Annotated in this window: 83 protein-coding genes and 2 tRNA genes (1 of these 85 running past the window's edge); 30 read left to right on the top strand and 55 right to left on the bottom strand. The window is 73.4% G+C overall.

Annotated features, from left to right (window positions below; all coding sequences use genetic code 11):
- The 7 genes from ACVUH9_RS12855 to ACVUH9_RS12825 form a co-directional block, all read right to left on the bottom strand.
- Positions 1–934 carry the 5' portion of a hypothetical protein gene (locus ACVUH9_RS12855; protein WP_475757492.1) on the bottom strand. Its footprint begins 944 nt before the window's first position, so the window shows 934 of its 1878 coding nt (coding positions 1–934); its start codon is at positions 932–934; its stop codon lies off the left edge, out of view.
- A 137-nt stretch (positions 935–1071) separates the two neighbouring features.
- Positions 1072–2361: a Fe-S cluster assembly protein SufD gene (gene sufD, locus ACVUH9_RS12850; protein WP_475757490.1), complete on the bottom strand. Its 1290-nt coding sequence runs from the start codon at positions 2359–2361 to the stop codon at positions 1072–1074.
- Positions 2362–2482: 121 nt separating this feature from the next.
- Positions 2483–3934, bottom strand: a complete 1452-nt coding sequence (gene sufB, locus ACVUH9_RS12845) for a Fe-S cluster assembly protein SufB (protein WP_475757488.1) — start codon at positions 3932–3934, stop codon at positions 2483–2485.
- 1 nt (position 3935) lies between these two features.
- Positions 3936–4250 carry a Rieske (2Fe-2S) protein gene (locus ACVUH9_RS12840; protein WP_475757486.1) on the bottom strand — a complete coding sequence of 105 codons (315 nt, stop codon included), beginning with the start codon at positions 4248–4250 and terminating at the stop codon, positions 3936–3938.
- 153 nt (positions 4251–4403) lie between these two features.
- On the bottom strand, positions 4404–4937 hold the full coding sequence (locus ACVUH9_RS12835; RefSeq protein WP_475757484.1) for a cysteine dioxygenase: 534 nt from the start codon (positions 4935–4937) through the stop codon (positions 4404–4406).
- Positions 4934–5917, bottom strand: a complete 984-nt coding sequence (locus ACVUH9_RS12830) for an amidohydrolase family protein (protein ID WP_475757482.1) — start codon at positions 5915–5917, stop codon at positions 4934–4936. The genes ACVUH9_RS12835 and ACVUH9_RS12830 overlap by 4 nt, the downstream gene beginning before the upstream one ends.
- Before the next feature lie 37 nt (positions 5918–5954).
- Positions 5955–6569 carry a TetR/AcrR family transcriptional regulator gene (locus tag ACVUH9_RS12825; protein WP_475757480.1) on the bottom strand — a complete coding sequence of 205 codons (615 nt, stop codon included), beginning with the start codon at positions 6567–6569 and terminating at the stop codon, positions 5955–5957.
- 100 nt (positions 6570–6669) lie between these two features.
- Here ACVUH9_RS12825 and ACVUH9_RS12820 point away from each other — a divergent pair, with 100 nt between their 5' ends.
- A complete protein-coding gene (locus tag ACVUH9_RS12820; protein ID WP_475757478.1) occupies positions 6670–8115 on the top strand; it encodes an MFS transporter in 1446 nt (481 codons plus the stop codon).
- Between the two features lie 737 nt (positions 8116–8852).
- Here the strand turns inward: ACVUH9_RS12820 and ACVUH9_RS12815 are convergent.
- Positions 8853–9302, bottom strand: a complete 450-nt coding sequence (locus ACVUH9_RS12815) for an iron-sulfur cluster assembly scaffold protein (protein ID WP_475757476.1) — start codon at positions 9300–9302, stop codon at positions 8853–8855.
- 272 nt (positions 9303–9574) lie between these two features.
- Between ACVUH9_RS12815 and ACVUH9_RS12810 the strand changes: the two genes are divergently transcribed.
- Positions 9575–11131: a hypothetical protein gene (locus tag ACVUH9_RS12810; RefSeq protein WP_475757474.1), complete on the top strand. Its 1557-nt coding sequence runs from the start codon at positions 9575–9577 to the stop codon at positions 11129–11131.
- Between the two features lie 276 nt (positions 11132–11407).
- On the opposite strand, the gene ACVUH9_RS12805 is transcribed toward ACVUH9_RS12810, so the two are convergent.
- The 3 genes from ACVUH9_RS12805 to ACVUH9_RS12795 all read right to left on the bottom strand — a co-directional run bounded on the left by ACVUH9_RS12805 (position 11408) and on the right by ACVUH9_RS12795 (position 14241).
- The gene (locus ACVUH9_RS12805) at positions 11408–12652 is read right to left on the bottom strand and encodes an aminotransferase class V-fold PLP-dependent enzyme (protein WP_475757617.1); all 1245 of its coding nucleotides are present in this window, start codon (positions 12650–12652) and stop codon (positions 11408–11410) included.
- Positions 12653–12903: 251 nt separating this feature from the next.
- Positions 12904–13671, bottom strand: coding sequence for a Fe-S cluster assembly ATPase SufC (gene sufC, locus ACVUH9_RS12800; RefSeq protein ID WP_475757473.1), 768 nt, complete (start codon positions 13669–13671; stop codon positions 12904–12906).
- A 75-nt stretch (positions 13672–13746) separates the two neighbouring features.
- A complete protein-coding gene (locus tag ACVUH9_RS12795) occupies positions 13747–14241 on the bottom strand; it encodes an RrF2 family transcriptional regulator (RefSeq protein ID WP_475757471.1) in 495 nt (164 codons plus the stop codon).
- 120 nt (positions 14242–14361) lie between these two features.
- Between ACVUH9_RS12795 and ACVUH9_RS12790 the strand changes: the two genes are divergently transcribed.
- Complete coding sequence (locus tag ACVUH9_RS12790; protein ID WP_475757469.1) at positions 14362–14565, top strand: hypothetical protein; 204 nt, start codon at positions 14362–14364, stop codon at positions 14563–14565.
- An 89-nt stretch (positions 14566–14654) separates the two neighbouring features.
- Here ACVUH9_RS12790 and ACVUH9_RS12785 read toward each other — a convergent pair whose 3' ends face one another.
- Together ACVUH9_RS12785 and ACVUH9_RS12780 are read right to left on the bottom strand one after the other, a co-directional pair.
- Complete coding sequence (locus tag ACVUH9_RS12785; RefSeq protein WP_475757467.1) at positions 14655–15899, bottom strand: NAD(P)/FAD-dependent oxidoreductase; 1245 nt, start codon at positions 15897–15899, stop codon at positions 14655–14657.
- Between the two features lie 79 nt (positions 15900–15978).
- A complete protein-coding gene (locus tag ACVUH9_RS12780; protein ID WP_475757465.1) occupies positions 15979–18255 on the bottom strand; it encodes a putative bifunctional diguanylate cyclase/phosphodiesterase in 2277 nt (758 codons plus the stop codon).
- A 397-nt stretch (positions 18256–18652) separates the two neighbouring features.
- Between ACVUH9_RS12780 and ACVUH9_RS12775 the strand changes: the two genes are divergently transcribed.
- Entirely contained in the window at positions 18653–19789 is a 1137-nt protein-coding gene (locus ACVUH9_RS12775; RefSeq protein WP_475757463.1) for a peptidoglycan DD-metalloendopeptidase family protein, read from the top strand.
- 46 nt (positions 19790–19835) lie between these two features.
- On the opposite strand, the gene ACVUH9_RS12770 is transcribed toward ACVUH9_RS12775, so the two are convergent.
- Positions 19836–20942, bottom strand: a complete 1107-nt coding sequence (locus ACVUH9_RS12770) for a mechanosensitive ion channel family protein (RefSeq protein ID WP_475757461.1) — start codon at positions 20940–20942, stop codon at positions 19836–19838.
- Between the two features lie 304 nt (positions 20943–21246).
- Between ACVUH9_RS12770 and ACVUH9_RS12765 the strand changes: the two genes are divergently transcribed.
- Positions 21247–22641 (top strand): DEAD/DEAH box helicase, encoded by a 1395-nt coding sequence (locus tag ACVUH9_RS12765; RefSeq protein WP_475757460.1) that lies wholly within the window; start codon positions 21247–21249, stop codon positions 22639–22641.
- A gap of 182 nt (positions 22642–22823) precedes the next feature.
- Here the strand turns inward: ACVUH9_RS12765 and ACVUH9_RS12760 are convergent, their stop codons facing one another.
- Positions 22824–23333, bottom strand: coding sequence for a DUF1269 domain-containing protein (locus tag ACVUH9_RS12760; protein ID WP_475757458.1), 510 nt, complete (start codon positions 23331–23333; stop codon positions 22824–22826).
- Positions 23334–23478: 145 nt separating this feature from the next.
- Entirely contained in the window at positions 23479–25002 is a 1524-nt protein-coding gene (locus ACVUH9_RS12755; protein WP_475757456.1) for an MFS transporter, read from the bottom strand.
- A gap of 113 nt (positions 25003–25115) precedes the next feature.
- Here ACVUH9_RS12755 and ACVUH9_RS12750 point away from each other — a divergent pair, with 113 nt between their 5' ends.
- Entirely contained in the window at positions 25116–25583 is a 468-nt protein-coding gene (locus ACVUH9_RS12750; RefSeq protein WP_475757454.1) for a winged helix-turn-helix transcriptional regulator, read from the top strand.
- On the opposite strand, the gene ACVUH9_RS12745 is transcribed toward ACVUH9_RS12750, so the two are convergent.
- Genes ACVUH9_RS12745 through ACVUH9_RS12720 form a run of 6 tightly spaced genes read right to left on the bottom strand, consistent with a single transcriptional unit; the run spans position 25580 to position 33899 of the window.
- Entirely contained in the window at positions 25580–26692 is a 1113-nt protein-coding gene (locus tag ACVUH9_RS12745) for a phosphotransferase enzyme family protein (protein WP_475757452.1), read from the bottom strand. The two genes, ACVUH9_RS12750 and ACVUH9_RS12745, sit on opposite strands and share 4 nt — an antisense overlap.
- A 7-nt stretch (positions 26693–26699) precedes the next feature.
- The gene (locus tag ACVUH9_RS12740) at positions 26700–27926 is read right to left on the bottom strand and encodes a low temperature requirement protein A (RefSeq protein WP_475757450.1); all 1227 of its coding nucleotides are present in this window, start codon (positions 27924–27926) and stop codon (positions 26700–26702) included.
- A 37-nt stretch (positions 27927–27963) separates the two neighbouring features.
- Positions 27964–29685, bottom strand: a complete 1722-nt coding sequence (locus ACVUH9_RS12735) for a carboxyl transferase domain-containing protein (RefSeq protein ID WP_475757448.1) — start codon at positions 29683–29685, stop codon at positions 27964–27966.
- Complete coding sequence (locus ACVUH9_RS12730; protein ID WP_475757446.1) at positions 29682–31724, bottom strand: acetyl/propionyl/methylcrotonyl-CoA carboxylase subunit alpha; 2043 nt, start codon at positions 31722–31724, stop codon at positions 29682–29684. Before ACVUH9_RS12730 ends, ACVUH9_RS12735 begins: the two co-directional genes overlap by 4 nt.
- Complete coding sequence (locus ACVUH9_RS12725; RefSeq protein WP_475757444.1) at positions 31724–32734, bottom strand: hydroxymethylglutaryl-CoA lyase; 1011 nt, start codon at positions 32732–32734, stop codon at positions 31724–31726. The genes ACVUH9_RS12730 and ACVUH9_RS12725 overlap by 1 nt, the downstream gene beginning before the upstream one ends.
- Before the next feature lie 16 nt (positions 32735–32750).
- Positions 32751–33899, bottom strand: coding sequence for an acyl-CoA dehydrogenase family protein (locus ACVUH9_RS12720; protein WP_475757442.1), 1149 nt, complete (start codon positions 33897–33899; stop codon positions 32751–32753).
- A 74-nt stretch (positions 33900–33973) separates the two neighbouring features.
- Between ACVUH9_RS12720 and ACVUH9_RS12715 the strand changes: the two genes are divergently transcribed.
- A complete protein-coding gene (locus tag ACVUH9_RS12715; protein WP_475757440.1) occupies positions 33974–34588 on the top strand; it encodes a TetR/AcrR family transcriptional regulator in 615 nt (204 codons plus the stop codon).
- 25 nt (positions 34589–34613) lie between these two features.
- Here ACVUH9_RS12715 and ACVUH9_RS12710 read toward each other — a convergent pair whose 3' ends face one another.
- Positions 34614–35270 (bottom strand): NADPH-dependent F420 reductase, encoded by a 657-nt coding sequence (locus ACVUH9_RS12710; protein WP_475757438.1) that lies wholly within the window; start codon positions 35268–35270, stop codon positions 34614–34616.
- Between the two features lie 120 nt (positions 35271–35390).
- Positions 35391–38411 carry an AMP-binding protein gene (locus ACVUH9_RS12705; protein ID WP_475757436.1) on the bottom strand — a complete coding sequence of 1007 codons (3021 nt, stop codon included), beginning with the start codon at positions 38409–38411 and terminating at the stop codon, positions 35391–35393.
- Between the two features lie 153 nt (positions 38412–38564).
- Here ACVUH9_RS12705 and ACVUH9_RS12700 point away from each other — a divergent pair, with 153 nt between their 5' ends.
- Both ACVUH9_RS12700 and ACVUH9_RS12695 read left to right on the top strand, forming a co-directional pair.
- Positions 38565–40586 carry an FAD-dependent oxidoreductase gene (locus tag ACVUH9_RS12700; RefSeq protein ID WP_475757435.1) on the top strand — a complete coding sequence of 674 codons (2022 nt, stop codon included), beginning with the start codon at positions 38565–38567 and terminating at the stop codon, positions 40584–40586.
- A 128-nt stretch (positions 40587–40714) separates the two neighbouring features.
- On the top strand, positions 40715–41293 hold the full coding sequence (locus ACVUH9_RS12695; RefSeq protein ID WP_475757433.1) for an SHOCT domain-containing protein: 579 nt from the start codon (positions 40715–40717) through the stop codon (positions 41291–41293).
- A gap of 41 nt (positions 41294–41334) precedes the next feature.
- On the opposite strand, the gene ACVUH9_RS12690 is transcribed toward ACVUH9_RS12695, so the two are convergent.
- Entirely contained in the window at positions 41335–43266 is a 1932-nt protein-coding gene (locus ACVUH9_RS12690; RefSeq protein WP_475757431.1) for a hypothetical protein, read from the bottom strand.
- A gap of 197 nt (positions 43267–43463) precedes the next feature.
- Between ACVUH9_RS12690 and ACVUH9_RS12685 the strand changes: the two genes are divergently transcribed.
- Together ACVUH9_RS12685 and ACVUH9_RS12680 are read left to right on the top strand one after the other, a co-directional pair.
- A complete protein-coding gene (locus tag ACVUH9_RS12685) occupies positions 43464–43826 on the top strand; it encodes a hypothetical protein (protein ID WP_475757429.1) in 363 nt (120 codons plus the stop codon).
- An 8-nt stretch (positions 43827–43834) separates the two neighbouring features.
- Positions 43835–44830 carry a calcium-binding protein gene (locus ACVUH9_RS12680; protein ID WP_475757427.1) on the top strand — a complete coding sequence of 332 codons (996 nt, stop codon included), beginning with the start codon at positions 43835–43837 and terminating at the stop codon, positions 44828–44830.
- A gap of 88 nt (positions 44831–44918) precedes the next feature.
- Here the strand turns inward: ACVUH9_RS12680 and ACVUH9_RS12675 are convergent, their stop codons facing one another.
- From ACVUH9_RS12675 to ACVUH9_RS12660, 4 genes are all read right to left on the bottom strand, one after another.
- Positions 44919–45881, bottom strand: a complete 963-nt coding sequence (locus ACVUH9_RS12675) for an alpha/beta fold hydrolase (RefSeq protein WP_475757426.1) — start codon at positions 45879–45881, stop codon at positions 44919–44921.
- An 84-nt stretch (positions 45882–45965) separates the two neighbouring features.
- Positions 45966–46571 (bottom strand): TetR/AcrR family transcriptional regulator, encoded by a 606-nt coding sequence (locus ACVUH9_RS12670; RefSeq protein ID WP_475757424.1) that lies wholly within the window; start codon positions 46569–46571, stop codon positions 45966–45968.
- Between the two features lie 10 nt (positions 46572–46581).
- The gene (locus ACVUH9_RS12665; RefSeq protein ID WP_475757422.1) at positions 46582–46797 is read right to left on the bottom strand and encodes a rubredoxin; all 216 of its coding nucleotides are present in this window, start codon (positions 46795–46797) and stop codon (positions 46582–46584) included.
- Positions 46794–48086, bottom strand: a complete 1293-nt coding sequence (locus ACVUH9_RS12660) for an alkane 1-monooxygenase (protein ID WP_475757421.1) — start codon at positions 48084–48086, stop codon at positions 46794–46796. The genes ACVUH9_RS12665 and ACVUH9_RS12660 overlap by 4 nt, the downstream gene beginning before the upstream one ends.
- 391 nt (positions 48087–48477) lie before the next feature.
- Between ACVUH9_RS12660 and ACVUH9_RS12655 the strand changes: the two genes are divergently transcribed.
- Genes ACVUH9_RS12655 through ACVUH9_RS12645 form a run of 3 tightly spaced genes read left to right on the top strand, consistent with a single transcriptional unit; the run spans position 48478 to position 58483 of the window.
- Complete coding sequence (locus tag ACVUH9_RS12655; protein WP_475757419.1) at positions 48478–56949, top strand: isopeptide-forming domain-containing fimbrial protein; 8472 nt, start codon at positions 48478–48480, stop codon at positions 56947–56949.
- A 9-nt stretch (positions 56950–56958) separates the two neighbouring features.
- Complete coding sequence (locus tag ACVUH9_RS12650; RefSeq protein WP_475757417.1) at positions 56959–57675, top strand: L,D-transpeptidase; 717 nt, start codon at positions 56959–56961, stop codon at positions 57673–57675.
- A 52-nt stretch (positions 57676–57727) separates the two neighbouring features.
- Positions 57728–58483 carry a DUF1707 SHOCT-like domain-containing protein gene (locus ACVUH9_RS12645; protein ID WP_475757415.1) on the top strand — a complete coding sequence of 252 codons (756 nt, stop codon included), beginning with the start codon at positions 57728–57730 and terminating at the stop codon, positions 58481–58483.
- A 43-nt stretch (positions 58484–58526) separates the two neighbouring features.
- On the opposite strand, the gene ACVUH9_RS12640 is transcribed toward ACVUH9_RS12645, so the two are convergent.
- Positions 58527–61358 carry a Calx-beta domain-containing protein gene (locus ACVUH9_RS12640; RefSeq protein ID WP_475757413.1) on the bottom strand — a complete coding sequence of 944 codons (2832 nt, stop codon included), beginning with the start codon at positions 61356–61358 and terminating at the stop codon, positions 58527–58529.
- A 135-nt stretch (positions 61359–61493) separates the two neighbouring features.
- Between ACVUH9_RS12640 and ACVUH9_RS12635 the strand changes: the two genes are divergently transcribed.
- Positions 61494–62660 (top strand): helix-turn-helix domain-containing protein, encoded by a 1167-nt coding sequence (locus ACVUH9_RS12635; RefSeq protein WP_475757412.1) that lies wholly within the window; start codon positions 61494–61496, stop codon positions 62658–62660.
- A 62-nt stretch (positions 62661–62722) separates the two neighbouring features.
- On the opposite strand, the gene ACVUH9_RS12630 is transcribed toward ACVUH9_RS12635, so the two are convergent.
- The gene (locus tag ACVUH9_RS12630) at positions 62723–63469 is read right to left on the bottom strand and encodes a TrmH family RNA methyltransferase (protein WP_475757410.1); all 747 of its coding nucleotides are present in this window, start codon (positions 63467–63469) and stop codon (positions 62723–62725) included.
- A 73-nt stretch (positions 63470–63542) separates the two neighbouring features.
- Here ACVUH9_RS12630 and nhaA point away from each other — a divergent pair, with 73 nt between their 5' ends.
- The 4 genes from nhaA (at position 63543) to ACVUH9_RS12610 (ending at position 69743) form a co-directional block, all read left to right on the top strand.
- Entirely contained in the window at positions 63543–65498 is a 1956-nt protein-coding gene (gene nhaA, locus ACVUH9_RS12625; protein WP_475757408.1) for a Na+/H+ antiporter NhaA, read from the top strand.
- 83 nt (positions 65499–65581) lie between these two features.
- On the top strand, positions 65582–66649 hold the full coding sequence (locus tag ACVUH9_RS12620) for a TIGR03032 family protein (RefSeq protein WP_475757406.1): 1068 nt from the start codon (positions 65582–65584) through the stop codon (positions 66647–66649).
- Positions 66646–67716 (top strand): TIGR03032 family protein, encoded by a 1071-nt coding sequence (locus ACVUH9_RS12615; protein WP_475757404.1) that lies wholly within the window; start codon positions 66646–66648, stop codon positions 67714–67716. Before ACVUH9_RS12620 ends, ACVUH9_RS12615 begins: the two co-directional genes overlap by 4 nt.
- A 179-nt stretch (positions 67717–67895) precedes the next feature.
- Complete coding sequence (locus tag ACVUH9_RS12610; protein ID WP_475757402.1) at positions 67896–69743, top strand: HYR domain-containing protein; 1848 nt, start codon at positions 67896–67898, stop codon at positions 69741–69743.
- Between the two features lie 124 nt (positions 69744–69867).
- Here the strand turns inward: ACVUH9_RS12610 and cysC are convergent, their stop codons facing one another.
- The 7 genes from cysC to ACVUH9_RS12575 all read right to left on the bottom strand — a co-directional run bounded on the left by cysC (position 69868) and on the right by ACVUH9_RS12575 (position 75688).
- A complete protein-coding gene (gene cysC / locus ACVUH9_RS12605) occupies positions 69868–70413 on the bottom strand; it encodes an adenylyl-sulfate kinase (protein ID WP_475757400.1) in 546 nt (181 codons plus the stop codon).
- A 46-nt stretch (positions 70414–70459) separates the two neighbouring features.
- Positions 70460–72259, bottom strand: a complete 1800-nt coding sequence (locus tag ACVUH9_RS12600; protein WP_475757398.1) for a branched-chain amino acid ABC transporter substrate-binding protein — start codon at positions 72257–72259, stop codon at positions 70460–70462.
- Between the two features lie 141 nt (positions 72260–72400).
- Positions 72401–72474: transfer RNA gene (locus tag ACVUH9_RS12595), tRNA-Met, on the bottom strand.
- A gap of 60 nt (positions 72475–72534) precedes the next feature.
- Positions 72535–73176, bottom strand: coding sequence for a hypothetical protein (locus ACVUH9_RS12590; protein WP_475757396.1), 642 nt, complete (start codon positions 73174–73176; stop codon positions 72535–72537).
- Positions 73173–74603, bottom strand: coding sequence for an ATP-binding protein (locus tag ACVUH9_RS12585; protein ID WP_475757394.1), 1431 nt, complete (start codon positions 74601–74603; stop codon positions 73173–73175). Before ACVUH9_RS12585 ends, ACVUH9_RS12590 begins: the two co-directional genes overlap by 4 nt.
- Complete coding sequence (locus tag ACVUH9_RS12580) at positions 74600–75289, bottom strand: winged helix-turn-helix domain-containing protein (RefSeq protein WP_475757392.1); 690 nt, start codon at positions 75287–75289, stop codon at positions 74600–74602. Before ACVUH9_RS12580 ends, ACVUH9_RS12585 begins: the two co-directional genes overlap by 4 nt.
- 45 nt (positions 75290–75334) lie before the next feature.
- Positions 75335–75688, bottom strand: coding sequence for a hypothetical protein (locus tag ACVUH9_RS12575; protein WP_475757390.1), 354 nt, complete (start codon positions 75686–75688; stop codon positions 75335–75337).
- Positions 75689–75937: 249 nt separating this feature from the next.
- On the opposite strand from ACVUH9_RS12575, the gene ACVUH9_RS12570 reads away from it, so the two are divergent.
- A complete protein-coding gene (locus tag ACVUH9_RS12570; protein ID WP_475757388.1) occupies positions 75938–77914 on the top strand; it encodes a Kelch repeat-containing protein in 1977 nt (658 codons plus the stop codon).
- 95 nt (positions 77915–78009) lie between these two features.
- On the opposite strand, the gene ACVUH9_RS12565 is transcribed toward ACVUH9_RS12570, so the two are convergent.
- A complete protein-coding gene (locus tag ACVUH9_RS12565; RefSeq protein ID WP_475757385.1) occupies positions 78010–79899 on the bottom strand; it encodes a right-handed parallel beta-helix repeat-containing protein in 1890 nt (629 codons plus the stop codon).
- Positions 79900–80090: 191 nt separating this feature from the next.
- On the bottom strand, positions 80091–82976 hold the full coding sequence (locus tag ACVUH9_RS12560) for an ATP-binding protein (RefSeq protein ID WP_475757383.1): 2886 nt from the start codon (positions 82974–82976) through the stop codon (positions 80091–80093).
- A gap of 408 nt (positions 82977–83384) precedes the next feature.
- On the opposite strand from ACVUH9_RS12560, the gene ACVUH9_RS12555 reads away from it, so the two are divergent.
- Positions 83385–85352 carry a M1 family metallopeptidase gene (locus ACVUH9_RS12555; protein WP_475757381.1) on the top strand — a complete coding sequence of 656 codons (1968 nt, stop codon included), beginning with the start codon at positions 83385–83387 and terminating at the stop codon, positions 85350–85352.
- Between the two features lie 248 nt (positions 85353–85600).
- The gene (locus tag ACVUH9_RS12550) at positions 85601–87577 is read left to right on the top strand and encodes a M1 family metallopeptidase (RefSeq protein WP_475757379.1); all 1977 of its coding nucleotides are present in this window, start codon (positions 85601–85603) and stop codon (positions 87575–87577) included.
- Between the two features lie 56 nt (positions 87578–87633).
- Here ACVUH9_RS12550 and ACVUH9_RS12545 read toward each other — a convergent pair whose 3' ends face one another.
- Positions 87634–89484 (bottom strand): hypothetical protein, encoded by a 1851-nt coding sequence (locus tag ACVUH9_RS12545; protein WP_475757377.1) that lies wholly within the window; start codon positions 89482–89484, stop codon positions 87634–87636.
- Positions 89485–89722: 238 nt separating this feature from the next.
- Positions 89723–89796: transfer RNA gene (locus ACVUH9_RS12540), tRNA-Met, on the bottom strand.
- Positions 89797–89966: 170 nt separating this feature from the next.
- Between ACVUH9_RS12540 and ACVUH9_RS12535 the strand changes: the two genes are divergently transcribed.
- The 3 genes from ACVUH9_RS12535 to ACVUH9_RS12525 all read left to right on the top strand — a co-directional run bounded on the left by ACVUH9_RS12535 (position 89967) and on the right by ACVUH9_RS12525 (position 95236).
- Complete coding sequence (locus ACVUH9_RS12535; protein ID WP_475757375.1) at positions 89967–91304, top strand: TIM44-like domain-containing protein; 1338 nt, start codon at positions 89967–89969, stop codon at positions 91302–91304.
- Between the two features lie 86 nt (positions 91305–91390).
- Positions 91391–94684 carry a hypothetical protein gene (locus ACVUH9_RS12530; protein ID WP_475757373.1) on the top strand — a complete coding sequence of 1098 codons (3294 nt, stop codon included), beginning with the start codon at positions 91391–91393 and terminating at the stop codon, positions 94682–94684.
- Between the two features lie 42 nt (positions 94685–94726).
- A complete protein-coding gene (locus ACVUH9_RS12525) occupies positions 94727–95236 on the top strand; it encodes a hypothetical protein (RefSeq protein ID WP_475757371.1) in 510 nt (169 codons plus the stop codon).
- Positions 95237–95290: 54 nt separating this feature from the next.
- Here the strand turns inward: ACVUH9_RS12525 and ACVUH9_RS12520 are convergent, their stop codons facing one another.
- The gene (locus tag ACVUH9_RS12520; protein ID WP_475757369.1) at positions 95291–96643 is read right to left on the bottom strand and encodes a heparin lyase I family protein; all 1353 of its coding nucleotides are present in this window, start codon (positions 96641–96643) and stop codon (positions 95291–95293) included.
- 219 nt (positions 96644–96862) lie between these two features.
- Between ACVUH9_RS12520 and ACVUH9_RS12515 the strand changes: the two genes are divergently transcribed.
- Entirely contained in the window at positions 96863–99565 is a 2703-nt protein-coding gene (locus ACVUH9_RS12515; protein WP_475757368.1) for an EAL domain-containing protein, read from the top strand.
- Between the two features lie 19 nt (positions 99566–99584).
- Here ACVUH9_RS12515 and ACVUH9_RS12510 read toward each other — a convergent pair whose 3' ends face one another.
- Positions 99585–100514, bottom strand: a complete 930-nt coding sequence (locus tag ACVUH9_RS12510; protein WP_475757366.1) for a formylglycine-generating enzyme family protein — start codon at positions 100512–100514, stop codon at positions 99585–99587.
- Between the two features lie 59 nt (positions 100515–100573).
- Positions 100574–102118 carry an arylsulfatase gene (locus ACVUH9_RS12505; RefSeq protein WP_475757364.1) on the bottom strand — a complete coding sequence of 515 codons (1545 nt, stop codon included), beginning with the start codon at positions 102116–102118 and terminating at the stop codon, positions 100574–100576.
- A gap of 220 nt (positions 102119–102338) precedes the next feature.
- Between ACVUH9_RS12505 and ACVUH9_RS12500 the strand changes: the two genes are divergently transcribed.
- Positions 102339–103298 carry an SDR family oxidoreductase gene (locus ACVUH9_RS12500; RefSeq protein ID WP_475757362.1) on the top strand — a complete coding sequence of 320 codons (960 nt, stop codon included), beginning with the start codon at positions 102339–102341 and terminating at the stop codon, positions 103296–103298.
- A 138-nt stretch (positions 103299–103436) separates the two neighbouring features.
- The gene (locus ACVUH9_RS12495) at positions 103437–103802 is read left to right on the top strand and encodes a DsrE family protein (protein ID WP_475757361.1); all 366 of its coding nucleotides are present in this window, start codon (positions 103437–103439) and stop codon (positions 103800–103802) included.
- 13 nt (positions 103803–103815) lie between these two features.
- Here ACVUH9_RS12495 and ACVUH9_RS12490 read toward each other — a convergent pair whose 3' ends face one another.
- Both ACVUH9_RS12490 and ACVUH9_RS12485 read right to left on the bottom strand, forming a co-directional pair.
- Positions 103816–104112 (bottom strand): glutathione S-transferase family protein, encoded by a 297-nt coding sequence (locus ACVUH9_RS12490; protein ID WP_475757359.1) that lies wholly within the window; start codon positions 104110–104112, stop codon positions 103816–103818.
- Positions 104113–104238: 126 nt separating this feature from the next.
- Positions 104239–104832, bottom strand: coding sequence for a TetR/AcrR family transcriptional regulator (locus ACVUH9_RS12485; protein WP_475757357.1), 594 nt, complete (start codon positions 104830–104832; stop codon positions 104239–104241).
- Positions 104833–105309: 477 nt separating this feature from the next.
- Between ACVUH9_RS12485 and ACVUH9_RS12480 the strand changes: the two genes are divergently transcribed.
- Complete coding sequence (locus ACVUH9_RS12480) at positions 105310–106236, top strand: Ppx/GppA phosphatase family protein (RefSeq protein ID WP_475757355.1); 927 nt, start codon at positions 105310–105312, stop codon at positions 106234–106236.
- Between the two features lie 199 nt (positions 106237–106435).
- On the opposite strand, the gene ACVUH9_RS12475 is transcribed toward ACVUH9_RS12480, so the two are convergent.
- Genes ACVUH9_RS12475 through ACVUH9_RS12465 form a run of 3 tightly spaced genes read right to left on the bottom strand, consistent with a single transcriptional unit; the run spans position 106436 to position 110130 of the window.
- Complete coding sequence (locus tag ACVUH9_RS12475; RefSeq protein ID WP_475757353.1) at positions 106436–108112, bottom strand: acetolactate synthase; 1677 nt, start codon at positions 108110–108112, stop codon at positions 106436–106438.
- A 9-nt stretch (positions 108113–108121) separates the two neighbouring features.
- On the bottom strand, positions 108122–109798 hold the full coding sequence (locus tag ACVUH9_RS12470) for an adenylate/guanylate cyclase domain-containing protein (protein ID WP_475757352.1): 1677 nt from the start codon (positions 109796–109798) through the stop codon (positions 108122–108124).
- Positions 109799–109845: 47 nt separating this feature from the next.
- Entirely contained in the window at positions 109846–110130 is a 285-nt protein-coding gene (locus ACVUH9_RS12465) for a DUF167 domain-containing protein (RefSeq protein ID WP_475757350.1), read from the bottom strand.
- A 167-nt stretch (positions 110131–110297) separates the two neighbouring features.
- Here ACVUH9_RS12465 and ACVUH9_RS12460 point away from each other — a divergent pair, with 167 nt between their 5' ends.
- A complete protein-coding gene (locus ACVUH9_RS12460; protein WP_475757348.1) occupies positions 110298–111899 on the top strand; it encodes an RNA polymerase sigma factor in 1602 nt (533 codons plus the stop codon).
- Positions 111900–112019: 120 nt separating this feature from the next.
- Here the strand turns inward: ACVUH9_RS12460 and ACVUH9_RS12455 are convergent, their stop codons facing one another.
- The 5 genes from ACVUH9_RS12455 to ACVUH9_RS12435 all read right to left on the bottom strand — a co-directional run bounded on the left by ACVUH9_RS12455 (position 112020) and on the right by ACVUH9_RS12435 (position 115059).
- Complete coding sequence (locus ACVUH9_RS12455; protein ID WP_475757346.1) at positions 112020–112703, bottom strand: hypothetical protein; 684 nt, start codon at positions 112701–112703, stop codon at positions 112020–112022.
- Between the two features lie 79 nt (positions 112704–112782).
- Entirely contained in the window at positions 112783–113061 is a 279-nt protein-coding gene (locus ACVUH9_RS12450; protein WP_475757345.1) for an Lrp/AsnC family transcriptional regulator, read from the bottom strand.
- Positions 113062–113068: 7 nt separating this feature from the next.
- On the bottom strand, positions 113069–113746 hold the full coding sequence (locus ACVUH9_RS12445; protein ID WP_475757343.1) for a metal-dependent hydrolase: 678 nt from the start codon (positions 113744–113746) through the stop codon (positions 113069–113071).
- On the bottom strand, positions 113743–114129 hold the full coding sequence (locus tag ACVUH9_RS12440; RefSeq protein ID WP_475757342.1) for a hypothetical protein: 387 nt from the start codon (positions 114127–114129) through the stop codon (positions 113743–113745). The genes ACVUH9_RS12445 and ACVUH9_RS12440 overlap by 4 nt, the downstream gene beginning before the upstream one ends.
- A gap of 48 nt (positions 114130–114177) precedes the next feature.
- Complete coding sequence (locus ACVUH9_RS12435) at positions 114178–115059, bottom strand: rhomboid family intramembrane serine protease (protein WP_475757340.1); 882 nt, start codon at positions 115057–115059, stop codon at positions 114178–114180.
- Between the last annotated feature and the right edge of the window lie 284 nt (positions 115060–115343).

Below are 115343 nucleotides of genomic sequence, written 5' to 3'. Positions count from 1 at the left end.
GCCCGCCGTCGTTGCCGAACGAGCCCCACAGCGCCCGCCGCATCCAGCGTCGGTAGAGCGCTCGTTCTTCGCGCGAGAGCCGCATCCCCAGCGCCAGCGCCTGCGGCAGGTACTGCGCCCCGGCCAGCGCGATCAGGCTGTACTCGGGGGTGTCCATCCGGTTGATGGTCGCGTCGCGCTCGCGCGGCGTGTAGCGGTAGCCGGCGTCCTCGGTCAGCAGCCGCGGGAGCAGCTTGCGCTGGGTGTCGAGCGCGCGGCGGTAGTCCTTGACCCAGGCGAGCACGTCGCCGTCGACCAGCCGCTTGGCCCAGAGCATGTTCGCGGTCCAGACGAGCTGGCCGATCCGGACCTGGTCGGGGGCGAACATCCGGTGCTTGGCGACCCGCAGGACGACGTAGCGGATCCGCTCGCGCAGCTCGGTCGGCAGGTCGATCCGGTCGGCGTCGCGGTAGGCCTCGGCGAGCGCGAGCGCGACCTCGGGGTCGATCGAGATGTGCTGGGTCGTCGCACGGGTCGTCGAGCGGCCAGCGACCTGACTGAACCCGGGCCGGTGCTGCTGATCCGGGTCGTTGCGGTCGTACCTGGTGTACCCGCCGTCGAGGAAGGCCGGGGCGCGGGTCAGCGTGTCGACGAGGACGGCGATCCGAGCCTGGTCCGCGAACAGCTCCGGGCCCCGCCCCTGGGCGGCCTGGACCGAGAGCCGCAGCATGAGCGCGTTGACCCGGGTCCCGGGTGCGCCGGGCAGTCCGCCGTAGGCCCCGGCGACGCGGTTCCACTTCCACCGCATGGTCTCGTAGATCGGCGAGTCGAGCGGGAGCGCGGTGACGTCCGGTCCCGCCGGTGGTGCCGGAGTCTGGGCCCCGGCGGTCGTCGCGGCGGCCGCCAGGCCGACGACGATGGCCAATCCCCCGCCGAGGATCCTGGTTCGCAGCACCGCGTGATCCTACAAACGCTGGTGCACGCCCACGCCGCTCGGTGCGCGCGCCGCGGCGCGCGTCGACCGGTCCGACGTGGGGTCGGGCGGATGCGGACGCCGAACCGGCGGTGGCCGGTCGGCGTCCGCGGCACCGTCTAGTTGAGGACGGCGTCCATCCGGCGCTGGAGGATCTCGCCGAGGGCCTCGCGGATCGGGCCCTCCTCGAAGCGGGTCACCAGCTCGGCCAGGAAGCCCTCGATGACCATCCGCCGGGCCATGTTCAGCTTCAGCCCGCGCGAGCGCAGGTAGAAGAGCTGGTCCGGGTCGATCTGCGCGATCGCGGCCGCGTGGGTGCAGCGCACGTCGTTGGCGGCGATCTCGAGGCCCGGGATCGCGTCGGCGTGGGCCTTGCGTCCGAGCAGCAGGTTCCGCGACTCCTGGAAGGCGTCGGTCTGCTGCGCGGCCTCGTCGACCTTGATCATCCCGCGCCAGACCGTCGACGACTTCTCGGCGACGATCCCGCGGAAGGCGAGATCCGAGGTCGTGTTCGGCGCAGCGTGGGTCTGCAGCGTGTCGAAGTCGAGGTGCTGCTTGCCGTGGGTGGCGTAGCCGCCGGTCACGCGCCCGTGGGCGCCCTGGCCGTCGAGCGACGTCTCCTGGAAGACCTTGCCCTTGGCGGAGCCGAGGCCGAGGCTGATCCAGTCGATCCAGCCGTCGCGCTCGATCGTGGCCCGCTGGGCCCCGAAGATCCACGTCTTCTCGGACAGGTCCTGGACGTCGACGAAGCGCAGCCGGGCGTTCTGCCCGACGTGCAGCTCGACGACGCCGTTGACGAGCGCGTCGAGCTCGGCCGAGGACGAGACGGTCTCCGACCAGACCTCGGCCTCGGCCCCCTCCTCGAGCACGATCAGCGTGCGCGGGGCGACGGTCCGTCCGGCCTTGTCCTGGATCAGCGTCAGCAGGACCGGCGCCTCCAGGTGCACGCCGCGCGGGACGTAGACGAAGAAGCCACCGCTCCAGTCGCGGTCGTTGCGGGCCGTGAAGGGCGTACGGGCGGTCTCGATCTTGCCGAGGTACTGCTCGACGAGCTCGGGGTGCTCGGCCGCCGCGACCTCGAGCGGCAGCACGATCGCCTGCTTGCCGGCGGTCGGGTCGGGCAGCGCACGCGGCTCGTCGATCACGGCGTGATCGACCTGCGTCAGCCGGATCGTGCCCTCGGGCAGGTGGTCGAAGACGCGCGGGGCGCTATCGACGACCGTGCCGACGAGCGACGCGTCGACGGTCTGCGCCGTCGGGTACGCGTCGAGATCGAGCTCGGGGATCTCGGTGAACTCCCAACCGGGCGTGCCGCGGAACTGCGGCATCTCGATGTTGGGCAGCTCCTCGGCCGCGCCGCTGCGGAGAGCAGACAGCCAGACGGGAGCAGGAGCGGTTGTTGCAGTCATGGAAATACCGTGGGATCGATCGTCTGAGCGAAGAATCGTGGTGCCTGGCAAGGACGCAGGGAGGGAGAGGTCCGCATGGACCTGACCGACCGAGGACGCCGCCAGGCGCCACGAGGCGAGCTCAGCCGATGGATCCCTCCATCTGGAGTTCGATGAGACGGTTCATCTCGACGGCGTACTCCATCGGGAGCTCCTTGACGATCGGCTCGATGAAGCCGTTGACGATCAGCTTCGCGGCCTCCTCCTCCGTCAGCCCGTGCGACTGGAGGTAGAACAGCTGCTCGTCGCCGACCTTCGAGACGGTCGCCTCGTGGCCGATGTCGACCTGGTCCTCGTCGATCCGGATCGTCGGCCAGGTGTCGGTCTTCGAGCGGTCGTCGAGCAGCAGGGCGTCGCAGACGACCTTCGACTTCGACCCGATCGCGCCCTTGCCGACCTCGAGCAGACCGCGGTAGCTGGACCGCCCGCCGTCCTTGGAGATCGACTTGGCGAAGATGTTCGAGGTCGTGTTCGGGGCCGCGTGGACGATCTTCGCCCCCGCGTCCTGGTGCTGCCCGTTGCCGGCGAAGGCGATCGAGAGGACCTCGCCGTGCGCCCGCTCGCCCATCAGGTAGACGGCCGGGTACTTCATCGTCAGCTTCGAGCCGAGGTTGCAGTCGACCCACTCGACGGTCGCGTCGCGCTCGGCGATCGCCCGCTTGGTGACGAGGTTGAAGACGTTGTTCGACCAGTTCTGGACCGTCGTGTAGCGGATCCGGGCCCCGGGCTTGGCGATCAGCTCGACGACCGCGGAGTGCAGCGAGGAGCTGGAGTACGTCGGGGCGGTGCAGCCCTCGACGTAGTGCACGTACGAGCCCTCGTCGGCGAAGATGATCGTCCGCTCGAACTGGCCCATGTTCTCGGTGTTGATCCGGAAGTAGGCCTGCAGCGGCATCTCGACGTGCACGCCCGGCGGCACGTAGACGAACGAGCCACCCGACCAGACGGCGCTGTTGAGCGCGGCGAGCTTGTTGTCGTTCGGCGGGATCACCGTGGCGAAGTACTTGCGCACGAGGTCCTCGTGCTCACGGAGCGCCGTGTCCATGTCGGTGAAGATGACGCCCTGCTTCTCGAGCTCCTCGTTCACCTGGTGGTAGACGACCTCGGACTCGTACTGCGCGCCGACGCCCGAGAGGAACTTGCGCTCCGCCTCCGGGATCCCGAGCCGGTCGAACGTCTTCTTGACGTCCTCGGGCACGTCGTCCCACGAGCGCTCGGACCGCTCCGAGGCGCGGACGAAGTAGTGGATGTCGTCGTAGTCGACCTCGGCCAGCATCGGGCTGCCCCAGGTCGGCTGGGGCCGCGCGAAGAAGTACTCGAGGGCCTTCAGGCGGAAGTCGCGCATCCACTGCGGCTCCTGCTTGAACTCCGAGATCTTCTCGACGATCTCGCGGTTGATCCCCTTCGGGGCCTTGAAGAGGTAGTTCTCCGCGTCGCGGAACCCGTAGCGCTCGGTGTAGTCGGCGTTCAGGTCCACCAGGGACGACTCCTGCTCGTTGAGCAGGGAGCCGCTGGTCTCAGGGGGCGTGGGCATCTCAGTCCACCTCCAACTTGATGGTGTCCCCGTCGACCGTGACGGGAAAGGTGTCGACCGGCTGGTAGGCCGGAAGGGTCAAAGGGCGACCGGTGCGCAGGTCGAACAGCGCACCGTGGCGCGGGCACTCGATCGTGCACTGCGCCGGATCCAGCGTGCCCTCGGAGAGGTCGCCGTCGTCGTGACTGCAGCGATCCTCCATCGCGAGGATCTCACCGCCGACGTTGACGACGACGATCTCGACGTCATCGTGCTCCAGCGTCACACGGGCCCCATCGGGGAGGTCGGAGAGCAGGCAGACGTCGATCAGGGGCACGGGAGAGGCAGGCGGCGATCGGGTCGGAGGTGCCTTCGCCCCGGGTCGTTCCACGGAGCTCGAGCATGTCCGATGCCGTTGGGCGGAATTGTACCGTGCCACGCCCCGAGGCGCCCCCGTCATTTGAAGCGCCTACAAATAGGGCGCCCTAAGTCAGACCCGCGGCGCGAGCGCATCCTCGCCCGGCTGGGCGTGACGCAGCAGGCGCCCGTCGCCTGCGACCTCGTAGGCGCCGGTCCGCAGCAGCGGCGGCGAGTAGGCGTGGATCGAGACCGCCGGCGCGCCACCCGGGTGGTGCATCCGGTGAATCTCGGTCGGCTCGATCGTCGCGCCGCTCGCCGCATCCAGCCGACGGGTGATGTGCTGCCCACCCACCCCCGAGGCGGTCAGTCGCTCGTCGACGATCGACCCGCTGACCAGCGCCACCCCGGCACTCGAGACGTCGTGGTCGTGGAAGCCGGTGTCGTGGCCAGGGCTCCAGCAGATCAGCCAGACCGTGACCTCGTCGTCCTGACGCAGCAGCGCGTAGCTGCGCTGCTCGGGATCGTGCCGGACCAGGTGCTGCCACTGCCCGGGGTCGGCGGCGATCTCCCGGGAGAGCGCGAGCAGCTGCTCGGCGTCGAGCGCGCCCGCCGCCGACGGGTACTCGCCCTCGAGCTCGTCGGCCCGGCGGACGACGCTGCTCATGCCGCCACCGGAACGACCCGGGGCGGGGCGACCACCGCCTCGGGAGCGACCGGATCGCCGAGCAGGCGCCCGGCGGCGACCGTCGCCAGCCGGATCGGGTCGATCCCGGCGACGGCCGGCACGTGCTGGTCGGTCGCCGGCACCACCGGTCGGTCGCTGCCGAAGGCGAGCCGGTCGACGCCGACCGCCTGCGCCGCCGCGGCGAGGCCGCGGGGGCCGAACGACGACGTCTCGTAGACGAACCGGTCGGAGCGGGCGAGCTCGACCGGACCGCCGCGGGCCGCGAGCCGGTCGAGCTGGAGCGCCCCGCCGCCGGCCAGCGCCGCGAAGGCGACGCGCAGGGTCGGGTGCTGGGCATGACCGCGGTCGAGCCAGGTCGCCCAGGCCCGCAGCAGCTGGCCGGGGTAGTCGGCGATCGCCGGCCACCAGTCGGCGACCTCGGGGCGGGTCGGATCGGACGCGCGCTCCGCTGCACCGGGGTGCACGAACAGCGGCCGCTCGGCGCGGGCCAGCTCCTCGAGCACCGGGCCGATCCGCTCCAACGCGGCCGGGTCAGCGAGGGCGGCGGCCGGAACGGCGAGCCCGACCGCACCGCGCCGCAACGCGCTCCGCAGATCCTCGGGGCGGGGATCGCGGGCGGCGACGGCGGCCCAGACCCCGAACGGGCCCCCGAGCGCCAGCGCCGGGTCCTGCCACGAGGCGAGCAGCTCGCGCGCCTCCTCGGCAGGCAGGGCGTCGACCCCGATCGCCAGCGGCGGCACCAGCAGCGCCCGGTCGATCCCGGCCGCGAACAGGCCCCCGGCCCGCCGGTCCATGTCGATCTCCCGCTCGCCGAGCGTGCACGACGGCTCGCCGGGGAGGTCGAGCGTCCAGCGTCGATCGCCCGCGCGGCGGGTCCGCGGGCCGTCGACCCGGGCCGACAGCGCAGCGAGGAACGACTCCGGCCACGCGTGCTGGTGGAGGTCGGTCGTGGTGCTCACGACCGCAAATCTAGCAAACCCGGTCAGATTTAAGGGATTAAGCGCCCGAAACGGACTCCAGCGACTCCGGAGCCCACGATCGCAACAGCTGACGGGCCGCCACGGCGAGCACCTCGGGGTCAGCCGGATCGTGCGCCAGGCGGTCGATCAGGAGCCCGTCGACCATCGACGCCATCACCCGCCCGTCGCGCTCGGGATCGGTCGACCCGAGCGCCAGCGCGAGTGGCTCGCAGAGCCGCCAGAAGACCCGGGCGGCATCGCTCATCCGCTCCCGCAGCCGCGGATCGCGGGCGGCGGCCAGCTCCAGCTCGAGGCGCGCGAGGTGCAGCTCGCGGTCGGCCTCCATCCAGCCCGCCAGCGCCTGGGCGATCCGCTCGAAGTCGAGCACCCGCTCGGCGGGAGCGAGAGCCAGCGCGACGTCGCGGGCGACGACCCCGACCCGCGACTCGCAGGTCGCGACCAGCCGGTCGACCATCGCCGCGACGAGCTCGTCGCGACTGCCGAAGTAGTAGGTGACCGAACCGTGGGGGACGCCGACGGCCCGCTCGACCGAGCGGTGCGTGACCGCCTGCAGGCCACCCTCCGCCACCAGCCGCAGGGCCTCGTCGAGCAGGAGGTCCCGGCGATCGGGCTGGTCGGAACGGCGCGCCACCACTCGAGTATCGCAGCGGTCCTTGACGAATGTCGACTTTTCTTCTACAACTGGAGAAACTTCTACGGTCGTAGAAGATTTGCCTCAGTCTGGAGACCCGATGTCCGCTCCCCCAGTCCGCGCCGCCGCGCGGCCGCTCTTCATCCTGCTCGTCGCCTGCGTGGCGCAGTTCATGCTGATCCTCGACGACACGATCGTGAACGTCGCGCTACCGACCGTCGGGGAGGACCTCGGCTTCTCCGAGCGGACGCTCTCGTGGGTCGTCAACGCCTACTTCCTGACCTTCGGCGGGTTCCTCCTGATCGGCGGGCGGGTCGCCGACCGGATCGGCCCACGGCGGATGTTCTCGCTCAGCCTGGCGGCCTTCGCGACCGCCTCCGCCGTCTGCGGCCTGGCCTGGTCGCCCGAGGTCCTCGTCGGCGCGCGTGGCCTCCAGGGCCTCGCCGCCGCGCTGCTCTCCCCCTCGGCACTGGCGATCCTGCTGGCGACCTACCGCGAGGGCCCGGGACGCAGCCGCGCGCTGGCCGCCTGGGCCAGCCTGATCGGACTCGGCGCCGCGACCGGCGTGCTGCTCGGCGGCGCGATCGTCGAGGCGTTCGACTGGCGCTGGATCTTCCTGATCAACCTGCCGGTGGCCGCCGTAGCGCTCGTGATGGTCCCCCGGCTGGTGCCCGCCGACGACCAGCGCGAGGCGCGCGAGGCCCCGAACGTCGTGGGCGCGCTGCTCGGCACCCTCGCCCTGCTGCTGCTGGTCTTCACCGTGGTCGAGACCGACGGCGCGGGCTGGACGTCGGCTCGGACCCTGCTCGGCTTCGCCGGCGCCGCCGTCCTCGGACTGCTGTTCGCCGCCACCGAGCGACGCTCCGACGCTCCGCTGCTGCCGCCGGTGCTGCTCCGTCGTCGCAGGGCGATGACCGCCAACGGGATCGTCTTCCTGGCCGCGGGCGGGCTCCTGGCGATGTTCTTCTTCCAGACCCTCTTCATGCAGCGCGTGCTCGGCTGGTCCGCACTGGAGACCGGCGCGGCCTTCCTACCCTTCAGCTTCTGCATGGGCCTCGGGACGGCGATCGCGGGTCGCTTCCTGACCGGGCTCGACCCCCGGATCCCGGTCGCCGGCGGCCTGCTCGCCGCGGGCGGCGGCCTCTGGCTGATGAGCACCCTGACGCCGGAGAGCTCATACGTCGGCCACCTGATGCCGGCGCTGATGCTGACCGCCGTCGGGGTCGGCGCCGCGTTCGTGATCGTGATGGCGATCGCGACCGACGGGGCCGACGAGCGCGACGGCGGCGTCGCCTCCGCGCTGCTCACCACCGCCCAGCAGATCGGCGGGGCGATCGGGATCGCGGTGATGGTGACGATCGCGACGACGAGGACCAGCTCGGCCGCCACCGACGGGACGGCGGCACCGCTGGCCCTGACCGAGGGCTTCGCCGCCGCCTTCCAGGTCCAGGCCGCGGTGATGGCGGTGGCGGCGGTGCTGACCGTGGTGCTGCTGCGGCCGCTGGTCGCGCGAGGGACCGCCGGCACCGCGGTGGCGGTCGACTGACTCGCGGCGGGCGGCGTCGGGGCGCGGTGTGGGTGGGCGCGGCGATGGTGGGATGCGGCGATGGTGGGGCCGCGGCGTAGGTGGGACGCGGCGATGGCCGGTGCGGCCCGCACTCGGTGAAGCCGTAGGCCAGCGCGGTGGGTGGGGCGGCGGCGCGACCGTCAGCGACGGGGTGGGGAGGCCGGACGCAGCGGAAGGCCCGAAGCGGAGTCACCTTGCGTCGGCGCGTGGGACCCGGGGTCATCTCGCGTCGCCAGGCGACGCAACCTGACCCCACCCCGTCAAGGACGACGCGAACTGACCCCGGTGTGGCGAGGCTCGACGGAAGCGGGGTCAGGTCGCGTCGCTCGCCAAGGACCCGGGTCATCTCGCGTCGTCAGGCGACGCGAACTGACCCCACCTCGTCAGGAGCGACGCCAACTGACCCCGCTCCCCCGCCGCGTCCCAAGCAGCGGAGTCCGTATGCGTCGCCCCGCGGCGATCGGAACCGTTCCGCGTCGCCCAGTGACGCACGATGCCCCCACCCGACCGAGGGCAGCGCCACCGGACCCCGTCTCTCCTCCGACCCACCTGTCTCGCCACGTCCGCCCGCGCCGCCCGCAGACGCGGTCGACGGCAGCAGACGCGGTCGACGGCAGCAGACGCGGTCGACGGCAGCAGACGCCGGCAACCTGCGGCGGGCGACAGGCCCACAGGCCTCGAGGCCGGGGGAACCGGCCTGAGACCAGACGGCCGGCCTAGAAGCCGGCGGCGGGCCCGGTGCCCGAGGGCGGCGGCACCGACTCGGCCGCGTCGTCCCACTCGACGGCGCCGCCGAGGGCAGCCGACTTGATGATCTTCAGCGAGAGCAGCGCGCACTTGATCCGGGTCGCCGAGATCTCGATCCCCAGCAGCTCGAGGATGAAGTCCTGATCGAGCTTGACCAGCTCGTCGACGCTCATCCCGACCAGCTCCTCCGACGCCATCGAGGCGGCAGACTGACTGATCGCACAGCCGTGGCCGGAGAACCGCACCTCGCTCACCCGGCGATCGCCGTCGATCCGCAGCTCGACCTTCAGCTGGTCGCCGCAGGAGGGGTTCTTGTCCTCGAACTGCAGGTCGACCTGCTCCAGCTCCGGGAGCGGCGGGGTCCAGTTCCGGGGCCGCTTGTAGTGGTCGAGGATGTTCTCGCGGTAGAGCTCGTCCATGACCAGTACATCGTCGCAGGTGGCGGAGCTCGCCCCGGTGCGGCGGCCTCGTCCGCGCCGACGTGACCGCGCCAGCCGCAACCCGAAGGCGCGCTCCGGGTCGCCTTCCTTCCTCCAATAGACGACCCATTGACCGGGCCATCTCGACCCCTGCGGAGGATTAACACAAGGGGTACGCCGCCATCGGCTCGACCACGAGATCGACGCCCTATCCTCGTTCGCGCGCCAGGCGCACACCTGCCTCCGCGCGACCCTCACCAAGGAGACGTTCCATGCTGTCCCCGTCCCGTTCAGCCCGTGCCCTCTGCGCGGCCGCCGCTACCAGCCTGCTGCTGCTCGTGGCGAGTCCAGCGGCGCACGCCGCGCCGATCCCCACCATGACGATCGGCTCGAGTGGCTTCGCCGGCACCGACACGATCCAGACCCTCTCCGATCCCGCCACGCGTGTCGGCCAGGACTTCGTCGTCCCCGACGGCGTCACGAGGCTCAGGAGCGTTGCCCTGTACGCGCGCAGCGGATCCGATTCCCACCGTCTCCGGCTCTACCGGGCCAACCCGGACGGCTCCAAGTACGGCCCGAGCCTCGCTTTTGCGGACCCCATCGACGACGGCAGCTTGCTCTCGCCGATTGCCCTCGACGCCGACGCCCTCCTCGTCTCCCCCGGAGAGCGATTCGTCGCCGAAATCGCCATCGGCGCCAGTGGCGGAGCCGTCTCGATGGCGGCCTATTCCGCATCCGAGGCCTATGTCGGAGGCTCGATCCTGACCACGAGCGCCGACGGCACCGTGAGCCGGCAGCCCGGGGACCTGCGCTTCAGCGTCCGGTTCTCCGACCCCAGCGGGCGGCTGCCGCTGACCATGACCACCGCCAACCCCGACTTCGGGACGCAGGTCGCCGGCACCTTCAGCGACCGGAAGACCGTCACCGTCACGAACCCCGCCCCCGAGACGCAAGGTGTCGCACACGCAGCGTTCACCGGACCGGATGCCAACGACTTCCAGCTCGTCAACGAGTGCTTCCGGCTCCAATCAGGGCTCCAGACAGCCGCAGGGCTGGTGCAGGGGGAATCGTGCCCCATCTACGTCCGGTTCGCCCCGGACGGCCCCGGTGCCTCAGCGGTCCGCTCCGCCGTTCTGGTCATCAAGACAAGCGACGGCATTCGCACGGAGCTCCCGTTGACCGGCACGTCCGTGCTGGGCACCGGCGGGGGCGGTCCTGCGGGCCCCACCGGACCGACCGGCCCCCAGGGTCCGATCGGGCCGAGCGGCCCCGCCGGAACCGACGGCCAGACCGGTCCGAAGGGCGACAAGGGTGACACCGGCGCCAACGGCCAGAACGGCCAGAAGGGCGACACCGGGGCCACCGGCCAATCCGGCGCCAACGGCCAGAAGGGCGATGCCGGCCAGAACGGCGCGCGCGGCGAGACCGGCAGCAACGGCCCGCTCGGGCCGCTCGGGCCCGCGGGGCCGAGCGGTCCCGCCGGCCCGGCTGGTGCCCCCGGAACCGTCCAGGTCACCGTCGGCAGCGGATCGGCCAAGGCCCGCAGCATCCGCCGCGGCGGCAGCTTTGCGCTCAAGATCGCGGTCAAGAACGCCACCGCCGCACCCTTCGGCGGCGCCCGCGCCACCGTCTCCCTGCCTCCCGCCCTCCGTTCCGCCAGCCGCGCCAAGACCGCCAGCTTCGGCACGATCAACGTCGGCAGCAACGGCACCAAGACCCTCACGATCAAGACCGGCAAGCACGCCCGCAAGGGCACCTACCGCCTGACCGTCAAGGTCCAGATCGGCAACGAGACCGTCACCCAGCGCGTCACCATCACCATCCGCTGACCACCAGGTCCACGAACCCACACCTCCCCGCGGGGGGAGTGCGGGGTTCGTGGACCGAGCAGGTCGGTCGGCCCGCCCACCCGAGAGCCGGACGCCAGCCCTGCCGAACGTCGCGCGTGCCGAGATCCGCCGCGCACCTACCCGCCGCGGGTGGATGTGAGGCGTCCGTGGACCGAGCAGGTCGGTGCGCGTGGGCCGAGAGCTGGGCGCCAGCCCTGCCGAGGCCCTCGCGTGCCGAGATGCGAAGCGTCCACGGACGCCTCACGCCGCCCGCAGCTAGGCGAAGATGGCCTGCACCCGCCCGACCGACGCGATCAGCGCGTCGATCTCGGCCCGGGTGGTGTGGACGCCGAAGCTGGCGCGGGTCGTCGAGGGGATCCCGAGCGCCCGGTGGAGCGGCTCGGCGCAGTGCTGGCCAGCGCGGACGCAGACGTTGTCGCGGGCGATGATCTCGGCCGCGTCGTGGGGATGGATCCCGTCGATCGCGAACGAGACCAGCGCACCGCGCTCGCTCGCGTCGCGGGGCCCGACGATCCGCAGGCCCTCGACGGCCGTGAGGCGCTCGAGCGCGTAGGCGGTGATCCGCTGCTCGTGGGCGTGGACGGCGGCGAGACCGCCGATCGCGTCGACCCAGTCGCAGGCCGCGGCCAGCCCGACCGCCTCGATGATCGGCGGGGTGCCCGCCTCGAAGCGGTGGATCCCGTCCGCCCAGCTCGTCTCGTAGAAGTCGACGATGTTGATCATGTCGCCCCCCATCAGGAACGGCGGCATCGCCTTCAGCAGCTCGCGACGGACGTGGAGCACGCCGATCCCGGTCGGGCCGTAGAGCTTGTGGCCCGTCCAGCCGTAGAAGTCGGCGCCGATCGCGGTGACGTCGACCGGCCGCTGCGGGACGGCCTGCGCGCCGTCGACGAAGACCAGCGCACCCGCCTCGTGCGCGCGGCGTGTGACCTCGGCGACCGGGTTGACCGTCCCGAGCACGTTCGAGACGTGGGCCAGGGCGACCAGCTTGACCTTGCCCGAGGCGAGGAAGCGGTCGAGCTGGTCGAGGCTGATCCGGCCCTGGTCGTCGAGCTCGAGGTAGCGGAGCGTCGCGCCCTGGCGGAGGCAGAGCTGCTGCCACGGCACCAGGTTCGCGTGGTGCTCCATCTGGGTGATGACGACCTCGTCGCCGGCCCCGACGTTCTCCCGCCCCCAGCTGTGGGCGACGAGGTTGACCGCCTGGGTGACGCTGCCGGTGAAGATCGTCTCGCGCGCGGTCGAGCCGGCGAACGCGGCGACCGTCTGGCGGGCGGCGTCGTAGCCGGCGTCCGCCTCCCGCGCGAGCACGTGCACGCCGCGGTGGATGTTGGCGTAGTGCGAGCCGCCGAAGTCGTACATCGCGTCGAGCACGGCGCGCGGCTTCTGGGCGCTGGCGCCGCTGTCGAGGTAGATCACCTCGTCCGCCCGCTCCAGGTACGGGAACTGGTCGCGAACCGCCTCCACGTCGAGCGGCGCCGGCACGTCGCTGACCGCGTCCACGGTCACGGCGGCCGACTCGGTGAGGGCAGTCGAGTCAGGCACGCCCCAAATCCTACCGGAGAGGACGGAGAAGCTTCCGAAGGCGCCGCCTGCCGCCGCAGCAGCCGAACAACGCAGCCGCGCGGCTGCGTCTGAGGGGATGCGGAGACCGAGCAGGGCGGGACGGGCGGCGCGAGAGCTGTGCGCCAACACTGCCGAGCGCCGCCCGGCCCGAGGTGCGAAGCGCCCAGCGCCCCGCACCGACGGTTGGTCTAGGCGTTCGCCGCGACCTCGTCGCGGATGAAGCCGTAGCCCTGGTCCTCGATCTGGGTGACCAGCTCCGGGCCACCCTCCTTGACGATCCGGCCGTCGACCAGGATCGAGACGCGGTCCGGCTTGATCAGGTGCAGGATCCGCTGGTAGTGCGTGATGATCAGGGCGCCGAGCTCGGTCTCCGCCTTGACCGCGTTGACGGCCTCGGAGACGATGTTGAGCGCGTCGACGTCGAGGCCGGAGTCGGTCTCGTCGAGGATCGCCACGTCGGGACGCTGGAGCGCGAGCTGGAGCATCTCCAGGCGCTTCTTCTCCCCGCCGGAGAAGCCGTCGTTGAGGTAGCGGGAGCCGAACTCCTTGGGGACGTTCGTCCGCTCCATCTCGCCCTGGACCAGCGTCCGGAACTCCTTCAGCGAGATCTCCTTCTCGCCGCGCTCCTCACGGTGCGCGTTGAGGACCATCCGCAGGTACTTGACGATCGTCACGCCCGGGATCGCGACCGGGTACTGGAAGGCCATGAAGAGGCCCTTGCGCGCCCGCTCGTCCGGGTCCTGCTCGGTGATGTCCTCGCCCTTCCAGAGGATCTGGCCCTCGGTGACCTCGAGCTGCGGGTTGCCCATGATCGCGTTGGCGAGCGTCGACTTGCCGGAGCCGTTGGGGCCCATCAGCGCGTGGATCTCGCCGCGGTTGACGGTGAGGTTCAGACCGCGCAGGATCTCCTTCTCGCCGGCGCTCACGTGCAGGTTCTTGATCTCGAGGTCAGCCATAGGAATCTCGGTCGGGGTGAGGGTTGATGGGCGGTCGGCGGCCACCGGAGGACCAGGGCCGTGCCGACCGGAGGGTCAGGCGGCGGAGGCCGCCGGCGACGGGGTCAGGCCGGGCGGAGCCTCGGCCGGAGCAGACGGGGTCTCGAAGCTCACGAGCTCCGCGAGCGTCGTCTGGTGCAGCGCGCGCTGCACGCCGCCCTGGACCCGCGTCCACAGCAGCTTCGTGGCACAACCCGAGCCGCTGTCGTCGAGGTGGGAGCAGAGCACGCGATCGTCCTGGCGATCGTCGACGAAGCAGGACATCGGGGCGACGGCACCCTCGAGGGCGACGATCACCTCGTCCATCCGGATCTCGCTCGCCGGACGCGCCAGCCGGTAGCCGCCGTGGGCGCCGCGGGTGCTCTCGACCAGGCCGGCGCGACGCAGCAGCGCCACGATCCGCTCCAGGTACGCGAGCGGCAGGCGCTCGCTTTCGGCGACGGTCTTGAGGGAGACGGGCTCGTCCCCCGGAAGCTCGCCCAGCCGCACCATGAGCCGGACGCCGTACTCGGCCTTGGTCGTGAAGATCACGGTCGCCAAAGCCTACCAGCGCGGTCGGAGTGGGCCGGCGCGGCCGTCGGGGCCGGACGCCACGGGCCCCGGAGCCTCGCCCGCCGTCGGCGCCGGGTGGTCGGATATGCTGGCCCCGTCATGGAACTGCTGCTCGCCTCCACCAGCGCCGCCACCTACACGATCTGGCTTCTAGCGCTGTGGCTCGTGATCATCCCGGCGTTCGGCGTCGTCGCGATCACCTTCGCCCTCGCCCAGACCGCCGGTGAGCGCGCCGAGAACCTCGCCTACGCCCGTGGTGAGCGTCCGGACAACGATCCCGACGTCATCCCCAACCAGGGCTGACCGACCCGGCGCGGCCCGCCCGCGCCACCCGCTCTTCGCAGCACGAACGGCCCCGTCCCCGGGGCCGTTCCTCGTTCCCGGGACCGGTCTCAGCTCGTCAGGCTCGACGGATCGACCGGCTCCCCCGCCCGCAGGATCTCCCGCGCGCGGTCGACGTCGCCGACGCCGTTGAACGAGGCGAAGCCCTGGACGCGGTCGCCGGCCAGGAACCAGACCGCGAAGGCGTCGTCGTCGAGGCTGCCCTCGATCAGGGTCCGGTCCCAGCGGCGGGCCGGGCCGACCGACTCCATCGCCACCCAGTCCGCGAGATCGCTGAAGAAGTACGGGACCTCGGCGAACGGCTGCTCGTCGCCGAGCCACTGCCGCCCGACGTAGCTGCCCTGGTTCGCCGCCAGGTCCTCATGCTCGATCCGCAGGCGCTCGCCGTGCAGGACCGAGTCGTACTCGCAGATGTCGCCGGCGACCCAGATCCCGGGCAGCGAGGCGCGCAGGCGGTCGTCGCAGCGGACCCCGCCCGTCTCCCCCAGCTCGAGCCCGGCCCGCTTGGCCAACGCGACGTCGGGGATCGCCCCGACGCCGAGCACGACCACGTCCGCCTCGACCCGCCCGCCGCCGATCAGCGCGACCGCGCCGACGCGCCCGTCCTCGCTCCCCGGGTCGGCGGGCAGGAAGGCCTCGACCTCGACCCCGCCGCGGACCTCGACCCCGCCCTCCTCCAGCCGGCGGCGGACCCAGCGGCCGACCTCGGGCCCGAAGGTCCGCTCCAGCGGCTGCGACTCCAGCATCAGGATCGTGCACGAGCAGCCCGCCGCCGCCAGGCTGGCGGCGACCTCGCAGCCGATGTAGCTGCCGCCGATCAGGACCACCCGGGTCGGGCGGGAGGGATCGCCGACCGCCGCGACGTCGTTGCGGATCGTCTCCGAGTTGCGCAGCGACCGCAGGTAGTGGATCCCCTCCAGGCCCGAGCCGTCGACGTTCAGCCGCCGGACCATCGACCCGGTCGCCAGCAGCGCCCGCTCGAAGCCCAGCTCCTCCTTCGTCTGGAGCTTGACCGTGCGCCCGGCGGCGTCGAGCGAGAGCACGCCGCAGCGGGTCCGCAGATCGACGTCGTTGTCCTGGTACCACTCGGCCGGCAGAACCAGCTCGTCGCTCACGGCGTGGTCGTCGCGCAGGTGCTCCTTCGAGCCCGGCGGTCGGTGGTAGGGCGGGTCCAGCTCGCGCGTCGCGAGCACGATCCGGCCGTCGAAGCCACCGTCGCGCAGCGCCTGGGCCGCCGACGCGGAGGCGATGCCCCCGCCGATCAGCAGCACGTCGGTCCGGGACTCGCTCGTCATGGCGCGACGCTACCACCGACCGGGGCCGGCTCTCCGGGCGGACGCCGTCCTCGTCCGCACCGCTCCGCGCGGGCCGCCTTCAGGCGCGGTACGGGCCCCGCCGCACGAGCGGACGCCCGCCACGGCCGGTCACGAACGCGGCGACCCGCTGCGGGACGCCGAGGAACCAGCCCTGGCCGATCGGGATCCCGAGCTCGCGGACCGCGTCGAGCTGCGCCTGCCGCTCGATCCCCTCCGCGACCACCGCCAGACCGAGCTGCTCGGCGACAGCGACCAGCGCCTTGACCATCACCCGGTCGTCGCCGCCGCGCTCGCCGTCGATGTGCTCGATGAAAGAGCGGTCGATCTTGACCTGTGCCCCCGGGATCCGTCGCAGCTGCCGGAGCGAGGAGGCGCCGACCCCGAAGTCGTCGATCGCGACCCGGGTCCCGACCCGCTGCAGCCGCTCGAGCACGCCGATCGTGCGGTCGTCGACGAGCACCTCCTCGGTCACCTCGAGGCAGAGCCGGTCGGGGTCGAGCCCGTGGGCCTCGAGGTGGCCGACGATCGTCGGGACCAGGAACGGGTCGTGCAGCTGGCGGTGCGAGAGGTTGACCGAGACGGTGATGCCGGGAACGGCGGCCGCCGCCGCGCACGCCTCGGCGAGCACGAGGCCCCCGAGCGGCACGATCATGCCGCTGTCCTCGGCGACGGAGAGGAACCGCCCGGGCAGCAGCAGTCCGCTGCTCGGATGGCGCCAGCGGACGAGCGCCTCCGCGCCCCAGAGCCCGTCGTCGTCGAGCCGTACGAGCGGCTGCATGTGGACCTCGAACGCCGACGGGTCCGCCAGCGAACGGCGCATGTCCTGCTCGATCTGGACCCGGCTCTCACTGCGCTGGCGGAGGCCCTCCTCGAAGACGTGGATCCGGGCGCGCCCGCGCTCCTTGGCCTCGAACATCGCCAGGTCGGCCTCGCGGACGATCGCCTCGCCGTCCGAGACGCGGTCGGCGATCGCCACGCCCGCCGATGCGGTCACGATGATCTCGCCGCCGTCGACCAACGGGATCGCGCGCTCGACCAGATCGAGCGCGTCCTGCGCGCGGGTCAGGGCCTCGGGCTCCGAGCCGAGTCCCGGGAACAGCAGCACGAACTCGTCGCCGGCGAACCGGGCCGCGAACCCGTCGCTGCCGCGGATCGTCGCCCGCAGTCGCTCGGCGACCGCGCGCAGCACGGAGTCGCCGATCGTGTGGCCGAGCGTGTCGTTGATGCTCTTGAAGCGGTCGATGTCGATGAAGAGCAGGACCGCCGGCCGGCCGCTGCCGTCGGCCTGCTGGCGCCGCAGCTCGTCGAGCCGCTCGATCAGGCCGGTCCGGTTCAGCAGCCCGGTCAGCTCGTCGTGCGTGGTCCGGTACTCGAGCTGGCGGACCGAGGTCGAGAGCCGACCCGTGAGGCCGGCGTTCTCCTGCAGCGCCAGCACGTGCCGGAAGCCAAGCACGGCGATGATCACCGCGGCCCCGATCACGATCGGCGCGTCGACGTCGCCCCGGAGCGCCGAGACGAGCAGGACGGCCGAGACCGGGACCATGAACAGGTAGGGCAGCGCCACCCACCACAGCTGGGCCGCCCACTCCGACTCCAACTCCGACTCCGGCCCGGGGCGCGACGGCGACGGCTGGATCCAGGCCGCGGTCGCCATCAGCGCCAGCGCGCCGACCCAGCCGAGCTCTCCGAGGGTCGCCGACGCGGTCGTCCCCGGCACCAGCTCGAAGCCTCGCGAGCTGTCGGCGAGCAGCAGCAGCGCCAGGGCGCCGACCCCGACGCCGACGTTGGCCCGCAGCCCGATGGGCGCCCGCAGCAGCGCGAGCAGGCCGAGCGAGAGCGCCGTCGCGTCGAGCACGAGGTAGGTCATGGTCACGGTCGGCGAGACCGACCCCACGGCCTCGGCCGCCCCGAGCGGCCGCAGCGCCAGGTACCACGCGAAGACCGCCGCGCTCGCGCCGATCCCGATCGCGTCGAGCAGCAGCCGGACGGCCTGGGCGAGGTTGCGGACCGGGCGCGCCAGCAGCAGCGCGCCGAGCGCGGCCAGCGGCGCCGCGAGCATCGACGGCAGGTTGACCGCCAGCGGCCCCCCGACCCGGACCGCCGCGCCGGGATCGATCACGAGCAGGACCAGGGCCACGACGGCCGCCGCACCCCCGAGCCCCAGCAGCAGCCAGCCGGCGATCTCCCGCCGGTTCCGCGCCCCCCGCGCTCGCGCCCACAGTCCGACCACGCCGACGGCGGCCAGCAGCGCCCCGACCGCCCGCAGCCGCCAGTCCTCGACCGGGCCGGTCTCGCCCCCTGGTCGACCCGTGATCAGGACGACGGCGAACAGCACGAGCAGCAGGATCGTCAGCGCCGCCGGAGCAGGCAGACGACGGAAGACCGTGCCCGCCAGCGTCCGCGACGGCCTCCCCTGGGGTGTCAGCTCTGCTCCGATGGCGCCATCGTACGCCCGCCGCGGCCGGCGAAGCGAGCGAATCTCGCGATCCCCGATGGCGACTGCCGGTCACGGCCGGCGGACGGCGTCCACCCCAACGGCGGAGCGCCGCTGCCACCGTCGTCCGCCGACCCGCGCACGCGACGGCGGGGACCGATCCGCTGGCGGGACGGATAGGGTTCCCGTCGCTGCTCCGTTCCCGAGCGGCCCGGTCGTGTCCGTCTGCCGCCGCGTGCGACCGCGTTTCCGTGTCCGCAATCCCGGAGGCCTGCCCGTGCACCGACAGACCGACGCCGTGCCTTCACGTACCCGCCGCTCGCTCGTCCCCGCCGCCTGCCTGCTGGCCTGCCTGGCCCCCGTGGCCAGCGCCTCCGCCGACCCGCCTCCAGCGAGTCCCCCAGCCACCGCTCCCGCCGCACCCCCAGCCGCCGGCGATCTCGCCCTCAACGCCAGCGGATCGGCCGTCCTCGCGCTCCAGCGGACCCTCTTCCAGCTCGGCCTCCCCGTCGCCCGCGACGGTCGCTTCGGTGCCGCCACCGACGCCGTCGTCCGCCGCTACCAGCACGAGGAGGGCCAGCCCGTCACCGGTGTCGTGACCCGCGCCCAGCGCACGGCGATGCGCCGGAAGGCCGCCCCGCGGCGCCGCGAGCTGGCCTTCGCCTCCCGCTCCCTGCGGGTCGGCGCCAGCGGGACCGACGTCCGCGCCGCCCAACGGCTGCTGATCGACAACGGCATCAAGACCCCCACCCACGGGGCCTACACGACCGCCGTCCGCAGCCGGGTCCAGCGCTGGGAGCGCCAGGCCAAGATGCGGGCCGACGGCGTGCTCTCGCCCGCCGAGGCGCGGCTGCTGCGGAAGACCGCCCCGGCCCCGCCCGGGACCGAGGCCGCGACCCCGAAGTCCGCCGACGACGCCGCCGCGACCGGAGCCGTCGCCGCCTCCTCCGCCCCCGCTGCCGCCGCATCGACCGCGGTCACGACGACCGGCGGCTACACCTTCCCGATCCAGGGTCCCTGGCGCTGGGGCGGCGCGGCGACGCTCTTCGCCGACCGTGGCGGCGCCCACCAGGGCGTCGACGTCTTCGCCGCCTGCGGCACCCCGCTGGTGGCGGCATCCTCGGGCACCGTCGCCTACAACCAGTTCCAGTCGGCGGCCGGCAACTACGTCGTGATCCGCGGCACGCCGACCGGCGAGGACCAGGGCTACATGCACCTGAAGGCCCGCTCGCCGCTCGCCCCCGGGACGCCCGTCAGCGCGGGGACGCCGATCGGCGAGGTCGGCGACACGGGCAACGCCGACGGCTGCCACCTGCACTTCGAGCTGTGGTCGGCTCCCGGCTGGTACGCCGGCGGTGCGCCGCGCGACCCGAAGGCCGACCTGACCACCTGGGCCACCCAGTCCGGGCGCCCGCCCTCGACCTCCGCCCGCTAGACCGGCCGCCGCTCAGGTCCGGCCGCCGCTCAGGTCCGGCCGCCGCTCAGGTCGAGGGCAGCGGCTCGCCGACCGGCGGCTCCGCGACCGGCATCCGGATCCCCTCCGCGTCGAACTCGCGCTTGAGCGCCTCGCGGACCAGCCGCGTGACGCGCCACTGCTGGGACGGGGTCGTCTTGATCACGAGCCGGATCGTGATCCCGTTCGCGTTCAGGGCCTGGACGCCCCAGATCTCCGGCGGCTCGATCACGCTCGGGTCGTGCTCGCGCACCTGCTCGGCGACGCGGGCGATCACGGCCTTCGCGCGGCTGATGTCGGTGTCGTAGGTGATCGGGATGTCCAACACCGCCCGCGACCAGTGCTGGCTCTGGTTGCCGACCGCGCGCATCTCGCCGTTGGGCACGTGCCAGACGGTGCCGTCGAGCGCCCGCAGGCGGGTGTTCCGCAGGCTCAGCGCCTCGACCGTCCCGACCACCGGCTCGCCGGCGGCGGACTTCGGCCGGAACGTGATCTCGTCGCCGATCCCGTACTGGTCCTCGAGCAGGATGAAGATCCCGGACAGGAAGTCGGCGACCAGCGACTGCGCGCCGAAGCCGAGCGCGACGCCGAGGACTCCGGCCCCGGCCAGCAGCGGCGCGAGGTCGATCCCGATGTTGCCCAGGGCCATGAACGCCGCGGTCGCGTAGACCAGCACGCTGACGATGCTCTTGAGGATCCCCAGCACCGCCTCGCGACGCTGGTCACCGCGGACGCTGATCTCCTGCGTCTCCTGCAGCGCGCTCGGCGCCATCCGGCGGACCGCCGAGAGGCCGCGCGTGAGGGTCCCGTTGCCGACGCGGCGGCCGAGCTTGACCACGCAGCGCCGGGCCAGCCGGTTGACGATCCAGGCGCCGGCGAAGATCAGCAGGATCGAGAGCCCGGTCGTGATCACCCAGTGGACGGCCTCGGCGGCGAACCGGCTGAGGGTGTCCTTGGTGCTCCCGACGCTGCCGTCGTACATGCTCCGGCAGAGGTTGTCCTGCCAGGAGCCCGAGTCCCCGCAGACGCGGTCGAGGCGGCGGGCGGCCCGCTCGGCCACGCTGTCGCCGCTCTGGGTGCCGGCGACGGACGACGCCTGGGCCAGGGCAGGTGCGAAGGTCGAGATCAGACTCACGGCCCCGACCGTAACGGAGCGCGCCGCCGGTCGGACGCAGGGCGGCCCGCGGACGCCGCCGCACGACCGAGGGTGCGCTTGATCACGCAACTTCGGCGCGCACTCGGTAGTGTTTCGTTTCGGTGCGTGCGAACGTCGCCGTCGGGGTTCGCCCCCACGACCGTCTCGCGCCACCACGTTCCCGCGTTCTCTCCACGCGCGACACCCCGCTCCCCAGTCTCGGGACGGGCACGATCGCGGCCGGAAGCTGAGCGCTCCCCCGGCTGGCCATCCGTAGCTCGCCCTGTCCTCTTCGAGGAGCACAATGTCTGAAACAACCTTCGCCGACCTCGGCGTGTCCACTGCCGTCGCCAATGCCCTGGCCGACCGCGGGATGCACTCCCCGTTCGCCGTCCAGACCCTGGCCCTGCCCGACGCGCTGGCCGGTCGCGACATCCTCGTCTCGTCCCCGACCGGTTCGGGCAAGACGATCGCCTTCGGCGTCGCCCTGGTCGACGGCATCGAGGCGACGGACCCGCGTCCGAGCGCCCTGGTGCTCGTCCCGACGCGTGAGCTCGCGACCCAGATCGTCGACGAGATCCGCGAGATCGCCCACTCCCGCGCGCTCGCCATCACCGCCGTCTTCGGTGGCGCCGGGCTCGAGAAGCAGTCCCGCCTCGCCTCCCGCTCGCACATCGTCGTCGCGACGCCGGGCCGCCTGGAGGACCTCCTCCAGCGCCGCGCGCTGACGCTCGCCGACGTCAAGCTGCTCGTCCTCGACGAGGCCGACCGGATGCTCGACATGGGCTTCCAGCCGGCCGTCAAGCGGATCGTCGCGCAGACGCGCACCGACCGCCAGACGCTCTTCCTCTCGGCCACGCTCGACGGCCGCGTCGGCGATCTCGCCCGCGCCTACACGCGTGACCCGAAGCTGATCGAGTACGCGCCGGTCGACGAGAACAAGGTCAACATCGAGCACCGCTTCCGCCAGGTGACGCGGGACGACAAGGTCGACCAGCTCGTCGACCAGCTCAGCGACAAGGACCGCGGCCTCGCCGTCGTCTTCGTGAAGACGAAGTTCGGCGCCGACAAGCTGGTCCGCAAGCTCTCCAGCTACCAGGTCGAGGCCGTCGCACTGCACGGCAACCGCTCGCAGGCCCAGCGCCGCAAGGCCCTGGCCGCCTTCGAGGACGGCCGCGTGACGACGCTCGTCGCCACCGACGTCGCCGCCCGTGGCCTCGACGTCGACGGCGTCACGCACGTCATCCAGTACGACATCCCGATCGACATGGAGACGTACACCCACCGGGTCGGCCGCACCGGCCGCGCCGGGCGCTCCGGCATCGGCATCACGTTCGTGGAGCCGGAGGAGCAGCGCGACGTCGGCGTCATGGGCCGTGACCTCGAGCTGGCCGACCAGCTCCAGGCCGCCGGCCTGCGGGTTGCCGAGCCCGGCGAGAAGGGCCCCGGCGTCCAGCGTCGCCAGGGCGGCGGCAGCGGTCGCGGCGGCGCCGGTGGCGGCGGTCGCGGTCGTCAGGGCGGCGGCGGTCGCGGCGGCGACCACGGTCGTCAGAGCGACGGCCCGGGCAGCAGCTACGGCCGCTCCCGTGGTGAGCGCGCCGAGCGCGCCGACGGCGGTCGCCGCGGCGGCCACTCCGGCGGCGGCGCGGCCGGTGGCCGTGGCCGTCAGAGCCAGGGCGGCCGCGGCGGCGGACGCTAGGTTCTACTGCCGTCGGACGTTCCGGCGGCACCCAGCACCTCGCGAAACGGGCGCGGCGGATCGATCCGCCGCGCCCGTTCTGCGTCAGACGACCGGCCCCGAAGCCGGGCGGCGGGCGCCCGACCGTCGCGGATCCGTCGACGGCCCGGACGCCCGGACGAACGACGTCCTAGGAACGACGCTTAGACCGCCTCTTCGCGGGCCGCCGTCTCGAGCTCGCGCTTGAACTCGTCGGCGTCGGCATCGACCTGCTTCTCGATCAACTTGGTGGCGCGCTTGGTCGCCCGCTCGAGTTGCTCCTCGATCTTCGACTCGCCGAGCACGATCACGGCGGCGGTTCCCGCGTCGAGCTCCTCGCCGAGGTCCTTCAGGTCACCCCGGGAGATGCCCCGCGACAGGTGCCCGATCAGCCCGCCCGCCCCGGCACCGACGATCGCGCTGCCGATGATCGCCGGGGGGAACACCAGCCCGACCAGCGCTCCGACCCCGACCCCGGTCCAGGCCCCGTGCTGGGTCGGCTTCTCGGTCTTGGTCACCCGGACCTTGCCGTCCCCGTCCTTGGAGATCACGGCGGAGTCGAAGGTCCCGATCGCTCCCGCGGCGTGCAGGTCGAACACGGCGGCGTAGTCGGCCTCGGCATCCGCGATCTCGTCGTAGACGGCGGCGTAGAGAAATACGGGTCTGTCGGCCATCTGTGGCCTCCTTGTCGGTGGTAGGACTCTCCGACCACGGTCTCCGCCCCACGAGTGCTCGGGCATCACCCAGGCTGGGTGATCTTGGGGCACGCGGGCGTCCGCGGGGCCCCGCGGACGCCCGGATCAATGCCCCTCCGCGGAGCTACACCTCGCCCTCGGCCACGACCGGGCCCCCTGCCGGCACCGCCACCGCCGGCGCGTGGACCACCCGCCCGATCCCCGCTGCTGCGACCGCGCCGAGGCCGGCGGCGATCACCATCAGCAGCCAGCCGCGCTGGAAGTGCGCCAGCAGCTCGTCCGGCGCCGGGCTGCCGAAGACCGCGACCAGGATCGCGACCCCGAGCACCGCCCCCAGCTGGCGGGCGGCCGTGAGGATCGCCGAGCCGGTCGCCAGCCGCTCCGGCGGCAACGTCGAGGCGACCGCACCGGAGACGCTCGGCAGCAGCAGGCCGACCCCGACGCCGGTCACGACCATCCCCGGCAGGATCGCGCCGAGGTAGTTCGGCTCGAGCCCCGCCCGCCACAGCCACCAGCCGGACCCAACCGCGAACAGCGCGCTGCCGAGCGTCGCCGCGCGACCGGTCCCGATCCGCGCGATCAGACCCCCCGAGCGGATCGCGATCACCGCCGCCATCATCGGCCCCGCCGCGAGCGCGAGCCCGGCCTTCAGCACCGAGTAGCCCCAGGGGCCGGTCAGGAAGAGCACGTTGCCCAGCAGCATCGCCGCGAACGCGACGGTGAACAGCAGCGCCGCGAGCGAGGCCAGCGAGAACGCCCGCGAGCGGAACATGTCCAGCTCGAGGACCGGTGCGCGGCCGGCCGGGGTCCGCGCCGCCCGGACCACCACGGCGACCAGCAGCAGCAGGCCGACCACGATCCCGCCGACCGTCCGGCCGCTCCCCCAGCCGTGGTCGGGAGCCTCGACCAGCGCCCACGAGAGCAGCCCGACGCCGACCACCAGCAGGCCGGTGCCGACCAGGTCGGGCCAGCGCCGATCGTGCTCGTTGCGCGACTCGCGCAGGACCCGCAGCCCGGCGACGACGGCGACGATCCCGACCGGCACGTTGACGAGGAAGACCCAGCGCCACGACGCCTCGACCAGCAGCCCGCCGAGCGGCGGCCCGAGCGCGGCGGCGACCCCGCCGACGCCGGCCCAGGCCCCGATCGCGACCGCCCGCTTCTCGGGCGGGAACGCGTCGAGCAGCAGCGCCAGCGAGCTCGGCATCAGCAGCGCTGCCCCTACCGCCTGCAGGACCCGGAAGCCGACCAGCGACTCGACCGACCAGGCGGCCGCGCAGAGCGCCGAGGCCGCGGAGAACACGACCAGCCCCGCGAGGAAGATCCGGCGGCGCCCGAGCCGGTCCGCGATCCGTCCCGCGGGGACGAGCAGCGCCGCGAAGACGATCGCGTAGCCGTTGAGGACCCACGAGAGCGAGCCGACCGACGTCCCTGGGAACGCCCGTTCGATGTCGGGGAAGGCGATGTTGACGATGAACAGGTCGAGGCTGGCGAGGAAGACGGCCGCCGCGACCACGAGCAGGACCCGGGACGGGGCGGCCGGGGGCCGCGCCGGGGCCTGGGCCGCTCGGGCGGCTGACGCAGCGGGCGCGGCGGGCGCGGCGGGCGCGGCGGGCGCTCGCGGCGGGGAGACGGACGGATCGGGCACGGGAAGCTCGCTCTCGAAGGCAACGTGGCGGACGGATGCGACAGTGAGTCGCTTGACCGGACTCACGCTAGCAAAGAGAGTCGCTTGAAACGACCCATGCTAGGATCGGGAACGTGCTGCGCCGTGAGTACGACACCCAGGTCTGCTCGATCGCCCGTTCGCTGGAGGTCGTCGGCGAGCGCTGGTCGCTGCTCGTCCTGCGCAGCGTGCTGCTCGGCGTCCACCGCTTCGACGACCTCCAGGAATCGCTGGGGATCACCCGCAGCGTGCTGACCGCGCGCCTCCGCCACCTGGTCGACGAGGGCGTGCTCGAACGGCGCCCCTACCAGGATCGCCCGACGCGCTACGAGTACCACGCGACCGCGAAGGGGCTCGAGCTGTGGCCGGTCCTCGCCCACCTGCTGCGGTGGGGCGACCGCCACTACCCGGAGCCGGAGGGGCCGCCGCGGCTGATGCTCCACCGCGACTGCGGCGGGCAACCCGACGACCACCTCCTCTGCGACCGCTGCGGCGCACCGCTCAGCGCCCGCGACATGCGCACCGAGCGCGGCCCCGCGCTGATCGCCCGCGGCCTCGACTAGCCGGGCCGGGCCGCCGGGTCCTGGCCTGCGGAGACCCCGCCCGTCGTCCGGGCGCCCCGACCGACCGGCCCCGAGCCTGGCGACGGTCGGTGGTCCGACGAAGGCCTATCGTCCGGTGCCGGAGCGAGCGCCTGTCGCGCCAGCCCCGTCGGCGACAGCACCCCGCGGAAGATCGCCAGCGCCTCGGCACGCTCGTCTGGCGTGCGGTGCCCGTCGAGGACCGTCACCGCCGGCCCGGCCAGATCCTCCAGGGCGCGGACGCAGCGGTAGTAGGTCAGGCGGGCCGGAACCACGTCGGCCGGGCCGTAGCCGGCGAAGAACCACGCCTGCTGCTGGGGGCCGACCGGGGCGGAGTACAGCACCCCGCCGAGCACGAACAGCAGGTCGCGCTCGCGCGGGGCGAGCACGACGTCGTCCCAGTCGATCAACGTCACCCGTCCCTCCGGCCCGGCCAGCAGGTTGCCGCGGTGCGGATCCCCGTGGCAGACCACCCGCGGGCCCGGGTCGACCCGGAGCTGCCGGCCGAGCTCGTCCGCCCGTTCCAGCAGGGCCCCGATCCTGCCCGACGCCGCACGCCACTCGTCGACGAACGCGCGACCGACGGGATCGGTCGCTGCACCGGCGGACACCGCAGCGACGCGGGCCTCGAGCGCCCGGAGCGCCGCCACCTCGCGCTCGTGGCGGTGCTCCTCCCGCGGGAGGACCTGCTCCAGCGCGGCGTCGACCGGGATCGCGTGCGCCCGGGCCAGGAGCTCGCCGTAGGCCCTCCACTGCTCGGCGGTCAGCGCGCCGTCGAGCGCGCCGTCACCGTCGATCCACGGCAGCAGCGACAGCCGGCGACCGTCGCGCTCGCTCCACCGGCGCCCGCCGCGGGTCGGCAGCGGGGCCGCCACCCCGGGGACCCCGTGCTCCGCCAGCCGGGCCGCGACCAGCAGCCCCGCGGGCGTGCCACCGCCACTCCACTTGACGGCGTAGCGCGCCCCGTCGGAGCCGGCCGCCCGCCAGACGTCGGCCGCCTCGTCCGCGCCCTCCGCAACCCGTTCGAGCACGGTCAGCGTGACGCCGAAGTCCTCCCCGACCCACTTCCGCAGGCGTTCCCCGGTCGTCATCCGTCGCTCAGGCCGGGCCGTCGGCCGCCTCGCGCGCCGGTGCCGACGGCGGGCGGTACGCGAGCTGGTGGCGCATCTTGTCGCGGAGATCGGCGAAGCGGATCGTCTCGTAGACGATCAGGCCGACGAGCAGCGCGACGACGATCGCCAGGGTCGCCAGCGCCGGCAGCTCGAGCGCCAGCGGCAACAGCGCCAGCAGCACCGCCGCGACGAGCAGCCGGTGAGCGCTGAAGCGGTGGACGTTGCGCCAGCGGAAGGCGACGTGCGCGAGCAGGTACAGGGCGCTCCCACCGAGCAGCGCGAACGCGGGCACGAGCTTCAGCGGGTCGTCGACGTGGCCGAGCGTCTTCTTCAGCCCGAGCGCCAGCAGCACGATCCCCGCCACCATCGGCAGGTGCAGGTAGGAGAACGAGTCGCGGGCGATCGCGTTGCGCTCGCGTCCGGCGGCAGCGTGCTCCAGCCGCCGCTCGGCGACCAGTGCGACGACGTCGAAGTACATCCACCAGAGGCAGGCCGCGACCACCATCCCGAGCACCGCCGCGGTCACGACCCCGGCGTCGACGTGGTGCTCGGCGCCGACCCCGATCGCGACGATCGACTCGCCGAGCGCGATGATCACGATCAGTCCGTGGCGCTCCGCGAAGTGGCCGGGCACCAGCTTCCAGCCTTCGACGCCGAAGAAGTAGGGCCCGGCCATGTCCAGCAGCAGCGCCAGCGCGAACAGCGCCCCCTGGAGCAGCCCGTCGGTGAACGACGCCGCGACCAGCAGGCCGACGCCGACCGCGGTGCTGCCGGCGAGCCCGATCACCGACGAGCGGAGATCGGCGTCCTCGCGGCTGGCGAGCACGAAGAGCGCGATGTGCGCCAGCCGCACGACCAGCAGGGCCAGCGCGAAGAGCAAGCCGAGGCGGCCGAAGACCTCGGGCACGCAGAGCGCGCAGACCAGCAGCCCGGCCATCGCGGCGAACATCGCCAGCCGGACGCCGCCCTCCTCCGGGTCGACCACGCTGGTCAGCCAGGCGTAGCCGACCCACGCCCACCAGAGCACCCCGAGCACCAGCAGCCCGCGCGCCAGCCCCGCCCACGACGGGTCGGCCGCCATCAACGCCGTGCACTGGGTCAGGGCGAGCACCAGGACGAGGTCGAAGAACAGCTCCAGCGGCGTGACCCGCGCCTCCTCACCGCGCAGCACGGCGCCGATCCGCGGGGTGTGCGACGGCGACGACGTGCTCACGCCCGGGATCCTCGCAACCGGATCGGCGGCGCGCGGCCTACATCCGGAACAGCGGCCGCTCGACCGGCTCCAACGGCGCGTTGGCGCAGGCGTCGAGCGCGAGGCCGAGCACCCGGCGGGTGTCGCGCGGATCGATCACGCCGTCGTCCCAGAGCCGGGCGGTCGCGTAGATCGGGTTGCCCTGCTCCTCGAACTGGCCGCGGAGGCCGTCGGCCATCGCCTCGCGCTCGTCGTCGGGGAACTCGATCCCGCGGGCGCTCAGCTGCTGGTCGCGAACGGTCGTCAGCACGGTCGCGGCCTGCTCGCCGCCCATCACCGAGATCCGCGCGTTCGGCCACATCCACATGAACCGCGGCGAGTAGGCCCGGCCGCACATCCCGTAGTTGCCGGCGCCGTACGAGCCGCCGATCACCACGGTCAGCTTCGGGACCCGCGCGCAGGCGACCGCGGCGACCATCTTCGCACCGTCCTTGGCGATCCCGCCCGCCTCGTACTCCTTGCCGACCATGAAGCCGGCGACGTTCTGGAGGAACAGCAGCGGGATCCCGCGCTCGTCACAGAGCTCGATGAAGTGCGCGGCCTTGAGCGCGCTCTCGCGGAAGAGGATCCCCTGGTTGGCGAGGATCCCGACCGGGTGGCCCATCACGTGCGCGAAGCCGCAGACGATCGTCTCGCCGAACAGCGGCTTGAACTCGTGGAAGCGGCTGCCGTCGACGATCCGGCTGATCGCTTCGCGAACCTCGTAGGGCTCGCGCGGATCGACGGGAACGACGTCGAGCAGCCCGTCCGGATCCTGGGCGGGCGGCTCGGGCGTGCGCAGCGCCCACGGCGCCGCCGGCAGCGTGCCGCCCCCGAAGCCCTCGCCGGTCGTGTCGCCCGGACGATCGACGGCCGTCCCGCCGAGCGGGCCCGACGTCGAGGCCACGTGGTGGACGCCGCCGCGACCCGGCGGGAGCGTGTCGACGATCCGCCGGACCAGCTGGAGCGCGTGCTCGTCGTCCTCGGCCAGGTGGTCGACCACGCCCGAGGTGCGGGCGTGCAGGTCGCCGCCGCCCAGCTCCTCGGCGCTGACCTCCTCGCCGGTCGCCGCCTTCACCAGCGGCGGGCCGCCGAGGAAGATCGTGCCCTGCTGCTTGACGATCACCGTCTCGTCGCTCATCGCGGGCACGTAGGCCCCACCGGCGGTGCACGAGCCCATCACGGCCGCGATCTGGGCGATCCCCGCCCGCGACAGCCGCGCCTGGTTGTAGAAGATCCGCCCGAAGTGCTCCCTGTCGGGGAAGACCTCGTCCTGCTTCGGCAGGAAGGCGCCGCCGGAGTCGACGAGGTAGACGCACGGCAGCCGGTTCTCCAGCGCCACCTCCTGCGCCCGCAGGTGCTTCTTGACGCTCAGCGGGTAGTACGTGCCGCCCTTGACGGTCGCGTCGTTGGCGACGATCAGGACCTCGCGGCCGTGGATCCGACCGATCCCGGCGATCAGCCCCGCCGCCGGGACGTCGTCGTCGTAGACGTCCTCGGCGCAGAGCGGAGCCAGCTCCAGGAACGGGCTGAAGGGATCGACGAGACGGTCGATCCGCTCGCGCGGAAGCAGCTTGCCGCGGTCGACGTGGCGGTTCCGTGCCCGCTCGCCGCCACCGCCGGCGACCCGCTCCAACCGCTGCTGGAGGTCCGCGATCAGGGCCAGATGGCGGTCGCGGTTGCTGGGGGCCGCGGGCTCGCCGGTCGTCCCGTCGGCCCGCTGCTCGCTGTCGGTCGTCATGCCGTCTCCCCGTCCTGCTCGACGGCGGCCAGGACCTGGCCGCGCTCCACGTGCTCGCCGACGGCCACGTGGACCGCCTCGACGACGCCGTCGTGCGGCGCCGTGATCTCCAACTCCATCTTCATCGACTCCACCACGAGCACCGCGGCGCCCGCGGCGACCCGGGTCCCGGGCGTCGCCACGACCGCGATCACGACGCCCGGCAGCGGGGCGGCGAGGCCGCCGGCGCCCTGGGCGCTGGCGGCGGCCGTCTCGGGCGCGTCGCGCCACGACCAGGTGCCGCCGGGGCCGTGCAGCCACAGCCACTCCCCCGCCCGCGCCGCGCGCCAGCGGGCCCGGACCGCGTCGGGCCGCTCGACCACGGCCGCGGTCGCGTCGACGGCGACCTCCAGCCCGTCGGCGACGACCCGTGCCGTCAGGGTCGTGGTCGCGTCGTCGGGGTCGAGCAGCCGCAACTGGGTCGCGGCGGGCCGCCCCTGACGCCAGCCGTCGCGGTCGCCGAAGGCGGTCCCGTCGGCCGCGCCGGCCAGCTCGTGGTGGCGCCAGACCGCGGCCGCACGTGCGGCTCCGGCCACCGCGTCGGCGGTCGGCGCGGCGAGGCCCGGGGCCTCTGCCGGGTCGGCCAGCAGCCGCTCGACCAACGTCGTCGTCTGGACGCCCTCGCGGACCTCCGCCCGGTCGAGCAGCCGCCGCAGGAAGCTGGCGTTGGTCTCGACCCCGAGCACGACCAGCTCGGCCAGCGCGCGGTCGAGCCGCTCGCGGGCCTGGGCCCGGTCGCGGCCGTAGGCGATCACCTTCAGCAGCATCGGGTCGAACGCCGTCGTGACCACGCTGCCGGCGGCGATCCCGCTGTCGACCCGGACCCCGACCCCGGTCGGCTCGGCGTAGGCCACCACCGGACCGGTCGCGGGCAGGAACTGGATCGCGATCGGGTCGGCCTGGTCGCCGTCGGAGGCCGTCGGCGGGAGCACCTTGACCGCGATCCGCTCGGCGCAGATCCGCGCCTCGATCGCGTGCCCGCGTGGCCCGTGGCCCGCGTCGGTCTCCAGCTCGAGGTCGAGCGCCTCGCCCTCGGCGATCCGCAGCTGCAGCTCGACCAGGTCGAGGCGGTGGACCAGCTCGGTGACCGGGTGCTCGACCTGGAGCCGGGCGTTCATCTCCAGGAAGTAGAAGCGCTCGCCGCCGCCGTCGCCCGCGGCGTCGACGAGGAACTCGACCGTGCCGAGGTTGCGGTAGCCGGCCGCGACGGCCAGCCGGACTGCCGCCTCGTGGAGCGCGGTCCGTCCCGCGTCGCTCAGGCCCGGGGCCGGCGACTCCTCGATCAGCTTCTGGTGCCGGCGCTGGAGGCTGCACTCGCGCTCGCCGATCGCCCAGGCTCCCCCGTGCGCGTCGACCGCGACCTGGACCTCGACGTGGCGGGCCGGCTCGACGAGCCGCTCGACCAGCAGCTCGGAGCGTCCGAACGCGGCCTGGGCCTCGCGCCGGGCCGCCTCGACCGCGGCCGGGATCGCGGCCGCGTCGTCGACCCGCCGCATCCCCTTTCCGCCGCCGCCGGCCGAGGCCTTCAGCAGCAGCGGCAGGCCGACCTCGGCCGCGAACGCGGTGATCTGGTCGGCGTCGACGTCGGCGCCTTCGAGGCCCGGGACGACCGGGACGCCGGCCTCGGCCGCGGTCTGCTTCGAGGCGATCTTGTCGCCCAGCAGCTCGATCGCCTCGGGCGACGGGCCGATCCAGGTCACGCCCGCCTCGCGGAAGGCCGCGGCGGCGTCGGCCCGCTCGGCGAGGAAGCCGTAGCCGGGATGGACGGCATCGCTGCCGGTCTGGCCCGCGATCGCGACCAGCTGGACGATGTCGAGGTACGGCGAGCGCTCGCCGTCGGCGACCAGCGGCACCGCGTGGTCGCAGGCCCGTACGTGCGGCGCGTCGGCGTCGGCCGGCGCGTAGACCGCGACCGACTCGATCCCGAGCCGCCGCAGCGTGCCCGCGATCCGGACGGCGATCTCGCCGCGGTTGGCGATCAGGACGCGATCGATCGGCATCAGCGCGCTCCGCCGTCGCGGACGTCGGCATCGGCCGGGTCGCGCTCGGCCGCCGGACGCCAGTCGATCTCGCCCGCGAGCAGGCTGTGGGAGCCGAGCGGTCGGCCCAGCACCCGCTGGACCGCGCGGCTGGCGTCGAGCAGGGCGCCGACGTCGACGCCGGTCGTCAGGCCCATCTCGTGGAGCATCACGAGCAGATCCTCGGTCGCGATGTTGCCGGTCGCCCCGGCCGGGACCGGGCAGCCGCCGAGCTCGCCGAAGCTGGACTCGAACGAGCGGCAGCCGGCGTCGAGCGCGCCGAGCACGTTGGCCAGGCCGAGCCCGCGGGTGTTGTGGAAGTGACCGGTCAGCTGGAGCTCGTCGTCCCCCCCGCCCCCGAGCGCCTCGCGAGCCGCGACGAAGAACTCGCGGACCTGGCGCGGGTTGGCCATCCCGGTGGTGTCGCCGAAGCCGATCTCGACCGCGCCCGCGTCACGCAGCGCGCCGGCGATCTCGAAGACCCGCTCCGGGGGCACGACGCCCTCGAACGGGCAGCCGAACGAGGTGCTGATCACGGCGACCCGTCGCAGGCCCGCCTCGCCGGCCCGCGTGAGGACCCGCTCGAGCCCGTCGAGCGACTCCGCGATCGAGCGGTTGACGTTCTTGCGGTTGTGGGTCTCCGACGCCGACAGGAAGACGCTGACCTCCTCGAACCGGTCGCGCAGCTCGAGCGCGTGGTCGAGGCCCCGCTCGTTGGGGATCAGGACCGAGCGGCTGACGCCCGCCGGCACGTCGATCCGGCGCAGGACCTCGGCCGCGTCGGCGAGCTGCGGGATCACGTCGGCGCGGACGAACGAGGTGACCTCCAGCCGCCGCAGGCCGGTCCGGGCGAGCCGGTCGATCAGCGCGACCTTGTCGTCGGTCGAGATCGTCTCGGGCTCGTTCTGGAAGCCGTCGCGCGGCCCGACCTCTCGGATCAGGACCGATCCGTTCACGCCCACCGGCTGGTCGTCGTTCGCTCGCTGCTGCATCGCTCGGCCCTCGCTCTCAGGCCAGGACGCCGCGCGAGATGACCATCTGCTGGACCTCGTCGGTGCCCTCGCCGATCGTCAGGATCTTGGCGTCGCGGTAGAACCGGCAGACGGGGTACTCCTCCATGTAGCCGTAGCCGCCGTGGATCTGGACGGCCTCCTCGGCGCAGCGGACGGCCAGCCGGCCGGTCTTGTACTTCGCCTGGGCGGCGGTGAGGCTGAAGTTGCGGCCCTGGTCCTTCAGCCAGGCGGCCTTGTAGGTCAGCAGCCGGGCGGCCTCGATCTCGGTCGCCATGTCGGCGATCTTGGTCTGGATCGCGCCGAAGCTGGCGATCGGCTTGCCGAACGCCTGCCGCTGCTTGGCGTAGGCGACCGCCTCGTCGAGCGCGCCCTGGGCGAGCCCCAGCCCCATCGCCGCGACGCCGATCCGGCCGCCGTCGAGGATCTGCATGAACTGCTTGAAGCCGGCCCCTCGCGGCCCCAGCAGGTGCTCCTCCGGGACCTTGCAGTCGGCGAAGCTGAGCGGACGGGTGTCGGAGGCGTTCCAGCCCATCTTGCGGTACGGCTCGCCGGGCTCGTAGCCGGGGGTGCCGTTCTCGACGATCAGGTTGGAGATCTCCTTACGGCCCCCAGGCAGCTCGCCCGTGACCGCGGTGATCGCGACGTGGCCGCTGATGTCGGTGCCGGAGTTGGTGATGAACTGCTTGGTGCCGTCGATCGTCCACTCGCCGTCGGCCAGCGTGGCACGGGTCTTGACGTTGCCGGCGTCACTGCCGGCCTCCGGCTCGGTCAGGCCGAACGCCCCGAGCTTGCGGCCGGCGCAGAGGTCGGGCATGTAGCGCTCGCGCTGCTCGTCGCTGCCGAAGAGGTAGACCGGCTGGGTGCCGAGCGAGGTGTGGGCGCACATCGTGATCGCCACCGACGAGTCGATCCGGGCCAGCTCCTCGACCGCCACCGTGTACTGGAGGGTGGTCCCGCCGGAGCCGCCCAGCTCCTCCGGGAACGGGATCCCCATCAGGCCGAGCTCGCCCATCTTGGCCGTCAGCTCGTAGGGGAAGGACTTGGTGCGGTCCAGCTCCTCGGCGACCGGGGCGACCTCGTTCACGGCAAAGTCGCGGACCATCCGCTGCAGATCGCGCACGTCTTCGGGCAGGTCAAGCTCCATGACTTGCGTTATACCGAACGAACGGTCTAAATTGCAAGGGGGCGCGTCTCTCGCCCCCCCCTGGAACCAGACCGATGGCCGACCCGCCCAAGAGCCCGCCCCTCCGTCAGCGCTACGACTCCCGCCAGCGTGAGGTGATCGACGCCTGCGCGCGGGCGTTCGCCGAGCGCGGCTACCACGGGACCTCGATCGACGACCTCGTCGCCGCGACCGGCCTCGCCCGCGGCGGCCTCTACCACTACATCGGCTCCAAGCAGGCGGCGCTCTCGCGGATCCTCACCGACCTGATGGGGCCGCTGCTGGAGCGGGCCGAGCCGATCGCGGCCGATCGCTCGCTCCCCGCCGAGCAGCGGCTGCGGGCGATCACCCGGATCTGGATGGAGCACGTCGAGGGCCACCGCGACTACGTGATGGTCTTCCAGCAGGAGCGACACACGATCGAGCGCGAGCCGATCTGGCACGACGTCCGCCGCGACCGCGACGCGTTCGAGCGGCTGCTGACCGGGATCCTCCGCGACGGCGTCGAGCGCGGCGAGTTCGTGGTCGAGGACCCCGGCCTCAGCGCGCTCGCGCTGCTCGGCATGGTCAACCACTCCGCGACCTGGTTCCGCCCCGGCGGCCGGCTCAGCGCGGAGCAGGTCGCCGACGGCTTCTGCGACCTGCTGCTGAGCGGGATCCGGCCGCGCTAGGTCCCGGCCGACGCGCCGCCGCGACTCAGCCGCGGAACTCCGCCGGTCGCTCGGGGCCGGTGTCGGCCAGCGTCTGCCGCAACGCGTCGGCGTCGAGCTCGGCGCCGTAGCTCGGGGTCCCCGGCTGCTGGCGCCACGACTCGGCCAGGCTGCCCGCGTCGACCGGGTCGAAGCCGAGCTCGGCGACCAGCGCGAGGACCTTGGCCTTCGCCGCCTCGTCGTCGCCCGCGACCGGGATCGCGAAGCGGGGGCCGTCGGGCTCCCCGACGTCGAGGATCTTCTGGGCGTAGACCCCGTTGAAGGCCTTGACCACGGTCTTCCCGAGCTGCTCGGCGACCCAGACGCTCTCGGGCGTGCCGTCCTCGATCGCGTCGATCCGCCCGTCGCGCTGCTGCGGGTAGTAGTTGTTGGTGTCGATCACCGCCGCGCCCTCGGCGGCCCCGTCGAGGATCCCGTCGGGCAGCTCCGGGAGCTTGGCCAGCGGGATCGTGACGACCACGATCTCGGCGCCGTTGGCCGCCTCGGTCGCGGGGACCGCGGTCGCCCCGGTCTCGGCCACGAGGTCGGCGAGCGTCTCCGGCCCGCGCGAGTTGGCGACCTTCACGTCATGGCCCAGCGCGGTCAGGCGACGGGCGAGGTTGCCGCCGATGTTGCCGGCGCCGATGATCCCGATCTTGGTCACGGTGCTGCTCCCGAAGTCGCGGATCCGCCGCCCGTCGGTGGGCGACGCGACCCGTGACGGTTGTACCGCAGGCGCAGGCCCCCCCTTTGCGGACAGGCGATCGGGGCGACCCGGCCCCGCTCAGCCCTCGGCCAGCAGGCCCGCTCGGCGGGCCGCCGTCAGCGGCACGTAGGCGTCGCTCTCGACGTCGAGGGCCCAGGCCCGCGCCGGCCGGCGGAGCTTCGGCAGGCCCGCCCGCCGCAGTGGTCCGGTCATCGGCCGGTACCAGGTGGTGACCGGGATCTCGTCGACGACGTGGACGATGTCCGGCCGCCGCTGCGGCTCGATCGTCGACAGCGCCGCGGAGACGTCGACCGGGGTCAGCTCGCGCCCGTCGCGGAGCGTCACCGCCGCGACCGAGACCGGCGTCCCGGTCGGCCCCTCGACCGCGTAGGCGACCGCCAGGTCGACCGACGGCAGCCCGCCGAGCGCGTCCTCGATCGGGAACGCGTAGACGACCCCGTGCGGCGTCCGGACCGCCGCCTGGGCGTGGTCGACCAACCACCAGTCGCCCTGCTCGTCGCTGCGGAAGAGGTCGCCCGTCACGTGCCAGGCGTCGCCACGAGCGAAGACCCCGCGCAGCGGCGTCCCCGGCGCGACCTCGACGGCGGTCCGGACCTGGGCCAGCAGCATCCCGACCTCACCCTCGACCGCCGGCAGGACGAAGCCGTCGGGTCCCTCCAGCAGGCTGCCGGCGTCGGCGTCCCAGGCCGCCAGGCGGACCTCGGCGCTGCCGGGCAGCCGGCGGCCCTTCGCACCGGGCGTCGAGCGGACGTTGGCGAGCACGGCGTCGCCCTCGGTCGAGGCGTAGAACTCCAGCACCCGCGCCCGTCGGGTGCCGCCACCGTCGCTGCCCCCGAAGCGATCCTGGACCCGCAGCCACAGGCCCCGCGGCATCCCCGAGCCGATGAAGAGCCGGACCGGGTGGTGCTGCTCGGCGGGGTCGCGCGGGGCCTCGACCAGGTCCCGCAGCTGGGTCCAGGTGTAGGAGACGACGGTCACGCCGTAGCGGCGGACCTCCTCCCAGAAGGTGCTGACCTCGAACTGGCGCGCGAGCGCGATCCGCGCCCCGCTCGCGACGGCCCCACCGAGGCCCATCAGCAGCCCCGAGGGGTGGTGCAGCGGGGTCACGGCGTAGACCGTGTCGGCCGGCGAGAGCGACGCCGAGGTCGCGGTCCCGAAGGCGGAGAGCGCCCAGCGGTGGTTGGTGATCCGCTTGGCCCGGATCCGCTCGCCCTCGCCCGAGAAGACGACGAACGCGAGGTCGGCCGCGCGACCGGCGTTCGGCCGGTACCAGGCGGGGACGTGGACCTCGTCCGGGTCGATCCGCTCCATGTCGATCACGCTCGGACCGAGGTCGCGCGGGTCGGCGCCACCGCCGAGCACCAGCACGTCGACGTCGAGCGCCGCCGCGGCCGCCGTGGCCTGCTCGGGATCGGCGATCACGCACTCGACCTCGCCGAGCTCGGCCTCGCGCACGAGGTCGCCGTCGGGCCGCATCAGGACCGCGACCGCCCCGAGCCGGCTGAGCGCCGCGACGACCGCGAAGCCGCTCGGGCGGGTCTCCATCAGGACGCCGATGTGCTGGCCCTGGCGGACGCCGAGGCTGATCAGGCCGCGGACGATGCTGTCGATCCGGTGCTTGGCCGCGCCGTGGGTGTGGGCCCGGTCCTCGAACAGGAAGAGCACGTCGTCGGGCGCCCGCCGGGCCTGCTCATCGAGCAGCAGGCCGAGCGAGATCCGCGTGTGCTGCTGGATCTGCTCGAGCCGGAACATCCGTGGGAGCTGGGCGACCGCCTCGCTGGCAAGGCCGAGCATGCTCCGCGAGGAGCGGCGGAGGTTGCGGGCGACGGACCGGGCCATGCCGGCCCCGGCGACCGCGGCCAGCTCGACGCTGGCCCCGACCGACGGCCCGGAGGCGAGCTCGCGCCGGCCGTCGCCGATGATCGGGCGCATGACCTCCGGCGCGTCCGCCTCGCCCTCGACCCAGTGGGCCCAGCTCGCGACCGACGGCCAGGTGATCTCGCCCGCGGACGAGCCGACGACCATCCCGAAGTGCCCGGTCGGGACCGGGATCTCGTAGGTCGCCGCACGCGGTGCGGCCCGCTCGATCGCCCGCACCGACTCGGGCCGTCCGAGCTGGTCGAAGTCGCCGACGAAGGCGAGCACCGGGCAGGTCAGGTCGGCCAGCGTGACCAGCCGGCCCTCGATCACGAAGCCGCCGGAGACCATCCGGTTGTGGACCACGAACTGCTGGAGCAGCTCGGAGATCGCCGGCCCCGACCAGGCGACGAAGCCCTCGCCCTGGAGGAACCGGCGCTGGCCCTCGCGCGGGAGCAGCGCGTCGCGGTCGCCGAGCCGCATCAGGAAGTCGATCCGCTGGCGCAGGGTCTTGACCGGATCGAGCATCCGGAAGGCCGCGCTGCTCGCCCACGCCGGCAGCGCGCGGTTGGCGAACATGTAGTCGGCGAGGAAGTTCGCGAGCTGGCCGGCGAACGCGCCGGGCACGCCGAGCGGGAGCCCGTTGGCGAGGTCGACCGGGCTGCCGAAGGTGATGATGCTGGCCAGGCCGGCGCTGCGGCGGTAGGCGCCCGCCTGGTAGCAGAACATCCCACCCTGGGAGTAGCCGGTCAGGTGGACGTCGCGACCGGTGATCTCGCGCACGCGGTCGATCGCGTCGCTGACCGCCAGCACGTGGTCGGTGAGCGTCCGCTCGAGGCCGCCCTCCTCGTGCTCGGGGGCGCCGAAGTCGACGACCCAGGCGTCGATCCCGTGCGCGTGCAGGTCGGTCACGGCGCTGGCCTGCGGCGAGACGTCGTAGACCTCGGCCGCGAGCATCATCGGCGGCACCAGCAGCACGACCGGGCGGCCGTGCGGACGCCGTTCCCCACCCGCGCCCTCGGGATCCGTCCCCTCGTGCTCGGCGACCGCGTCGGGGAAGTAGCGCCGCAGGCGGTAGACGCGCTGCTCGCTGACGACCTCGTAGGGCGCGGGCTGGTCGCCGGTCTCGAGGCCCCCGAGCAGCAGGACCTCGAGCGCGTTCTGGGCGACGGCGCCGAGCCGGTTGGTGTGTCGCGAGACCGCGCGGGGCAGCATGTTCATGCGCGGGTGCGGGCCGAGGTCGGTGGGCCCGCCGTGTGGGGGTTCGTCGTGCGCACGCAGGCAGCCTATGTGGTTCGGGGATCCGATCCCCTCGATCGACTTCGACGATCGTCCGGGTCGGCTCGCGAGGACCGATGCTACCGTAAGTAGCAAATGTACCCGCACCTGCTCGCCCCGCTCGACCTGGGCTTCACCCGCCTGCGCAACCGGGTCGTGATGGGCTCGATCCACACCGGGCTCGAGGATCGCGCGCGCGACACCGACCGGCTCGCCGCCTACTTCGCCGAGCGAGCGCGCGGCGGCGCCGGCCTGATCGTGACCGGCGGCTACTCCCCCAACCGGGCCGGCTGGCTGCTGCCGCTGGCCGCCGAGCTGTCGTCCGAGCGGGCCGCCCGGCGTCACCGCCGGATCACCGCCGCCGTCCACGCCGAGGGCGGCAAGATCGCGCTCCAGATCCTCCACGCCGGGCGCTACGCCTACCACCCGTTCTCGGCCTCGGCCTCCGCGGTCAAGGCGCCGATCAACCCGTTCTCGCCGCGCGCGCTGAGCGCCGAACGCGTCGAGCGGACGATCGAGGACTTCGCGCGGACCGCCGTGCTCGCCCGCGAGGCCGGCTACGACGGGGTCGAGATCATGGGCTCCGAGGGCTACCTGATCAACCAGTTCCTCGCCCCGCGCACCAACCACCGGACCGACGCCTGGGGCGGGACCCCCGAGCGCCGCCGCCGGTTCGCGGTCGAGATCGTCCGCCGCACGCGCGAGGCGGTCGGCCCCGACTTCATCCTCGTCTACCGGATCTCGTTGCTGGACCTCGTCCCCGACGGGCAGAGCTGGGACGAGGTGGTCGCGCTCGCACGCGAGGTCGAGGCCGCCGGCGCGACGATCCTCAACAGCGGGATCGGCTGGCACGAGGCGCGGGTCCCGACGATCGTGACCTCGGTCCCGCGCGGGGCGTTCACCTGGGCCACCGCCAAGCTGCGGCCGGAGGTCGGGATCCCGATCGTCGCCAGCAACCGGATCAACGCCCCCGACCAGGCCGAGGCGATCCTCGCCCGCGGCGACGCCGACATGGTCTCGCTGGCGCGGCCGTTCCTCGCCGACCCGGAGTGGGTCGACAAGGCCGCCACCGGGCGCGCCGACGAGATCAACACCTGCATCGCCTGCAACCAGGCCTGTCTCGACCACACCTTCAAGCACCAGACCGCGACCTGCCTGGTCAACCCGCGGGCCGCCCACGAGACCAAGATGCCGATCCGCCTGACGCGGCGGCCGCGGTCGGTCGCCGTCGTCGGGGCCGGCCCGGCCGGGCTCGCCTGCGCGACGATGCTCGCCCAGCGCGGGCACCGCGTCGACCTGTTCGACGCCGCCGACGAGATCGGCGGCCAGTTCAACCTGGCCAAGCAGGTCCCCGGCAAGGAGGAGTTCCACGAGACGCTGCGGTACTTCGACCGCCGGATCGAGCGGACCGGCGTGCACCTCCGGCTCGGGGTCGAGGTCGACGCGGACGCGCTCGTCGCCGGGGGCTACGAGGAGATCGTCGTCGCCACCGGCGTGACCCCGCGGACGCCGGCGATCCCCGGCCTCGATCACCCGAAGGTCCTCTCCTACGTCGACGTGCTGCGGGGTGCGCCGGTCGGTCGACGGGTCGCCGTGATCGGCGCCGGCGGGATCGGCTTCGACGTCAGCGAGTTCCTCGTCGAGTCCGCCTCGCCGACGCTCGACCTGCCCGCCTGGGAGCGCGCCTGGGGCGTCACCGATCCCGACCGCGCCCGCGGCGGCGTGATCGCCCCGCGGGTCTCCCCCGCCGACCGCGAGGTGATCCTGCTCCAGCGCAAGACGAGCAAGCTCGGCGCCGGGCTCGGCAAGACCTCCGGATGGGTCCACCGGGCCACGCTCCAGCACAAGCGGGTCGAGATGCTCGGCGGGGTCGGCTACGAGCGGATCGACGACGACGGCCTGCGGATCACCGTCGCCGGCCCCGACGGCCCGACCGTCCGGACCCTCGACGTCGACCACGTCGTGCTCTGCGCCGGCCAGGAGTCGCGCCGGGACCTCCACGACCGACTCGTCGCCGCCGGCCGGCCCGTCCACCTGATCGGCGGTGCCGCCGTCGCCGCCGAGCTCGACGCCAAGCGGGCGATCCGTCAGGGGACCGAGCTGGCGCTCGCGCTCTGAGTCCGGAGCCGCGGCCCGGATCGGCCGTTCCCCGGGCCGTCCCAGATCGGTCTCGGCGGCGCCGCCGAGACCGATCTGGGACTGGTCTGGTACTGGCAGATCTGCGCTTGCGACCTACCGTAGGAGCAATGCTTGACAAGCCGTCACGCCGCCTCCACCGGAAGCTCGAGGCCACCGGCGTCCAGGCCTTCGCGGTCGTCGCCGCGGTCGGCCGGCGCGGGGTGACCGTCGGCCGTGGCAACGCCGCGATAGCCAGCGGAAGCGAGGTCGCCGTCGAACTGCGGCTGCGCGTCGAGCCCCGCGACGAGCCGGACTTCGAGCTCGACGCCCGGCTGCGGTTCAGTCCGTTCGCGCTCCCCCGCGTCGGGCAGCGACTCGCGGTCGTCTTCGACCCCCGCGACCACGAGCAGCTGATCCTCGACCCGGCCGCGCTCGGTGGCACCACCTTGATGTCCGGCGGCGGCGAGCTCGGCGCGGTCCTCAGCAGCGTGCGGGCCACGCGGGCCGGCGCCGACGGCGACCGCTACGCGATGTCCGACCAGCTCCGCGCACGACTCGGGTCGAGCGCACGGGTCGTCGAGGCCGCGAGCAGCCCGGCGCCGCCCGAGGACCCGCTGCAACTGCTGGCCAAGCTCACCGCCCTGCGCGACCGCGGCGTCCTCACCGACGCGGAGTTCGAGGCCCAGAAGCGGCGGATCGTCGGCTGAGCGACGCCCGTCGGGCCGGTCGGCGGACCGTGTTCGCGCCGTCAGCGCGAGAGATGCTCGGCGATCCGCTCGGTCGCCATCCGCAGCCGCCGGAAGTACGCCGAGCGGCTGACGTGCAGCTCCTCGGCGGCCAGCTCGTGGGAGCCGACCGGCTCCAGGTACCCGAGCACGAGCACCGCCCGCAGCAGTCGCTCGTCCTCGCTGGTCCCGAACGCCTCGTCGACCGCCCGCACCAGCAGCGCGCGCACGAAGGCCGCCCGCTCGGTGGTCTCCGTCCCCTCCGCCAGCGGGCTCTGCGCGAGCCGGTGCGGGACCTGCAGCTCGCGGAGCGCGGCCCGCACGGCCTCGGCCGCGACCGGCGGCGCCGGCGCGGCGAGCCCGTCCAGCCCGAGCTCGCGGTAGACCACGTCGCGCTGGGCGCCGAGCAACCCGCCGGATCCGTAGTCCAGCCGGAAGCACCGAACGGGACTGCCGGGCCCACCGGCGTCGAGCTCGGGCAGGTGCTCGGCCCCCAGCGCCCGCACGAACGCTCGGGCGGCCGGCAGCCGAACCTCGACCGGCAGGTACGCGTAGCGCGGGTTCTCCAGCCCCGACCGGAGGATCCCCGAGAGCCCCAGCATCGCCTGGACCGGGGCCTCGCCGTCATCGGTGAAGTCGATCGCGTCGCGCCAGACCACCGACGGGCACCCGCTCTCCAGCGCGTGCTCCAGCCAGCGCCCGACGACGGGATCGCGGAAGGCGAAGGCGGGGGCGTTGGCCGAGGACATCGCCGTCGCGTAGCCGCAGACCTGCTCGTCGCCGTCGCGGACGACGCAGATCCGCTCGGGCGCCTCCGCGAACCAGCGGTCGGTGCCGTCCCACCAGCGGCCACGACCGACCGCTTCGAGCCGGCCGGCGACCGCGGCGGCGTCGCCCTCCCGGACCCCGTCGACCCGGTAGCGCTCGCTGCCGTCCCAGCCGTAGCCCCAGCGGATCGCCGGATCGAGGACCAGGTGCGCTAGGTCGATCGTCAGCGACAGACGGCCGGCGAGCGCCCGCGCGTGCAGCGCGTCGGCGATCCGCCGACGCAGCTCGCGCTCGTGCTCGGGGTCGCGCCGTCGGAGGTCCGCGAGCGCCGCCCGCCCGGTCAGCTCGTGGAGGGTCACGCCGTCGCCGCGCGGCTCGGCGAACGTCCGGCGGGCGAGCGCGGCGAAGTCAGCGGCGGCGTCGCGCTCGGGCAGGACCGCGGCGAGCAGCTCGACGGTCGTGACCCGCGCGATCGCGGCGACGCCGAGCACCGACCGCTGCCCGGGGTCGAGCTCGGCCGCCAGCAGCGAGCGCACGAGCCGGTCGACCACGGCGTCGTCGTGCTGCGCGTCGGGCACGAATCGGCGGCCGGCCCGGACGGCGTCGGCCGCCAGCGCCAGCGCCAGCGGCGAGCCCGCCGCCCAGCGGACGATCTCGGTCGCCCGTTCCGCGTCGACGACGCCGTGCAGGTCGAGCAGCGTCGCCGCCTCGGCCGGCGCCAGCGGTCCCAGGCCGAGCTCGATCGCCACGTGCTCCCAGCCGTCGCGGAACCAGGCCGCCTCCGGGGCGCGGCGCGCCGCGATCACCACCACCGCGTCGGCGCTGAACGTCGGCAGGACCGCCGCCCGCAGGTAGTGCCCGAGCGCGTACATCGCGTCGTAGCCGTCGATCAGGACCAGGGGCCGGGCCGCCTTCCGGGCTCCGCCGATCGCGTCCTCGAGCGCATCGGGAACCGGCTCGAGCTCGCGGCCGTCGATCCGGAACGTCTCCCGCCCGCGGGCGACGGCGCGACGCTCCAGCTCCCGCAGCAGCGTGCTCTTGCCGATCCCGCCGGGACCGTGGACGAGCACCACGCTGGCCGGCGGGTCGTCGCCGAGCAGCCCCTCGAGCACCTCCAGCTCGCTGGTCCGGCCAACGAAGCGCCGGGCATCGCGAGCCGCGACGCGTCCGCCCAGCGTGTCGTTCATGGTCGCGAGGCTATCGCGCCGGCCCCGCGCCCCCCGGGCGTGAGCGTGCAGCGTCCACTTCGACCCCCGGAAGATCCGCTCGCGTCGGCCCCGGAACCGACCCGCGCGTCCGGCCCGCACGGTCCCGCCGCCGTCCCACCCTGGTCGGGACCAGCCTGGCACTGACGTGCGGACCGGCCAGCCGTAGCGTGCGGGACATGTCCAGTCCAAGCATCAGTCGCGTCCTGCTCACCCCCGTCCTCCTCTCCGCCGTGCTCGCGCTCGGCGCCTGCGGCGGTGACGACGAAGCCGACGCCGTCCGGCAGCAGGGGACCGAGTTGCAGCAGCAGGGCAAGGACGTCCAGAAGGCGGCCGAGCAGGCGGCCGAGGACGTCAAGGCCGGCCGCAAGACCACGGAGCAGGTCAACGAGGAGCTCGCGAAGAAGACCAAGGCGCTGGAGGACAAGGCGAAGGACACCGCCTCGAAGGCGATCGACGCGGCCAAGGCCCAGGGCAACGTCCCGGACGAGGCCCAGAAGGCGCTCGACGACGCCAAGAAGCAGATCGAGACCGCGCCCTAGGCGACCGGGTGCGCCCGAGCCTGATCATCGTCGCGGTCGCCGCGCTGGCGGCCGCCCCCGCGTCGAGTGCTCCCGCCGCCGCGGCGGACCGCCCCCTCGCAGCCAGGTCCACGAGCGGGGATCCGGGCCCCGCGGCGCCGGGCCTTCCGCTGCCTCCGGCCGCCTGCGCGACGCCGCTCGTGCACGGCAACCCGCTCGACGCGGGAAGCGATCTCCATCTCAGCCCGGCTCCCGACCACTTCCAGCCCGGGGTCGGCGACGACCTGGCCCAGACCTTCGTCTTCGGCGAGGGCGGCGACGACTGCCTGCGCGGCAGCCCCGCCTATGACCGGCTGGACGGCGGGACCGGCGACGACCGGCTCGTCGGCGGGGCCCGCTCCGACACGCTCCTCGGGGGCCCGGGCGACGACACCCTGCTCACCGGAGACGAGACCGAGGGTCCTGCGCTCTCCGGGCTCGAGGCGATCCGGGGCGGCCCCGGGAACGACACCGCGCTCCCCGGTCCCGGCCACACCGGGATCGCCCTCGGCCCGGGCGACGACCGGGTGATCGGGACCGACGGCAGCGCGGGAACGATCGACTGCGGGTCCGGCGACGACACCGTCCTCGCCGACGCGGACGACCGCCTGACCGGCTGCGAGCACGTCCGGCGCCGGCCGCCGCTGCGGGTCCGCGTCCGACTCCTCGACGGGGGCGCGACGCTCCGACTGCGGGCGCCGTGGGGAGTCCGTGCCGGCGGCGACCTGCTCGGCTGGCGCGCGACGCTGACCCCGCCCCGATCGGGCTGCGCCCGTCTGCGAACGGCGGACGTCTCCCGCGGGCGCCGGGTCGTGCTCCGCCTGCGCCCCGCGCGCGGCACCCCTGCCTGCGCCGGCCGCTGGCGGGCCCGGATCGAGGCCGTCTTCGCCGACGATCCGGGGGCGGAGTGCGACGGCGGCGACTGCGGCGTCGCCGTGGCCGTCGTCGTGCCGCGGGTCAGCTTCGTGCTGCTCCGGCGACGGTGACGCTCGAGCGGCCCTCCGGCGACGGGAGGGCCGCGTCAGGGCCCGACCGCCGCGTCAGGGCCCGACCCGACCCCTTGCGTGGCGCGCCTCAGCCCTCCCGGTGGACCTCGGCGTCGGCCGGCGCCGCGACCCCGGTCTCGCGCGCGCTGACGGCGTCGCGGACCCAGCCGGCGACGGTCGCCGGATCGAGCACCGGGATCCAGTGCGACGCGTCCGCCCGGCGCACCCACAGCTCGGGCATCCGGCCCGGCAGGTCGGCGTAGAGGCGCGGGTCGATGTAGCGGTCGCGGAGGGTGATCCCGACCTGGACCAGCGGCACCTCGACGCGCTCGTAGCGGGGCCGCAGCAGCCGCGGCAGCATGTTGCGGCGGTAGAGCTTGATCCCGTCGATCCCGTCCTGGGTGATCGTCGCCGCGGGATGCCCGGCGGGCGGCGCCGTGCCCTCGCTGCGCTCGAAGGCCTTCGCCCAGCGGCGCCCGAGCCCGAGCCGCCACAGCAGCGGAGCGAGCAGCGGCAGGTGGAAGGAGAGGATGTACCAGGACTTGGTCAGCTGCTTGAGCTCCTCGCGCCAGTCGTAGCCGTCGGACTTGCGCAGCCGCTTCATCGCGTGCGCGCTGAGGTCGAGGCTCGGCCCGGCGACCGCCGTGTACGAGGCCAGGCGGGCCGCGACCGTCGGCCGGGCGACCGACTCCCACGACTGGATCGCGCCCCAGTCGTGCCCGACGAGGTGCACGCGGCCCCCGGGCGCCGTCGCGTCGATCACCGCCAGCAGGTCGTCGGAGAGCTGGGTCAGGCTGTAGCTGCGGACCCGCGCCGGGCGATCGCTGGCGCCGGCCCCACGGACGTCGTAGGTGACGACGTGGTGGTCCGCCCGCAGCTGCGCGACGACCCCGTCCCACAGCTCCGAGGTGTCGGGGTAGCCGTGGACGAGCACGACGGTCGGCGTCTTCGGGCCGCGCTCGCCGTACTCGCGGACGGCCAGGCCGGTGCCGTCGCTCGCGGTCACGCGGTGGCGCCGTTCGCTGGTGGTGGTCGGCTCGGTGGTGGGCATCGTCGTCCTCGTGATCGGTCGGAGCAGGCGGCCCGAGCGGCCGTCCCCCCTCAGGCTACGGCACCGTAGCCGGACAAGCTCGGGTCAGCGCGACAGCAGCTCTTCGATGTAGGGCCGCATCAGGTTCGCGACGCCCTCGGCGGTGGTGCTCGTCGACGCCACCGGCAGGACCACGTAGCTGAGCCCGAGCCGGACGATGCACTCGGCGAGGAAGTCGGCCTCGGCGGCCGCCACCACCGGCCAGGTCTCGGCGACGATCCCCGCCAGCCGGTCGGTCGCGTGGCGCAGCAACGGGGCCCCCTGCGAGGTCACCAGCGGCAGCAGGTCCTCGCGCCCGTCCTCGCGGGTGACGGCCGAGACGAGCGGATCCTCGGCCGCGGCGGTCAGGAAGACCCCGAGCGCCGCGGTCAGGGCGGCGGCCGGGTCGTCGGCGCGTTCGCGGATCGCGACGTCGACCGCGGCCAGGAACTCGTCGACCTCGTGCATCACCAGCGCCTGGGTCAGCGCCGGTCGCGAGCCGAACTCGTTGTAGACCGTCTGCCGGCTGACCCCCGCCTGGGTCGCGATCGCCGCCATCGTGACCGCCTTCCAGGGACGGTCCGCGGCCAGATCGCGGGCCGCCTCGAGCAGCGTCCGACGCAGCAGCGAGCGCGAGGCTTCGGCGTAGGACGAGGAGGCGCCGGTACTCATGCCGTGGACGCTAGCCGTCGCGAGCCGGCGGGGTCGTCTTCCCCGTCTCCCCGGCCCCCGCCACGCCGACCGGCTCGAAGTCGACCTTGTCGCGGACCCCGCAGTCCGGGCAGGCCCAGTCGTCGGGAACCGCCGACCACGGCGTGCCGGCCGGGAAGCCCTCGCGGGGGTTCCCGGTCGTCTCGTCGTAGACGTACTCGCAGATCGGGCAGCGGTAGGCGCTCACCGGACCGCCTCCAGCGTCGCCTCGCTCGCGGCCGCCTCGTCCTGCGCCGCCGCCGCCGCGAAGGCCGCGGCCCCGGCCAGCGCCGCCGGCGTGCCCGGCCCGTAGCGCCGCATGATCCGCGCGCGCTTGCGCGGGTGGACGTTGGCGCGGGTGACGTCACCGCCGTAGTGCGCGAGCACGCGGGGGTCCATCACGCGCCGCCAGACCGGCGGGAAGACCGCCGCCAGGATCATCGTCGCGTAGCCCGAGGGCAGCTGCGGCGCCTCCTCGAAGTGACGCAGGGCCTGGTACCGGCGGGTCGGGTGCGCGTGGTGATCGCTGTGGCGCTGGAGGTGGTAGAGGAAGACGTTCGAGGCGACGTTGTTGCTGTTCCAGCTGTGCTCGGGGCGGGTCCGCTCGTAGCGGCCGTCCTCGCGCTTCTGGCGAACGAGCCCGTAGTGCTCGAGGTAGTTGACGACCTCCAGCAGCGAGAACCCGAAGACCGCCTGGAGCAGCAGGTAGGGGATGACCTCCGGCCCGAAGCCGACGATCAGCGCCGCGAACAGGACGACGGTCATCGCCCAGGCGTTGAGCACGTCGTTCTTCAGCGTCCAGGGGCTCGACTCGAGCCGCTTGAAGCGCTCGCGCTCGAGGTGCCAGGCGGAGGTCAGGCTGCCGCTGACGGTACGCGGGAGGAAGGCCCAGAAGCTCTGCCCGAGCCGCGAGCTGGCGGGATCGTCGGGGGTCGCGACGCGCACGTGGTGGCCGCGGTTGTGCTCGATGAAGAAATGCCCGTAGCCGGTCTGGGCGAGCGCGACCTTGCTCAGCCAACGCTCCATGCTGTCGCGCTTGTGCCCGAGCTCGTGGGCGGTGTTGATCGCGATCCCGCTGACGCAGCCGATCGTGATCGCCAGGCCGATGCTCTCGACCACCGAGAGGTTGCCGGAGGACCACAGCCAGCAGGCGAGGATCAGCGATCCGTACTGGAGCGGCAGGTAGGCGTACGTGCACCAGCGGTAGTAGCGGTCCTGCTCCAACCAGGCGAGCACGCGGTCGGGCGGGTTCTCGGCGTCGGCACCGATCACCCAGTCGAGCAGCGGCATCAGGCCGAACACCAGCAGCGGCCCGAGCCACCAGAAGACCCCGAGGCCGGTGGCCTCGACCAGCCCCCAGGCGATGAACGGCCCCGCGGGGATGATCAGCCCCAGCAGCCACGCGTAGCGCTTGCTGTCGGTCCAGGCTGGCGCGTCGACCTCGCCGCCGTGGTCGTGGTGCTCGTGGGTGCCGCCTGTCGCCGCTGCGCTGCTCATCTGAGCTCCTCGGGCTCGCTTTTACATTTCGCGTCGCTATGTCGAACGACTCGACACAAGCTAGCGGAGATGTAAAGCGCCGTGGGATGTTCTTCGCAAACCCGACCACAGACACCCGGTCGACGCCTCGACACACATCGCCGTTCAGCGGGGCGGCCCTGGGGCATGGAACTCATCCATCTCGACCCGGACCCAGCCCCCAGACACCCGCGCTCGAACAGGCGTCCAAAAGATTTATGTAGCCCGAAGAGCGTGTCAGTAACGGGGGTTTGCGCGCCAATTCGATCCCAGATCGCCCCGTCCGCTGACACCTGAGACGCGGATCACAGGCCGTCCGCCTAGCCTCCCCGTCCGCGCAATGACGAAGATGATTGGCCTTGTCAAATCTCGGATGCAGATCGGTTTGGCCCTCGCCATGCTGATCGCGCTGACGTGCTCGCTGTCGGTCGCCCTGGCCGCGGCGCCAGCGGCCCAAGCCGCACCAGCGATCACCCTCACCAAGGACGCCCCGGCGACGGTCCTGCACGGCGCCGAGGCGACGATGACGCTGCGGGCCTCGAACCCGGCCGGCCAGCCCTACGGCTACAACCTCAGCTTCAAGGACGTGCTCCCCGCCGGGGTCTCGTACGTCCCCGGCTCGTCCGAGGTCGAACCGACGGTGCTCGACAACGCGCCGATCGCCGGACAGACGACGCTGATCTTCAGCAACGTCGCCGACCTCAGCCCCGGCTCGTCGCACGAGCTGCGCTACCGCGTCACGCACGACCCGAACGTCCTGACCATCGGTCAGGCCGTCTCCGTCTCCGACGCCAACCCGGCCAACGACGCGGGCGCGTACATCAACACCGATCCGCGCCGCGTCCCGGACTTCACCAGCCTCGGCGTCGCCAGCGACTTCACCGGCAGCGCGTCCGCGCAGGCCCAGACGCTGATCACCGCGATCGAGATCCGCAAGAGCGAGCCGAGCCCCGAGGGCGAGCTGGTCCGCGGTGCCCACGACCACCAGACCGTCTACACGCTCAAGGTCAAGAACAACGGCATCAAGCAGACCACCGGCATCGCCGTCGAGGACTACCTGCCCGCCGGCCTCGAGTTCCTCGGCTGCGGCACCGCCGACAACACCACCGACGCGCCGACCAACTCCGGCAGCGCCTCCGAGTACCCCGGCTCCGGCCCGCTCAACCCCGGCAACGCCCCGGCCACGAGCAACTGCCGGACCCCGAGCCTCGTCGAGACGGTCAAGGTCGATCCCGACGGCGCCGGCCCGCTCCCGCTGGCCGTCTACACGCACGTCGTCTGGAACGGCCTCGGCGCGATCGCCAGCGGCGCCGAGCTCGAGATCCAGTACGTCGCCGCGATCCCGATCCGCGAGAACACCCTCACCTGGAGCGGCACCACACCGACCACGGCCAGCCTCAAGCAGGGCTCCAACCTCGACAACAACAACGGCCCCGAGACGCTCGACGAGCAGGAGCTGAAGAACTTCGCGACCGCCGCCGGCAAGTACAACAACACGCTCGCCGTCAGCGACAAGACCTACCTGACCCGGACCGCCGAGGACCTCGCGATCCAGAAGTCGGTCGATCGCGGGACCGCCGGCGACGACGACTCGATCGTGCCCGGCACGGTCAGCCGCTGGACGTTCGACATCCAGACCTCCGAGTACCGCGTCACCAAGGACCTGGAGATCACCGACACCCTCCCCAACGGGCTCTGCCCGCTGGGGACCCAGAACTACGAGAGCACCGGCGGCGACGGCCAGCAGGCCGAGTGCGCCACGCGGGCCAACCCGGATCCCGTCAGCGGGCTGCCGACCCGGCCGAGCGACGACTACACGGCGGTCGCCGAGCAGGCCAACGGGGCCTACAAGATCGACTGGGACAAGAGCACGGTCCCGCGCCTCGCCCACGTCGCTCCCTCGTCGCGCCTGAAGCTCACCTTCCCGACGATGACGCGGCAGCGCTACCAGAGCAACTTCAGCGACGCCGCTCCGGTCCTGACCCGCGACTCGTGGAGCAACGACGTCGCGCTCTCCGGCGTCGACTTCCGGATCTGCGCCCCGTCCGACCCGGACTGCACCGGCTCCGGCAGCAAGATCGACGGTGACGAGGCCGACGGCGTCCGCGACCTCGACGAGTCCTCGGCCGGCCAGTCCGCCGGCGGGATCACGATCGACAAGAAGATCCTCGACCCGACGAGCACGCTGACCCCGGTCTCGTGCACGAGCGGCACCTACATCGACGAGACCACCCCCGGCTACGTCCGCCCGAAGTACGCCCCCGGCGACCGCGTCTGCTGGCAGCTGCGCGTCAACTTCTCCGGCCCGCTCTTCACCGGCCTGCCGAAGCTCCGCGACTTCCTGCCCCGCGGCCTCACCTACGACGCGACCCAGCCCGCCGCCCCGACGGCCAACAACACCGTCGCCGCGACGCTGACCCCGGTCCTCCCCGGCGACACCAGCCTCGAGTGGACGCTGGCCGGCGGTACCAACGTCACGCTCGGCAGCCAGGTCTTCGAGTGGCGCTTCGCCACCGTCCTCGGCAAGGACATCAGCCAGTACGCGGACGACGTCGTCGGCAACCTGATGAAGCTCTCCTACTCGAACACCCCCGGGCAGAGCTTCCCGCTCCGCGACCTGGTCGAGTTCGAGCGCGAGGACGCGAACCTCTCGCTGCTCAAGGGCGTCAGGTCGGTCAACGGCGGCGCGCCGAACGGCCCGAACGTCGACAACGTCACGGTCAAGGACAACGACGACGTCGTCTACCGGGTCGACCTGACCAACAACGGCACCCGTGACGCCAACAAGACCCAGGTCTGGGACAACCTCCCCGCCGGCATCACCTGTGCCGACGTCAACGCGGTCCTGATCAGCGACGGCGGCACCTGCGCCCCGATCCCCGGCTCGCTGACCGGCGCGGTTCGGATCACCTGGACCAACGTCGTCGTTCCGGCGTCGAGCAGCAAGAGCCTGACCTACACCGTCAAGGTCCCGGTCGGCGTCGAGCCGAGCCGCAACTTCGACAACACCGCGGGGGTCGTCGGCTACGTCAGCGACACCAACACCGGCGGTGAGTTCGCGTACGTGCCGAGCGGCAACATCGACCCGAGCGCGCCGACGGCGAACACGACGCCGGCCAAGGACGGCTCGCGGATCTCGACCAAGGCCGTGACGCTGACCAAGGCCCGCACGACCTCGGTCACCGAGGCCGGCAACAACGCGTTGGACCAGGCCACGATCGGCGAGTCGATCAACTACACGGTCACCGCGACCGTCCCCGAGGGCACGACGCTCTACGGCAGCCCGGTCCTCGGCGACCCGCTCGGGACCCGTCAGACCTTCGTCGCCGGCAGCGCCGTGGCGACGTTCAACGGCAGCACCACGCTGCCGGCCGGCGTCACCCTGACGACGACCGGCAACACGGTCAAGCTGAACTTCCCGGCGACGTACACCAACGCCCCCGGCAGCGGCGACGACGTCTTCGTGCTGACCTTCTCGGCGACGGTCAACGACATCGCCGCCAACAAGCGGACCAGCCCGACCGTCGACTACACGCTGCCGAACAAGGCGCGCTTCGACTGGACCGACGCCGCCGCGACCGCGACCGGCGTCGACAGCCCGACCGTCAACACGACGATCGTCGAGCCGAACCTCAAGATCGCCAAGAGCCACACGCCGACCGGCACCTTCAAGCCCGGCGACACCGTCCACTACAAGCTGACCGTCAGCAACCCGACGATCGCGCGCGGCACGGTCGGCCACGACCTCCAGATCGTCGACACGATCCCGGTCGGCCTGACCCCGACCGCCGGGACCTACGGCACCGGCGTCTGGGACTCGGGTGCCCGCACGATCACCTGGACCCGCACCTCGCTGGCCCAGAACGCGACGTTCGACCTCACCTACGACGTGACCGTCGACGACCCCGCGGTCGCCGGCGCGACGTTCACCAACAACGTCGCCCTGACCGGCACCAGCCTCGCCGGCGCCGTCACCGGTGAGCGCACGTCGACCTCGCCGATCACCGACGGCTACAAGGACGCCGACACCGACACCGTCAACCTCGCCGGTGCGACGCTGACCAAGTCGGTCTCCCCGACCACCGCGACGATCGGTGACACGGCCACCTACACGGTCGACGTCGTCTTCCCGGCGGGGATCAAGTTCTACGACGCGACGGTGATCGACACCGTCCCCGACGGCGTGCTGGTGAGCACCCTGCCGGTCGGCAACTGCATCAGCGGCTGCACCGGCACCGTCACCGCGCCCGCCCTGCCGATCGTCAACAACGCCAACGGCACCGCGAAGCTCGGCTGGTTCGTCGGCGACCTCGCGTCGCAGGCCACGCCGCGGACCTTCCGGTTCGTCTACACCGGCCGCGTCAAGAAGCAGCTGGTCGGCAGCGTGAACGTCAAGACCGGCGACACGCTGACCAACACCGCGACCGCCTACTACAACAACAGCGAGCTGATCACCGGCACCCCGGCGACGATCCCGGACTCGTCGACCTTCACCGACGAGACCGATCCCGACACGGCGACGGTGACCGTCGCCGAGCCGAAGATCACGCTCGACAAGGACGTCTCCGACGACACCGACGACGACGACCGTCGTTCGACCCAGCCGGGTGACGACTACACCTACACGCTGAAGGTCAAGAACACCGGGACCTCCCCGGCCTACGACGTCGACGTCACCGACGTGCTCGACGAGGACCGCCTGAAGAACGTCGTCCTCGTCGGCGGCAGCAGCTACGCCACCGACTCCGACGGCAGCGACGGGACCCTCGCCTGGACGATCCCCGGTCCGATCGCCCCCGGCGACACGGTCACGCTGACCTACACGGCCGACCTCGCCCCGTCCTCGGCACTGACCAACGGCGACACGGTCGTCAACACGGCGAACGTCCCGAGCTACTGGGGCGTCGTCACCGGCAACCAGGCCAACGGCCGCGAGTACACCGAGAACCCGACCGACACGGTCACCCTCGACGTCGCGCTGCCGGAGCTGACGGTCGTCAAGACGACCGGCGGGACCGGCACCCCGGAGCGGGCCAACGCCCAGGTCGGCGAGGCCTTCCCCTGGAAGATCGTGATCTCGAACAGCTCGAGCGTCGCGACCGCCAAGAAGGTCAACGTCAGCGAGCTGCTGCCGGCCAACTGGACCTACGTCGCGGGCAGCGCCGTCTACTCGCGGGCGTTGCCGTCCGGCACCCCCGACGAGCCGACGGTCACGACCCTCAGCGCCGTCAGCACCCTCAAGTGGCTCGACATCGGTGACCTCTCGCCCGGCGAGTCGGTCACGCTGAACCTGCAGGCCAAGCCGACGGTCGCCGCGCTCACCACGCCCGGCACCGGCGTCACCCACCTCAACCTCAACCACGTCACGATCACCGGCGAGGACGTCACCGGCGCGACCGGCTCCAAGACCGGCCCCTACACCGACGACGACGGCGCCGAGGCGCTGCTCCAGACGCCGGCCCTGACGGTCGCCAAGACCCCGGACAACGGCGCCGTCGTCGCCGGGGCGGGCGCGACCTACAAGGTGGTCATCACCAACAACGGCGACGGCCCCGCCCGTGACGTCGTCGTCACGGACGTGCTCGGCGCCAACCAGACCTACGTGGCGGGCGCGGCCACGGCCGCCCCGGCGACCGGCTTCAGCGAGACCTCGGTCGCCGCGGGTCCGGGCGCCGGACAGACCACGGTCAAGTGGGCGATCACGTCGATCGCGGCCGGCGCCTCGGTCACGATCAGCATGCCGATCACCACCCCGGCCGGTCTCGCCGCCAACACGGCGCTGACCAACAACGCCGCGGTCGTCTCGCGTGAGATCACGACGCCGGTCACCGACCCCGGCTCGCTGACCTCGACGGTCAACTCCGACGTCAAGATCGTCAAGACGGCGACGTCGCCGACCGGCAACGCGACCGCCGGCGGCAACATCGTCTACGAGCTGAAGGCGACCAACGACGGGCCGTCCAACGCGACCGGGGTGACCGTCAGCGACACGCTGCCGACCAACCTCACGTTGGTCTCCGCACCCGGCTGCACGGTCGCCGGCAAGACGCTGACCTGCCTGGTCGGTGCGCTCGCCAACGGCGCCAGCCAGACGTTCACCGTCACGGCGACGGTCGCCAGCAACGAGACGACCGGCGTGACGAACACGGCCACGGTCACCTCGACCACGCCGGACTCGAACACCACCAACAACAGCGACGACGAGACCAAGCCCGTCTCGGCGCTGGCCGACCTGGTGGTCACCAAGACCGCCTCGAAGACGAACCTCCGCCAGGGCGAGCAGTTCACCTACACGGTCAAGGTCAAGAACGAGGGCGTCTCGGACGCCGTCGCCGTGACCCTGCAGGACATCCTCCCGGCCCCCGCCATCACGCTGGTCAGCGCGACGACGGACACCGGCACCTGCACGCCGACGCTCAACACCGTCAACTGCGCGATCGGGCGCCTGGTGCCCAACGCGACCGCCGAGATCACGATCACGGCGACGGCGAACAACGTCGGCACGTCCGACAACACCGCGACGGCCGCCACCACGACCACGGAGTCGTCGACCACCAACAACTCGGGCTCGGCTGAGGTCGAGGTCGCCCCGGTCGCCAACCTCGGGATCGTCAAGACCGCGCCGGCGACGGTCGCGGCCAACGGCAACCTGACCTACACCCTGACCCTGAAGAACGACGGGCCCTCCGCCGCGACCGGCGTCGTGGTCGAGGACAAGCTGCCCGCGGACGTCGAGTTCGTCTCGGCCTCGAACGGCTGCACCGAGGCCACCGGCACCGTCACCTGCAACGTCGGGGCGATGCCCGTCACCAACCCGCCGACCGAGCCCGCCAAGGTCCTGACGATCACCGTCAAGGTCCCGTGGACGTCGGCCGACAAGACGCTCACGAACAAGGCGACGATCGACGGCAACGAGCTGGATCTGACCCCGACCGACGACTCGTCGACGGTCGAGACCGTCGTCGGCCCGGCGGTCAACCTGAAGACGACGAAGACCGCGCCGACCCTCCCGGTCGTCCAGAGCGTCGAGTTCGACTACGTCGTCACCGTCACCAACGACGGCCCGTCGACCGCCGAGGACGTCGTCCTCAAGGACACGATGCCGACCGGCGTCACCGCCCTCCGGGCGACCACCACCGACGGCACCTGCACGCTGACCGGGACCCCGACCGAGGTCAAGTGCGACTTCGGCGACATGCCCAAGAACACGACCAAGACCGTGACGATCACCGCCCGCGGTGACGTTCCCGGCAACCCGCTCAACGTCGCGACGGTCACCAGCACGACGCCGGAGATCGACATCAACGACAACGAGGCCGAGGCCCCGGTCGAGATCACCCCGGCCACCGACCTCGGGGTCGTCAAGACCGCCCCGGCCAAGGTCGCCCCGGACGGGACGATCGGCTACGAGCTGGCGATCGTGAACAACGGCCCCTCCCCCGCCACCGGGGTCAAGGTCGTCGACACGCTGCCGGTCGGCGTGACGTTCACCTCGGCCAGCGCGGGCTGCGTGCTCAACGCGCGGACCGTGACCTGCACCGTCGGCGACCTCGCGGTCGACGAGCGCAAGACGCTGACGATCAACGTCAAGGCGCCGTTCGCGCTCGCCGGTCAGACGCTGACCAACAGCGCCACGATCAGCGGCAACGAGACCGACCTGGTCGCCCCCAACGACAGCTCGCAGGCGACGACGACCGTCGGTCCCGGCGCCGATCTGTCGCTGACCAAGACCGCCAACAGCGCGGTCGCGGACGGCAAGGCGACCTGGACGATCACCGTCCGCAACAGTGGGCCGACGACCGCCACGGGCGTGACCGTGCACGACGTGCTGCCCGCGGGCACGCGCTTCGAGTCGGCGACGCCGAGCCAGGGAACGTGCTCCAACGCCGGCGGTACAGTCGATTGCGTGCTCGGTACCCTCGCCTCCGGCGGTAGCGCGCAGCTCACGATCGTGGCTGGCGTCGACGCAGGCCTGGCCGGTCAGACGCTCCGCAACACCGCCACGGTCGACGGTGAGGAGCCCGATCCGGACCCGACCAACGACAGCGACACCGCCGACATCGTCGTCGCGCCGCCGACGCTGGTTCCCGGTCCGGACCTGCAGACGACCAAGACGGCCAGCACCAGCAAGCCGCAGCTCGGCAAGCGGTTCAGCTACACGGTCGTGGTGCGCAACGCCGGCAAGGGTCGCGCCAACCAGGTCCGCCTGACGGACACGATGGACCGTGACGTCCGGATCGACGCGATCAAGCCGAGCCAGGGTCGCTGCACCAAGTCCGGCAGCACGATCGACTGCGATCTCGGGGCGCTCGAGCCGGGTGCCGCGGTGACGATCAAGGTCGACGTGACGCCGATCCGCAAGGGCGCGCTGCGCAACACGGCCACGGCGGTCGCGGTCGGGCAGAGCGACCCGGTCAGCAGCAACAACGGCGCCGTCGCCGGGGTCCAGGTCTCGGCCCCGCGGACGACCGCCACGGTGACCAAGCGCGCGTCGCAGCGGTCGGTCCTCGGCGGTCGCACCGTCGTGTTCACGATCAAGGTCAAGATGGGCAACAAGCCGGGCGCCAACGTCAAGGTCTGCGACCGGCTCCCGGCCGGCCTGGTGTTCGTCCGTGCCGCGGGCGCCACGTTCCGCAAGGGCGAGGCGTGCTGGACGATCCCCTACCTCGGGGCGAAGGTCAGCAAGACCCTGAAGATCACCACCCGCGCGGAGCGCGGCTACCGGGCCCGCAACGTCAGCAACACCGCTGTCGTCACGGGCGACAACGTCCGCCGCGCGACCGCCAAGGCCCCGCTCCGGATCCGTCCGGCCGTCGCCGGGCGCCCGGGTGGCGTGACGGGCTGATCGGACGGCGTGCAGACCCGTACTCGTGTCTGCCTCGCCGTGCTGACGACCTGCGTGGTCGCGCCCTCGGGCGCGACCGCGCAGGCGGCCAGCGATCCGCTGCGCCCGACGGCGCGGCGGGCCTCGCTGGCCCAGGTGATCTTCCCGACCGTCGTTCGCGACGCGCCGGGTGACGGGACCTCCACCGGGCGCCTCCGAACCGAGGCGCCCTGGGGCGGCGGTCCGGTCCGGCTGCTCGTGCTGCGCTCGACCGTCGTCGACGGCCGTCGCTGGCTCGAGGTCCGTCTGCCGACCCGGCCGAACGACCGTTCCGGCTGGATCGACGCCAACCACACCCGGCTGAGCACGACCGCCTGGCGGATCGTCATCTCGCTCCGCTCGCGGACGCTCGAGGTCCGCCGGGCCGGGAGGCTGGCCCGGCGCTACCGCGCCGTGATCGGCGCCCCGGCCACCCCCACCCCGCGCGGCCTGTTCGCGATCAGCGAGCGGATCCGCCAGCGCTCGGGCAACCTCGGGCCGTGGGCACTCCACCTGACGTCCCACTCCGACGTGCTCGACAACTACGGCGGCGGTCCGGGACGGATCGCGATCCACGGTCGCTCCGGCTCGCTGCTCGGCGATCCGCTCGGCAGCGCCCGCTCGCACGGTTGCGTCCGGATCGACAACGACGCGCTCGCGTGGCTCGAGGTCCGTGCGGTCGAGGGCACCCCGGTCGAGGTGCGCTGAGCGCACCGCAGCCCTCGCGGGTCGTCGATCGGGCGGGTAACCTGGACGCCCGATGAGTGACGGCGATCCGGATCCCCCGCCCGGCCCAACGGCCCCGGTGCTGCGTGCCTCCGACGCCGACCGCGAGCGGACCGCGGACCTGCTCCGCGCCGCCGCCGGCGAAGGCCGGCTGACCTTCGACGAGCTCGACGAGCGGCTGCACGCGGCCTACGCCGCGGTCACCCGCCACGACCTCGAGGGGCTCGTCACCGACGTGGTCGTCCCCGACGGACACCGCGACCATCTGACCGCAGCGGCCGCCCGCAGCGATCGGGTCCCCGTCCGGCGCGGCGAGGGCGGGAGCCGCTGGCTGTTGGCGATCATGAGCGGCCTCGAGCGCTCCGGCCGCTGGCGGATCGACCGGCGCTGCCAGCTGATCAACCTGATGGGCGGCAGCGAGCTGGACCTGCACGACGTCGAGCTGGCCGACGACGAGGTCCGGCTGACCGTCTGGTCGGTGATGGGCGGGGCGGAGATCCGCGTCCCCGACCACATGAACGTGCGGGTCTCGGACCTGGCCCTGATGGGCGGCAACAGCGTCAAGCTCGGCGAGGCCGAGCCCGATCCGGGCGGCCCCGTCCTGCACCTGCGGCTGATCTCGATCATGGGCGGGACAGACGTCCAGCGCGGGCGCAAGCTGACCCGCGAGGAGCGACGGGCGCAACGCCGCGACCGGCGGCAGGAACGCGAGCAGCGCCACCTCGACCGCCATTTCGACCGCCCGCTCGACCCCCACCACGACGACGGCCACGACCGGCACGGTCACTGAGCCGGCACGGGTTCGCGTCCGCCGAGACGACGGACCCGGACCGCTACCGGCGGACCACGATCCTGACCGTGACCCGCCGGTCGCTGGTCTTCCGCTCGGTGGTCGGCGACGGTCGGTCGTGCGCGACCACCGCGAGCCGGGCCGGACGCTCCCGCACCCCCGCGAGCAGCAGCCGCTCGACCGCACGGGTCCGGGCGCGCGCCAGCCGCCGGTCCGCGGGCGGCGAGCGCCGCCGGTCGCCGTAGCCGTCGATCGCCAGCAGCCGCGCGCCGTCGACCCGCCCCCGCACCCGCCGCAGCCGGGCCTGATCGCGCACGCTCAGTCGCGCGCAACCGGCGCAGAAGCGCAGCTCCATCCGGATCGTCGCCATCCGGACCGGTGCCTTCGGCCCGCTCGGTGGGGCGGGCAGCAGCGGGGCCGGCGCCGGCGCCCGCTCCGGCGGACCGGGGGCTGGCGGAGGCATCGGGGTCGTCGGCGTCGGCGGGTCGCTGCCCTCCGGATCGGTCCCCGGTCCGGGCGGCTCCGGTGCCGGCGCGACCGTCCACGTCCACCCCGCCACCGACGAGACGATCCCGTCGTCGGCCTGCTGGCGGACCTCGAAGCGGTGCTCGCCGACGCGCAGCCCCGTCAGCTCCTTCGGCGACGTGCAGTCCGCGAAGGCGCCGTCGTCGAGCCGGCAGGCGAAGCGCGCTCCGGCCTCGCCGGTGAAGACGAACCGGGCCGCGGCCTCCTCGGTCGCAGCGTCCGGGGCCGCCGTGATCGCCGGCGCCCCCAGCGCCGTCCGGACGACCGCGGTCGCCGCCGAGCGACCGGCCGTCGAGCCCGCGTCGTTGCTCGCGGTCTCGACGAACCGGAGGCGGTGGCCGACGTCGGCCGCGGTCGCGGTGTAGCGGGAGCCGGTCGCCTCGCCGATCGTCGCGCAGCCGTCGCCGTGCTCGTCGCAGCGCAGCCACGAGGACGCGAGCGCGCCCGGGTCGAGGCCCCACGTGCCAGCAGCGGCCGTCAGCTCCCCACCCGAGCGGGCGACGCCGCCGACGGTCGGCGGCGTGACGACCACCGGCGGGTTGCCCGGCAGGTCGACGGCGGCGCCGGGCAGTCGCAACCCGATCGCGACGGGGTCGCTCAGCGCGACCGTGAACCGGCGGTCGGCGGTCGCCGTCGGGTCACGCCGCAGCGGGACGGCGATCGTCCGCTCCGTCCGCCCGGCGGCGAAGTACAGCTCGCCGCTGGTCGCGGTGAAGTCGCGGCCCTCGGTCGCCGTGCCCGCGACGGTCGCGAAGCCGACGAGCGCCGGGCCGGCGCCGGACTGGCGGCGGACCGTGATCGTCGCGCTGCTCGCCGCGACGTCGACCGCGCTGGTGAAGACCCGCCAGTCGCCGTTGCTCCCGCCGTCGTCCCAGCAGCGGATGTAGCTGTCGCCGTCGTGCGGGACCGGGTCGAACGGTCCGCCCATGCAGAGCCGGTTCCCGTCCGGCGGCGCGCCGTCGGAGTAGGGCGGCCCGTCCGGGTACACCGGATCGGGGCCCGGCAGGACGGTCCAGTCGTAGCTGGCGACCGGCGAGAGCAGACCGTCGTCGCCGCGCTGGCGGACGTCGAAGTGGTGGCCGATCGAGCGCAGCCCGCTGAACCTCGTCGGGCTGGTGCAGGTCGCGAAGACCTGGTCGTCGATCCGGCACTCGAAGCTCGCGCCCGACTCGCCGGTGAAGCCGAAGTCCGCCGTACGCGTGGCGGTCACGCTCGGCGGGGTGACGGTGATCGCCGGGGCGGCCAGCGTGGCGCGGACGACCGCGGTCGGGGTCGAGGCGGCCGTGGTCGGCCCGGCAGCGTTGGTCGCGGTGACCGCGAAGCGGAGCCGGTGGCCGACGTCGGCGGCGGTCGGGACGTAGCTCGCGTCGGCCGCGCCGTCGATCGTCGCGCAGCCGTCGCCGTCGGCGTCGCAGCGCTGCCACCCGCGCCTGAACGCGTCCGGGGCGCCGGTCCAGCTGCCGTCGCCGCCGGTCAGCGTCTCGCCGACCCGCGCCCGGCCCGTCTGCGTCGGCGCCGTGCTGGCCGCGGGCAGGTTGCTCGGGATCGTGACCGTCGCGTCCGTGAGCTGCAGGCCGAGGCCCGCGCCGTCGGAGAGCACGACCCGGAACCGGCGGCCGTCGGCGACCGCCGGGTCGCGCACGATCGGGACGCTGATCGTGCGCGTGGTCTGCCCGACGGTGAAGTAGAGGTCGCCGTGGGTCTCCCCGTAGTCGCGGCCCGCGATCGCCGTGTCGGGCGCGGTCGCGAAGCCGACCAGCGCCGGGGACGCACCGTCGGGCCGGGTGATCGTGATCGTCGCCGCGGTCGCGCCGACGGTCACGGCCGGGGTGATTCGCCGCCAGGGCAGCTCGGCGGCGGTCAGGCAGCGGACGTAGCGGTCGCGCTTCGTGACGATGATGTCGAAGAGGCCGCCGTCGCAGGCCAGATCGCCGTCGAGGCGGACACCGCTCCCGTAGGGCGGTCCGGGACGACCGGGGTCGGTCGCCGCGACGACCGTCCACTCGCGGACGGCCGGATCCGAATCGACGTCGTCGGCGCTCCGCTGGAAGACCTCGAAGCGGTGGCGGCCGAGGCTCAGCCCCGAGGACCAGGCCGTCGGACCGCAGGGGGCCGCGTCCTCCAGGTCGATCCGGCACCAGAGGCTCGTCCCCTGCTCGCCGCGGACCGCGAAGCGCACCGAGGTCGACGCCGTGGTCGAGGCGTCGTCCGGCCCCTCGACGATCGTCGGTGGGCCGAGCGCCAGCGCCGACGTCGGTAGCGCGAAGCCGAGGGCGAGGCAGGCGGCGACCAACAGGCGCAGGGTCCGGGCGGTTCGGCGGCGGGACGTCCGCGGGCAGGGAGAGGGCATGCTCCCGACAGGCTGTCAGGACAGACGTTCGATTCCGATCGCGGATCGCGTGGCTCTCCCGTACGCTCGTTCGGGGATTCCGTGAATCAGTACCCGCCTCAACCCGGCCCGATCCGCTCGGAAGCCGCGCAAACCGTGCATGCGCTGGCGCACGGTGCGGGGACGGCGCGGGCCCTCGCCCGCCGGCTCGACGAGTTCACGAGCCGCCAGCTCGTCGCGGTCGCGCTCGAGCTGCCCGAGTGGACGATCGAGCGCCCCGACCTCGAGGACCGTCAGCGGGCGATCGCCTACGGCAGCCTCCGCGACCAGCTCGAGACGCTTCGCACGGCGGCCCCGCTGCCGACGATCTGCCCGGTCTGGGACCTCGACCTGGCCAACCTCGCGGCAACCGTCGGGGCCCCACTCGCCCCGCTGCTGGCCACCTACCGGCTCGGAGCCGCGATGCTGCTGGACGCCTGGATCGAGGAGGTCGAGATGCTCGGCCTCCCGGCCCGCGAGCGGTTGGCCCTGGTCCGGGCCGGATCGGCCTTCTTCTCGGCCTACGCCGGCCGGCTCTCGGACCTGATCGGCGCCGCCCACACCCAGGAGCGCGACCGCGCGCTCCGGGGCAGCGCCCAGCGCCGGGTCCAGTTCGTCAACGCCCTGCTGGGAGGGGCGACCGTCAGCTCCGACCAGCTCGATCACGAGCTCAGCGGCCATCACGTCGCGGTGATCGCCTGGGGCTCCGCCGCCGGCGACGCGATCACCGGACTCGCCCAGCAGCTCGACCGTCGCCTGCTGCTGCTCCCGCAGGTCGAGGAGACGTGGTGGGCGTGGCTGAGCGGCGACCGACCGCTCGACCCGCCGCGGGCCGCCGGCCTCGCACGCTGGAGCCCGCCCGCGGGGGTGCGCGCTGCCGTCAGCGGCTCGCATCCCGGGATCGAGGGCTTCCGCCGCGCGCACGAGGACGCCCGCCTCGCCCACCGCGCCGCCCGCCGCCGGAGCGAGCCGGTCACGACCTACGCGTCGATCGCGCTCGAGGCCCTTGCCGGGGCCGACGAGGCCGCGGCCCGGCGCTTCGTCGACGCCGAGCTGGCCGGCCTCAACGGCAGCGATCGTCGGTCGACCGCGCTGCGGGGCACGCTCGAGGCGTACTTCGCCGCCGGCCACAACGCCGCCGCGACCGCGCGCACGCTCGGCGTCCACGAGCAGACGGTCGTCAACCGCCTGCGGACGGTCGAGGAGACGATCGGAACGGCCGTGACCCGACGGCGCGCCGAGCTGGAGACGGCCCTCCGGCTGCGGGCCCGGCTCGCGGGCTGAACGCGGCCGGGCGACTCGGACCCGGCCGTCCCCGTGCGCCCGCGGCTGGCCGCCCAACCCGCTCAGCGCGACGAGTAGAGCAGCGCCGCCACCGAGGTCGCGAGGTTGAGGCTGGAGACGCCCGCCCGCATCGGGATCCGGACCCGTCGCTCGGCGCGGGCCAGCAGCTCGTCCGAGAGCCCGTGGCGCTCGGTCCCGAAGGCCAGCACCGCCCGCTCGGGCAACCGCTCGTCACCCAGCTCCTCGCCCTCCGGATCGACCGCGATCAGCGCCCGGCCGCCCGCGGCCAGCCGCTCCAGCGCGGGCTCTTCCACCCGCGCGACCGGCAGCGCGAACTGGAGTCCCGCCGCGCCCCGGACGGCGTCCGGATGCCACGGATCGGTCTCCCCCGTGCTCAGCACCGCCGCCGCCCCGGCCGCCGCGGCGACCCGCACGCAGGCCCCGAGGTTGCCGAGGTTGCGGGGGTCCTCGAGCAGGACGATCGGCGCCGGCGCCGGATCGTCCAGGACCGCCGCGACGTCGACGGCAGGGCGCCGCGCCAGCGCCATCACACCGGTCCGCGGAGCCCGCGGACCGAGGTCCGCCAGCACGTCCGACTCGATCTCGGTCGCCAGTGGGCGGATCGCCCCGTCGAGGTCGAGCGCCAGCGACCGCACCAGTGCGTCCAGCTCGTCGAGGTCGGTGGCGACGACGTCGAGCAGCTCGGCCCCGAACCGCAGCCCGTGCTTGAGCGCGTGGAAGCCCTCCAGGATCGCGACGGTCGGATCCCGGCGCGCGCGACGGAAGCGTTGGACGAGGTCGTCGGTCATCGGCCCCCATCGTCGCCGATCGCGCGTGCGAACGGTTCGACCCGCTCCCCCGACGGCGCGATACTGGAGCGCGATGGCCCGCCGCAACGGCTCCGACGCCGACCGCACCGCCTGGGCCCGCAACCTCGCGTCGCCGGTCCGGGCGTTCCTCCGGGCCGAGACCGGCGGCGCGGTCGTGCTGGTCGCCGCGGCGGTGCTCGCGCTGGTCTGGGCGAACTCGCCGTGGCCGAGCTCCTACGAGGCGTTCTGGCGGACCGAGATCGCGATCAGCGTCGGCGACCACGTGCTCTCCAACGACGCCCGCGGCTGGGTCAACCAGGGCCTGATGGCGATCTTCTTCCTCGTCGTCGGGCTCGAGGCCAAGCGCGAGCTCGACCAGGGCGAGCTGCGCGAGCGGACGCGGCTGGCGATCCCGGTCCTCGCCGCGCTCGGCGGGATGTCGCTGGCGGTGGCGATCTACCTCGCGTTCAACGCCGGCGGCGCCGGTGCCGCCGGGTGGGGCGCGGCGATGTCGACCGACACCGCGCTCGCGCTCGGAGCGCTGGCGATCGTGACCCCCAGCGGCGCCGTCCGGGTCCGGGTCTTCCTGCTGACGCTGGTCGTGGTCGACGACCTCGTCGCGCTGCTGGTGATCGCGCTGGCCTACTCGTCCGGGGTCTCGGTGGTGGCGCTCCTGATCGCGCTGGTCCTGTTCGTGGTCCTGATCTCGCTGCGCTACGTGACCCGCTGGCGGACGCCGGCCGCGATCGTGGTCGGCGTCGGCATCTGGCTGGCGATGTTCGAGTCCGGCGTCGACCCGGTGATCGCCGGCCTCGCGATCGGGCTCGTCACCAGCGCCTACCCGCCCGCGCGCGGCGACCTCGAACGGGCGACCGAGCTGGCCCGCTCGTTCCGGGAGCAGCCGACGCCGGAGCTGGCCTACACCGCGCAGCGCAGCCTCGCGGCGGCGATCTCACCGAACGAGCGGCTGCAGTTCCTGCTCCACCCGTGGACGACCTACGTGATCGTGCCGCTGTTCGCGCTCGCCAACGCGGGAATCCCGATCGACGGAACAGTCCTGCGCGAGGCCGCCAGCTCGCCGGTCACGATCGGGATCCTCCTCGCCTTCGTGGTCGGCAAGCCGGTCGGGATCCTGCTGGCGTCGTGGCTGGGCACGCGGCGGATGCTCGGCGGCTCGCGCCCGGCGATCACCTGGCCGGTCCTGGCCGGGGCGGGGGCCGCGGCCGGGATGGGCTTCACGGTCTCGCTGCTGATCGCGAGCCTCGCCTTCAGCGGCCCGCTGCTGGACGAGGCCAAGCTCGGGATCCTCGCCGCCGCGCTGATCTCGCCGCTCGTCGCCTGGACGGTCTTCCGGATCACCCGGATGCTCCCGCAGGACCTCCGCTCGCGCCAGCTCGGGCGGGTCGCCGAGCAGCTGATCGACCTCTCCGCCGACGTCGATCCCACCCGCGACCACGTCCGCGGCAACCCCGACTCGACCGTCACCCTGGTCGAGTACGCCGACTTCGAGTGCCCCTACTGCGGCCAGGCCGAGCCGACGATCCGCGAGCTGCTCGACCGCTGCCGCGGCGACGGCCTCCGCTACGTCTTCCGGCACCTGCCGCTGAGCGACGTCCACCCCCGCGCGCAGCTGGCCGCCGAGGCCGCGGAGGCGGCCGCCGAGCAGGGCCGGTTCTGGGAGATGCACGACCTGCTGTTCGCCCACCAGGACGAGCTGACCCCGCGCGACCTGCTCAGCTACGCGGAGGCGCTCGGCCTCGACGTCGAGCGCTTCGAGCAGCGGCTGCGCCACCGCCACTTCACCGCCCGGGTCGGCGAGGACGTCGCCAGCGCCGACGCCAGCGGCGTCTCGGGCACCCCCTCGTTCTTCGTCAACGGCCGCCGCCACCACGGGGTCTACGACGTCGAGTCATTGGCCGCCGCCGTCGAACGGGCCCGGCGGCAGGTCGCGATCCGACGTCGCGGCGACGTCGCGGCCACGGGAGCCAGCACGCCGAGCGACGGCGACGGTCACCCCGACGCCCGCTGACGGCCACGGTCCGCCGGGTGGCCGCCGACCGAGCGCCGCGCCACCCCGGTCGGGCCCGATCTGGCAGGCTGCCGGGCCACGCCATGCCCGCCACCGACGCCCTCGACGACGCCGTCGACATCACGATCTCGGACGGCTTCGAGGCCTGGCTGGCCGAGCAGGGCACGAGCCTCGTCTTCGCGACCCCGCCCGCCAAGCTCTTCATGGTCGGCCTCGACGACGAGGGCCAGGTCTCCGTCTTCGAGCGCACCTTCAACAAGTGCATGGGCCTCGCCCACGTCGACACCCGCACGCTCTACGTCGCGACCCGGTACCACCTCTGGCGGCTCGAGGACGACCTCGCGCCCGGCGAGCGGACCGCCGACGGCTACGACCGCCGGTTCGTCCCCCGCCACTGCTCGGCGACCGGGTACCTGAACACGCACGACCTCGGGGTCGAGGAGGACGGACGGGTCCTGCTCGTCAACACCCGCTTCGGTTGCCTCGCCGAGCCCCGTGACGACGCCAGCTTCTCGCCGGTCTGGTGGCCGCACTTCCTGCCGGGCCCGTTCCCCAACGACCGCTGCCACCTCAACGGACTGGCGATCCGCGACGGCCGTGCCCGCTACGTGACGGCGGTCGGCCCGTCGGCCGAGGTCGACGGCTGGCGCGCGCACCGCCGCAGCGGCGGGGTCGTGCTCGACGTCCCGAGCAACGAGATCATCGCGACCGGGCTCTCGATGCCGCACTCGCCGCGCTGGTACCGCGACCGGCTCTGGATCGCCAACGCCGGGACCGGCGAGCTGGGCACGATCGACCTCGACAGCGGCGCCTTCGAGCCGGTCGCCTTTGCCCCCGGCTTCGTGCGCGGGCTCTGTTTCGTCGGCGACTACGCGGTCGTCGGCACCTCGCGGCCCCGCTACGGCGACCTCTACTCGGGGCTCGAGCTCGACGACCGGCTCGAGGCGGCCGATGAGGAGGCGTGCCTCGGCCTCTTCGTGATCGACATCCGCAGCGGCGAGACCGTCGCCTGGATGACGATCGACGGCCCCGTCCGCGAGCTGTTCGAGGTGATCGCGCTCCCCGGGGTGCGGCGTCCGCAGGCGATCGGCCTGCTCGGCAACGACATCGCCGAGACGATCCGCTTCGACGCGATGCCGGGAGTCCTGTGAGCACCGGAACCGACAGCGTGCTGACCCACGGCGCGCGCCCGCACGGCCTCTACGAGGTCTCCGCGATCAACCTCGTGGCCAGCGACGGGTTCGGCGCCTGGCTCGCCGAGCAGCACGTCGCGCTCGCGCTCACGACCGGCAACCGGCTGATGTTCGTGGGCCGCGGCCCCGACGGCGCGGTCCGGTTCTCCGAGCACCGCTTCGACGCCGTCGCCGGGATCGCCGCCGCCGGCCGGACCCTCCAGCTGGCGTCCAACTGGCAGCTGTGGCGACTCGACGACGCGCTCGCCGACCAGCCCGACGGCGACGGCGGCGACGGCCACGACCGCCTGTTCCTGCCGCAGTCGGCCCACACGACCGGGTTCCTCGGCAGCTACGACGTCGCGATCGGCAGCGGCGGCCGGCCGTTGTTCACCAGCGCCGTCTGCAACTGCGTCGGCACGCTGTCGCCGCGGCTCAGCTTCACGGCGGTCTGGCGTCCGCCGTTCGTGTCCGCGCTCGGCGGCGGCGACCGCTGCCACCTGACCGGCTTGGCGCTCGAGGACGGCGAGCTGGCGTACGTGACCAGCGCGGCGACGACCGACGTCCCCGACGGCTGGCGCAGCGCCCCGCACGACGCCGGCGTCGTCGTCGACGCCCGCTCGGGCGAGATCGTGGCCGCCGGCCTCTCGCTGCCCCACTCCCCGCGAATCTGGCGCGACCGGCTGCTGGTCGCGGCCGGCGGCACCGGCGAGCTGCTCGCGATCGACCCGTCCGACGGCTCCCGCGAGGTCGTGGCCCAGGTCCCCGGCCTCGCCCGCGGTCTCGCGCTCGTCGGCGACCACGCGGTGCTCGGCTGCTCGCAGCTGCCGGGGGAGTCGTTCTACGCGGGTACCCCGATCGGCGAGCGCGCCGGGCTCCGCCACGGGGTCGTGGTGGTCGACCTCGTCCGCGGCACGATCGTCGAGGAGCTCCAGCTGCTGGGGGCGTCGGGCGAGGTGATCGCGCTCGACGTCCTGGCCGACACGGTCCTGCCGGGCCTCGGCGCGGCGCCGGGCGGGCTGACCGAGCAGCTCTCGATCGTCTGATCGTCCACTCCGCAACGATTTCCTAGGCGCGCCCGCGAGCGGCGCATAGGGTCCCTGGTTCGCACGGGCTCCCCCGTGCCGATCACATCCACGAACGGAGCCCCGTGCAGCGCCCATCGCGCGCCTCGGCAGGATCCCCTGCCCCCAGCCCAACCAACCGCCGGCGCGCCGCCGCTGCGGTGACCGCCGCCGTCGCCCTGCCGCTCGTCGCGACCGCGCCGGCGCTCGCCGACGCCCCGGCCGGCAAGCTCGTTCCCAGCTCCCAGGTCCGTGGCGACGGCTTCCGGGCTGCCCCGACCACGTCCGAGCCGGGTCCGGTTCGCAAGCGCGCGGGCAAGAAGGTCAGCCCCCGCGGCGACGGGTTCGGCGCCGGCCGCAGCATGCTCCGGGGGACCGGCGACAGCCCGCTGATCGGCGGCGGCGTCCAGTTCTTCGTCAACACCGGCATCACCTTCAGCACCACCAGCAGCGCGAGCGGCGCCCAGTCCGAGGCGAGCATGACCGCCCCGCGCAACGACGTCAGCACCGCCAGCGGCGGGGTCACGGCGTCGACCCTCAACGACGCCTTCGACGGCTACGGCGCCCTCGCCGTCCACGTCGGCCCTGGCGCACCGTCCGGGCCGCCCCAGACCGGCGACCCGAACTTCACCTTCTACAACAAGAACGGGGCCCCGCTGCCCGCGACCTGCGACGGTCGCGAGGTCCGGCTGCCGGTCCAGACGATCGGCGACCTCCAGCTCTCGCGCCGCGTCTACGTGCCGACCGACGCGCCGATCGAGCGGACGCTGAACGTCATCGAGAACACCGGCTCGTCGCCACTGACGGTCACGCTCTACGTGGCCAACAACCTCGGCTCGGACAGCAACACCCGGGTCACCGGCAGCGCGAGCGGTGACACGGCCGGTGGGACCGATGACCACTGGATCACCAGCTTCCAGAACTTCTCCGGAACGACCAGCAGCGACCCGCGGCTCGGCCACGTCCTGCGCGGGAGCTCCCTCACGGACGCACCGCTGCGCGAGCTCCACTTCGTCGACGGCGACGACAACCCGTACTGGAGCTACGAGTTGACCCTCGCCCCGGGCGAGACCAAGATCATCGCCAACTTCGGCGTGGTCGAGGCGAACAAGGCGCTCGCCCGCTCGCGCTCGGTCGAGCTCGCGGCGCGCCCGCTGACCGACTGCATGACCGATGCCGAGCTGCGCCAGCTCGCCAACTTCGACGTCGCCGAGCCGGTCCTCACGTTGCCCGGCGACCAGACGCTCGAGGCGACCGGCCCCGACGGCGCGATCGGCGCGTTCACGGCGACGGCCGAGTCCCCCGGCCGCGGTCCGGTCGCGACCTCGTGCCTGCCCGCCAGCGGCAGCCGCTTCCCGATCGGCACGACCACCGTCACCTGCACCGCGACCAGCGCCGGCGGCCGCACGGCGACCGGCCGCTTCGACGTCGTCGTCGCCGTCACCAGCCCGCCGGCCTTCGCGCCCCTGCTGACCGCTCCGCCGATCGCGGTCGCCGCGGCCGGTGCCACCACCGCCCGGGTCAACTACGTCGTGCCGACCGCCGCCGACGTCACCGGGGCCCCGATCCCGGTCGTCTGCACCCCGCCCTCCGGGTCCGCGTTCCCGGTCGGCACCACCACCGTCGTCTGCGTCGCGACCGACGCACGCGGCAAGCAGTCGCGGACCAGCTTCCCGGTCGTCGTGACCGCCGGCGAGACGATCGCCAAGCTGTCACCGAAGCCGAACCGCTGCCTCAGCCGGCGCTCGTTCACGATCCGGCCGTCGGTTCGGATCAAGCTGTCACCGCGCACGCGGATCGTCCGCGCGAAGGCGACGCTCCGCGGCAAGGCCCTGAAGGTCCGCATCCGCAAGGGCCAGCACGTCGCGCAGGTCGATCTGCGCGGACGCCCGACCGGCACGCTGCGGGTCCGGATCGAGCTGCAGCTGGCCGACGGGCGGGTGCTGCGCGACGTTCGCGTCTACCACACCTGCATGCGGCCCTCCGCCTCGACCCGGAGCTCCGGCTAGCGCACGTATTCCGGCGTCCCGGCCGTCGGGACGGGACGTCGGGACGGGACGGCGTCCGCCCGGCGGCGGACGCCACGCCGGAGACGGTGGCGCCCTGCCACCGCCGGCCACAGGCGGACTCGCGTCAGGCGACCGGACCGGCGACGTCGTCCAGCAACGACCGCAGCGCTTCGAGCACCAGGTCCCCCGGGGCCGACGCGGTCCCGTCGACCCGCAGCGCCTCTCCGGCCTCCGGAGCCTCATACGGCTCGTCCCAGCCGGTCAGGCCCCGCAACTCGCCCGCCGCGGCCCGTGCGTAGAGCCCCTTGGGGTCCCGCGCACGGCAGGTCGCCAGCGGCGTGTCGACGTGCACCTCCAACCACGGCACGGCGGCAGCCCGGACGGTCTCCCGGGCCGCGGCTCGGTCCGCCCGGACAGGCGAGACCATGCTGACCACCGCGGTCGTGCCCTGCACGGCGATCAGCGCGGCGACCGCCGCCGCCCGCCGGGCGGCCTCGGCCCGATCGGCGGCCGAGAAGCCGAGGTCACGGTTGACCCCCGACCGCAGCTCGTCACCGTCGAGCACCACCACCGACGCGCCGTCCTCCCGGAGCCCGGTGCAGAGCCAGTCGGCGAGGGTCGTCTTGCCCGCTGCCGGGACCCCGGTGATCCAGATCACTGCGGCGTTCACGCGGCCAGGATCCCAGGTTGCCCCGGGCCGTTGCCGACCGCTCCCCTCAACGGAGGTTGCCGACGATGCTGCCGCGGCTCTCCTGCATCCTCTTGATGAAGCTCGCCATCACGTCGAACGCCTCGTTGCGCTTGTTCGTGAGCGACTGGAGGCGGAGCATGTCGAGCTGCTGGCTGTAGCCGAACGCGTCGATCTGGCCCTTCAGCTTCGTGATCCCGGCCGCGATCTGCGCCCGGCTCCAGGCCCCCGTCTCCCCGTCCAGGCCAAGCTCGATCCCGGCGGCCAGCACGACGGCGTCGAGCCGCGTCCGCACCGCGGCCAGCTCCGCGGCGGACCAGACCGTCTCGAGCCGGCTCGCGGCGTTCGCGGCCGCCGGGAAGCGGGCCTCGAGCGCGGCGAGCTCAGCCAGGACCTGATTCAGCCGAGCGATCTGCTCGTTCCGCTGCTGGACTTGCTGGATCTGCTGCGCGACCTGCTGGTCGAGCAGCTTCGTCCGCTCCTGCTGGACCAGCAACAGGGCGGTCTCGAGGTCCATCGAGCCGATCAGGGCGCCCCCGGCTCCGCCGGCGCCGAAGGCCTCAGGAGCGGCACCGGTCACCGTGCGCGGCGTGGCTCGCCGGGCTCGCGCGCGACGGACCTGGGCGTTCGTCGCCTGCTCGACCGGCGTCAACACGCGGCCGCGAACCAGCCGCAGGGCGTCGTAGACGCCATAGAGGCTGTCGCCGTTGGCGACGATCTTCCAGTTGCCGGAGAGGCCCCGCTGGATCGCCCCGTCGAAGACCGCCGTCCGCACGCTCTCGCGCGTGACCGCCCCGGTCCTGCCCGCGCGGTCGACCGCGTCGAGCAGGGCGGTCATCCCGTTGTGCGCGAAGACCGAGAACACGTCCGGCCGCGGGCCGAGCCCGCGTCCGCGGCGCTGGCGCGGGTCGACGTGCGCCGCCGGCGAGGTCAGCCGGACCATCGTCTGGGCGGCGCCGAGCCCCTGCGCGAACCCGTCGTGGGCGAGCGCATCGCCCCCGAACAGCAGCAGCTCCGGCGACGCCGCGTGCAGCGCGCGCAGGACCTTCGCCGCGTCGCTCGACGGGGCCCCGCCGTAGACGACCGCCTGCGGACGCCGGGAGACCACGCGCCGGACCAGCGCCGCGGTCCCGCGGCCGTCGGGATCGGCCACGTGGCGGCCGAGGACCTCGACGCCGCGGTGCGCGGCGCGGTCGGCGAAGGCCGCGGTGAGCCCGTTGCCGTAGAGGCTGCCGTCGTCGACGATCACCACGCGCCGGGCGCCGGAGCGCCGGACGTAGGAGACGAGCGCGGTCGCCTGGCGCGCGTCGCTCGGGAACGGCCGGAAGAACGTCTGGACGCCGGTCGGCTGGTAGCGCGCCGCGGTCGACGCCGCGGTCAGGTCGACGGCCGTGCTGACCGGCGAGAGGTGCACCAGCCCCGCGCGGTTGGCGATCGGCATCGCGAGCGCCGTCGCCTCCGAGTTGCCCTCGCCGACGTAGGCGATCGCGGACGGGTCCGCGGCGGCGCGGCGCGCGTTCGCGACGACCCGCTTCGGCGTCCAGCGTGGCCCCCGGGCGTCGTCCATCCACACCAGGCGGATCCGGCGGCCCCCGGCGGTCGCGCCGTGGTCCGCCAGCGCCGACCGCAGCCCGCGGGCGATCAGCGCCGCCGACGGAGCGCCCTTCCCCTGCCGCGGCAGGCTGACGTAGACGCGGGCGACGCCCTTCGCCGGGCTGGCCGCTGGCGACCCCTTCGCGGGCGTCGCAGCCCCCGCGACACCGGCGCCGATCGTGGCGGAGACCCCGATCGCGGTGGCCACCAACGTCACGCCACGAGCTACTCGCATCAGCGCAGGCTTACAGGTCGCCGCCGCTTCCGCCCGACACCTATCGTCGGCGTCCGACGTTCGTCCGTCGACGCTGTTCGCCCGGCCCGGAACGCAAGAAGACCCTCCGTGAGGAGGGCCTTCGTGCTGCTGCTTGCGAGGTAGCGGGGACAGGATTCGAACCTGCGACCTTCGGATTATGAGCCCGACGAGCTACCTGACTGCTCCACCCCGCGGCGTTTGGACATGGGAGTATAGCGCTTTTCCGGGGCCGTGCGGCGCGCCTTCGGTGATCTTTATGGCGATCGCGATGGCGCCGTCGACGGCGATGGCGACACGCGGAGCGCAGGGGTCGTGGTGGCGGCCTTCGCCAACTCGGGACAGCTCCCGGCGCCGAGGCGTCGGCCCCGCGCGTCGAAGATCAGGACGCTCGCCTCGTCCCCGCCCTGGAAGCGCACGGCGGCGACCGAAGGCGTCGACTCGACCCGGGGTCCGACCGGCAGACCGGCGGCCAACGTGGCACGCCCGACCGTGCAGGCGATCTGGCGGACCGCGAGCGACGAGAGCCGCCCCGGGCGGCCCGGCAGTCGAACGCGTGCCACCCCCGAGCTGGCCCGGTCGACGCCGACCCGCCCGGTCCCCAGCTCCGGCAGCCGGGTCGTCAGACGGTGCGCCCGTTCGGCCGCCGTCGGCCCGGCCAGCAGCGTCCGAACGGCCCGCGCAGCGCTGACGTCCCGCCCCGGGCGCACCACCAGCCGGACCCGCCCCGCGGACACGAGGTAGATGCCCTGCCCGCTACGCCGGGCGATCCCCCGCGGTGCCTCGCCGATGGCCATGACCTCGGTCGGTGCGACCCCCGGTCCCGCCCCCAGGACCACCAGGACACCGACGACCAGGACCACGACCACCATCAGCGCCACCGGGGCAACGGACCTCATGCCTCGCCCTCCGATCCGCCCCGCGGCAGCAGCACGCGGAAGATCGCCCCGCCCCCGGCCGGCGATCGAACCTCGACCGTGCCACCGTGCAGGCGCGCGTTCTCGGTCGCGATCGCCAACCCAAGTCCGCTGCCGCCGCTCGCCCGGCCACGCGACGGATCGCCCCGGGTGAACCGCTCGAAGACCCGGTCCAGTTCCGCCGAGGGGATCCCGTCCCCGGCGTCGCTGACGGTCACCACGATCTCCGTGCCCGCGTCCCGCAACCGCACCCGAACGGGCGGTCGCCCATGCTGGAGCGCGTTGCCGACCAGGTTCGCCACGACCACGTCGAGCCGGCGGGGGTCGAGCAGCACGTGAAGCTCGTCCGGAAGGTCCAGCTCGACCACCTCCTGCCAGCCCCGGGCCCGCAGCGTCCGTTCGATCGCGCTGCCGACGTCGACGCGCTCCCTCCGCAGCACCGCCGCCCCCGCGTCGAAGCGAGAGATCTCGATCAGGTCGTTGACGAGCGCCGCCAGCCGCGTGGTCTCGGCGCCGAGCAGCCGGGCCGCCGCCGCGCTGTCGTCGCCGTCGAGCGAGTCGACCGCCGCCAGCATCGCGCTCATCGGGGTCCGCAGCTCGTGCGACACATCGGCGACGAACCGACGCGCCGACGCCTCGAGACGTTGGAGCTCGCCGACGTTCGCCTCCAGCGCCGCGGCCATCGTGTTGAACGTCCGTGACAGCTCGGCCAACTCGTCGCCGCCGGTGACCTCCAGTCGCGCGTCGAGTCGACCGTCGGCGATCCGGCGGACCGCCGCGCCCAGCCGCCGGATCGGGCCGAGCACACCCCGCGCCGCGATCAGCGCGAGCACCGCCGCCAGCACGGCGACGATCGCGATCCCCCCGGCGAGCGAGCGAGCCAAGGCCCGAGCGTCGTCCGCTTCGGGCTGCAACGAGACGACCGCGAAGACCTGCACCCCCGAGGGCCTGCCGGCGCCCTCCGCGAAGCGGACCGGCATCCCGACGACCAGGAACGGGACCCCGTCCGCGCCGGCGACCCGCCGCACGACGACCGAGCCGCCGCCCGCAGAGACCGCCCGCCGCACGTCCGCCGGTACCGGCTCGGACGCCCTCGAGACGCGCCGCACGACCTCCTCCTCACCGTGGACGACGGTCACCGAGGCCGCCCGGACAGCCGGGGTCACGTCCTGTGCGAACCGCTCCAGCGCCGCCCGCGACGGCGGGTAGGCCAGCGAGGGGGAGTAGACGCGAACCCGCTCGCGGACGTCGCGGACGACCGCGTCCTGGGTCCGCGAGAGCATGAAGTCGCTCGCCGACCGGTAGGCGACGACCGCCGTCGCCAGCGCGCTGCCGACGGCCACGATCGCGAAGACCACGACGAGCCGGACCCGCAGGCTGCGCAGCGCACCCGACCGACCACCGGTCACAGAGGCCCGAAGCGATAGCCGAAGCCGCGCACCGTCTGGACGTACCGCGGAGCGGCCGGATCGTCTTCGACCTTGGCCCGCAGCCGCCGCACGCAGGCGTCCACGAGCCGCGAGTCGCCGAGGTAGTCATGTCCCCAGACGGCCTCCAGCAGCTGCTGCCGGCTGAGCACCTGCCCAACCGTCTGCGACAGCTCCAGCAGCAGCCGCAGCTCCGTCGGGGTCAGGGCGACCGGGGCGCCACTCCGCTCGACGGTCAGCGTCCGGCGGTCGATGACCAGCTCCCCGAGGACGATCGGGTCCTCCGCTCCGCCCGCCTCGTCGGTCGCGGTCCCCCGCCGCAGGACCGCCCGGATCCGTGCCTCCAACACCTGGGGGTGGACCGGCTTGACGATGTAGTCGTCTGCCCCGGCGTCGAGGCCGGTGACGATGTCGAGATCGCCGTCGCGCGCGGTCAGCATCACGACCGGGACAGCACTGGCGGCACGGATCCGGCCGCAGACATCGAAGCCGTCGAGGTCCGGCAGCATCAGGTCGAGGACGACGATCTCCGGCTCGGTCTCCCGCTGCAGGACAAGTCCGGCCGCGCCGGTCGCGGCCTCGCTGACCTCATGGCCCAGGCGACGCAGGCCCATGCGCAACCCCTCGCGGATCGCGTCGTCGTCCTCGATCAGGAGCACATGGGCCATGCCTCGATTATCGCCGCCGGCCGACGGCGATCCGGCGCGTGGTCCTCACGGCGTGACCGAGGGCTCCGCCGCGTTGCCGGTGCTTGCCGCCGATGCGCTCGGCCGACCTGCCTCCAGCACCCGGGGGCTCGACTGCGCCGGGCGCGTCTCCGCCGCCGGCACCGGAGCGCTGGACGGGGCGTCCGTCAGCTTGGGGCTGTCGCCCGTCAGCTTGGGGCTGTCGCTGGACGACGCCGGGCCCACCGCCGCCGCGGGCACCGTGGGGCTGGACGCCGTCGGCGCCACCACCACGGGCTGGCCGGACGACTCCGGGCTCGTGGTGGCGAACGCCACGGTCGGGACGGCGGCGATAAGGGCGACGATGCCCCCGACGACGAGCTTCTTCTTCGGACTGACCATCTGCGGGTCTCCTTCGGTCGATCGGTGCAGAGGCGACGACGCTAGCCCCGCCGTTCGACCGCTCCGCAACAGGGTCGTGACAGTCGTGTAACAAGCCCCCGGCCGCCGACCCAACCGCACCCGTTCGCCGCCCCGCCCACAGTCTTTCCCCGACGACCGCGATCCTGCCCCGCTCCTCGACCAGACTCCAGCCCGAGACGCCGGGCCCGCGGTACGAACGCCCGGTGTCGCCCCACGAGAGGACGACAGATGTTGGCCAGTCGATCACCGAACCGCCCCCGCCCCCGGCGGCGCCTGCTGCCCCTGGTGGCGATCCCGCTGCTGCTCGCCCTGCTGCCCGCCGGGGTCGCCGAGGCCGCGACCGGGTTCGTCCCGGCGGCCCCGATGACCTCCGCGCGTTCGGTCCACAGCGCGACCCTGCTGCCCGACGGCGACCTGCTCGTGGTCGGCGGCAGTGGCGCCGATCAGGGCACGCTGGCCAGCACCGAGCGCTACGACCCGACCACCAACGCCTGGGCGCCCGCCGCCAGCCTGCCCGCGCCGCGCGCCGTCCACACCGCGACGCTGCTCCGCAACGGCAAGCTGCTGGTCGTCGGCGGCGACAGCGCGGACGGCGATCCACTGGCGTCGGTCGTGCTCTACGACCCGACCGAGGATCAGTGGACGCCGGCGGCGGACATGACCCAGGCCCGCCGCGGCCACACCGCGACGTTGCTGAGCAACGGGAAGCTGCTCGTCTCCGGCGGCTCGTCGCCCGGACAGGCGCGAAGCGCGACGGCCGAGGTCTACGACCCGGTCGCCAACAGCTGGACGCGGACCGCCAACGACATGAGCGCGAAGCGGATGCTGGCCGGCGCCACGCTGCTGAGCAACGGCAAGGTCCTGGTCTCCGGCGGATACCGGACCGGCTTCACCGAGACCAACGCCGCCGACGAGTACGACCCCGCCACGAACAGCTGGACCGCGGTCGCCGCGATGGGCACCGCCCGCGCCGCCGCCCCGCTCGCCCCGCTGCCGGACGGCCGGATCCTCGTCGCCGGCGGCGTGTACAACCCGAACACCGCCTCCGCCGAGCTCTACGACCCGGCCGACGGCACCTGGAGCCCGACCGGCAGCCTCGCGCTTCCCCGCGCCGACGTGCGGACGGTCCGGCTGACGGGCGGCTCGGTCCTCCTGACCGGTTGGGAGGACGAGGCCGAGCTGTACGACCCGACGAGCGGCCGCTTCTCCAACGCCGGGCTGGTCGGCAACACCCTGCTGAGCCACTCGGCGACCCTGCTCGGCAACGGCAAGGTCCTGCTCGCGGGCGGCTGCGACTGCTCCACGCGACTCGACACGACGATGCTCTACACCCCGCCGACGACCGCCGACGCCGCCGGGGCCGACTTCGGCGACCAGCCGGTCGGTGCCCGCAGCCCGCTGGTCTCGGCGACGATCGAGAACACCGGTCGCGAATCGCTGTGGGTCACCGGCGCGCAGCTCGGGGGCCCGCAGGCCGCCGCCTACGCGATCGAGGACGATCGCTGCAGTGGCCGTGCGGTCGCGCCCGGCCGCAGCTGCCGGATCGGGATCCGGCTGACGCCGACCGCGGTCGGCCCGCAGCAGGCGACGCTGACGATCGCCGACAACGAGGTCTCCGGGAGCCAGGCGGTCGCCCTGAGCGCGGTCGCGACGGTCGCGCCGACCGGCCCGAAGGGCGATACCGGGGAGACCGGCGCCCCCGGGACCCCGGGCACCAACGGGCCGCAGGGGCTCCCGGGCCTTCCCGGCACGCAGGGCCTGGTCGGGCCGTCCGGGAGCACCGGACCGCAGGGCGTCGCCGGCGCTCAGGGCAGCGCCGGGCCGCAGGGCGGCAAGGGCGAGACGGGCGCCCCCGGCGTCCGTGGGGAGACCGGTCCCGCTGGCCCGGCCGGCGCCGCCGCCTCGCTCGGGGCGACGCGGATCAGCTGCAGCTCGAAGTCCCGCAAGGTCCGCGGCAAGACGAAGGTCACCACCCGCTGCGTGCTCACGGCGAGCAAGCGCTCGCGCGGGGCCACCCGTGTCCGCTTGGCCACCGCGCGCGGCGCGACCGCCGCCCAGGGGACCGTCCCCGCCGGGAAGCGCGAAGCGGTGCTCGTCGGCACCGGCACGATCGGCGACGGTCGCTACCGGCTGACGCTGATCGGCCGCGATCGCCACGGCCGCCGCGTGACGGCGACGCTGCCGCTGCGGCTCACGGCCCCCTAGCGACCCGCACCGCGTCGGCTCGCGTGTCCCCCGGTGGTCGGTTCGCGACCACCGGGGACCGCGGCCCGGCGCGGGCTCGACGGCTCGCCGTCGGGTCAGCTGCCGCGAACGATCGTCGCCACGCGTCCGTGCTTGCGGACGAGGACGATCAGCTGTCCGGCCTTCGGAAGGGCCAGCCGGCGCCCGGCAACCCGTGCGCTGCTCGCCTTCGCGGGCAGCGCCAGGAACCGCCCGCGGGCCAGCGAGCGGGCGCGCGCCGTCCCGATCCGCAGCCGCTGCGTGCCGGGCACCAGCGACACGATCCGCCGGGCGCCCGCCGCGATCATGGTCACGCGGGCGACGAGTCGGCCACGGCTGGTGGTCACCGTCACGACGCCGAGCTGGCCCGGCTGGACCACGATCCGCCGGGTCAGCGGCTTGCCCTTGGTCCGCTTGCGAGCGATCCGGACCGTATGCGGGCCGGCCGCCAACGCGCGGGCGGGGCCGACCGCACCTGCGCCCAGCGTCCCCTTGGCCGCCCCGTCGACCGCGACGGTGATCGGTGCGCCGGAGTCGTCGATCACGCTGATCGCGCCCTTGGGCTTCGGGGCGCTCGGCGGGGCCGGTGCGGGCGGACCCCCCGACCCGACGGGAGGTCCGGCCGGCTTCGGGCAGTCCGGCACCAGCGCGGGCGCCGGCACGAACTCGTAGGCACCGATGTCGCGCCGCGGGCCGGAGCACGGGTCCGCCAGGCGTCCGCGAACCGCCCGCGGGCTACCGACGGCGTCCAGCTCACCGGCCGCCGGAGCCTCCGGATCGCCCGCGTCGATCAGCGGCGAGTCGCTCGCGAGCTCGTAGTCGTACGGCCCGACGAACCGCGGCGGCGCGCTCGTCTGGAACGTCTCGCAGGAGTCGCCGGTCGTCGTCGGACCACGCGAGTGGCTGATCGCGCAGGGCGCCCCCTGCCCCTGGATCCCCTGCGCCCCGAGCAGGCTGGAGCGGAGCGTCAGCACCGTGTCCCCGCTCCCGACGTAGATCTCGCGGAACGTGTTGCCGTAGACCGTCGCGCCCGTGACGACCGGGTTGCCGCGGATCAGACGGAGGCCGATCTGGTTGCCGGTGACGACGTCCCCGTTCACCCGGACGGTCGTCCCCCCGATCTGGAACCCGACGTCGATCCCGGCACGGGACATGCCGAAGATCCGGTTGTGGCGCGTCACCACCGTCGCCGGAGCGAGGCCGTCCGAGAGCCCGATGCCGTCGGCCGGATCGGCGGCGCCCGGCGCGCCGCCGATCACGTTGTCGGCGATCGTCGCACTGCCCCGGACGGCGATCCCCCAGCCGGCCTTGGCCGGGGTGCCGTGAGCACCGCTGATCGTGTTCGCCCGCACCACCGCCGGAACCCCGGAGTCCTCGGTCTCCAGCCTGATCGATGCCGGGAAGCCGTCGAAGTCGTTGTCGTGGACGTCGACCGCCTTGCCCGTCTTCGAGCCGATGCCGGTGTCGAATCCCACCGGATCCGACGACGCCTGGAAGATGTTGTCGCTGACCTTCGCGGACCCGTCCGTGATCCGCAGCTTGCTGTTCGGGCTGGCGCTCGCATCGTCGAACACGTTGCCGCGGATCTCCGCCTCCGCGGCGAGGCCCAACACGGAGAGCCCGCTGGTGCCCCACAGGCGCAGCCCCTCGACGACCACCCCCGAGCCCTTGACGGTGACCGCGTTGCCCAGCCCACCGTCGATCGTCGGCCGCGCGCCGGCCGCCATCAGCGTCTTGCCGGAGGTCAGCACGACGTTCTCGTGGTACACGCCCGGTCCGACCAGGATCCGGTCCCCGGGGGGCGCCTGACCGACCGCGTAGGCGACGGTCTTGCAGGGCACCAGCGCGCAGGTCGTGTTGTCGACCCCGTCCGCCCCGTCGACGTAGTGGTCCGCTGCCGACGCCACCGTCGGGAGCGCGACCAGCCCGGCCGCCGTGACCGCCACCATCGGCAGGTAGCGGGACACCGCGCGACGCGCTCCTCGCTCCCGATCGCGATCATCGATACGGGGTTCGGCCGTTGCTGGAGCGGGGCGGGCGAAGACGAAACGCATACCCCGAACCTAGGTGGCAGGCGCGCCGGTGCCAGTGCCACCCTAGTGCCGGATCGTCACGTCCCCCGACCGAGCCCGGGCCCCTCCGGAGACCGTGGCTCGCGCTACGCCGAGACCTCGCCGGCACCCACCGGGCCGAGCCGCCCCGCCAGCTCGCGGCGCGACTCGATCCCCAGCTTCCGGTAGCTGCGCGTGAGGTGCAGCTCGACCGTCCGGAGCGCGAGGAACCCGGCCTCCGCGATCTCGCGGTTGCTCCGCCCCTCCGCCGCCAGCCGGGCGACCCGCAGCTCGCTCGGCGTGAGCGCGCCGATCCCGCTGACCAGCAGTCGTCGCGGCCGGCCCCCGGCCGCGACCAGCGCGGCCCGGGTCGCCTGCACGTAGGCGGTCGCCCCGCACCGGACGGTGCCGTCGAGGGCCTCCCGCAGCAGCGGGCGCGCGGCCTCCGGATCGCCCTGCGCGGTCAGCTCGACCCCGAGCGCGTGCAGCGCCCGTGCGTGCTCCAGCCGCGCCTCCGACGGCCCCAGCACGGCGACCGCCTCCTTCAGCATCCGGCGCCGTTCGTCAGGCCCCGACGCGACGCCGCCGGCCGTCCGGAGAGCGATCCCCAGTCCCCGTGGCGCCCCGAAGGCCCGGGCGATCGCCAGCTCCTCGCCCACCAGCCGCTGGGCCTCCTCCGGGCGACCGCCGAACTGCTCGATCCGGGCCAGGCCGCCACGCCAGGCGGCAGCGCCGGGGTTGCGGAGCCCGAGCGCCTCGTGGCGCTCGCCGCAGGCCCGGAAGTCCGCGCGGGAGGCCGCGAGGTCGCCTGCGAGCGCGTGCAGCCGCGCCCGGCTCGCCAGCAGCGGGCCGTAGAGCGTCGTCTCGCTCATCGTCTCGTGGTCGAGCCACTGGTTCAGCGCTGCCCGTCCCTCGTCCGCCTCCCCGCGCGCCACCAGGCACTCCACGAGCACCGACAGCGAGACGGCACTGCCGAGCCCACGTCCGCTGCGGGAGGCGAGCCGGATCGAGAGCAACGCGTCTTCCTCGGCGCGTGCGAGGTCACCACGCCGGTAGGCCGCCCACGAGCGCCAGCAGGAGGCCATCGCGAGGCCGCCGACGGCCTGGCGCCGACGGGCGTCCTCGATCGCCTCGCTCAGGTAGCGCTCGGCGTCCTCCATCCGGTCGGCCATCGTCAGCGCCGCGGCGGCACTGACGGTGGCCGGCGAGTCGGCCGTCTCGACGGTCAGCGTCACCCCGCCCGCGAGCGCCCGCTCGGCGAGCGCGGCCACGTCGCCGGCCGTGCCGGAGACGCCCAGCGCCCGGTCCCAGGCGATCCCGGCCAGGACCAGCCGTTCGCCGAGGGTCGCGCCCCCGATCACCTCGGCGATCAGGCGCGCGGCCCGCTCCGGCGCGATCCGCGCCCGCTCGAGGCTGGTGTTGGCCGCCGTCAGGGCCTCTGCCTCGATCCGCAGCCAGAGCTCGCGATCGCCGGACTCGAGTGCCGCGGCGGCCCCGCGGTCGAGCGCGGCGAGCGCTGGCGCCGGACGTTCCCGCAGGACCAGCGTCCGGCCGAGGTCGAGCGCGGCGACCGCCAGCGCGTGGGTCGTCGGCGCCGCGTCGAGGGCGGCCGCCAGGTGCTCCTCCGCGCGGGGCTCCAGCTGGGCGGCCGCCGCCCGCCCCAGCTCGAGCAGCACGCCCGCCCGCTGATCGGCGGGCGGGGGCTCGGCGAGCGCGCGCCGTAGCTGGGTCACCGCGTTCTCCGCCGCACCGGTCGCGACCGCCTGGGCCGCCGCGCGGCGGAGCACCTGCACGACCCACGGGTCCCCCGCCGGATCGGCCGCGAGCAGGTGGACCGCGACGACGTCGGGCTCGGCGCCCCGGGCGTGCAGGAGCCGGGCGGCCCGAGCGTGGACGTGCCCCGCCTCGCCCGGGGCGAGGTCCGCCGCGATCGACGCCCGGACCAGCGGATGGACGAACCGGAGACCGGGCTCGGGCGCGAGGATCCCGGCCGCCGCCAGCTCGGCGGCGGCCCGGCGGGCCCCACCCGGCCCGACCTCGGCGAGCTCCGCGACCAGGTCGATCGAGCGACCGTCCCCGAGCACCGCCAGCGCCCGGGTGATCGCCTCGGCCGCGGGCGGCAGCCGCCGGACCCGGGCCAGGACCGATCGCGAGACGCCGCTCGCGTGGGCCGAGGCGACGCCGTCGGCGGTCCACGGCCCCTGCTCCCGCTCGAGGCTGCCGAGCAGCTCCGAGAGCAGGAACGGGTTGCCCTGGGTGGCGGCGTGGCAGGCGCGGCAGACGTCGCCGGCGATCGCCCGGCCGAGGCGCCCGCGGACGACCGACGCGACCCCGTCGACGCTGAGGCAGGCCAGCGGGACCCGCCGCGCCCCGACCGCCCGCCCGAGCCCGTGGGCCAGGGCGGCCGCGTCCCCGCCCTCGTCGGGCCGGAGCCCCACGAGCAGGACCGCCCGCAGGCCGGTGATCCGCCCCGCGAGGTAGTGCAGCCAGCGGAGCGAGGCCGCGTCGGCCCAGTGGCCGTCGTCGACGACCAGCAGCAGCGGGCGCTCGCTCGCCAGCTCGGAGCAGAGCCAGTGGAGCGCATGGAGCATCTCCGGCAGCGGGTCGTCGCCGAACGGGTCGTCGGACGGGGCGCCGCCGAGCAGCCGCCCCGCACGGGCGGCATGACCGGACAGCAAGCGGGCGCGGGACGCCGCGTCGAGCGAGCGCAGGTGCGGTTGGAGCAGCTGGCCGACGACGCCGAAGGGCAGCTCCTGCTCCAGCTCGGCTCCGCGCGCGCTCAGCACGAGCATGCCGTCGGTGCTCGCGCGGCGACGAACCGCCCCGAGCAGCTCGGTCTTGCCGATCCCGGCCGGTCCCTCGACAACGATCAGCGCCCCGTCGCCGTCGACGGCATCCTCGAGCGACGCCGCGATCGCCGCCAGCTCGTCGCCGCGCTCGAGCAGACCCGACGCGCCGAACGGGCCGCGTCGCGAGTCGATGGGGCCGTGCATCGCTGCCCCACGCTACTCGCCGCGACCCGATTCGCCGCCAACACTCGACAAGTATCCGAACACCGTGCGGAAAGTGGCCGCGGTCCGGCGCCTCCGCCGCCGGTCGCCGACCCCGATCTCGACACCTCCGGCACGCGCCCGAAGTGCCGCCCCGCGCGCCACCCGGGGCGCAACAGGCGGTCGAGGGACGTCCGGACCCAAGTCGTTTTGGTCCTCAAACGCCCGGTGGAACTGGGTCTGCGGGATCGCTGGACGTTCGGGCCTAGCGCAACGCCCTCCTCGTGGAGATACTGAGCAACCCCCAATCCCGGACGACAGGCGTCCGGGAGCAACGAGGAAGGTCCCAGCCGCATGACGCAGGGAAGCACTCGGTACCGGAGATTCCGGTACGCCATCGGCGCAGCGTGCGTGGTCTCGCTGGCGTCCGCGCCGGCCGCCACCGCGGTCAAGCCCACCCCCCGACCGGCCAAGCTGGTCGTGACCTCGCTCAGCAGCCCACCGAAGTCGCTCGCCCCCGGCGCCGGCTTCACCGTCCGCGGCAAGGTCAAGAACACCGGCGGCCGCGCCGCGCCGGCCCTGATCGCCCTCGACCTCCGGGCCAAGGCCAACCCGAAGACCGTCTACACGCTCAAGGGCGCGCACGTGAAGTCCGTGCGGCCCGGCCGGACCGTCTCGTTCTCGGTCAAGGTCAAGCCGCAGGCCCAGGAGAAGCCGTTCGCCAAGGGCTTCCTGCTCCAGGCCTGCGTTCGCACCAAGCGCGGCTCGAGCGTCGTCTCCTGCCGCAAGGCCAGCGGCCGCGTCGTGCTCGCCGCGAAGCGGCCGACGACCCCGGCCCCGCCGGTCGCGCCGGTGGCACCGACGCCCACGACGACGACCCCGGTCACGCCGCCGACCCCCGTGGAGTACGTCTCCGGCGCCCGCACGCTCGGCGACGAGCTGTACACGACGATCGGCAACGGCGGCTACGACGTCCTCCACTACGACCTCGACCTCGACTACAAGGCCCCGCCGGCCGAGCCCTTCCTCAAGGGCACGGCCACGATCACCGCGGTCACGACCGAGAACCTGAAGGACTTCAGCCTCGACTTCCAGGGCCTCAACGTCGCCTCGGTGACCGTCAACGGCGAGCTGGCGCGGCACGAGAGCGATCTCGACGACAACAAGCTGATCATCACCCCGGCGACCCCGGTCCTCGCCGACAAGGAGATCACCGTCGTCGTCAAGTACGGCGGCGTCCCGCAGATCGTCGTCGACCCCGACGGCGACCTCGAGGGCTGGATCACCAGCAAGACCTGGGGTGCCGTGGCGCTCGGTGAGCCGGTCGGCTCACAGGGCTGGTTCCCGGTCAACAACATCCCCGACGACAAGGCCACCTTCGACATCTCGGTCACCACCGACGACCCGTTCTCGGCGGTCTCCAACGGCGACCTGATCTCGACCACCGCCGCCGGCGAGGGTCGCAAGAAGTACCACTGGCGCGAGTCGTCGCTGATGACGCCGTACCTGGCGACGGTCTCCGTCTCCAACTTCGGCACCGTCACGCCGAACCTGCTGGACCCGAAGCGGCCGCTCTACCTCGCGGTCGACCAGTCGCTGACGAACCACCAGGCGATCATCGACTACGCGACGATCAACGTCCCGAAGACGCTCGACTTCTACGCCGCGTACTACGACGTCCCGTACCCCTTCAGCACCGCCGGCGCGATCGTGCCGCGGGTCGACCAGGGCTTCGGCTACATCCTCGAGACGCAGTCCAAGCCGACCTACCCGACGACCAACCCGAACGCCGGACAGACGACCGGCTCCTCGACCCACGAGAACGCCCACATGTGGTGGGGCGACCTCGTCACGCTCAAGCGCTGGAAGGACATCTGGCTCAACGAGGGCTTCGCGACCTTCTCGGCCAACCTCCTGACCGAGCAGCTCAACGGCGGCCAGACGACCAAGGCCAAGCTCGACGGGCAGTACTCGGGCAGCACCTTGGACGGCTCGCGCTACGCGACGTTCTGGGAGGTGCCAACGGCCGCCCCGCCCGGGGCCGGGGACATCTTCAACAACAACGCGATGTACACCCGCGGCTCGATGGTCGTCGCCAGCCTCCGCGAGATCCTCGGCGAGACGACGTTCAAGAAGCTGCTGCACGACTGGCTCGTCGACAACCGCGACGGCAACGTGACGACGCCGCAGTTCATCGCCGCGGTCAAGCAGGCCGACCCCTCGACCGAGCCTGACCGCGCGGCCCGCTGGGACGAGTTCTTCCGCCAGTGGCTCTACACGTCGTACGTCGACGTTCCGGCGCAGACCACCGCGGCGCTGCGCAAGCGGCCGACGATGACCTACGCCAACTTCGCGAGCTACCCGCTCCCGACCCCGTAGGTCGACCGCTCGGTCGAGGGTCGCCGCCTCCGCGGCGGCCCTCCCGGTCGGGCCCGCTCGGCGCCGCGTGGACGGCGCCGAACGGGGCCCTGGACGATCTGGCCTGGCGCGGCGCCGCCGGCGCCGAGATACTTGCTTGCCCCATCTCCGGACGGTGTACGTCCGGGGGCAACGAGGAAGGTCCCCGCCTCATGACCCAGGCAAGCACTCGCTACCGGAGATTCCGGTACGCCCTCGGCGCCGCGTGCGTGATCTCGCTCGCCGCCGCATCCGCGGCGACCGCCGCCAAGCCCGCCCCGCGACCGGCCAAGCTGGTCGTGACCTCGCTCAGCAGCCCACCGAAGTCGCTCGCCCCCGGCGCCGGCTTCACCGTCCGCGGCAAGGTCAAGAACACCGGCGGCCGCCCCGGCCCGGCCCTGATCGCGCTCGATCTCCGCGCCAAGGCCAACCCCAAGACCGTCTACACGCTCAAGGGCGTGCACCTCAAGACCGTGCGCCCGGGCCGGACCGTCTCGTTCTCGGTCAAGGTCAAGCCGCAGGCGCAGGAGAAGCCCTTCGCCAAGGGCTTCCTGCTCCAGGCCTGCGTCCGCACCAAGCGCGGCTCGCGGACCGTCTCCTGCCGCAAGGCCTCCGGCCGCGTCGTGCTCGCCGCCAAGCGCCCGGCGACGCCCAAGCCGCCCGCTCCGGTCGCCCCGGCCCCCGCCCCGCTGGCGCCGCCGGTCGTGCAGCCCGCGCCCACCGACTACGTCTCCGGCGCCCGCACCCTCGGCGACGAGCTGTTCCCGACGATCGGCAACGGCGGCTACGACGCCCTCCACTACGACCTCGACCTCGACTACAAGGCCCCGCCGGGCGCGCCGTACCTGAAGGGCACGGCCACGATCACGGCCGTCACGACCGAGAACCTGAAGGACCTCAGCTTCGACTTCCAGGGGCTCAGCGTCGCCTCGGTCGCCGTCGACGGCGTTCCCGCGCGGCACGAGGTCGACCTCGACCACAGCAAGCTGATCGTCACGCCGGCAACCCCGATCCTCGCCGGCAAGCGGATCTCGGTCGTCGTCAAGTACGGCGGTCCGCCGCAGGTCGTCGTCGATCCGGACGGCGCCTACGAGGGCTGGATCACCAGCGAGACCCGCGGCGCGGTGGCGCTCGGCGAGCCGATCGGCTCGCAGGGCTGGTTCCCGGTCAACAACATCCCCGACGACAAGGCCACCTTCGACATCGCGGTCACCACCGACGATCCGTTCTCGGCGATGTCCAACGGCGACCTGGTCGCGACGACCGCGGCCGGCGCCGGCCGGCAGAAGTACCACTGGCGCGAGCCGTCGCCGATGTCCCCGTACCTGGCCACGGTCTCGGTCGCCAAGTTCGGGAGCTTCGCGCCGAACCTGCTGGATCCGCGGCAGCCGCTGTACCTCGGGGTCGATCTCGCGTTCACCAACCGCCAGGCGATCATCGACTACGCGACCACCGACATCCCGCGGACGCTCGACTTCTTCGCCTCCTACTACGGCGTGCCGTACCCGTTCAGCACCGCGGGCGGGATCATGCCGCGCGTCGACGCGGGGCTCGGCTACATCCTCGAGACCCAGTCGAAGCCGACCTACCCGACCGCGCAGACGACCCCGCACGTCTCGAGCGCGTCGTCGGTTCACGAGAACGCCCACATGTGGTGGGGCGACCTGGTGACGCTCAAGCGCTGGAAGGAGATCTGGCTCAACGAGGGCTTCGCGACCTTCTCCGACAACCTGCTGGAGGAGCAGCTCAACGACGGGGACACCACGAAACAGGTGCTCGACGCCGAGTACAACGGCTCCTACGACGGCTTCTGGACCACCCCGACCGCCGACCCGCCGACCGCCGCCCAGATCTTCGACGGCGACGCGATGTACACCCGCGGCTCGATGGTGGTGGCCAGCCTGCGCGAGATCCTCGGCGAGCCGACGTTCAAGGCCCTGCTCCACGACTGGCTGGTGGACCACGCCGACGGCAACGTCACGACCACCGAGTTCATCGCCGCGGTCAAGCGGGCCGACCCGTCGACCGCCCCCGACCGCTCCGCTCGCTGGGACGAGTTCTTCCGGCAGTGGCTCTACACCTCCTACACCGGCGACCCGGGCGCGGGCAACAGGCCGCAGATGACCTACGGGAACTTCACGACCTACACGCCCCCGGGCTCGTGCCGGTGCATCGGCTGGGGCAACCGGGAGGCGCCCCGCCGGTAGCGCACAGCGCCGTCCCCCGGGTTCGCCGCTGTGGCGGGTCCGAGGGACGGCGAGCGCTACGGCTTGACGCTCGTGACCGTCACCGTCCCGCGCTTGGCGACCCTGAAGGACACGACGCCCTTCGCGTTCGTCCTCTTGCGGTACGTCCTGCCCCCGACCCGGATCGTCACGTTGGCCCGCTTCACGGCCTTGCCGCTCCGCGTGATCCGCAGCGACGCGATCCGCTTCCTGGCGCCGCTGGTCCGCAGCGTCACCACGGCGGTGTAGCCGTCGAGGCCCGGCTCGCCCTTGGCGCCGGCCGCGCCGCCGGGGCCGTTGGGGCCGACCGGACCGAGGGGACCGAGGGGACCGACAGGACCGATCGGGCCGGGCACTCCGCTGGCCCCGGGATCGCCGTCGCCTCCTCGGGCGCCCGTCTCACCCTGAGCCCCCGGCGCGCCCTGAACTCCCGGCGCGCCCTGAACTCCCGGAGCACCGGGGCTGCCCGGCGCGCCTGCCGGTCCGGGATCCCCCTGGGGCCCCGGGGCCCCGATGCCGGAACCGCGCGTCTGCAACTCGCAGTCGGCGTCGATCGTGTCGAGCGGGAGGACGTCCGCGATCACCGTGTCCGTGCCCGCCCCGCAGTCTGCCGCGTCGTTCTCCTCGTCGCGGATCCGGAGGTCGTCGGGACCGGCGCCGCCGAAGACGAAGTCCGGGGCGCTACCGCCGTCGAGGATGTCTGCTCCCGCCTCACCGTTGACCGTGTCGATGCCATCACCACCGTCGATCTCGTCGCGGCCGTCGTCGCCGTGGAGCTCGTCCCGACCGGCCGACCCGCTGATCGTGTCGTGCCCGTAGTCGCCGTACACCCAGTCGTCGCCGCTGCCGCCGTCGAGGGTGTCGTCGCCGGCCTCGCCGTAGATCCGATCGTCGCTGCCCCCACCGGTGACGCGGTCGTCGCCGGCGCCCGCGAAGACCGAGCCTCTCCCGGCCGGGGCCGTGATCACGTCGTCCCCGCCGTAGGTCCTGATCACGTAGCCGAGGTCGCTGTGGACGCCCGTTCCAGCGATCCTGTCGTTGCCCCCCGCCGTGTAGAACTCCTCGACGTCCGAACCGACGTTGTCGAATTCGTTGATCGCGCCGTCGTCGGCAAAGCCGTTCTGGTAGATCTTGATGTCAGCGAGACCACGCGCGCCGTAACTCACGGAGTCGATGTCGTCACCACCGTCGAGGCGGTCGCTGCCGTTGTCCACCGGAGAGCCACCCCATTCCAGGTTGTCGTAGCCCGCACCGCCGTTCAGCGCGTCATCGCCTGGCCCGCTGAGCAGCACGTCGTCTCCGGCGTCGCCGGCCAGATCATCGTCGTCGTCCCCACCGTCGAGCGTGTCGTCCCCGCCCCCTCCAGCCAGGCTGTCCTCGCCCCCCTCGCCGTAGAGCCACTCGTTCCAGATGCCGCCGACCAGGTGGTCCTCGCCCGCCCCACCGTAGACGTCAATCCGCAGGTAGAGGTCAACCGCGCTTCCGGGTGACGGGGAGCGCCCGACCTCGTCGTTCTCGTCGCCGAGCTGCATCTCGATCGAGGTCACGCCCTCGCACACCAGGCGCTGGGCCGACGTGCCCGGCAACGGTTCCTCGCTCCCGGCTGCCGCCGCGGTGCATCCCGCGCCCTCGCTCACGCCACCAACGGCGCTGTTGCGCAGGATCACCTGGCTCGGGGTCGCGCCCCGAGCCACCCGAACCTGGGCCGCGGAACCCGGAGCGTCGACGAACACCAGCTTTCCGCTCTCGACCGATGCCGTACCCGCCCCGCTCGCTGCGGCCGGGAGCCCCAGCAGGCCGGCGGAGACCAGCGCGATCAAGGTGGCCTGCTTGGTCCTGGAACACCCCGAGCGCGGACGATCGGAGAGCTGCCGAGTCGTTACGAGCATGCGTGTAGCCCTTCGTGACGGCCGACGAGCCGGGGGAATCCCGCCGAATTTGACGTCCGCGTACGCTACATACATACGCCACAGTGTGCAAGCGCGAAGCTGGCGCGTCGGCGCGCACGACGACGAGCAGGTCCACCGCGCCAGCGTCCATCTGGGAGCGCACGATCGAGGAGCGAGATCCGGGGCCGCCGACCCCGGAAACGACGAAGGGCCCGCAAATGCGGGCCCTTCGTTTCAATAGCGGGGACAGGATTCGAACCTGCGACCTTCGGATTATGAGCCCGACGAGCTACCTGACTGCTCCACCCCGCGGCGTAGGAAGCACGATAGCGCGTCTGGCGATTTTTCCCGTCCCGCCTCGGGCGCGTGCGCGTAGGCGCCCGGGTCCGTCAGCCGCCGCCTCGCCGACCGCCGCCCCGAAGAGCGGCAAGACGCCAGGTCCCGGCCCATTCACGGCCCCAGTGTGATCTGATTGATGGACTGTGCTCCTTCGCCTCGCTGCGCTCGATGTCGTCTCTCCCGTGCTTGCGCTGGCCGGACGCGGCTCCTCGCGCTTCGGGGGCGGGAGCAGCGGCGGCGGCTTCGGCGGTGGACGCCGGACCGGTGGGGGCGGCGGCTTCTACTTCCTCCCGATCGGCGGCGGCGGTGGCGTCCTGCTGGTGATCCTGCTGGTGGTCGTCGCGGCGGTGGTCCTGCCGTTCCTGATCAACCGCTACAACGCCTGGAGCCGCCGCCAGCGGGCCTCGCGCGAGGCGGCTGCCCGCAACGAGACGGTCCGCCGGGCCGCGATCGAGGCGACCGACGACGACGCGGCCTTCGATCCCGACACCCTCGTCGCCAACGGCCGTGGGATGTTCGTCGCCGTCCAGGACGCCTGGAACGACCAGGACACCTCTGCGCTCTCGCGGATGCTCGGCCCCGAGCTGTTCGGCGAATGGGAGCGGCGCCTGAACGACTTCCGCTCGCGGGGCCTCACCAGCCACGCACGGGTGATCGGCGAGCCGAAGGTCGACCTGGTCTCGATCGTCAACCGCGCCGACGACAGCGACGACCGCGTGGTCCTCTTCATCACCGCCAACATGGAGAGCTGGGTCGAGAACGCCTACGGCGAGCGGGGCTTCATCGACGGGCGGACCAGCCCGTCGCTCGTGGTCCAGCAGTACTGGACGCTCGCCAAGCGCGGTGACCGTTGGGTGCTGGTCTCGATCGAGGAGGAGGCCGAGGGGCGCCACCACCTCAGCGGCCAGATCATCGCCGCACCCGAGCACGATCCGCGGCTGGCCGAGCAGGCCCGTACGGGCCTCGCCGCCGACGACGCGACCGGCAGCGACACGGCCGCGCTGGCCTCGACCTCGTTCGACGACGACGCCCGCGCCGCGGCCCTCGACCTCTCGCTGGTCGACGATCGCTTCAGCCCCGACGTGCTCGAGATCGCCGCCCGCCAGGCGGTCGAGGCCTGGACGATCGCGATCGACGGCCCCGACGCCCCGCTCGAGCGGATCGCGACCCCCGAGGCGACCGAGCGGCTGCTCTACGAGGGCTCGCCCGACCACTCCGTGCGGACGGTGGTCCGCGGTCCGCAGGTCTCCGAGGTCCGGATCGAGGCGATCGACGGCCAGGCCGTCCCGCCCACGATGAGCGTCGCCGTTCACTACGCCGGCGCCTGGTACCGCGAGAACCGCGACACCCAGGCCCTGATCGCCGGCTCGCGCGAGCAGCGCAGCAAGCGCACCGCCCACTGGACCCTCAGCCTGACCGACGACGCCGAGACGCCCTGGCGGCTGACGCGGGTCGGCGACGGCGCGATCGAGCGGCGCTAGCCGCGGAGGGCGGCGGGAAGGGCACCGCCCTCCCGCCTGTATACGCCGTTGTCGCCCCGGACGAGGTCCCGTATGCTGCTCCGACGTTGAGCAGCAGCGGGCGTCCACCTCACGAACCCGGCGATGCGCTCGCCCCGCGTTCGTGGGTGCGGCAGCGGATCGAGGCTTGGATCGACGCCCCCACCGGCCCGCCGATGCTGGTCGTCCGCGGGGATCCCGGCTCCGGCAAGTCGAGCACGTTGCTCCAGGTCGTGGCCGACCGACCGGCGGCGATCGTCACCTCGATCGTCCGCGAGCCGGGCAGCACGGCCTCGTTCGACAGCCTCTCCCTGCTCGGCTCGCTGATCGAGGGCCTCGAGCAGGCCGGGATCCAGGTGCCCCGAGGACCGGAGGCCGCGCTCCCGCCGGGCGTCTCGCTCGACGTCCACCTCGACGTCGGCGAGATCCAGAGCGGGGGCAACGCGATCGGTGCTGTGCTCCAGCTCGCGACCGCGAGCGGGATCCTGCCGATCGCCGAACGGCTGGTCCGGGCCGTCCCCGCCGCACGCCGCCTGGTGGTCGTCGTCGACGCGCTCGACCAGGCCCAGGACGACGGCGCGGACGAGTTCCTCGCCACGATGGGCGCGATCCTCCGCGCTGCCGAGGGAACCGGGCTCCGCCTGCTCTGCGCGTCCCGCCGCGAGCTGCCGCTCGGCTTCGACGAGCGGGCGACGACGAGCTTCGACCTCGTCCGTGACGCCCCCGCCACGGACGAGGACCTCCGGCGCCACCTCGAACGGCTCTTCGCCGACCTCCCCGACGCGGAGCACCGACGGGCGGTCCGGACGATCCTCGACGGTGCGGCCGACAACTGGCTCTGGGCGACGACGAACGCCCGGACGCTGCGCGCCGAGATCGACGAGCACGGCGCGCTGCCGGCGACGATCGAGCTCGCGTCCGGGCTCGACGGGCTCTACCGCGACGGGGTCCGCCAGATGCGGCGGCGCCTGGGCGACGCCTGGGAGACGGCGGCCCGCTCGATCCTGGCCGCGGTCGCCTGCGCCTTCGACGACTACCTGACCGCCACCGAGCTGCGCTGGATCACCGGCCTCGGCCCCGCGCAGATCGAGGACGTCGTCCGCACCTGCGAGCCGTTCCTCCAGCGGAGTGCCCCGGGGGTCCGGCTGTTCCACCCCGACTTCGCGCGCTGGCTGCTGGCGGGCAACGTGCCCGGAGCGTCGGAGGAGTCCGCCCATCTGGCCGTCGCGCGGGGGTTCACCGCCTTCGGCCACGACACGCGGTGGGCCGATCCAGACGGGAACGCCGCCTCCCGCGTCGTCGAGCACTGGTGCGCCGTGCTCGTGATGGACCCGTTCAGCCCCACCTTCCACGAGCACGAGCAGGCGCTCGCCTCGGTCCTCGAGAACCGTGACTGGGCCCAGCGGACGGACGCCGGCTTCGACGCGATCCGCCAAGCGGGGCTGGTCGCTCCGACCTTGAGCTTCCCGGGGACGCGCTTTCCGCTCCGCACCGGGCTGCTTGCCCTCGCCCGCTCCCCGGCCAGCCACCTGTTCGTCGGCCAGGTCCTCGCCGCCCAGCTCACCGAGGCCGAGCTGGCCGCGTTCCAGGAGCTCCCCAACCACGGCCCCGAGGCGTTGCGCTGGCTCCACGAGCACCTGCCGGGCTACCAGCAGCTCGTGCTCCGCAGCCTCTGGAGCGCGACCCTCGACGGTGCGTTCCACCTCAGCCGCAGCGACGGCAAGCTCGTCGCGACCCTGACCCCGGACGCCGTGCTCCAGCTGGCGGGCGGTCTCGGCCCCGATGCCGCCGAGCAGGCGTCGGACGCGCTGGAGGAGGTCTCGACCGAGCACCTCGACACCCTCCTCGAACGGCTCGCGACGCTCGCGGACGGCGCGATGGTCGACCCGCTCGGGGCCTCGATCCTGTTGGCCGACGGGCACGGCGAACGCGCCAAGCGGCGCGGCCACGACCCGGAGGCGGACACCGACGCGGCCCCCGACGCCGGCCCCGACCCGGGCCGGGAGGACCGATTCGCCGAGATCGAGCACTATCGGAACGCGCTGCGGATGGCGGCGTCCGACGACCGCCGTCGCCTCCAGGTGCTCGCCGGCCTGGCCGACGCCCTCCGGCGGCTGTCCGAGCCCACCGACGCCGACGTCGACGAGCTGGTCGCCTGCCAGACCGAGATCGTCGATCGGCGCCGCGAGAACGCCGACCCTGGGTGGGCCAAGTCGCTGAACCTGCTCGGCGACGCCTACCGCGGGCGTGCCGCCCGGCGCGACGGAGACGCGGCGACGGGCGACCTCCGGCAGGCCCTCGCCTGCTACCGCCAGGCGCTCGAGAGCATCGACTCCGACGATCGGCGGTACCTGATGTTCGCGACCGACGCCGCCGAGGCCCTGGCCGCTCTCCCGCACCGGTCCGAGGACGAGCTCGACGAGCTGATCGTGCTCCGCGGCGCCGCCCTCGAGCGCCGCTCGTTCCCGGGCATGCGGTGGGGCATCGCCTCCAACCAGCTCGGCTCGGCGCACCGCGAGCGGGCCCGGCGTGTTCCGGACGCCGGCACCGACGACACCGCCGCGGCGCTCTTCCACTACCGGCGGGCCGTGCTTGCCGTCCCCGCCGGGGACGGACCGTTCGTCGGCTTCGCCAAGGACATGGTCAACGTGCTCGTCGAGATGGACGAGCGGAGCGACCCCGAGCTGGCAGAGCTCCTGCAGCTCGTCGAACTGATCGACGTGCACGAGAGCGAGACCTCGGCCCACGACCGGCAGACCTCGGCGCTGATCCTCGGCAACGCGTACTTCGAGCGCGCCCTACGGCGGTCCGGCGAGCTCCGGGACCAGGACCTGCGGCTGGCGCTCGAGCAGCGCCGCCCCGCCCTCCTCTCGACCGACGAGGAGGCGCGCGAGATCGCGGTCTTCGGCACCGCCAACGCGCTGCTCGCGCTCGAGCACCGCTCCGACGACGAGATCGAGGAGCTGATCCGTCTCCAGACCGAGATCGTCGAGCGGCCCCGCGACCACCGGTCCGGGTTCTGGCCCCAGGCCATGAACCTGCTCGGGGACGCCTACAGCGACCGCGCCGAGCGCCACGACGATCCGCTCGCCCAGGCCGACGATCTCGCCTCCGCGCTCAACGCCTACCGGCAGGCGCTGGAGGCCTCCGGCCCGGACGACGAACGGCGCCTGGTCTACGCGGTCGACACGGCGAACATGATGGTGGTCCACGCCGCCGTCACCCGCAGCGGAGGACCGGCGACGCTCGACGCGGCGACGAAGCTGATCGTCCATGCGCTCGGCACCACGCCCGGCGATCCGTCGCGACACCTGTCCGTGATGCCGGTGCTGCGCTCCCGTCTCCGGGGGATCGGCCTGTGAACCGCCCGCTCCCGCCCACCGTTCCGACGAAACGAGCCCTCCGTGGATGACCTCAGCCTCGCCGCGATCAGCGCCGTGGCGCTCGCCAACGGGATCCAGTTCCTCTACGCCCAGGCCGGCGAGGCGCTGACCCGCTGGCGCGCCCGCCGCGACGACCCGTCCGAGACGGCCGACGACGGCCGTGCGCTCGACGTCGAGGCGCTGGAACGGCTCGAGCCGGAGATCCGCGCCCTGCGGGCCGCGATCGGCGACCAGGCCCTCGGCCAGGCTCCGGTCGACCCGGGGAACCCCGACCTGCTGCTGGCCACCGACGCGCTGCGGCGGGCGCTCGAGGTCGTGTTCCGGGAGCCGATCACGTTCGACGGCGAGCGTCGGGACGACCGGGCGGACGTCGACCACGTGATCGAGGTCGACGTCCGCGAGGTCGCCGGGTACGTCGCCGGCGTCCGGGCCCGGGTCGTGGAGCACGGACGGCTCCGGGTCTCGGTCTCGGCCGACGCGATCCGCCCGGGCGGACGCGTCGTTGGCCTCGACCTCGACCGGCTCGGCTGACCCGTCACCGACGGGCCCGCTGCTCAGCGCACCCGTCACCGACGGGCCCGCTGCTCAGCGCGCGCTGACGTGCCCGTGGCGGACGTTCAGCCGCAGCGAGGCGTGGGACTTGTCCTTCAGCGTCACGCGGACGACGACGTTCGCGTGACGGCGCTGGCTCGCCGAGAGGCGGATCGGCTTCGCGTAGCGCTTGTAGCCGGAGTGGCGGACGATCCGGTAGTCGGTCCGCGCGATCCGGCCGCTGGCTGCGACCTTCAGCGAGAGCCGGCCGTTGCGGATCTGGGCCTGCTTGACCCGCACCCGCTCGGCCGTGCGGGTCGTCGCGGTCGTTCCGCGCTTCTTCCCACGGTCCTTCCGCGAGCCACCGTCGCCGCGACCCGGCTTCGTCGAGCCGGAGCCGCCCGAGGTCGAGCCGCCGCCCGAGGTGGAGCCGCCACCCGAGGTCGAACCGCCACCCGTCGAGCCGCCACCGGTCGAACCGCCACCCGTCGAGCCGCCACCCGTCGAGCCGCCACCGGTCGAACCGCCACCCGTCGAGCCACCGCCCGTCGAGCCGCCGCCCGTGCCGGGCCCGGGGTCGGCCACGCCGCCCCCGGAAGCGCCGATCCGCGACGAGCGGACCATCGCCCGGTCGAACCAGAGGTCGAGCGGGGTGCTCTGCGCGCCTGCGCCGATCGCGACCAGGCCGTAGCGCAACCGCGTCACGCCACGCCCGTAGCTGTTGGCCTTGCTCGAGGACGAGACCAGCTTGTCGTCGATCCAGACCTCGTTGACGGCGGTCCCGTCGCTCGGGCTCAGCTTCTGGTGGACCTCCAGCCAGAACCAGCGGCCCTCGGGCACGTCGAACGCCGGCGCCACGTTCATGTCGTTGCTGGACCCGCCGCCCGACGAGCCGCTGACGTACTCGCCCATCCGGTACAGGTGGGCCTTGTTGTCGGCCTTCAACAGCCCGATGCCGCCGTAGTCGGTGGTCGAGGCCGAGCCGTAGTTGTCGTACCGCATGAGGTCGGTCTCCGACTTCATGCCGGCCTTGAACCCCGCCGGGAGGTAGAACGCCCCGCCGTAGTAGACGTCGTCGCCGGTCGCCCAGCCGACGTTGAAGATCCCGCGGGCGAAGCCGTTCGCGCCACCGCCGTCGTAGCGGGCGTGCGCGGCCGCCCCACCCTCGTAGCTGCGGCTGCGGTCGATCGAGAGCGTGCCGGTCGTCGCGTTGGTCTGGTCGAAGCCGGCGAAGCTGCCGGCGTTCATGTCGGCGGTCTTCGGGGCCACCGCGGCGGAGGCGCCGGCGGCCGGGAGCGCGACCAGCGCGCCGGCCACGACGCCGGCGGCCAGCGCGGACCGCCAGACCCGGTGCGACGCCCCGCGGTGATTGCTCTCGGAGGTCCCGTTACTCGTCGTCTCCTGCATTCCTGCTCCTTCGGTATGCGCCCAGCAGGCAGTACCGCCTGCCGGTGTCAACCAAATGTTCGGAGAGGGTTCGCCGCGGAGTCAGGAATCTCCCCCTTTTTCGGCGGCACGAGCTGTGAGGATCCTGTTTTTTCGGGAGTAGCGGACGGCCCCAGCGGCCCGTGGCTGCCCGAGTCACTGATCACGCGTCCCTGCCCCGGGGCCCGATCGGGGAACGCGATGGACCGTCAGCAGCAGTTTCGACGCAGCGCCCGGCCGATGCTGCTGGTCGACGGCACCCGCCGGATCGTCGACGCCAACCGGGTCGCCTGCCTGCTGCTGCGACTCTCGCGCCCGGAGGTCACCTCCCTCACCCTCGACGACCTCGTCCCCGAGAGCGAGCGCGCGCAGCTGACGGAGGCGCTCGCTCCGATCGAGGGCTCCGCCCCCGACGAGGACGGGCCCGATATGCCGCTCGACGAGCGCCAGCCGATCACGCTCGCCCTGCAGATGCCGGACGGCGGCCGGCTGGTGGTCGACATCCGCTGCGTTCCCAACGTCTCCGAAGGCGTCCACCTGCTGGCCCTCGACTTCCCCGCGACGGGCCGCGCGCCGGAGCCGCCCAGCGAGCAGCTCCTGACCGACCGCGAGCGCCAGGTCCTGACGCAGGTCGCGCTCGGCCGGACCGGCCAGGCGATCGCCGCCGACCTCTTCCTCTCCCCCGCGACCGTCGAGTCGCACGTCTCGCACGCCCTCACCAAGCTCGAGGCCCGCAACCGGCCGCACGGCGTGGCGCTCGCGTTGCGCCGCGGCGAGATCGACGCCAACGCCTTCGCCGTCCCCCGCGCGATGGTCACGATCGTGGCCGAGACCGGTGACCGCATAGCGCCGCCCGACCTCCAGCAGGTCACGATCGACTCGCTCGACGATCCGATTGCCGTCGTCGGCGAGAGCGGGACGATCCTCGCCGTCAACGAGACCTGGCGGCAGGTCGCGATCGAGCACGACGCCGCCGACACGACCGGGCCCGGCACCAGCTACCTCGGCGTCTGCGACCGGGCAGCCGACGAGTGCGAGGACGCGATCGAGGCGGCCTGGGGCATACGGGAGATCCTCAGCGGCCGGATCGAGAGCTTCCTGACCGAGTACTCGATCGACGATGGCGAGAGCGAGGGCGAACGGCGCTGGTTCGAGGCCCGTGCCGTCCGCTACCGCGGCGACGGCCCACCGCGGGTGGTGATCCGCCACCGCGAGATCACCGCCCGGCGGCAGGTCGAGGTCGAGGAGCGGATCACCCGCAGCCTGCTGGACGAGGTCGACTCAGCGGTCGTGCTGTCGTCGCTCGACGGGGTGGTGACCCGCTGGAAGGCCGGGGCCGAGACGCTCTACGGCTGGAAGGAGGAGGAGGCGCTCGGCCGGCCGCTCGGCGAGCTGACCGTCGAGCTGCGCGAGGCCGAGCTGTTCCGGGCCAGCATCAAGGCGGTCCTGCGCGAGGGCCACTGGTCCGGGGAGCTGCGGATGCGGCCGCGCAAGGGTCGACCGTTCGAGGCGTTGGTCCGGCATGGCCTGATCCGCAACGGGGGCGGCAAGCCGATCGGGATCGTCAGCGTGTCGGTCGACGTCAGCGCCAAGGTCCAGGCCCAGCGCGCGCTGCTCTCGGCCCGCGACTGCCTGCGGGTGGTGGCCTCGGCGATGGATGAGGGCCTGGTCACGCTCGACGCGTTCGGGCTGGTGACCGACGTCAATCCGGCAGCCACGCGGATGCTCGGGTGGACCGCCGACGAGCTGCGCGGCAAGAGCATGCACGAGGCGATCTCGGCCGTGCGTCACCCGCCGGCGACGGGGCGGGCAGGACGGCAGTTGCGGGTGCCCGCCGAGGAGTTCCTGCGCCGCGACGGCACCGCGCTGACCGTCTCCTACACCGCCGCGCCCTACGACTCCGGCGACGGCGCCTCCGGGTCGGTGGTGGTCTTCCGCGACGTCAGCGCCCAGCAGCACGAGCAGTCGCTGCTCCACCACGCGCGCACGACGGCCCGGATCCTGCGCAAGATCCGCGACGCGCTCGCCGAGGATCGCTTCGTGCTCCAGGCCCAGGCGATCGTCGACCTACGGTCCGGGGCGGTCGTCCGGCACGAGCTGCTGCCGCGAATCGCCGCCCGAGGCGGCGGCCTGATCTCGGCCGGGCAGTTCCTCCCGATCGCCCGCGAGCACGGGCTGATCCGGCGGATCGACCGCTGGCTGCTCGCCCGTGCCGTCCGGATCGCCCAGCGCGGCGTCGCCGTCGAGGTCCAGCTGTCCGCCGAGTCCGTGACCGACCCGACGCTCCTGCCCTACGTCGAGTCGCTGCTGCACCCCGACGAGGGCGACGCGGACGCCGGGACCGGCGGGCAGGCGTTCACGACCTCGGGCGAGGGCGTCCCGGCACCGACGGGGGCGACCGGGGCGACGGCCGACCTCCCGACCCCGGAGGCGGCCACGGCCCCCGAACCCGCCGACGACGACGCGACCGCGAGCGAGGTCGACCCCGCGCTGCTGACGTTCGGGATCACCGAAGCCGCGCTCCGCTCCGACGAGGCCGTCGCCCGCGCGTTCGTCCGCCGGGTCGCCGAGCTCGGCTGCCGGGCCGCGCTCGACGACTTCGGGGCCGGCTACGCGGGCATCACCCACCTGCTGGAGCTGCCCTGGAGCGCGGTCAAGATCGACGTCTCGTTCGTCGCCGAGCTGCGCGAGGACGACCGCAGCCACAGCGTCGTCCGCGCGATCGTCGAGCTCGCCCGGGGCTTCGGCCTCGACACCATCGCCGAGGGCGTCGAGGACGAATCGACCCGAGCGCTGCTCGTCGACCTCCACGTCGACCTCGCCCAGGGCCCGCTGCTGGGCCGGCCGCTGCCGATCGACGAGGTGGTCCGGCAGTACGGCCGCGACGGCGCCGCCGCCGGTTGACGTCGACGACGGGCGGGCCTCAGGCGTGACCGGGGCCGTCCTCGTCGGCGGCCCGGGCGCAGCGGAAGCCGATGTGGCTGGTGCCGGTATCGACCATCTGCGGTCGCCGCGCCGCCGGCCGGTAGCGGCGGCAGTAGCTGTCGGCGCAGAGGAACGACCCGCCCTTGATCACCTTGCGGGGGATCGCGAACTGGGGCTGAGCGGGATCGAGGCTCGCGCTCGCCTCGCCCCCGTGCGGGTTCCGCGGCACGCAGCAGGCGTGCTCGGCGTCGTCGGGATGACGGTCGCCGTACCAGTCGGCCGTCCACTCCCAGACGTTGCCGACCGCGTCGAACAGGCCGTAGCCGTTGGCGGGATGGCGGCCGACGGCGGTGGTCGTGCCGTAGCCGGGAGCGGGTCGCCACGGGAAGTCGCCGTGCCAGAAGTTCGCCCGCCGCTCGCCCGCTCGCTCGGGTGCGTCGCCCCAGGCGTAGGCGGCGCCCTCGAGACCGCCGCGGGCCGCCCGCTCCCACTGCGCCTCCGTCGGCAGCTCGCGGCCCGCCCAGGTCGCGTAGGCGCGGGCGTCCTCGTCCGCGACGTGGACGACCGGATGGTCGCTGCGTGCGGCCAGCGAGGAGGCCGGCCCCTCCGGGGTGCGCCAGCAGGCTCCGGGCGTCCAGGTCCACCACTGGTTGATGTGACGCAGGTCGACCGGCCCCGGCGTCGGCGTGAAGACGAGTGACCCGGGGACCAGGTTCTCCGCCGGAGCGCCGGGGAAGTCGGCCGGATCGAGCGGCCGCTCGGCGACGGTCGCGTAGCCGGTCGCGCCGACGAATCCGGCGAACTGGTCGTTGGTGACCGGGTGGCGCTCGATCCAGAAGCCGTCGACGGCGACCCGGTGGGCCGGTCCCTCCTCCGGATAGTGGTCGTCGGAGCCCATCCGGAACGTGCCGCCGGGGATCCACGCCATCGCGCCGATCGCCGGCGGCTCGCCGTTCCGGGTCGTCCCCGTGCCGCGCGCGGTCCGCACTAGTGGCCCGAGGTCAGCCAGGCGTTGAGCTTCGCGACCGCGTGGTCGATCGTGAAGCTGGCCGCCTCCTGGCGCGGCGGGAACTCCTTGTAGGTCTCCAGGATCGCGGTCGTGATCGCGGTCGCGTAGAAGGTGATGTAGTCGTGGTCGATGAACCAGTCCCAGTAGGTGTTCGAGGTGATGTCCGCCCGCTCATAGGGATCGGTCCGGAGGTTGAACAGCTTCGGCAGCCGCAGCGCCACGAACGGCTCCGCCCACAGCTGCAGCGTCCCCTGGACCCGCTGCTCCATGAAGACGACCTTCCAGTTGTCGAACCGCAGCCCGAGCACGTCGCCGTCGTCGGAGAAGTAGACGAACCCCAGCCTGGGGCTCTTGTCGACCTCGCCGGTCAGGTAGGGCAGCAGGTCGTAGCCGTCGATGTGGACCTTGTAGGTCTTGTCGCCGATCGTGTGGCCCTGCTTGAGCTTGTCGACGATCTCGGGCTCGCCCGCCGCGGCGAGGATCGTCGGCAGCCAGTCGTGGTGCTGGACGATCTCGTTGGAGACCTCGCCGGCAGGGATCCGGCCGGGCCAGCGGATCAGCTCCGGGACCCGGAAGGCGCCCTCCCAATTGGTGTTCTTCTCGCTGCGGAACGGGGTCGTGCCGGCGTCGGGCCAGGTGTTGGCGTGGGGCCCGTTGTCGGTGCTGTAGATCACCAGCGTGTCATCGGCGATCCCCAGCTCGTCGAGCAGGTCCAGCAGCCGCCCGACGTGCCCGTCGTGGTCGATCATCGTGTCGTGGTACGGCGACTGCCAGCGTCCGGCCTGGCCCACGCTCTCCGGCTTCGGATGGGTCCGCAGGTGCATGTGGGTGGTGTTCATCCAGACGAAAAACGGCGTCTCGGCCTCGTGCTGGCGGCGGATGAAGTCGGCGGCGACGCCGATCGTCTCGTCGTCGATCGTCTCCATCCGCTTCTTCGTCAGCGGGCCGGTGTCCTCGATCCGCTGGCGTCCGACGCGACCGAAGCGGGGTTCCTCGGTGTCGTCGTCCTCGTCGGCCGCCCACGAGTGGATCACGCCCCGCGGCAACGCCAGCGCGTGGAGACGGGGGAAGTCCTTCTCCTGGGCGTAGTCGGGCAGCTCGGGCTCCTCCTCCGCGTTGAGGTGGTAGAGGTTGCCGTAGAACTCGTCGAAGCCGTGGACCGTCGGCAGGTACTTGTTCAGGTCGCCGAGGTGGTTCTTGCCGAACTGCCCGGTCGCGTACCCCAGCGGCTTGAGCAGCTCGGCGATCGTCGGGTCCTCGGCGCTCAGCCCGATGTCGGCCCCCGGCACGCCGACCTTGCTGAGGCCGGTGCGGAAGACGCTCTGCCCGGTGATGAACGCCGCGCGCCCGGCGGTGCAGCTCTGCTCGCCGTAGGAGTCGGTGAAGCGCACGCCCTCCTCGGCGATCCGGTCGATGTTCGGCGTGCGGTAGCCCATCAGGCCATCGCTGTAGCAACTGAGGTTGCTGATGCCGATGTCGTCGCCCCAGATCACCAGGACGTTCGGCTGCGGGTTCTCGCTCACGGTCTTCGGCTCCTCGTACGGACGGCGGACGGCTTCGCCGAGGATCGGGTCAGACGGGGCGGGCGGGCATCACCCAGCCAGGGTGATCGGCCCGGAAGGCCGAGCCGGCGCGGCGCCCGACGCCCGTCCCTCGCGGCCGTCGTGGGGCCGTTCGACGTGCTCCCGTCGCCCGCGTGAGCCGCGCCACGACGGCGTCGCGGGCGGCTGAGAGAGTCGGGCCGTGACGTGGACGCCCGACCGGGAAGCGCTGCGCGGTCGGGTCGCCGTGGTCGCCGGCGCGACCCGCGGGGCCGGCCGCGGGATCGCCACGGCGCTCGGCGAGGCCGGGGCGACGGTCGTCTGCACCGGCCGCAGCAGCCGCTCGGGGACGACCGTCTCCGACTACGACCGACCCGAGACGATCGAACGGACCGCGGAGCTGGTCAGCGCGCTGGGCGGGACCGGGATCCCGCTGGCCGTCGACCACCTCGATCCGGAGCAGGTCGGGCACCTGGCCGAGCGGATCCGCGACGAGCACGGCCGGATCGACGTGCTCGTCAACGACATCTGGGGTGCCGAGACCCTCAAGGGCGGCCCCGCCCGGTGGAACACGCCGATCTGGGAGCACGACCTCGAGGACGGGCTGCGGATCCTGCGGCTGGCGATCGAGACCCACCTGGTCACCTCCCACCACCTGCTGCCGCTCCTGATCGACGGGCCGGGCGGCCTGCTCGTCGAGGTCACCGACGGCACCAGCGAGTACAACGCCTCGCGCTACCGGATCTCCGTCTTCTACGACCTGGCCAAGGCGGCCGTCAACCGGCTCGCGTTCTCCCAGGGCCACGAGCTCGCCCCCTACGGCGCGACCGCCGTGGCGCTGACCCCGGGCTGGCTGCGGTCGGAGATGATGCTCGACGGCTTCGGCGTCTCCGAGCCGAACTGGCGCGACGCCCTCGCCCCCACGGGCCCCGCGCCCGCCGACTTCGCGCTCTCCGAGTCCCCGCGCTTCGTCGGCCGCGCCGTCGCCGCGCTCGCCGCCGATCCCGAGCGCGGCCGCTGGAACCAGCAGTCGCTCGACGTCGGCCGACTCGCGGCGGCCTACGGCTTCCGTGACGTCGACGGCTCCCGGCCCGACTTCTGGCGCTACGACGCGGAGGTCCTCCAGGCGGGCGGCAACGGCCAGTACGCCGACTACCGCTGACCAGCCGTCGACGGACCGACGCGATCGGCCGCGCCGACGATCGGCCCGCCCCACCGGCCCCGCGGGCTTGCGCCCCGAGGCCGCGCCCGCCATGCTGCCCCGTGCGCACAATGTAAGCAACAGTGACTGGGAGTGGACATGGCCAACAAGGTGCTCATCAATCTGGCGACGGGCCTGGAGGACGCCGAGCGGGTGACGGTCGCCTTCCTCGTGGCCGGCGCCGCACTCGAACGGGGCCGCGAGGTCGCGATGTTCCTCACCAAGGAAGCCGTGCGGCTGGCGGTGCCAGGCCACGCCGAAGCCGTGGCCTGCGACGGCTGCCCGCCACTCGAGCGGCTGTTCGGACAGTTCGCCGAGGGCGGGGGCACGCTGCTGGTCTGCCCGATCTGCGTGACCGCCCGCAAGCTCGATGCCGACGCCTTCGTCCCCAACGCCCGCCTGGCCGGCGCGACGCCGATGCTGGCGTGGCTCGGGGACGAGGCGGGGACGGTCTTCAGCTACTGAGGGCCGGGCCCGCCTAGGCCGTGGCGTCGGCGGGGCGTGGGTACGGGTGCTGCGCGGCCCAGCCGACGATCGCCTTCGTACCCGCGACCACCGTGCCGTCGTCGCCGACGTAGACGGGCACGTCCTCCTGGCCCGTCAGCTCGCGGATCCCGTCGCGCTTCCCGCGGCGGGTCCAGGGCAGCGCCTTGAACCCGCCGACCTTCTCGATCTCGAACTCGTGGCCGGCGGTCCGCAAGGCCTTCGCGGCCTTCCCACACGGATGAATCGCCGGATTGCGGTCGGTTGCGGAACAGGTGTAGAGCGTGGCCATACCGCGGATGCTCCCACACCCCCGCGACACCCACCCAACCACCACCAACCACCAACCTCCGTCGCCCCCAACCCGACCGCGGTGGGGCGTTCGCTGCGGAGCCCCGGCGTACGGCCGGCGGCGTCGCTAGTCGCCGCTCTTGGTGGGCTGCTCGATTCCCCCGCGGCCACGCATGAAGAGCCGGCCGATCTGATCGCCCAGCTGCCGCGGCGTCCAGCGGTCGGGCTCGGCGACCAGCGCGCGGGCAGCGTTCTCGGCCATCCCCACGAACAGGTAGCCGTGAAGGCGCCCGTTGCTCTCGGCGTCCGGGACGCCCTGGCTCTCGAGCCAGCCCTGGGCGAGCTTGGCGATCACGTTGATCTGGTTCTCGCGCCCCCGCTGGATCCGGCGGGTGATCGCGGCGTCGGCGCCACCGGCACCGAGGAAGACGACCTGGAACGACTCGGGCGAGGCGACGACCGCCTCGAGGAAGGCCGTGAGCGCATCCGCGATCACCGGCTCGATGTCGTCCGTGTCGAGCGACTCCGGGACCGACGAGGCCATCGCCGCCAGGATCCGCTCCTCCTCGCGTCGCAGCAGCTCGCCGAAGAGCGCCTCCTTGCCGGCGAAGCTGCTGTACACCACGGGCTTGGAGACGCCGGCTCGGCGGGCGATCTCCTCCATCGACGCGCCCTCGTAGCCACGCTCCAGGAACACGCCGAAGGCGGCGTCCAGGATCATCGGCCGACGCACCTCGGGTCCGAGGTGGGCCGCCCGGGGCCGCTTGGTGCGTGTCGCCTGACGGGCCGCCGCGCGGGTCGCGGCCTTCCCGGCCTTCTCAACCGCCTTGCGGGCATTCTGGGCGGTCTTGGGGATCGATTTGGACATTCAGGAGGGGCCGGTCGAGGGTCCGTTGGCGGACGTGTACGGCGGCGTATCCTACCGCCGGTCGGCTTTGCGACGGAACCTCTTGCCGCCGCAATCCCCCCACTAGGGGGGCGTGCCGGACCATCGACGTCTCCGGAATCCCGGATCGCGGACCGCGCTCGCGCCGTCGGCGCGCCCCGTCCGTCTCCAATCGACTCCGCGTCGGCTCCGTCCCGCACGCCGTCCGTCGTCTGCCCCGCCCCTCGGGCCCAACCCGGCCCGGCCCGGCCCAGCCCAGCGGTGGCTCGCGCCGGCGGGTCCCCACGCCCACCGCGGGATAGCCTGCGAGGCATGCGCCTCGCCGCCGTCGACCTGGGCAGCAACTCGACCCGCCTGCTGATCGCCGAGCTCGGGGACGACGGCCGCCTGACCGAGCTGTACCGGCGCTCGACCGTGACCCGCCTCGGTCACGGCGTCGAACGGACCGGCCGGCTCGACCCGGAGGCGATCACGCGGGTCGCCGACGAGCTGGCGATCGTGCGCTCGCTGCTCGATCGCTACGCGGTCGAGCGCACCGTCGGCGTGTTGACGAGCGCCGTCCGCGACGCCGAGGACGGCCCGGCGTTCACCGCCCGCGTCCGCGACGAGTTCGGCATCGAGGCGCGCACGATCCCCGGCGAGCAGGAGGCCGCCCTGACCTTCCTCGGCGCGACCAGCGGCCGGACGCCGGGCGATCGCCCCGTGGCCGTCGTCGACGTCGGCGGCGGCAGCACCGAGTTCGTGATCGGGCACGGCGAGCAGGTCGACTTCAGCGTCTCGGTCCAGGCCGGCGTGGTCCGCCAGAGCGAGCGCCACCTGCACCACGATCCGCCCCTCCACGAGGAGCTGACCGCGCTCGCCGACGACGTCCGCGCCACGTTCGCCGCCGCGGTGCCGCCCGCGGTGCGGGCCGGGATCGGCAGCGTGATCGCCGTCGCCGGCACCGCCACCTCGTGCGCGGCGATCGCCCAGGAGCTCGACGCCTACGACATCGACCGCGTCCACGGCTACCAGCTGACCCTGGCCGAGATCGAGGAGCTGACCGCGCGGCTCGCCCTGATGGAGGAGCACGAGCGGGCCGGCGTGCGCGGCCTCCAACCGCAGCGCGCCCCGACGATCGTCGCCGGCTGCATCCTGCTGTCGGTCGCGCTGCGGCTGTTCGACGTCCAGGTCTGCGAGGTCTCCGAGCACGACATCCTGCGCGGCGCCGTGATCGCCGCCGCGACCGGCGAGCTCTGACCTGCGACCGACGCTGACCTGCGACCGACGGGGTCCGGGGTCCGTTCGCGTCGCGCCTCGAGGACGGGAGTCAGCATGCGTCGCATACCGACGCGAGCTGACCCCGATCCGGGCGGGCGACGCAACCTGACCCCGCTGCCCACCCCGTTCCGGCGATGGCTAACGGCCCTCCCAGGCGGCCGATCACTCTGAGACGGCTCTAGGCCAGGTTCGCCTTCCGCGGGTAGGCGACCGCCGGATCGGTCAGCACGTTGACCAGCGCCGGGCCGCCGGCGGCGAACGACCGTTCGAGCGCCGGACGCAGCTGGTCGGGCCGCTCGACCAGCTCGCCGTGGCCACCGAGCGCGGTCACGACCTGGTCGTACCGGGTCCCGGGTCGCAGGTCGGCGACCACCGAGTAGCCGTAGAGGAACTCCATCGGGTGCTTCTCCAGCGCCCAGATCCCGTTGTTGCCGACGACCGAGACGACGGCGACGCCGTGGCGGGCGAGCGTGTCGAACTCCATCCCGGAGAAGCCGAACGCGCCGTCGCCCTGGAGCAGCACGACCTGCCGTCCGGGATGGGCCAGCTTCGCCGCCAGCGCGTAGCCGGGTCCCGAGCCGAGACAGCCGAACGGCCCCGGATCGAGCCACGCGCCCGGCACGTAGCTGTCGATCGCGCGTCCGGCGAACGACCCGAAGTCACCGCCGTCGACGATCACGATCGCGTCGCGGTCGAGCATCTGGGCGAGCTCGCCGTAGATCCGCAGCGGATGCAGCGGCGAGCGGTCGTCCGCCAGCTCGGCCTGCTCGCCCGCGCGCCGCTCGTCCTCGGTCGCGCGCAGCCCGTCGACCCAGGCCGCGTTCCGCCGCGGGTCGCCCGCGGCCCCGTGACCGGTGGCCCCGCTCCGCAGCGCGTCGAGGATCGCGGGCAGGCCACCGTAGAGCTCCGCCGCGACCGGCCGCGGATGATCGCGCTGGGGCTCGACCCGGTCGATCACGATCAGCTCGGTGTCATCCCCGAACGCCTGGCCGAAGCCGAGCCGGAAGTCCATCGGCACCCCGACGACGAGCGCTACGTCGGCCCCGCCGAGCGCCTGCCCCCGGGTCCGCGAGAAGGCCAGCTCGTGGTCTGCCGGAACCACCCCGCGGGCCATCCCGTTCATGTAGACCGGGATCCGCAGCGCCTCGGCCAGCTCCAGCAGCGCCTGCTCGCCGTGCCCCCACCAGACGTTGGTGCCGACCATGATCACCGGCCGCTCCGCCTCCTGGAGCAGCGCCACCGCACGGTCGAGCGCGGCACCGTCGGCCGCCGGTCCGGCACCCGGCGCCGGCAGCACGGCCGGCCCGGCGGGATCGGGCGCCTCGGTGAAGACGTGGTCCATCGGGAAGTCGACGAACGCGGCCCCCGATGGTGCGGCGGTCGCGGCACGAAGCGCGTCGTCGACGAGGCCGGGGATCTCGGCCGGGGCGTTGGCGGTCGCGGCGAACCGCGTCAGCGGCCGCACGAACGGGACGTGGTCCAGCTCCTGCAACGACCCCATCCCCCAGCGCAGAGCCGGAGCGCGGCCGCCGAGCACGACCAGCGGCGACTGGTTCTCCTGGGCCGAGCCCAACGCGCTCATCCCGTTCGTGATCCCGGGTCCGGCGGTCAGCGCGGCCACGCCCGGCGTCCGGGTGACCTTCGCCCAGCCCTCGGCGGCGAAGGCGGCGGTCTGCTCGTGGCGGGTGTCGACCAGCCGGATGCCCTCCGAGCGGCAGCCGTCGTAGATCGAGAACAGGTGACCGCCCGAGAGCGTGAACAGCGTGTCGACCCCGTTGGCCAGCAGCCGCCGCGCGATCAGGCGGCCTCCGTGGAAGGACTCGGGAGGATCGGCCGGCGTCTGCTCGCTCGTCATGGGCCGACCCTACCGCGGGTCGGGAAGCGTGTCAGTCGTTTCCGTCGCCCCGCCGCCGGCCGCGCCCGCGGGGCCCGCGTCCGGGGCTCCCGCGGCCGCACCGGCGGCGTCCTTCGCGCGCACCAGCAGCCGCACCAGCCGGTCCTCCAGCTGCCCCTCGGGATCGTCGACGCGGCCGGCGAGCAGCGGCGCGTGCAGACGGACCGGGTCGCGCTTGCCGCGGACCGGCGCCGGAGGGCGGGCCGAGATCGTCCCGTGGTCGCGCTCGAGCCGTCGCCGAGTCTCCTCGGTGAACAGCACCACGTCACCGGTCCGGCGGGTGATCGCCTCGACCCGGCTGGCGGTGTTGACCGCGTCGCCGATCACGGTGAAGGCCGCCCGTCCGCCGCCGCCGATCGTCCCCGCCACGACCGGTCCGCTGTTGATCCCGATCCCCAGCTGGAGGTCGCCGCCGAAGTGCTGCCGGACGACCCGGGCGATCTCGATCGCGGCGGTGACCGCGGCGTCGGCGTGGTCGGGCAGCTCCGTCGGCGCGCCGAAGACGACCAGCAGGCCGTCGCCCTGGAAGGCGTTGGCGTGGCCACCGTAGCGCTCGACGACCGGCACCACCACGCCGTAGAAGTCGTTCAGCAGCGCGAAGACGTCCGCCGCCGAGGCCCGCTCGGCGAACGCGGTGAAGCCGCGGATGTCGACGAACGCCACGGTCACCTCGCGCTCGTCGCCCTGGAGCTGCGGCCCCTCGTCGAGCAGGCGGGTGGCGACGGCCGGGTCGACGTAGGTCCCGAGCGTCTCGTGGAGCCGGTCGCGCTCGCGCAGGCCCTGGAGCCCGACGTTGATCGAGCGAGCCAGCTGGCCGATCTCGTCGCCGCCGAGCACGGCCGCCCGCCGCTTCATGTCGCCGGCGGTGACCGCGTCGGTGGTGTCCTGCAGCTCGCGCAGCGGGGCGATGAAGCTGCGGGCCAGCAGCGCCGAGAGCCCGAGCGCGATCGTCGCGCTGGTCAGCAGCGCGATCGCCATCCCGAAGCCGAAGTCCGACAGCCCGTCGGCGCCGGTGCTGAAGCTGGCCACGACCCCGCCCGAGACGAGCGTGATCAGGGGCACCGCGATCAGCAGCCGCCAGCGCAGCGAGAGCGACGGGTCCAGCTCTGCGTCGTCCGAGAGCCCCGGCGCGACCGCCTCGACGACCGGGCGGAGGACCAGCTCCAGCTCCAGGTAGCGGATCAGGACGCCGGCGCTCAGCACCACCGTCGCCGCCAACGCCAGCGCGACGCCGCTGGGGAACGCGCTGAGGTCGGCGACCAGCGAGATCACCGTGATCATCACCACCGACGAGACCAGCGTCCGCATCGCCGCCGCGAAGCCGACCAGCCGCAGCGGCAGGCGGGTCAGGGCCCGCCAGGCCGCCGTCGCCCCGTCCGCGGTCGTCTCGCTGTCGTGCCAGTCCCGGACCGGCTGCAGCTGACGACTGGCGGTGCTGGTGACGAAGAACGTCTCGACCAGCGTCAGCGCCTGCGAGGTCCCGATGATGATCAGCCAGTCGCCCGCGGAGAGCGTGATGAACCGCGACAGGATCAGGATCGCCGCGAGTACGACGATGTGACCCTGGGCCAGGACCAGCAGGACGGCGAGGGTCGGATAGCGAGGACCGAGGCGCCGATAGAGCGCGTGTAGCGGGCGCCGAAGCACCCCGACATCCTCCCAGGCGGAGGCCCGAAGGCCCCTCGGCCCCGTGCCTACGGTCCCGTCGCCCGCGGCGGCAACGCCGACGCGACCGCCCCCGCGTCGAGGCCGGACACGGCGATCAGCTTGTCGCGGCTGGTCTGTCCCTGGACCACGCTCACCGCGCCGCGGGCGACCCCCAGCCGCTTGGCCAGCAACCGGCAGAGCGCCACGTTGGCGCGGCCGTCGACCGGCGGGGCCGTGACCCGCAGCAACAGCCGGTCGTCGCGCCAACCGACGATCTCGTCCTGGCGGCCGCGAGGTTGCAGCCGGACCGCGATCCTCGTCTCCTCCGACATCACGCGCTACCGTAGAGGAGGAGTACAGCGCCCGCGCGCCGGCGGCCGGTGGCCCCGGAAGCCAACCCGGGCACCGCCACCGCAACCTTTCTCCGTTCCCGGTGTTCCTACTTGTGGAACGGGATCTCGCGATGCGTGGCCCTGCCCCAAGCCCTGCACCGTCCGTCGTGGAAGTCTCCGCTCTCGATACCGCTCCCGTCCACCGTGGCCCCACGGCGCTCCTGCGTCTCCAGGGCGACGAGCGGCTGGTGACGCTCACGCGGCGCGGCAACCAGGCGGCCTACGAGGTCCTGGTCCAGCGGTACCAGTCGCGGCTGCTCTCCTTCTGCCGTCACATGCTCGGCAGCAAGGAGGACGCGGAGGACGTCCTCCAGGAGGTCTTCGCCAACGCCTTCAACGCGATCAACGGCGACGACCGCGCGATCAACGTCCGTCCCTGGCTCTACCGGATCGCCCGCAACCGGTGCCTGAACCACCTGCGCAAGATCCAGCCGATCGGCGTCGACACGATGGACGACCGGATCGCGGACAACGGCACGTCCGCGGCCGACACTGCCCACCGCCGTGAGGAGTTCCGCGAGCTGCTCGGCGACGTCAAGTCGTTGCCCGAGACGCAGCGGACCGCGCTGCTCCTGCGCGAGATCGACGCCCTCGCCTACGACCAGATCGCCGAGGCGATGGACACCACGGTGCCCAGCGTCAAGTCGCTGCTGGTGCGCGCCCGCGTCGCCCTCGCCGAGGCCTCCGAGGCTCGCAACCTGACCTGCGAGGAGGTCCGCGACGAGCTCGGCGTGGTCGCCGAGTCGCTCGCCCGGGCCAGCCCGCCCGTCCGGCGGCACCTGAAGGAATGCGAGCGCTGTGCCGCGTTCCAGACCCACCTCAAGGCGAACAACAAGACCCTCCAGGCGATCATGCCGATCGGCCCGCTGGTGCTGCTCAAGAAGCTGCTCGCGCACGCGACCGCCGGCCTCGGCGCGTCCGGCGGGGCGGCAGCCGGCAGCGTCGCCGCCGGCACGCTGACCGGGGGCATGCTGACCACCGGCGTCACCGCGATCGCCTCGAAGACCGCAGCCGGCCTCGCCGCCGCCGCGATCGTCACCGCCGGTGCGGTCGAGGTCGATCAGGCCCGGACCCGCTACAGCACCTCCGCCAAGCTCATCGACGTGCCGAACGTCGTCCGCGCCGCGGCACCGGTCGCTCCGCCGACCGTCCACGTCTCGACCCCGGCCGTGACGCCGGTCAAGCCCGCGCCCGGTCCCGAAGGCAGCGGTGGCCTCTCCCCCGCGGCCACGGCCACGGCGACGCCGACCGAGACGACGACCGGCGACGCCCGGGCGACGACGACCACGGCGCCGACGACCACCACCGCCCCGACGCCGACCGAGACGACGACGGCTCCCCCGACGCCGACCACGGATCCGGTCCCGCCGCCGGTCACGACCGCCCCGACCGCCCCGAGCGTGCCGACGACGACCGCGCCCGCCGTCCCGACGACGCCCCCGGTCGACAGCGGCGAGCAGACCACGACGCTGCCGTCGACGACGACCACCGTGCCGCCGACGACGACGGAGACCGCCCCGCCGGCAGCCACCGCGCCGCCGACGACCACCGAGCCGGGCCCGTCGACCAGCTCCACCACGCCCGCACCGCCGGCACCGAAGCCGACGCCCGGCGCGTCCGGCCAGCTGCCGACCCAGCCGCTCAGCAGCAAGAAGCCGGCGAAGAAGAAGCCGGCCAAGAAGTCGACGAAGAAGTCCTCCTCGCGCTAGTCCGCACCCGGCGGCCGCGATGCTCCGACGCCCGATTCGGCGCCCACCCCCGCGGCGGCGCCTGACGATCCGATCCACACGGGCCGGCCTCCCGGCCGGCCGCCGACGACCCGCCCGCGGCTAGGGCGCCTCGGTCCCGAACGCGACGCCGTAGAAGGGCGTCCGCATCGGCCCGTTCGAACCCGCCGTCGCGACGTTCGGCACCACGTCCGACTGCTGGCTCTGCAGCGACATGTCGAGCACCCGGGTGTCGGGCTTCGGGACGTCAGGCAGCAGCAGCAGCCGTACGCCGTACCAGAGCTGATCGCCGCGGTAGAACTGGTACCGGACGAGCCACCCGGCGTAGTCGCGGCCGATCTTGACGCGACCCTGCCCGCGGAGCTGGAACTTGTCCGGCCCGAGCTCGCGGCGCAGGTCGGCGACGATCGGGGCCATCCGCAGCGCGAGCTGCGCGACCGGGGCCCCGGCCGGCTCCGGTCGGGTCGGGGCCGGCCCGGCGTCGCGGAAGACCAGCTGCTCGGGTGCGCGTCCCGGGGCGGGCACGTTCTCCAGCCGCAGCAGCTCACCGGGACCGGCCGGCACGCGCTTGACGCGATCGTCGAAGCGGGTGTTGAAGGTCAACGGCCCCCGGACCACGACCTGCTCGAGCGGCCGTCCCCGCAGCAGCAGGTAGGCCGCGACCGCCGCGAGCAGCAGCACGAGCACCCCGACGACCGTCCAGCGGATGCGGGGTGGCACCCGGCGCAGGCGGGGGCCGGCGATCTCCGGCAGCGAAGGACCGTACTCGGGGCGCGCAATCGGCACGCAGGCGAGGGTACCGGTCGCCGCTCGCCGCGGGCTCGGTCACCCGCGCGGGCGGCGGCCGTTCCCGCGCGGCCCGGGCTCAGGCCCCGACGTCGAAGAGCGCGTCGAGGTCGTGCTGGCTGAAGGCCTCGAACGCCATCAGCGTCTGCGTCCGGCGGATGCCGACCACGCGGGAGATCTCGGTCGTGACGACCCGCGCCAGCTCCTCCGGATTGCGCAGCCGGACCATCGCCACGAAGTCCCATTCACCGGTCACGGAGTAGGCCTCGGCGACGCCTTCGACGTCGGCCAGCCGCTGCCCCAGGTCGGGGAGCGCTTGCTGGTCGGCTTGGATCAGGACGATTGCCGTGGACGCCATGGTGGCCTCAGATCTCGATCGACGCGTTGGGCTCGAGGACGGCGACCGTCGCCAGTCCGGCGTCCTCGACGTCGCGCTTGTAGGCCTGCACGTCCGTCTCGATCGGCGGGAAGGTGTCGTAGTGGATCGGCACCACGACCGGGGCGCCGACCAGCCGAGCCGCCTCGATCGCGTCGTGGCGGTCCATCGTGTAGTGGCCGCCGATCGGGATCAGCGCCGCGTCGAGCCGGTCGCGGCGACCGGGAAGGGCCAGATCGCTGAAGAGCGCGGTGTCGCCGAGGTGGTAGACGGTCTTCCCGCCGAAGTTGATCACCAGGCCGGCGGCGACGGCCACGGTCCCGCTCGGGGTCGTGTTCGTGTGCCAGGCCGGCACCAGGCGCACCCAGCCGCCCTCGAACGCGACGGTGCCGCCGAGGTTCGGGTCCGCGACGTCGAGCCCCTGAGCGGCGAGCTCGTTGGCGGTCTCCACGATCGCGACGACCTTCGCCCCGGTCCGCTTGGCGATCGCCACCGTGTCGCCGTAGTGGTCGCCGTGGCCGTGGCTCAGCAGGATGATGTCGGCGGGGACCTCGTCGGGCGAGACCGTCGCCTTCGGGTTGTCGCTGAGGAACGGATCCACCAGGACGTGGCGGCCGTCGGCCTCGAGCAGCACGGCCGACTGGCCGAGGAACGTGAGCTTGGTCATGCGGGGTTCTCCTCGCTCGAATCGCTTGGGGCGGGTTCGGGGTCCTGTTCGGCAGCCGCGGTCCCGGGATCCGCGAGCTCGCGGGCGAGCGCGAAGCCGACCGTCACCCCGACGAGCATCGCCAGCCGGGACTCGTCGGAGATCAGCGCGTTGAGCCGCTCACCGCGGGTCGCCAGGTCCGGCTCGGCGATCGCCGCGTTGACGACCTGCTCGTGGCCCTGGCTGAACCAGCCGCCGTCGTGCAGCGCTCCGTCGATGATCCGCTCGAGACCGGGGACCGCATGGGTGACGACCTCCTCGGCCCGGCGCAGCCGCTTCGGATCGCTGATCGCGCGGACGGCCGCGTCGACCTGCTCCGCGGTGTAGGGACGTTGCTCGGACACCAGAGAGAGCATACGCACGGGCGGCGCCCGTCGATCCCGGTCCGTCGGTCAGCGGCGGGCGGCCGAGAGCGCCAGCCCGAGGCCCGCACCGAGCAGGACCCCGAGCCAAGCGGCGACTGGCGCGCCGGCGACGACGATCGTGCTGGTGGCCAGGGTCACCAGCAGCAGCACCGAAGCCCCGAGCAGGTCGCCGTCGATCGACTCCTTGCGCTTGCGCGCACGCAGCTCGGCGACGATCCAGGCACTGGCGAGCGCCGTGGCGGCGCCGCTGGCGCCCGCCTGGATCCCGCCGCCGTCGATCGCCGCCGAGGCCACCAGGCCGCCGACCCCGGCGATCAGGAAGGTCCCGAGCACGATCGCCGGACCGAGCACGGGGCCCGTCCGTCGCTCCCACAGCCAACCGAAGACGCCGAAGGTCGTCAGGACCGCGAAGGCGTGCCAGATGTCGCTCTGCTCGTAGGAGAGCGCCGCGACGAGGTAGCGCCAGGCGGGGGTGTCGCTGAGGCCGCCACTGAGCAGCAGGTCCTGCTGGCCGATGATGATCGTCACCGGCAGCCCGATCAGGGAGACCAGGACGATCAGCAGCGTCGCCCACGGGCGTCCCTCGCCGACCGCGACGGCCGTCCGAAGACGGCCACCGGCAGGCCGACCGCGCTTCTTGGTCGACTGGGCCGCCGACGTCGGCCGCCGCAGCTTGGCGCGGCCCTTGCTCCGCAGCGAGACGACGTTGTCCCGCGGGTCGCCGGGATCGCCGACGGCGTCCTCCGGGCCGTCCCGGAGCAGCGCCTCGAGGTCGCCGTCCTTGCGGTCCAGGCGCGGAGCGCGCTTGCGGAGCCGGGTCCCGCAGTACGGGCATTCGGTCACGAAGGTGCTGACCTGCTGTCCGCAGGAGCTGCATTCCGTGAACAACTCTGCTGCGCCGCCCGCCATCAGACCTAGTGTAAGCCCGCCGGGGTACCCCGCGGCTCCCGTCCGCCAGATGGCCCCGATCCAGGAGCCCCGCGGGTCCATTTGAGGTGTTCGTGGACCGAGAGCTGGGCGCCAGCCCTGCCGAGGTCCACGCGGCGATGCCGAAACCCCGCGGGTCCGTCTGAGGTGTTCGTGGACCGAGCAGGTCGGCACGCGTGGACCGAGAGCTGGGCGCCAGCCCTGCCGAGGTCCACGCGGCGATGCCGAAACCCCGCGGGTCCGTCTGAGGTGTTCGTGGACCGAGC

The organism is Patulibacter ginsengiterrae (genome assembly GCF_056269115.1).
The sequence above is the reverse complement of the archived record's forward strand: the minus strand, read 5'-3'. Positions and strand labels throughout refer to the sequence as shown.

Bases quoted from the DNA above. Each gene is read 5' to 3' on its own strand.
- sufD (WP_475757490.1), bottom strand. From the start codon at position 2,361: ATGACTGCAACAACCGCTCCTGCTCCCGTCTGGCTGTCTGCTCTCCGC.
- sufB (WP_475757488.1), bottom strand. From the start codon at position 3,934: ATGCCCACGCCCCCTGAGACCAGCGGCTCCCTGCTCAACGAGCAGGAG.
- ACVUH9_RS12835 (WP_475757484.1), bottom strand. From the start codon at position 4,937: ATGAGCAGCGTCGTCCGCCGGGCCGACGAGCTCGAGGGCGAGTACCCG.
- ACVUH9_RS12820 (WP_475757478.1), top strand. From the start codon at position 6,670: ATGTCCGCTCCCCCAGTCCGCGCCGCCGCGCGGCCGCTCTTCATCCTG.
- ACVUH9_RS12815 (WP_475757476.1), bottom strand. From the start codon at position 9,302: ATGGACGAGCTCTACCGCGAGAACATCCTCGACCACTACAAGCGGCCC.
- ACVUH9_RS12810 (WP_475757474.1), top strand. From the start codon at position 9,575: ATGCTGTCCCCGTCCCGTTCAGCCCGTGCCCTCTGCGCGGCCGCCGCT.
- sufC (WP_475757473.1), bottom strand. From the start codon at position 13,671: ATGGCTGACCTCGAGATCAAGAACCTGCACGTGAGCGCCGGCGAGAAG.
- ACVUH9_RS12790 (WP_475757469.1), top strand. From the start codon at position 14,362: ATGGAACTGCTGCTCGCCTCCACCAGCGCCGCCACCTACACGATCTGG.
- ACVUH9_RS12785 (WP_475757467.1), bottom strand. From the start codon at position 15,899: ATGACGAGCGAGTCCCGGACCGACGTGCTGCTGATCGGCGGGGGCATC.
- ACVUH9_RS12765 (WP_475757460.1), top strand. From the start codon at position 21,247: ATGTCTGAAACAACCTTCGCCGACCTCGGCGTGTCCACTGCCGTCGCC.
- ACVUH9_RS12760 (WP_475757458.1), bottom strand. From the start codon at position 23,333: ATGGCCGACAGACCCGTATTTCTCTACGCCGCCGTCTACGACGAGATC.
- ACVUH9_RS12745 (WP_475757452.1), bottom strand. From the start codon at position 26,692: ATGACGACCGGGGAACGCCTGCGGAAGTGGGTCGGGGAGGACTTCGGC.
- ACVUH9_RS12735 (WP_475757448.1), bottom strand. From the start codon at position 29,685: ATGACGACCGACAGCGAGCAGCGGGCCGACGGGACGACCGGCGAGCCC.
- ACVUH9_RS12730 (WP_475757446.1), bottom strand. From the start codon at position 31,724: ATGCCGATCGATCGCGTCCTGATCGCCAACCGCGGCGAGATCGCCGTC.
- ACVUH9_RS12725 (WP_475757444.1), bottom strand. From the start codon at position 32,734: ATGCAGCAGCGAGCGAACGACGACCAGCCGGTGGGCGTGAACGGATCG.
- ACVUH9_RS12720 (WP_475757442.1), bottom strand. From the start codon at position 33,899: ATGGAGCTTGACCTGCCCGAAGACGTGCGCGATCTGCAGCGGATGGTC.
- ACVUH9_RS12715 (WP_475757440.1), top strand. From the start codon at position 33,974: ATGGCCGACCCGCCCAAGAGCCCGCCCCTCCGTCAGCGCTACGACTCC.
- ACVUH9_RS12705 (WP_475757436.1), bottom strand. From the start codon at position 38,411: ATGAACATGCTGCCCCGCGCGGTCTCGCGACACACCAACCGGCTCGGC.
- ACVUH9_RS12700 (WP_475757435.1), top strand. From the start codon at position 38,565: ATGTACCCGCACCTGCTCGCCCCGCTCGACCTGGGCTTCACCCGCCTG.
- ACVUH9_RS12695 (WP_475757433.1), top strand. From the start codon at position 40,715: ATGCTTGACAAGCCGTCACGCCGCCTCCACCGGAAGCTCGAGGCCACC.
- ACVUH9_RS12690 (WP_475757431.1), bottom strand. From the start codon at position 43,266: ATGAACGACACGCTGGGCGGACGCGTCGCGGCTCGCGATGCCCGGCGC.
- ACVUH9_RS12685 (WP_475757429.1), top strand. From the start codon at position 43,464: ATGTCCAGTCCAAGCATCAGTCGCGTCCTGCTCACCCCCGTCCTCCTC.
- ACVUH9_RS12675 (WP_475757426.1), bottom strand. From the start codon at position 45,881: ATGCCCACCACCGAGCCGACCACCACCAGCGAACGGCGCCACCGCGTG.
- ACVUH9_RS12670 (WP_475757424.1), bottom strand. From the start codon at position 46,571: ATGAGTACCGGCGCCTCCTCGTCCTACGCCGAAGCCTCGCGCTCGCTG.
- ACVUH9_RS12660 (WP_475757421.1), bottom strand. From the start codon at position 48,086: ATGAGCAGCGCAGCGGCGACAGGCGGCACCCACGAGCACCACGACCAC.
- ACVUH9_RS12655 (WP_475757419.1), top strand. From the start codon at position 48,478: ATGCAGATCGGTTTGGCCCTCGCCATGCTGATCGCGCTGACGTGCTCG.
- ACVUH9_RS12645 (WP_475757415.1), top strand. From the start codon at position 57,728: ATGAGTGACGGCGATCCGGATCCCCCGCCCGGCCCAACGGCCCCGGTG.
- ACVUH9_RS12640 (WP_475757413.1), bottom strand. From the start codon at position 61,358: ATGCCCTCTCCCTGCCCGCGGACGTCCCGCCGCCGAACCGCCCGGACC.
- ACVUH9_RS12630 (WP_475757410.1), bottom strand. From the start codon at position 63,469: ATGACCGACGACCTCGTCCAACGCTTCCGTCGCGCGCGCCGGGATCCG.
- nhaA (WP_475757408.1), top strand. From the start codon at position 63,543: ATGGCCCGCCGCAACGGCTCCGACGCCGACCGCACCGCCTGGGCCCGC.
- ACVUH9_RS12620 (WP_475757406.1), top strand. From the start codon at position 65,582: ATGCCCGCCACCGACGCCCTCGACGACGCCGTCGACATCACGATCTCG.
- ACVUH9_RS12600 (WP_475757398.1), bottom strand. From the start codon at position 72,259: ATGCGAGTAGCTCGTGGCGTGACGTTGGTGGCCACCGCGATCGGGGTC.
- ACVUH9_RS12590 (WP_475757396.1), bottom strand. From the start codon at position 73,176: ATGAGGTCCGTTGCCCCGGTGGCGCTGATGGTGGTCGTGGTCCTGGTC.
- ACVUH9_RS12580 (WP_475757392.1), bottom strand. From the start codon at position 75,289: ATGGCCCATGTGCTCCTGATCGAGGACGACGACGCGATCCGCGAGGGG.
- ACVUH9_RS12575 (WP_475757390.1), bottom strand. From the start codon at position 75,688: ATGGTCAGTCCGAAGAAGAAGCTCGTCGTCGGGGGCATCGTCGCCCTT.
- ACVUH9_RS12570 (WP_475757388.1), top strand. From the start codon at position 75,938: ATGTTGGCCAGTCGATCACCGAACCGCCCCCGCCCCCGGCGGCGCCTG.
- ACVUH9_RS12560 (WP_475757383.1), bottom strand. From the start codon at position 82,976: ATGCACGGCCCCATCGACTCGCGACGCGGCCCGTTCGGCGCGTCGGGT.
- ACVUH9_RS12545 (WP_475757377.1), bottom strand. From the start codon at position 89,484: ATGCTCGTAACGACTCGGCAGCTCTCCGATCGTCCGCGCTCGGGGTGT.
- ACVUH9_RS12520 (WP_475757369.1), bottom strand. From the start codon at position 96,643: ATGCAGGAGACGACGAGTAACGGGACCTCCGAGAGCAATCACCGCGGG.
- ACVUH9_RS12515 (WP_475757368.1), top strand. From the start codon at position 96,863: ATGGACCGTCAGCAGCAGTTTCGACGCAGCGCCCGGCCGATGCTGCTG.
- ACVUH9_RS12510 (WP_475757366.1), bottom strand. From the start codon at position 100,514: ATGGCGTGGATCCCCGGCGGCACGTTCCGGATGGGCTCCGACGACCAC.
- ACVUH9_RS12495 (WP_475757361.1), top strand. From the start codon at position 103,437: ATGGCCAACAAGGTGCTCATCAATCTGGCGACGGGCCTGGAGGACGCC.
- ACVUH9_RS12490 (WP_475757359.1), bottom strand. From the start codon at position 104,112: ATGGCCACGCTCTACACCTGTTCCGCAACCGACCGCAATCCGGCGATT.
- ACVUH9_RS12485 (WP_475757357.1), bottom strand. From the start codon at position 104,832: ATGATCCTGGACGCCGCCTTCGGCGTGTTCCTGGAGCGTGGCTACGAG.
- ACVUH9_RS12480 (WP_475757355.1), top strand. From the start codon at position 105,310: ATGCGCCTCGCCGCCGTCGACCTGGGCAGCAACTCGACCCGCCTGCTG.
- ACVUH9_RS12475 (WP_475757353.1), bottom strand. From the start codon at position 108,112: ATGACGAGCGAGCAGACGCCGGCCGATCCTCCCGAGTCCTTCCACGGA.
- ACVUH9_RS12465 (WP_475757350.1), bottom strand. From the start codon at position 110,130: ATGTCGGAGGAGACGAGGATCGCGGTCCGGCTGCAACCTCGCGGCCGC.
- ACVUH9_RS12450 (WP_475757345.1), bottom strand. From the start codon at position 113,061: ATGGCGTCCACGGCAATCGTCCTGATCCAAGCCGACCAGCAAGCGCTC.
- ACVUH9_RS12445 (WP_475757343.1), bottom strand. From the start codon at position 113,746: ATGACCAAGCTCACGTTCCTCGGCCAGTCGGCCGTGCTGCTCGAGGCC.
- ACVUH9_RS12435 (WP_475757340.1), bottom strand. From the start codon at position 115,059: ATGGCGGGCGGCGCAGCAGAGTTGTTCACGGAATGCAGCTCCTGCGGA.